105 protein-coding genes and 5 pseudogenes (1 of these 110 cut by a window edge) are annotated in these 112,416 nt (G+C 65.7%); 71 read left to right on the top strand and 39 right to left on the bottom strand.

Annotation, left to right across the window (positions count from 1 at the left end; all coding sequences use genetic code 11):
* Window positions 1-761, bottom strand: partial view of a TonB-dependent siderophore receptor gene (locus AC3WLY_RS04885; protein WP_310132930.1) — the 5' portion only. The gene continues 1,477 nt to the left of window position 1, outside the view; 761 of the gene's 2,238 nt are visible here — the first part of the coding sequence; the start codon lies at window positions 759-761; its stop codon lies beyond the left edge, outside the window.
* Window positions 762-1,071: 310 nt separating this feature from the next.
* Here AC3WLY_RS04885 and AC3WLY_RS04880 point away from each other — a divergent pair, with 310 nt between their 5' ends.
* Window positions 1,072-1,311 (top strand): FitA-like ribbon-helix-helix domain-containing protein, encoded by a 240-nt coding sequence (locus AC3WLY_RS04880; protein WP_425132914.1) that lies wholly within the window; start codon window positions 1,072-1,074, stop codon window positions 1,309-1,311.
* A complete protein-coding gene (locus AC3WLY_RS04875; protein ID WP_492308173.1) occupies window positions 1,308-1,727 on the top strand; it encodes a type II toxin-antitoxin system VapC family toxin in 420 nt (139 codons plus the stop codon). Before AC3WLY_RS04880 ends, AC3WLY_RS04875 begins: the two co-directional genes overlap by 4 nt.
* A 131-nt stretch (window positions 1,728-1,858) precedes the next feature.
* Here the strand turns inward: AC3WLY_RS04875 and AC3WLY_RS04870 are convergent, their stop codons facing one another.
* Window positions 1,859-3,154, bottom strand: a complete 1,296-nt coding sequence (locus AC3WLY_RS04870; protein WP_310132938.1) for an aspartate carbamoyltransferase — start codon at window positions 3,152-3,154, stop codon at window positions 1,859-1,861.
* 233 nt (window positions 3,155-3,387) lie between these two features.
* Here AC3WLY_RS04870 and AC3WLY_RS04865 point away from each other — a divergent pair, with 233 nt between their 5' ends.
* Window positions 3,388-3,522 carry an entericidin A/B family lipoprotein gene (locus tag AC3WLY_RS04865; protein WP_021158165.1) on the top strand — a complete coding sequence of 45 codons (135 nt, stop codon included), beginning with the start codon at window positions 3,388-3,390 and terminating at the stop codon, window positions 3,520-3,522.
* 102 nt (window positions 3,523-3,624) lie between these two features.
* Here AC3WLY_RS04865 and AC3WLY_RS04860 read toward each other — a convergent pair whose 3' ends face one another.
* From AC3WLY_RS04860 to AC3WLY_RS04850, 3 genes are all read right to left on the bottom strand, one after another.
* Entirely contained in the window at window positions 3,625-4,197 is a 573-nt protein-coding gene (locus AC3WLY_RS04860; protein WP_175959531.1) for a permease, read from the bottom strand.
* Window positions 4,198-4,397: 200 nt separating this feature from the next.
* Entirely contained in the window at window positions 4,398-5,366 is a 969-nt protein-coding gene (locus AC3WLY_RS04855) for a DMT family transporter (protein WP_492308174.1), read from the bottom strand.
* Window positions 5,367-5,567: 201 nt separating this feature from the next.
* A complete protein-coding gene (locus tag AC3WLY_RS04850) occupies window positions 5,568-6,362 on the bottom strand; it encodes an AraC family transcriptional regulator (protein ID WP_310132944.1) in 795 nt (264 codons plus the stop codon).
* A 170-nt stretch (window positions 6,363-6,532) separates the two neighbouring features.
* On the opposite strand from AC3WLY_RS04850, the gene AC3WLY_RS04845 reads away from it, so the two are divergent.
* Both AC3WLY_RS04845 and AC3WLY_RS04840 read left to right on the top strand, forming a co-directional pair.
* On the top strand, window positions 6,533-7,366 hold the full coding sequence (locus AC3WLY_RS04845) for a molybdenum cofactor biosynthesis F family protein (RefSeq protein WP_492308231.1): 834 nt from the start codon (window positions 6,533-6,535) through the stop codon (window positions 7,364-7,366).
* Entirely contained in the window at window positions 7,363-8,172 is an 810-nt protein-coding gene (locus AC3WLY_RS04840; RefSeq protein ID WP_310132945.1) for an SDR family oxidoreductase, read from the top strand. Before AC3WLY_RS04845 ends, AC3WLY_RS04840 begins: the two co-directional genes overlap by 4 nt.
* Before the next feature lie 87 nt (window positions 8,173-8,259).
* On the opposite strand, the gene AC3WLY_RS04835 is transcribed toward AC3WLY_RS04840, so the two are convergent.
* Window positions 8,260-8,967 carry a dihydrodipicolinate reductase gene (locus tag AC3WLY_RS04835; RefSeq protein WP_492308176.1) on the bottom strand — a complete coding sequence of 236 codons (708 nt, stop codon included), beginning with the start codon at window positions 8,965-8,967 and terminating at the stop codon, window positions 8,260-8,262.
* A gap of 397 nt (window positions 8,968-9,364) precedes the next feature.
* Between AC3WLY_RS04835 and AC3WLY_RS04830 the strand changes: the two genes are divergently transcribed.
* The 5 genes from AC3WLY_RS04830 to AC3WLY_RS04810 all read left to right on the top strand — a co-directional run bounded on the left by AC3WLY_RS04830 (window position 9,365) and on the right by AC3WLY_RS04810 (window position 14,208).
* Window positions 9,365-10,078, top strand: a complete 714-nt coding sequence (locus AC3WLY_RS04830; RefSeq protein ID WP_175959526.1) for an SDR family NAD(P)-dependent oxidoreductase — start codon at window positions 9,365-9,367, stop codon at window positions 10,076-10,078.
* Between the two features lie 94 nt (window positions 10,079-10,172).
* Entirely contained in the window at window positions 10,173-10,883 is a 711-nt protein-coding gene (creB, locus tag AC3WLY_RS04825) for a two-component system response regulator CreB (RefSeq protein WP_492308177.1), read from the top strand.
* Window positions 10,884-10,897: 14 nt separating this feature from the next.
* A complete protein-coding gene (creC, locus tag AC3WLY_RS04820) occupies window positions 10,898-12,349 on the top strand; it encodes a two-component system sensor histidine kinase CreC (protein WP_492308178.1) in 1,452 nt (483 codons plus the stop codon).
* A gap of 103 nt (window positions 12,350-12,452) precedes the next feature.
* Entirely contained in the window at window positions 12,453-13,844 is a 1,392-nt protein-coding gene (gene creD / locus AC3WLY_RS04815) for a cell envelope integrity protein CreD (RefSeq protein ID WP_425131669.1), read from the top strand.
* A 157-nt stretch (window positions 13,845-14,001) separates the two neighbouring features.
* Complete coding sequence (locus tag AC3WLY_RS04810) at window positions 14,002-14,208, top strand: oxidoreductase-like domain-containing protein (RefSeq protein WP_175959522.1); 207 nt, start codon at window positions 14,002-14,004, stop codon at window positions 14,206-14,208.
* A gap of 75 nt (window positions 14,209-14,283) precedes the next feature.
* On the opposite strand, the gene AC3WLY_RS04805 is transcribed toward AC3WLY_RS04810, so the two are convergent.
* Window positions 14,284-15,744, bottom strand: a complete 1,461-nt coding sequence (locus AC3WLY_RS04805; protein WP_492308179.1) for an MFS transporter — start codon at window positions 15,742-15,744, stop codon at window positions 14,284-14,286.
* 147 nt (window positions 15,745-15,891) lie between these two features.
* Between AC3WLY_RS04805 and AC3WLY_RS04800 the strand changes: the two genes are divergently transcribed.
* On the top strand, window positions 15,892-16,764 hold the full coding sequence (locus tag AC3WLY_RS04800) for a LysR family transcriptional regulator (protein ID WP_492308180.1): 873 nt from the start codon (window positions 15,892-15,894) through the stop codon (window positions 16,762-16,764).
* 65 nt (window positions 16,765-16,829) lie between these two features.
* On the top strand, window positions 16,830-17,150 hold the full coding sequence (locus AC3WLY_RS04795; RefSeq protein ID WP_175959730.1) for a DUF7660 family protein: 321 nt from the start codon (window positions 16,830-16,832) through the stop codon (window positions 17,148-17,150).
* Window positions 17,151-17,231: 81 nt separating this feature from the next.
* On the opposite strand, the gene AC3WLY_RS04790 is transcribed toward AC3WLY_RS04795, so the two are convergent.
* Window positions 17,232-18,131: a LysR family transcriptional regulator gene (locus tag AC3WLY_RS04790; protein ID WP_492308181.1), complete on the bottom strand. Its 900-nt coding sequence runs from the start codon at window positions 18,129-18,131 to the stop codon at window positions 17,232-17,234.
* Between the two features lie 98 nt (window positions 18,132-18,229).
* On the opposite strand from AC3WLY_RS04790, the gene AC3WLY_RS04785 reads away from it, so the two are divergent.
* Window positions 18,230-19,210 carry an NAD-dependent epimerase/dehydratase family protein gene (locus tag AC3WLY_RS04785; protein ID WP_175959518.1) on the top strand — a complete coding sequence of 327 codons (981 nt, stop codon included), beginning with the start codon at window positions 18,230-18,232 and terminating at the stop codon, window positions 19,208-19,210.
* Between the two features lie 96 nt (window positions 19,211-19,306).
* On the opposite strand, the gene AC3WLY_RS04780 is transcribed toward AC3WLY_RS04785, so the two are convergent.
* The 5 genes from AC3WLY_RS04780 to AC3WLY_RS04760 form a co-directional block, all read right to left on the bottom strand.
* On the bottom strand, window positions 19,307-20,008 hold the full coding sequence (locus AC3WLY_RS04780; protein WP_310132977.1) for a DUF2848 family protein: 702 nt from the start codon (window positions 20,006-20,008) through the stop codon (window positions 19,307-19,309).
* Window positions 20,009-20,057: 49 nt separating this feature from the next.
* Window positions 20,058-21,365, bottom strand: a complete 1,308-nt coding sequence (locus AC3WLY_RS04775) for an MFS transporter (RefSeq protein WP_310132980.1) — start codon at window positions 21,363-21,365, stop codon at window positions 20,058-20,060.
* Window positions 21,366-21,454: 89 nt separating this feature from the next.
* On the bottom strand, window positions 21,455-22,141 hold the full coding sequence (locus tag AC3WLY_RS04770) for a hypothetical protein (RefSeq protein WP_492308182.1): 687 nt from the start codon (window positions 22,139-22,141) through the stop codon (window positions 21,455-21,457).
* Window positions 22,142-22,241: 100 nt separating this feature from the next.
* On the bottom strand, window positions 22,242-23,288 hold the full coding sequence (locus AC3WLY_RS04765; protein ID WP_175959514.1) for a LysR family transcriptional regulator: 1,047 nt from the start codon (window positions 23,286-23,288) through the stop codon (window positions 22,242-22,244).
* Between the two features lie 185 nt (window positions 23,289-23,473).
* The gene (locus AC3WLY_RS04760) at window positions 23,474-24,265 is read right to left on the bottom strand and encodes an SDR family NAD(P)-dependent oxidoreductase (protein ID WP_175959513.1); all 792 of its coding nucleotides are present in this window, start codon (window positions 24,263-24,265) and stop codon (window positions 23,474-23,476) included.
* 394 nt (window positions 24,266-24,659) lie between these two features.
* Between AC3WLY_RS04760 and ypfJ the strand changes: the two genes are divergently transcribed.
* The 11 genes from ypfJ to AC3WLY_RS04705 all read left to right on the top strand — a co-directional run bounded on the left by ypfJ (window position 24,660) and on the right by AC3WLY_RS04705 (window position 37,341).
* Window positions 24,660-25,541, top strand: coding sequence for a KPN_02809 family neutral zinc metallopeptidase (gene ypfJ / locus AC3WLY_RS04755; RefSeq protein ID WP_175959512.1), 882 nt, complete (start codon window positions 24,660-24,662; stop codon window positions 25,539-25,541).
* Between the two features lie 157 nt (window positions 25,542-25,698).
* Window positions 25,699-26,439, top strand: coding sequence for a response regulator transcription factor (locus tag AC3WLY_RS04750; RefSeq protein ID WP_204421452.1), 741 nt, complete (start codon window positions 25,699-25,701; stop codon window positions 26,437-26,439).
* Between the two features lie 162 nt (window positions 26,440-26,601).
* Window positions 26,602-28,104 (top strand): aldehyde dehydrogenase family protein, encoded by a 1,503-nt coding sequence (locus AC3WLY_RS04745; RefSeq protein ID WP_492308183.1) that lies wholly within the window; start codon window positions 26,602-26,604, stop codon window positions 28,102-28,104.
* 63 nt (window positions 28,105-28,167) lie between these two features.
* Complete coding sequence (locus AC3WLY_RS04740; protein WP_310132995.1) at window positions 28,168-29,508, top strand: aspartate aminotransferase family protein; 1,341 nt, start codon at window positions 28,168-28,170, stop codon at window positions 29,506-29,508.
* A 190-nt stretch (window positions 29,509-29,698) separates the two neighbouring features.
* Complete coding sequence (locus tag AC3WLY_RS04735; RefSeq protein ID WP_175959508.1) at window positions 29,699-31,201, top strand: APC family permease; 1,503 nt, start codon at window positions 29,699-29,701, stop codon at window positions 31,199-31,201.
* On the top strand, window positions 31,198-31,785 hold the full coding sequence (locus tag AC3WLY_RS04730; protein WP_492308184.1) for a DUF3156 family protein: 588 nt from the start codon (window positions 31,198-31,200) through the stop codon (window positions 31,783-31,785). The genes AC3WLY_RS04735 and AC3WLY_RS04730 overlap by 4 nt, the downstream gene beginning before the upstream one ends.
* A 68-nt stretch (window positions 31,786-31,853) precedes the next feature.
* The gene (locus AC3WLY_RS04725; RefSeq protein ID WP_425131682.1) at window positions 31,854-32,792 is read left to right on the top strand and encodes a helix-turn-helix domain-containing protein; all 939 of its coding nucleotides are present in this window, start codon (window positions 31,854-31,856) and stop codon (window positions 32,790-32,792) included.
* Window positions 32,793-32,958: 166 nt separating this feature from the next.
* Window positions 32,959-34,167, top strand: a complete 1,209-nt coding sequence (locus tag AC3WLY_RS04720) for a porin (protein ID WP_492308185.1) — start codon at window positions 32,959-32,961, stop codon at window positions 34,165-34,167.
* Window positions 34,168-34,341: 174 nt separating this feature from the next.
* A complete protein-coding gene (locus AC3WLY_RS04715) occupies window positions 34,342-35,580 on the top strand; it encodes an extracellular solute-binding protein (protein WP_310133009.1) in 1,239 nt (412 codons plus the stop codon).
* 34 nt (window positions 35,581-35,614) lie between these two features.
* Window positions 35,615-36,484, top strand: a complete 870-nt coding sequence (locus tag AC3WLY_RS04710) for a carbohydrate ABC transporter permease (protein WP_492308186.1) — start codon at window positions 35,615-35,617, stop codon at window positions 36,482-36,484.
* Window positions 36,481-37,341 carry a carbohydrate ABC transporter permease gene (locus tag AC3WLY_RS04705; protein WP_492308187.1) on the top strand — a complete coding sequence of 287 codons (861 nt, stop codon included), beginning with the start codon at window positions 36,481-36,483 and terminating at the stop codon, window positions 37,339-37,341. Before AC3WLY_RS04710 ends, AC3WLY_RS04705 begins: the two co-directional genes overlap by 4 nt.
* A 32-nt stretch (window positions 37,342-37,373) precedes the next feature.
* Here AC3WLY_RS04705 and AC3WLY_RS04700 read toward each other — a convergent pair whose 3' ends face one another.
* Window positions 37,374-38,396 carry a LacI family DNA-binding transcriptional regulator gene (locus AC3WLY_RS04700; protein ID WP_492308188.1) on the bottom strand — a complete coding sequence of 341 codons (1,023 nt, stop codon included), beginning with the start codon at window positions 38,394-38,396 and terminating at the stop codon, window positions 37,374-37,376.
* A gap of 6 nt (window positions 38,397-38,402) precedes the next feature.
* Here AC3WLY_RS04700 and AC3WLY_RS04695 point away from each other — a divergent pair, with 6 nt between their 5' ends.
* Complete coding sequence (locus AC3WLY_RS04695) at window positions 38,403-39,323, top strand: phosphatidylinositol-specific phospholipase C (protein ID WP_492308189.1); 921 nt, start codon at window positions 38,403-38,405, stop codon at window positions 39,321-39,323.
* Here AC3WLY_RS04695 and AC3WLY_RS04690 read toward each other — a convergent pair.
* Window positions 39,320-39,703 (bottom strand): alpha/beta hydrolase, encoded by a 384-nt coding sequence (locus AC3WLY_RS04690; RefSeq protein ID WP_492308190.1) that lies wholly within the window; start codon window positions 39,701-39,703, stop codon window positions 39,320-39,322. The two genes, AC3WLY_RS04695 and AC3WLY_RS04690, sit on opposite strands and share 4 nt — an antisense overlap.
* Window positions 39,704-39,820: 117 nt before the next feature.
* A complete protein-coding gene (locus AC3WLY_RS04685) occupies window positions 39,821-40,432 on the bottom strand; it encodes a LysE family translocator (protein ID WP_175959500.1) in 612 nt (203 codons plus the stop codon).
* Between the two features lie 87 nt (window positions 40,433-40,519).
* On the opposite strand from AC3WLY_RS04685, the gene AC3WLY_RS04680 reads away from it, so the two are divergent.
* Window positions 40,520-41,047 carry a GNAT family N-acetyltransferase gene (locus AC3WLY_RS04680; protein ID WP_425131691.1) on the top strand — a complete coding sequence of 176 codons (528 nt, stop codon included), beginning with the start codon at window positions 40,520-40,522 and terminating at the stop codon, window positions 41,045-41,047.
* A gap of 18 nt (window positions 41,048-41,065) precedes the next feature.
* On the opposite strand, the gene AC3WLY_RS04675 is transcribed toward AC3WLY_RS04680, so the two are convergent.
* The 6 genes from AC3WLY_RS04675 to AC3WLY_RS04650 all read right to left on the bottom strand — a co-directional run bounded on the left by AC3WLY_RS04675 (window position 41,066) and on the right by AC3WLY_RS04650 (window position 46,669).
* The gene (locus AC3WLY_RS04675; protein WP_425131692.1) at window positions 41,066-42,127 is read right to left on the bottom strand and encodes an alkene reductase; all 1,062 of its coding nucleotides are present in this window, start codon (window positions 42,125-42,127) and stop codon (window positions 41,066-41,068) included.
* 82 nt (window positions 42,128-42,209) lie between these two features.
* Window positions 42,210-42,518, bottom strand: coding sequence for an ArsR/SmtB family transcription factor (locus AC3WLY_RS04670; protein ID WP_034180436.1), 309 nt, complete (start codon window positions 42,516-42,518; stop codon window positions 42,210-42,212).
* A gap of 247 nt (window positions 42,519-42,765) precedes the next feature.
* Window positions 42,766-43,224, bottom strand: coding sequence for an MEKHLA domain-containing protein (locus AC3WLY_RS04665; RefSeq protein WP_310133033.1), 459 nt, complete (start codon window positions 43,222-43,224; stop codon window positions 42,766-42,768).
* A 255-nt stretch (window positions 43,225-43,479) separates the two neighbouring features.
* Complete coding sequence (locus AC3WLY_RS04660) at window positions 43,480-45,150, bottom strand: phytoene desaturase family protein (protein WP_244137227.1); 1,671 nt, start codon at window positions 45,148-45,150, stop codon at window positions 43,480-43,482.
* Window positions 45,147-45,656, bottom strand: coding sequence for a pyridoxamine 5'-phosphate oxidase family protein (locus AC3WLY_RS04655; protein WP_175959497.1), 510 nt, complete (start codon window positions 45,654-45,656; stop codon window positions 45,147-45,149). The genes AC3WLY_RS04660 and AC3WLY_RS04655 overlap by 4 nt, the downstream gene beginning before the upstream one ends.
* 740 nt (window positions 45,657-46,396) lie before the next feature.
* A complete protein-coding gene (locus AC3WLY_RS04650) occupies window positions 46,397-46,669 on the bottom strand; it encodes a hypothetical protein (protein WP_492308191.1) in 273 nt (90 codons plus the stop codon).
* Here AC3WLY_RS04650 and AC3WLY_RS04645 point away from each other — a divergent pair.
* Both AC3WLY_RS04645 and AC3WLY_RS04640 read left to right on the top strand, forming a co-directional pair.
* Window positions 46,668-47,831 carry an alpha/beta fold hydrolase gene (locus AC3WLY_RS04645; RefSeq protein WP_492308192.1) on the top strand — a complete coding sequence of 388 codons (1,164 nt, stop codon included), beginning with the start codon at window positions 46,668-46,670 and terminating at the stop codon, window positions 47,829-47,831. The two genes, AC3WLY_RS04650 and AC3WLY_RS04645, sit on opposite strands and share 2 nt — an antisense overlap.
* Window positions 47,832-47,953: 122 nt before the next feature.
* Window positions 47,954-48,319, top strand: a complete 366-nt coding sequence (locus AC3WLY_RS04640; protein WP_492308193.1) for a 3-phosphoglycerate dehydrogenase — start codon at window positions 47,954-47,956, stop codon at window positions 48,317-48,319.
* Window positions 48,320-48,359: 40 nt separating this feature from the next.
* On the opposite strand, the gene AC3WLY_RS04635 is transcribed toward AC3WLY_RS04640, so the two are convergent.
* The 4 genes from AC3WLY_RS04635 to AC3WLY_RS04620 form a co-directional block, all read right to left on the bottom strand.
* Window positions 48,360-49,499 carry a patatin-like phospholipase family protein gene (locus AC3WLY_RS04635; protein ID WP_492308194.1) on the bottom strand — a complete coding sequence of 380 codons (1,140 nt, stop codon included), beginning with the start codon at window positions 49,497-49,499 and terminating at the stop codon, window positions 48,360-48,362.
* A 126-nt stretch (window positions 49,500-49,625) separates the two neighbouring features.
* Window positions 49,626-50,087 carry a cupin domain-containing protein gene (locus tag AC3WLY_RS04630; protein WP_425131699.1) on the bottom strand — a complete coding sequence of 154 codons (462 nt, stop codon included), beginning with the start codon at window positions 50,085-50,087 and terminating at the stop codon, window positions 49,626-49,628.
* A 94-nt stretch (window positions 50,088-50,181) separates the two neighbouring features.
* Complete coding sequence (locus AC3WLY_RS04625; RefSeq protein ID WP_175959491.1) at window positions 50,182-50,523, bottom strand: cupredoxin domain-containing protein; 342 nt, start codon at window positions 50,521-50,523, stop codon at window positions 50,182-50,184.
* A gap of 19 nt (window positions 50,524-50,542) precedes the next feature.
* Entirely contained in the window at window positions 50,543-51,487 is a 945-nt protein-coding gene (locus AC3WLY_RS04620) for a metallophosphoesterase family protein (protein ID WP_175959490.1), read from the bottom strand.
* A gap of 257 nt (window positions 51,488-51,744) precedes the next feature.
* Between AC3WLY_RS04620 and AC3WLY_RS04615 the strand changes: the two genes are divergently transcribed.
* From AC3WLY_RS04615 to AC3WLY_RS04605, 3 genes are all read left to right on the top strand, one after another.
* The gene (locus tag AC3WLY_RS04615; RefSeq protein WP_492308195.1) at window positions 51,745-51,966 is read left to right on the top strand and encodes a phosphate transporter; all 222 of its coding nucleotides are present in this window, start codon (window positions 51,745-51,747) and stop codon (window positions 51,964-51,966) included.
* 81 nt (window positions 51,967-52,047) lie between these two features.
* Window positions 52,048-53,802 carry an ABC transporter permease gene (locus AC3WLY_RS04610; protein ID WP_492308196.1) on the top strand — a complete coding sequence of 585 codons (1,755 nt, stop codon included), beginning with the start codon at window positions 52,048-52,050 and terminating at the stop codon, window positions 53,800-53,802.
* An 11-nt stretch (window positions 53,803-53,813) separates the two neighbouring features.
* A complete protein-coding gene (locus tag AC3WLY_RS04605; protein WP_492308197.1) occupies window positions 53,814-55,160 on the top strand; it encodes an ABC transporter ATP-binding protein in 1,347 nt (448 codons plus the stop codon).
* Between the two features lie 27 nt (window positions 55,161-55,187).
* Here the strand turns inward: AC3WLY_RS04605 and AC3WLY_RS04600 are convergent, their stop codons facing one another.
* Complete coding sequence (locus AC3WLY_RS04600; RefSeq protein WP_072442456.1) at window positions 55,188-56,066, bottom strand: MurR/RpiR family transcriptional regulator; 879 nt, start codon at window positions 56,064-56,066, stop codon at window positions 55,188-55,190.
* Between the two features lie 361 nt (window positions 56,067-56,427).
* Here AC3WLY_RS04600 and ggt point away from each other — a divergent pair, with 361 nt between their 5' ends.
* Window positions 56,428-58,179 (top strand): gamma-glutamyltransferase, encoded by a 1,752-nt coding sequence (gene ggt / locus AC3WLY_RS04595; RefSeq protein ID WP_425131702.1) that lies wholly within the window; start codon window positions 56,428-56,430, stop codon window positions 58,177-58,179.
* 203 nt (window positions 58,180-58,382) lie between these two features.
* Entirely contained in the window at window positions 58,383-59,711 is a 1,329-nt protein-coding gene (locus tag AC3WLY_RS04590) for a dicarboxylate/amino acid:cation symporter (RefSeq protein ID WP_175959485.1), read from the top strand.
* 2 nt (window positions 59,712-59,713) lie between these two features.
* On the opposite strand, the gene AC3WLY_RS04585 is transcribed toward AC3WLY_RS04590, so the two are convergent.
* The gene (locus AC3WLY_RS04585) at window positions 59,714-60,103 is read right to left on the bottom strand and encodes a DUF3331 domain-containing protein (RefSeq protein WP_175959484.1); all 390 of its coding nucleotides are present in this window, start codon (window positions 60,101-60,103) and stop codon (window positions 59,714-59,716) included.
* A 44-nt stretch (window positions 60,104-60,147) separates the two neighbouring features.
* The gene (locus AC3WLY_RS04580; protein ID WP_492308198.1) at window positions 60,148-61,440 is read right to left on the bottom strand and encodes an NAD(P)/FAD-dependent oxidoreductase; all 1,293 of its coding nucleotides are present in this window, start codon (window positions 61,438-61,440) and stop codon (window positions 60,148-60,150) included.
* A gap of 147 nt (window positions 61,441-61,587) precedes the next feature.
* Between AC3WLY_RS04580 and AC3WLY_RS04575 the strand changes: the two genes are divergently transcribed.
* The gene (locus tag AC3WLY_RS04575; RefSeq protein WP_492308199.1) at window positions 61,588-62,241 is read left to right on the top strand and encodes a TetR/AcrR family transcriptional regulator; all 654 of its coding nucleotides are present in this window, start codon (window positions 61,588-61,590) and stop codon (window positions 62,239-62,241) included.
* 101 nt (window positions 62,242-62,342) lie between these two features.
* Here AC3WLY_RS04575 and soxR read toward each other — a convergent pair whose 3' ends face one another.
* Window positions 62,343-62,822: a redox-sensitive transcriptional activator SoxR gene (gene soxR / locus AC3WLY_RS04570; RefSeq protein ID WP_310133084.1), complete on the bottom strand. Its 480-nt coding sequence runs from the start codon at window positions 62,820-62,822 to the stop codon at window positions 62,343-62,345.
* A gap of 80 nt (window positions 62,823-62,902) precedes the next feature.
* Between soxR and AC3WLY_RS04565 the strand changes: the two genes are divergently transcribed.
* The 6 genes from AC3WLY_RS04565 to AC3WLY_RS04540 all read left to right on the top strand — a co-directional run bounded on the left by AC3WLY_RS04565 (window position 62,903) and on the right by AC3WLY_RS04540 (window position 71,088).
* On the top strand, window positions 62,903-64,129 hold the full coding sequence (locus tag AC3WLY_RS04565; protein ID WP_425131706.1) for an efflux RND transporter periplasmic adaptor subunit: 1,227 nt from the start codon (window positions 62,903-62,905) through the stop codon (window positions 64,127-64,129).
* Between the two features lie 13 nt (window positions 64,130-64,142).
* Entirely contained in the window at window positions 64,143-67,316 is a 3,174-nt protein-coding gene (locus AC3WLY_RS04560) for an efflux RND transporter permease subunit (RefSeq protein ID WP_492308200.1), read from the top strand.
* Complete coding sequence (locus AC3WLY_RS04555; protein ID WP_492332646.1) at window positions 67,313-68,848, top strand: efflux transporter outer membrane subunit; 1,536 nt, start codon at window positions 67,313-67,315, stop codon at window positions 68,846-68,848. The genes AC3WLY_RS04560 and AC3WLY_RS04555 overlap by 4 nt, the downstream gene beginning before the upstream one ends.
* Window positions 68,849-68,977: 129 nt before the next feature.
* Window positions 68,978-69,433 (top strand): MarR family winged helix-turn-helix transcriptional regulator, encoded by a 456-nt coding sequence (locus tag AC3WLY_RS04550; protein WP_034180415.1) that lies wholly within the window; start codon window positions 68,978-68,980, stop codon window positions 69,431-69,433.
* A 234-nt stretch (window positions 69,434-69,667) separates the two neighbouring features.
* On the top strand, window positions 69,668-70,297 hold the full coding sequence (locus AC3WLY_RS04545; RefSeq protein ID WP_175959477.1) for a glutathione S-transferase family protein: 630 nt from the start codon (window positions 69,668-69,670) through the stop codon (window positions 70,295-70,297).
* Window positions 70,298-70,476: 179 nt separating this feature from the next.
* Entirely contained in the window at window positions 70,477-71,088 is a 612-nt protein-coding gene (locus AC3WLY_RS04540; protein ID WP_175959476.1) for a cysteine hydrolase family protein, read from the top strand.
* Between the two features lie 75 nt (window positions 71,089-71,163).
* Here the strand turns inward: AC3WLY_RS04540 and AC3WLY_RS04535 are convergent, their stop codons facing one another.
* Both AC3WLY_RS04535 and AC3WLY_RS04530 read right to left on the bottom strand, forming a co-directional pair.
* Complete coding sequence (locus AC3WLY_RS04535) at window positions 71,164-71,493, bottom strand: amidohydrolase family protein (RefSeq protein ID WP_492308202.1); 330 nt, start codon at window positions 71,491-71,493, stop codon at window positions 71,164-71,166.
* A gap of 20 nt (window positions 71,494-71,513) precedes the next feature.
* The gene (locus AC3WLY_RS04530) at window positions 71,514-71,990 is read right to left on the bottom strand and encodes a nuclear transport factor 2 family protein (protein ID WP_175959475.1); all 477 of its coding nucleotides are present in this window, start codon (window positions 71,988-71,990) and stop codon (window positions 71,514-71,516) included.
* Between the two features lie 318 nt (window positions 71,991-72,308).
* Between AC3WLY_RS04530 and AC3WLY_RS04525 the strand changes: the two genes are divergently transcribed.
* Window positions 72,309-72,695 carry a winged helix-turn-helix transcriptional regulator gene (locus AC3WLY_RS04525; RefSeq protein ID WP_175959474.1) on the top strand — a complete coding sequence of 129 codons (387 nt, stop codon included), beginning with the start codon at window positions 72,309-72,311 and terminating at the stop codon, window positions 72,693-72,695.
* A gap of 516 nt (window positions 72,696-73,211) precedes the next feature.
* Here the strand turns inward: AC3WLY_RS04525 and AC3WLY_RS04520 are convergent.
* Window positions 73,212-73,583, bottom strand: coding sequence for a hypothetical protein (locus AC3WLY_RS04520; RefSeq protein WP_492308203.1), 372 nt, complete (start codon window positions 73,581-73,583; stop codon window positions 73,212-73,214).
* Between the two features lie 611 nt (window positions 73,584-74,194).
* Here AC3WLY_RS04520 and AC3WLY_RS04515 point away from each other — a divergent pair.
* Window positions 74,195-75,313 (top strand): porin, encoded by a 1,119-nt coding sequence (locus tag AC3WLY_RS04515; RefSeq protein ID WP_175959472.1) that lies wholly within the window; start codon window positions 74,195-74,197, stop codon window positions 75,311-75,313.
* Window positions 75,314-75,488: 175 nt separating this feature from the next.
* Here the strand turns inward: AC3WLY_RS04515 and AC3WLY_RS04510 are convergent, their stop codons facing one another.
* Window positions 75,489-75,887: a GreA/GreB family elongation factor gene (locus tag AC3WLY_RS04510; RefSeq protein ID WP_175959471.1), complete on the bottom strand. Its 399-nt coding sequence runs from the start codon at window positions 75,885-75,887 to the stop codon at window positions 75,489-75,491.
* Between the two features lie 512 nt (window positions 75,888-76,399).
* On the opposite strand from AC3WLY_RS04510, the gene AC3WLY_RS04505 reads away from it, so the two are divergent.
* Window positions 76,400-76,729, top strand: coding sequence for a DUF4148 domain-containing protein (locus tag AC3WLY_RS04505; RefSeq protein ID WP_175959470.1), 330 nt, complete (start codon window positions 76,400-76,402; stop codon window positions 76,727-76,729).
* Between the two features lie 157 nt (window positions 76,730-76,886).
* Here AC3WLY_RS04505 and AC3WLY_RS04500 read toward each other — a convergent pair whose 3' ends face one another.
* Window positions 76,887-77,348: a CBS domain-containing protein gene (locus tag AC3WLY_RS04500; RefSeq protein ID WP_072442482.1), complete on the bottom strand. Its 462-nt coding sequence runs from the start codon at window positions 77,346-77,348 to the stop codon at window positions 76,887-76,889.
* A gap of 173 nt (window positions 77,349-77,521) precedes the next feature.
* Here AC3WLY_RS04500 and ribA point away from each other — a divergent pair, with 173 nt between their 5' ends.
* The 4 genes and pseudogenes from ribA (at window position 77,522) to AC3WLY_RS04480 (ending at window position 80,351) form a co-directional block, all read left to right on the top strand.
* Window positions 77,522-78,172, top strand: a complete 651-nt coding sequence (gene ribA, locus AC3WLY_RS04495; protein WP_034180409.1) for a GTP cyclohydrolase II — start codon at window positions 77,522-77,524, stop codon at window positions 78,170-78,172.
* A gap of 222 nt (window positions 78,173-78,394) precedes the next feature.
* A pseudogene (locus AC3WLY_RS04490) lies at window positions 78,395-79,084 on the top strand (tyrosine-type recombinase/integrase); the annotation flags it as partial.
* 170 nt (window positions 79,085-79,254) lie between these two features.
* Window positions 79,255-80,187, top strand: a complete 933-nt coding sequence (locus AC3WLY_RS04485; protein WP_492308204.1) for an acyl-CoA dehydrogenase family protein — start codon at window positions 79,255-79,257, stop codon at window positions 80,185-80,187.
* A gap of 8 nt (window positions 80,188-80,195) precedes the next feature.
* Window positions 80,196-80,351: a hypothetical protein gene (locus AC3WLY_RS04480; protein WP_492308236.1), complete on the top strand. Its 156-nt coding sequence runs from the start codon at window positions 80,196-80,198 to the stop codon at window positions 80,349-80,351.
* On the opposite strand, the pseudogene AC3WLY_RS04475 reads toward AC3WLY_RS04480, so the two are convergent.
* Window positions 80,342-80,619: pseudogene (locus tag AC3WLY_RS04475) on the bottom strand (transposase); the annotation flags it as partial. The gene AC3WLY_RS04480 and the pseudogene AC3WLY_RS04475 sit on opposite strands and share 10 nt — an antisense overlap.
* Window positions 80,620-81,057: 438 nt before the next feature.
* On the opposite strand from AC3WLY_RS04475, the pseudogene AC3WLY_RS04470 reads away from it, so the two are divergent.
* From AC3WLY_RS04470 to AC3WLY_RS04440, 7 genes and pseudogenes are all read left to right on the top strand, one after another.
* Window positions 81,058-81,171 (top strand): annotated as a pseudogene (locus AC3WLY_RS04470) (IS110 family transposase); the annotation flags it as partial.
* Between the two features lie 7 nt (window positions 81,172-81,178).
* Entirely contained in the window at window positions 81,179-81,514 is a 336-nt protein-coding gene (locus tag AC3WLY_RS04465) for a hypothetical protein (RefSeq protein ID WP_492308205.1), read from the top strand.
* Window positions 81,515-82,015: 501 nt separating this feature from the next.
* A complete protein-coding gene (locus AC3WLY_RS04460) occupies window positions 82,016-82,720 on the top strand; it encodes a DUF2968 domain-containing protein (protein ID WP_492308206.1) in 705 nt (234 codons plus the stop codon).
* A 147-nt stretch (window positions 82,721-82,867) separates the two neighbouring features.
* Window positions 82,868-83,200, top strand: coding sequence for an H-NS histone family protein (locus AC3WLY_RS04455; RefSeq protein ID WP_492332645.1), 333 nt, complete (start codon window positions 82,868-82,870; stop codon window positions 83,198-83,200).
* 148 nt (window positions 83,201-83,348) lie between these two features.
* Window positions 83,349-84,068: a winged helix-turn-helix domain-containing protein gene (locus AC3WLY_RS04450; RefSeq protein ID WP_310133129.1), complete on the top strand. Its 720-nt coding sequence runs from the start codon at window positions 83,349-83,351 to the stop codon at window positions 84,066-84,068.
* Window positions 84,069-84,643: 575 nt separating this feature from the next.
* A complete protein-coding gene (locus AC3WLY_RS04445) occupies window positions 84,644-85,846 on the top strand; it encodes an OmpA family protein (RefSeq protein WP_492308207.1) in 1,203 nt (400 codons plus the stop codon).
* Window position 85,847: 1 nt separating this feature from the next.
* On the top strand, window positions 85,848-86,156 hold the full coding sequence (locus AC3WLY_RS04440) for a plasmid pRiA4b ORF-3 family protein (protein ID WP_492308208.1): 309 nt from the start codon (window positions 85,848-85,850) through the stop codon (window positions 86,154-86,156).
* Between the two features lie 99 nt (window positions 86,157-86,255).
* Here AC3WLY_RS04440 and AC3WLY_RS04435 read toward each other — a convergent pair whose 3' ends face one another.
* Complete coding sequence (locus AC3WLY_RS04435; protein ID WP_492308209.1) at window positions 86,256-86,624, bottom strand: hypothetical protein; 369 nt, start codon at window positions 86,622-86,624, stop codon at window positions 86,256-86,258.
* 335 nt (window positions 86,625-86,959) lie between these two features.
* Here AC3WLY_RS04435 and AC3WLY_RS04430 point away from each other — a divergent pair, with 335 nt between their 5' ends.
* From AC3WLY_RS04430 to AC3WLY_RS04370, 13 genes are all read left to right on the top strand, one after another.
* Window positions 86,960-87,400: a DUF937 domain-containing protein gene (locus AC3WLY_RS04430; RefSeq protein WP_492308210.1), complete on the top strand. Its 441-nt coding sequence runs from the start codon at window positions 86,960-86,962 to the stop codon at window positions 87,398-87,400.
* Window position 87,401: 1 nt separating this feature from the next.
* Window positions 87,402-88,559, top strand: coding sequence for a polysaccharide biosynthesis/export family protein (locus AC3WLY_RS04425; RefSeq protein ID WP_492308211.1), 1,158 nt, complete (start codon window positions 87,402-87,404; stop codon window positions 88,557-88,559).
* A gap of 80 nt (window positions 88,560-88,639) precedes the next feature.
* Window positions 88,640-89,764 carry a hypothetical protein gene (locus tag AC3WLY_RS04420; protein ID WP_310140654.1) on the top strand — a complete coding sequence of 375 codons (1,125 nt, stop codon included), beginning with the start codon at window positions 88,640-88,642 and terminating at the stop codon, window positions 89,762-89,764.
* A 5-nt stretch (window positions 89,765-89,769) separates the two neighbouring features.
* Complete coding sequence (locus AC3WLY_RS04415) at window positions 89,770-90,558, top strand: ABC transporter permease (protein WP_492308212.1); 789 nt, start codon at window positions 89,770-89,772, stop codon at window positions 90,556-90,558.
* Complete coding sequence (locus tag AC3WLY_RS04410) at window positions 90,555-91,259, top strand: ABC transporter ATP-binding protein (protein WP_492308213.1); 705 nt, start codon at window positions 90,555-90,557, stop codon at window positions 91,257-91,259. The genes AC3WLY_RS04415 and AC3WLY_RS04410 overlap by 4 nt, the downstream gene beginning before the upstream one ends.
* A complete protein-coding gene (locus AC3WLY_RS04405) occupies window positions 91,256-92,587 on the top strand; it encodes a glycosyltransferase family protein (RefSeq protein WP_492332644.1) in 1,332 nt (443 codons plus the stop codon). Before AC3WLY_RS04410 ends, AC3WLY_RS04405 begins: the two co-directional genes overlap by 4 nt.
* A gap of 37 nt (window positions 92,588-92,624) precedes the next feature.
* A complete protein-coding gene (gmd, locus tag AC3WLY_RS04400; protein ID WP_492308215.1) occupies window positions 92,625-93,662 on the top strand; it encodes a GDP-mannose 4,6-dehydratase in 1,038 nt (345 codons plus the stop codon).
* Window positions 93,663-93,689: 27 nt separating this feature from the next.
* Window positions 93,690-94,082, top strand: coding sequence for a hypothetical protein (locus AC3WLY_RS04395; protein ID WP_492308216.1), 393 nt, complete (start codon window positions 93,690-93,692; stop codon window positions 94,080-94,082).
* 93 nt (window positions 94,083-94,175) lie between these two features.
* Complete coding sequence (locus tag AC3WLY_RS04390) at window positions 94,176-95,468, top strand: capsule polysaccharide biogenesis protein (RefSeq protein ID WP_492308217.1); 1,293 nt, start codon at window positions 94,176-94,178, stop codon at window positions 95,466-95,468.
* On the top strand, window positions 95,468-96,676 hold the full coding sequence (locus tag AC3WLY_RS04385; protein ID WP_492308218.1) for a glycosyltransferase family 4 protein: 1,209 nt from the start codon (window positions 95,468-95,470) through the stop codon (window positions 96,674-96,676). The genes AC3WLY_RS04390 and AC3WLY_RS04385 overlap by 1 nt, the downstream gene beginning before the upstream one ends.
* Window positions 96,676-98,610 carry a capsular polysaccharide export protein, LipB/KpsS family gene (locus tag AC3WLY_RS04380; protein WP_492308233.1) on the top strand — a complete coding sequence of 645 codons (1,935 nt, stop codon included), beginning with the start codon at window positions 96,676-96,678 and terminating at the stop codon, window positions 98,608-98,610. The genes AC3WLY_RS04385 and AC3WLY_RS04380 overlap by 1 nt, the downstream gene beginning before the upstream one ends.
* Before the next feature lie 38 nt (window positions 98,611-98,648).
* Window positions 98,649-100,079 (top strand): mannose-1-phosphate guanylyltransferase/mannose-6-phosphate isomerase, encoded by a 1,431-nt coding sequence (locus AC3WLY_RS04375; RefSeq protein ID WP_492308219.1) that lies wholly within the window; start codon window positions 98,649-98,651, stop codon window positions 100,077-100,079.
* A gap of 92 nt (window positions 100,080-100,171) precedes the next feature.
* Window positions 100,172-101,266 carry a porin gene (locus AC3WLY_RS04370; protein ID WP_492308220.1) on the top strand — a complete coding sequence of 365 codons (1,095 nt, stop codon included), beginning with the start codon at window positions 100,172-100,174 and terminating at the stop codon, window positions 101,264-101,266.
* Window positions 101,267-101,314: 48 nt separating this feature from the next.
* Here AC3WLY_RS04370 and AC3WLY_RS04365 read toward each other — a convergent pair whose 3' ends face one another.
* A complete protein-coding gene (locus tag AC3WLY_RS04365; RefSeq protein WP_492308221.1) occupies window positions 101,315-102,676 on the bottom strand; it encodes a glycosyltransferase family protein in 1,362 nt (453 codons plus the stop codon).
* Window positions 102,677-102,779: 103 nt separating this feature from the next.
* A complete protein-coding gene (locus AC3WLY_RS04360) occupies window positions 102,780-103,358 on the bottom strand; it encodes a recombinase family protein (protein WP_175959451.1) in 579 nt (192 codons plus the stop codon).
* A gap of 424 nt (window positions 103,359-103,782) precedes the next feature.
* Between AC3WLY_RS04360 and AC3WLY_RS04355 the strand changes: the two genes are divergently transcribed.
* The 4 genes and pseudogenes from AC3WLY_RS04355 to AC3WLY_RS04340 all read left to right on the top strand — a co-directional run.
* The gene (locus tag AC3WLY_RS04355; RefSeq protein ID WP_492308222.1) at window positions 103,783-104,553 is read left to right on the top strand and encodes an EAL domain-containing protein; all 771 of its coding nucleotides are present in this window, start codon (window positions 103,783-103,785) and stop codon (window positions 104,551-104,553) included.
* Window positions 104,550-105,005 (top strand): hypothetical protein, encoded by a 456-nt coding sequence (locus AC3WLY_RS04350; RefSeq protein ID WP_492308223.1) that lies wholly within the window; start codon window positions 104,550-104,552, stop codon window positions 105,003-105,005. Before AC3WLY_RS04355 ends, AC3WLY_RS04350 begins: the two co-directional genes overlap by 4 nt.
* Window positions 105,006-105,106: 101 nt before the next feature.
* Window positions 105,107-106,591: pseudogene (locus tag AC3WLY_RS04345) on the top strand (ESPR-type extended signal peptide-containing protein); the annotation flags it as partial.
* 204 nt (window positions 106,592-106,795) lie between these two features.
* Window positions 106,796-112,416, top strand: a pseudogene (locus AC3WLY_RS04340) (beta strand repeat-containing protein); the annotation flags it as partial.

Raw genomic sequence — 112,416 nt, 5'->3', positions numbered from 1 at the left:
TGGTAGTAGCTCGCGGTCACGCGCGTCGGCGTGCCGAGGCCGAACGCGATCGACGGTGCGACGCCCCAGCGCTCGTTGTTGACGGCGTCGCGGCCGGCGACGTCGTTGTTGTGGCTCATCAGGTTCAGGCGGAATGCGGCGTGATCGGCGAACTGCCAGTTGCCGTCGGCGGTGAAGCGGCGATAGCGGTCGGTGCCGAGGCCGGCGCTCGCGCTGGCCGTCGTGCCGAGGTGCGGGGCCTTCGTGATCAGGTTGATGCTGCCGCCGGCGCCGCCGCGGCCGCCGTACGCGCCGTCGGAACCCTTGGTGATCTCGACGCGTTCGGTGTTGAAGATCTCGCGCGTCGTGGCGCCCGTGTCGCGCATGCCGTCGACGAACATGCTGCCCTGCGTGTCGTAGCCGCGGATGAACGGACGGTCGCCGAGCGGGTTGCCGCCTTCGCCGGCGCCGAACGTGATGCCGGGCACGGTGCGCAGCGCTTCGGTCAGCGTCGACGCGCCGCTGTTCCGGATCAGTTCCTGCGGAATCACGGTGACGGATTTCGGCGTGTCGACGAGCGGCGCGGTGAATTTCGCGGAAGCGGAAAAGTCGGCCTTGTAGCTGTGCTCGGTCTTGCCCTGGATCTCGATCGGCGCGAGATGGCCTTCGGTGCTGGACGGGGCCGGCGGCGGCGCGCCGTCGGCGAATGCAGGGCTCGCGGCGAGCACGCTGCACAGGGTGGTGAATTTGCCGAGCTTCAACTCGTCGGAACGGGACTTCATGGTGCGCTTGGACCTCGCGATGTGGCCCCGGGGGAGGTGTGCTACGGAAATGTGCATGCCGCCGGGAATTATTACGATTTGTTTTCAGCCGGCATTCTATGTAATTTTTTGTTGAATGAGAAGCGTTCTTGTTATCAATTAAAAGGCAAGTGTTGACGAATGTTGCGGGGTGGATGGGCGGTGGATGATGGCCGATTGGCCGAGTGTGACGGGATCCTCGGGCGGGCTAGAGTGGTTTTGTCGCGAGGCAATCCATGTGACTACAAGATGCTAGGATGACTGCATTGAAAGCATTTTGAAGGAATGCATCATGCCTGTGATTACCGTTCGAAATTTGCCGGACGAAGTGCATCGCGCACTTCGGATTCGCGCCGCCCAGCACGGACGCAGTACCGAAGCCGAGGTACGTGACATTCTCGAGCAGGCCGTCCTGCCAGGCGGGCGGCTCAAGCTGGGAACGTTGCTGGCGGAAATCGGGCGTGCGGCAGGCGGCGTCGATTTCGACGTCGAGCGCGATAAGGTGCCAACCAATCCGATGAGCTTCGAATGATCCTTGTTGATACGAACGTCATTGCCGAACCGCTGCGGCGCGAGCCGAGTGCGGCCGTGATCGAGTGGCTCGATGCCCAGAACGCCGAGACGCTGTTTCTCGCCGCAATCAGTCTCGCCGAAATTCGATTCAGCGTTGCGGCGTTGCCGGAAAGGCGAAGGAGGGACAGGCTGCATCAGAGCATCGAGCAGCGCGTGCTGTCGGTGTTTCGAGGCCGAATCCTGCCGTTCGACGAAGCGGCGAGCAAAGCGTATGCGAGCCTTCGGGCTCGGGCCCGTGTCGCAGGTAGCGCGATCGCGCCTGCCGATTGTTTTGTCGCCGCCACGGCCGAGGCGAACGGCCTGATCGTGGCCACGCGCGATGTCGCGCCGTTCGAGGCGGTGGGGCTTCGCGTGATCGATCCGTGGGCGCGGTAGCGCCCGGTTTCTGGCACCCATCACCTGCGCTGGAATTGGAAACGCGCAGTGCAATGCGGCGCGTTCTGCGTCAGGCAAGCGCGCCCGTCCCGTGAAGCGATGGCGGGCGGGCGCGAGACTCCCGGCGTGACTTAATCGACTCCGTGAAACACCGCGTCCTCCGGCCCGAGATAAGCCGGCGGGCGCCACGTCGCGTCGCGCATCGAATGCTGGACGAGGTTCTCGACGCCGAGCAGCACCGCGAAGATCGCCATCCGCACCGGAATGCCGTTGTCGGTCTGCCGGAAGATCGCGAGGCGCGGGTCGCGGTTCAGGTCGACCGACAGGTCGTTCGCGCCCGGCCGGCTGTCGCGCGGCAGCGGGTGCATGATCAGCGTGTCGGGCTTGCAGACCGAGTCGACGAGCGCCTGGTTGATCTGGAAATCCGGCGTATAGCCTTCGAACGATTCGTCGGTGAAGCGCTCCTTCTGGATCCGCGTCGCGTAGACGACGTCCGCGCCGCGCAGCCCGGCCGCGAGGTCGGTCGTCTGTTCGACCACATGGCCGTTCGTCGAGATCTGGTCGATGATGTAGGCCGGCATCTCGAGCGTCGGCGGCGACACGAGCGTGAACTTGAGCCCGCGGTACAGCGCGAGCAGCTTGACGAGCGAGTGCACGGTGCGGCCGTACTTGAGATCGCCGACCAGCGCGATGTGCGCGCCGTCGACGATCTTGCCGAGCCGCGAGAACTCGCGCTGGATCGTATAGAGATCGAGTAGCGCCTGGCTCGGGTGCTCGCCGGGGCCGTCGCCGCCGTTGATCACGGGCAGGTTGGTCGCGCGCGCGAACTCGGCCACCGAGCCTTTCTCCGGGTGGCGGATCACGAGCGCGTCGACGTAGCCGGCCATCACGCGGCTCGTGTCGTAGATCGATTCGCCCTTGGCCATCGACGAGAACGTGAAGCCCGTCGTGTCGCACACCGAGCCGCCGAGCCGGCAGAACGCCGCGCCGAACGACACGCGCGTGCGCGTGCTGGCCTCGAAGAACAGGTTGCCGAGCACGGCGCCTTCCAGCACGCGCGAAATCTTGTGGCGCCGCGCGATCGGCTGCATCACGTCAGCCACGCGAAACAGCGCCTCGACCGATTCCCGCGAGAACTGGTCGACCGACAGCAGTTGCGGCTTGCCTTCGAACAGGAACTGCTTCGCGAGCCCCTGATTGTCTACGCTTTGCGTATAGGCCCCGCTTTCCGGTGCCGAACGTTCGACGATTTCCGACACGAAGCGCTCGACGATCTCGGGCATCCCGCGCGATTCCTGCGAATCGTCGGGCAACAGCCAGGTATCCAGTGCGCGCCGGCTGACGCCGATTCGATTGGCGAACGCTTCGCGAGTCATGTTGAGGCGGCGCATCGCGTCGCGGAGGAAGGCTTGCTGGGGAACGGTCATCGGCGGCTCCTGGCGGAAAATATACGCGGTGCGTATATTAGTTCCTGGCGTGCTGAAGTCAAGGAAAATCTGCGCGATCGGGCTGTGCGGTGCGTGTGACACTCGACGGGCTCGCGCTGGCGCGCGGCGTCCGCGTCCGTATAATCAGGTCAGGCCCCGTGCCCTGCATCGGCAGGGCGCCATGCCGCAAACGATTCGCCCGGTCGGGCTTGTTGATTCGAAGGAGAATGAGAATGACGCGTACGATTGCTGCAATGTTGCTGGTTGTGACCGCCGCGCTCGCCGGCTGCAATACGGTCGCCGGCGTGGGCCAGGACATTTCGAAGGGCGGCCAGGCGATCAGCGATACGGCCGAAAAGGCCAAGTAAGCCGACCGGTTCCGGAATGCAGAAAGCGCCGGGCCGTCCCGCGATTGCGGGGCGGCCCGGCGCTTTTTTGGGGGGGGCGGCGTGGCGTTGACGCCGGCGGCGTCAGGCGTGTTCGACGAACGCGTAGCGGCCTTCGACCTTGCGCGGCGTGAACCATCCGTAGTCGGGGAACATCCGGTTGCGCACGAACCAGACGTAGCCCACCAGCACCAGCGTGACCGCGAGGCCCGGCAGCGCGGTCGACGGATCGCGTCCGAGCTCGGCGATGGTCTTCGGCAACTGCAGCAGCGACAGCAGGATGAACGCGTGATACGCGCCGACGCGATGGGTCGCGAAACCCCAGATGAACAGCAGCGACAGCGGCACGGTCAGCGCGAGGAACACCACGACGAGGCCATTGCCGAGCGCGCCCGACACGCCATGGTCGCCGGTGGCGGCGGAGAAGTAATACGCGAGCATCAGGCTGATCGCCAGCTGGAGGGTGCCGAGCGCGACCAGGATCCAGGTGTGCACCTTGTTCTTGCGACAGCGTTCCGGATCGGGGCGCGACGCGATCAGGCTTGCGATCACGCGATCCTTGAGCCCCTGTCCGGACAGCTCGGCCAGTACGTCGGCCTTCCTCGTTCCCGCGGACAGCAGCACCGCGATTCTTGTTTTGGCTTCCTTCCTGTTCATTGCGTGGCGGATTGTTGTTCGATGGTTGTCAAAGGTTTCGGCCACGCGAATATTGCATCTTGCACGGTGGTGCGCAACGGTTTTGCGGCGCGCGGACACATTCCTACAGTTGCCGGCGGCGTCGCGCGAACGCGGGGATGGACCGGCAATGTGGCGTGAACGAGCGTCCTGCGTTTCTGCAACAACGCAATGAGCGCGGCTCAGTCAGCGGCGGTTTGCGCCGACGGCGCGGGATTGGCCGGCTGTACCGGGTTCGCCGGTTGCGCATCGCGTGCACGCGCGGGCGGTTCGCGCCGCCGCGTCGCGCCGACGAGCATGCCCGCGACGACGAGCGCGATGCCGGCGACACGCGTGCCGGTCAGCGTTTCGCCGAACAGCGCGACCGCGAACAGCACGGCCGAGACCGGCGCGACCGCCGTGAACAGCGCGGCCTCGGTGCCGCTCGTGCGCGCGGAGCCCGCATACCAGCACAGGTAGCCGAGCACGGTCGGCACCAGCGCGTAGTAGGTAATTGCCGACACGGCGCCGACGGTCCAGCCGGTCGCCACCGCGCGCCATTCGAACGCGGCCGGCACGACGGCGAGCACGAAGCCGAGGCCCGACATCGCGGCGGACAGCGCGAGCGGCGGCAACGGTGCGGCAAGCCGCCGGTTCAGCAGGATGAAGACGGCTTCGCATGCGACGGCGGCCAGCACCAGCGCATCGCCGGCAAGCGTCTGGAGCGACGGCATCGTCTGGCCGGGTGCGAACGTGACGAACAGCACACCGGCCGTGGCGAGCGCGGCGGCCACCCAGTCGCGCGGCGTCTGCCGCTCGCGCAGCACGACAGCCGCGATCAGCGTCGACATCGCCGGCAGCGTGCCGAGCATCACGCCCGCATCGAGCGGCGACGACAGCTTCGTGCCGCTGATCAGCAGCACCGTATAACCGACGCCGCCCGCCGCGGCCTGGATGACGAGCAGCACGGCGTCGCGCGCGGAAATGCGCGGCCAGCGCATTCGCTGCGCGCGCATCAGCGCGAACAGCAGCGGCGTCGCGATCAGGAAGCGCAGCGCCGTGGCCGCGAACGGCGGCAGGCCGCCGGCCGCGAGACGGCTCGCGATGACGGTGCTGCCGACGCCCGCCATCGCGGCGGCGAGGTAGAGATAGCCAATCAGTCGTGTTTTCATGCGCGCATCGTCGCGTACGGCGGCGGTGTGCGTCTTGAACGAAATTGCAGCAGGCGCGTGGGGACGCCGAGGGCGGTGGGTGGGGCCGCCTTGCGAGCGTGCGTCAGTGTTAGCGTCAGTCGAAGCCGCCGCAGTAGCGTCAGCCACCATTGTCGACGCGGGACCCGCGTTCGATCGCGTTGCGCGCGGACGCCAGCGGCGTCAATTGGCCTGCGTAAACCGCCCCGGCGTGATCCCGAACTGGCGCGCGAATGCGCGCGTCAGGTGGCTCTGATCGGCAAAACCGGCTTCGGCCGCGGCATCCGCGATCGGCAGGCCGTTGGCGAGCAGCGCGCGCGCCAGCCGCGCGCGCGACTGGATCAGATACGCGTGCGGCGTGATACCGAGTTCGCGTGCAAACCCGCGCAGCAACTGGAAGCGGCTCACGCCGCTCAGATCGGCCAGTTCGGCGAGCGAAACGGGCGCGGCCGGCGCCGCGTCGAGCCGTTCGCGGGCGACACGGATCGCCGGCGCGACGCCGGCCGCCGGCAGCGTGCGGTTCGCGTGCCGGGCGAGCAACCCGGCGACGAGCATCACCAGCGCTTCGTCGCGGGCGAGCGGCTGGGTTTCCCCGGCGACGATGCGCGCATGCAACCGGCCGACGGCGGCCGTGAGCCGCGCGTCGCGCACCGCCGGATGCGCAAGCTCGACGCCGCCGAGGCCTTCTTCCGCCGCGACGCCCGCGACCAGCGCGGGCGCGAGGTACAGCATCCGCCAGCGTCGGCCCGTGCCGGCATCGATCGGCGAGCCGTCGTGCATTTCGCCCGGGTTGACCATGATCGCGTCGCCGGCCAGCGCGTCGACCTGCCCGCGGCCGCTCCACGACCGGTGCGCACCGCTGACGATCACGCCGACCCCGAATTCGTCGTGTGCGTGGCGCGGAAACGCGCGGTCGGATTCGAGGCTGATCGCCTCGATGCCTTCGGCAGTCCGTCGGTAGTGGGTGACACGGTGCATGTGCGCTCCTCGCGCCGGCTGCGGCGCGGATGACGTGAACTTTAGCGCGTTCCGGCGCCGCGCGCCCTTCATCCTTTTGGCCGATACCGCGCGGCGCGCGCAGCCCGCACCATGTGCACATGAGCAGCGTACACGGCCCGCCGGGCCTGAAGCTGTGCGGGAGGCGGCAGGTGGAACGACAGGATCCGGTATTCATTCAGGTTGGCGCGCTCGCGGACGGCTTCGCGCCGGAAGCGAACATCCTCGCGCCCGTCGACGCGCTCGCCGGGCGCACGCTGGCGCTCGGCGATGCATCGGGCGCGTGGCGCGTCTATACGTTCGAGCAGGGCGCGCTGCAGTGGCGCGACGCGGCAACCGACGCGGGCGGCTGCGAGCCGTGCCGCGTGACGCGGCTGCGCGACGCGCTGTACTTCGTCGACTACATCGACACGGCCGCTCGCGCGACGTCGGTCAGTCTCGTGATCGATCTCGACAGCGGCGTATGGACGTCGGTCGTCGGCACGCTGCCGACCGAAGCCGACGCGCGCATCGACGCGTCCACGCGCGTCGCGCGCGGGCTGCCGCTGACGGCCGTCGACGCGGCGTTCCGGCACGGCACGCTCGGCGGTCACGTACGGCCGGGGCCGCTGCACGGGCCGACGCGCGAACTGATCGGCAAGCGGACGATGTACCGCTACAGCCCGACCGAATGCTACGAGCACATCTACCTGAACGAGAACTTCTACGCGTGGCAGTGCCTGCAGGGCGTCGAAGGCGGGCTGGCCGATGTCGACCGCTGCCATTACTTCCGGATCGCCGACGCGCTGTATCTGTTCGTGTGGCGCGAAAAGGTGGTGCCGACGCTCGGCGTCGTGCTGATCGATCTTGCTCAGCGCAAGACCGACGGCAAGATCTTCGGCTACCAGGGCGGTGATTTCGGCACGCTGTCGAACTTCCAGATCGGCGCCCATGCGCAGGTGCTGAACGAAACCGTGCATCCGCTCGGCGGCGAGGCGCAACGATGAATGCCGTGCCGGGCAACGGCCGACTGCGTGCGGATTTCAGCGGGCGCGTCGTGCTCGTCACGGGCGCCGCGCAAGGGATTGGCGCGGCGATCGCACGGCGTTTCGCGGAATCCGGCGCGTTCGTCGCGCTCGCCGACCTGAACGGCGAGGCCGCCGCCGCGCAGGCCGATGCGCTCGCCGGCGCGGGCGGCGCTGCACGCGCGTATCGGGTGGACGCCGCCAGCCGCGACGAACTGGGCGCGCTGGTCGCAGCGGTCGAGCGCGACGGCGGCCGGCTCGATGTCGTCGTCCACAACGCCGCATATTTTCCGCTGACGCCGTTCACGCAGATCGACGAGCCGACGCTCGAGCGGACGCTGTCGGTCAACCTGTCGGCGCTGTTCTGGCTCGCGCAGGCCGCGTTGCCCGCATTCGAGCGCGCAGGGGCCGGGCGGCTGCTCGTCACATCGTCGGTGACGGGGCCGCGCGTCGCCTATCCGGGGCTCGCGCACTACGCGGCGTCGAAGGCCGGCGTGAACGGCTTCATTCGCGCGGCGGCGCTGGAGCTTGCGCGCCGCAACGTGACGGTCAACGGCGTCGAGCCGGGGATGATCCGCACGCCGGCGGCCGGCAATCTCGGCGACGCGTCGGTCGCGGCGCAGATCGCCCGCAACATTCCGCTCGCGCGGATGGGCGAGCCGGAGGACATCGCGAACGCGATGCTGTTTCTCGCCTCGGCCGACGCGGCGTACATCACGGGGCAGACGATCGTCGTCGACGGCGGCGCGACCTTGCCGGAAAGCGGGGCGGTGCCGGGAGACGTGTGACGGCGGCGTCGAACCGGCCGTGGCGGGATCGCGGCCGGCAAGGTCCTGCGGCGGCGCCGCCGTCGGCTTCGCCGCACGTCGCCGCGACTACAGCCAGCCGTTGCGGATGAACTCGACGATCGAATAGCGGCGGTTCTCGAGATCGTGCTGGCGGACGGCTTCGACGATGCGCGACACGCCATCCGCATAGGGCGTCGCACCGTACACGCTCGATTCGAACTGCAGGCTGCACGCGCCGTCGTCGATGCGTATCCGGTGAACCGCATGGCGGCCGAGCTGATCGTCGGGGATAGCGAATTCGCTGCGCTGCACGTCCGGGTCGCGCACGGAGCGGATGTCTTCCGGCCGCACGCCGAGCGACTGGCCGATGCCGACGGCCGTGCCGGGGACGGACGTCTTGCCTGCCTGATGCGACTCCGTCAGGCTGATCTCGCAGTCGCGAAACAGGTGGCCGCTGGTTTCCAGCATGCTCATGAACTTGAGCATCAGGATATTCGTGTTCGGACACAGCACGACCGGGAAGTCGTGTGTTCCGGTTTCGAGGTCGGAGCCGGTGGACAGTTCGACGAGCGGCGACGCGGTGGCCTCGCAAAACGCGATCGCGGCGGGGAGTTCGCGGCCGGAGCCGGCATGCACGACGATCGATCGGGCGTCGCTACGTCGGGCGTCGCTATGCCGCTCGTCGGTTCGTGCACGGTCCGACCAGGACATTACGCGACAGGTTGCCGGGTCGAGCTTGTGCGAGCCGAGCAGCTCATTGGCCAGCTTGCCGGTTCCAACGACGAGTACTTGCATGGGATTGACGGGTTGAGGTTCAGTATTTGATACGGGATCGGCGTAGGCGTCGGGTAGCCCGGCACGGCACGACCCGGTCGCGGCTCGCGCCACGCCGAACGGGCCTCGTGCATTATGCCCGGCTGTCCGCATGCGTGCCTGTCGGGCCTCACGTGCGGAGTCGCGGCGGCCCGCCACGTGTGGACCGCGCTCCGCATCGTGATGCGGCCGCCGGGCTGACGTCCGGGCAACCAGCGCGAAACAACGGAGGAACTGCGCCGCAGCGTGGTCGCCGCGCGCACGCAGGCGTGAACGGCGCTACGCTGTCGAATTGCCGGCCGCGCACGTCCGTGCCGCGGCCGGCATGACTCATGCATCACGTATCAACCACCCATCTTCGATCCAGGAGAGCACATCGATGGAACACGACCTGAAAGGCAAGGCAGTCGCGATCACCGGCGGATTCGGTCATCTGGGCGTCGCGACGGCCGCATGGCTGGGCCAGCGCGGCGCACGCGTCGCACTGATCGGCCGCGGCGCCGCGCCGGCTGCGCAGACGCTGCCCGGCGTGCCGGCCGACGCGCTGCGCATCGGCGGCATCGACCTTGTCGACCCGCAGGCCGCCGCACGGGCGCTCGAATCGGTGCAACGCGAATTCGGCCGGGTCGACGCGCTGCTGAACATCGCCGGCGCGTTCGTATGGCAGACGATCGCCGACGGCGACGCCGCCACGTGGGACCGCATGTACGAGCTGAACGTAAAGACCGCGCTGAACGCGTCGAAGGCCGCGCTGCCGTACCTGGTCGCGAGCCCGGCCGGCCGTATCGTCAACATCGGCGCGGGCGCGGCGTTCAAGGCCGGCGCGGGCATGGGCGCTTATGCGGCCGCGAAGGCCGGCGTCGCGCGTCTCACCGAGGCGCTGGCGGCCGAACTGCTCGACCGCGGCGTGACGGTGAACGCGATCCTGCCGAGCATCATCGATACGCCGCCGAACCGCGCGGACATGCCCGACGCGGATTTCACGCGCTGGGTCCGGCCCGAACAGATCGCGGCGACGATCGGATTCCTGCTGTCGGCCGACGCACAGGCGATCACCGGCGCGTCGATTCCGGTGAACGGACGCGTGGCGTAGCGCGCGCGGGCAGGGCTCGCCGCATTGCGGCTCGCGCCGCGGCCGGCCGTGCGTACAATGTCGCACCGGAAACGCGCGAGCCCAGCCTGAGACCATGAATCAGCCCATGATCCTGATCGTCGAAGATGAAACGGCGATCGCGGACACGATCGTCTACGCCCTCGGCACCGACGGCATGCAGACCGTCCACTGCACGCTCGGGCAGGCGGCGCTCGACCAACTGCGCGACACGCGCTTCGACCTGGTCGTGCTCGATGTCGGCCTGCCGGACCTCAGCGGCTTTGAAGTCTGCCGGCGGCTGCGCACGTTCACCGACGTGCCGGTGATCTTCCTGACCGCGCGGCATGACGAGATCGACCGGATCGTCGGGCTCGAAATCGGCGCCGACGATTACGTGGTCAAGCCGTTTTCGCCGCGCGAGCTGGCCGCACGGGTGCGCGTGATCCTGCGGCGCTTCTACCGGACGGCCAGGCCGCAAACGATGCCCGCGCCGGCAGATGCGCAGGCCGCGACAACCGCGCCGGGCTTCGTGCTCGACACCGACGGCGCGCGCGTGTCGTGGCTCGGCCACGCGCTGGACCTCACGCGCTACGAATTCGGCCTGCTGGCGCTGCTTGTCCGGCATCCGGGGCGCATCTATTCGCGCGAGCAGTTGATGGACCTCGTATGGCACGAGGCGCTCGATTCGGCCGACCGCACGGTCGATACGCACATCAAGACGCTGCGCGCGAAACTGCGCGCGATCGATCCCGAGCGCGACCCGATCCGCACGCATCGCGGGATGGGTTATTCGCTGCAACCGTAACGACCTGCACCGCCATGCATATCGGCCTGCGCATCTTCTTCGGTTTTTTCCTGATCGTCGGTCTTGCCGCGCTGATCACGCTGCGCGTGTTTGTGCAGGAAGTGAAGCCCGGTGTGCGCGAAGCGATGGAGGACACGCTCGTCGACACCGCGCAGGTGCTGGCGACGCTGGCCGCCGACGACATGGCGAACGGGCATATCGCCGACGGCGCCTTCGCGCGGCAACTCCAAAAGCTGCACGAGAGCCCGGTCAGCGCGAACGTGTGGGGCATGCACAAGAATGCGATCAGCTACCGCATCTACATCACCGACGCGCACGGTATCGTGCGCTACGACTCGACCGGCAGCGCAGTGGGGCAGGACTATTCGCGCTGGAACGACGTGTACCGGACGCTGCGCGGCGAATACGGCGCACGCAGCACGCGCGCCGATCCGAACGACGACAGCAGCACCGTGATGCACGTCGCGGCGCCGATCCGGCGCGGGAACGAGATCGTCGGCGTGCTGACGATCGCGAAGCCGAACCAGACGGTCGCGCCGTTCATCGCGCGCAGCCAGCGCAAGATCATGCTGTACGGCGCGTTGCTGATGGGCGGCGCGATCCTGATCGGCGCCGCCTGCACATGGTGGCTGGTGCTCGGGCTGCGGCGGCTGCAACGCTATGCGCGCGCGATCGCGGCCGGCGAGCGCGCGGCGATGCCGCTGCAGGGCGCGAGCGAGCTGGCCGAGCTCGGGCGCGCGGTGGAGAGCATGCATCAGCGGCTGGAGGACCGGCAGTACGTCGAAACCTACATCCACACGCTCACGCACGAGATGAAAAGCCCGCTGGCCGCGATCAGCGGCGCGGCGGAGCTGCTGCAGGAAGAGATGCCGGTCGCGAACCGCCGGCGCTTTACCGAAAACATCCGCCGCCAGGCCGGCCGACTCGAACAGATGATCCGCAAGCTGCTCGCGCTGGCCGAAGTCGAGCAGAAGCAGCGCCTGTCGGTACGCGAGCCGGTCGCGCTGCTGCCGGTGCTCGAACAGCTCGTCGAGGATATCGAGCCGCGCGCGCGCCAGCGCGGCGTGAGCCTGCGGATCGACGCAAACGACGCTTCCGATCCGGCAGTCGTCGAAGGCGATCCGTTCCTGCTGCGCCAGGCGCTCGGCAACCTGCTCGACAACGCGCTGGATTTCGCGCCGCAACGCAGCACGATCCGGATCGCGCTCGAACGGCAGCCGGCGGGCAGGGCGCATGTCGCGGTCGTGCGTGTTATCGATGACGGCCCCGGCGTGCCGGACTACGCGCTGTCGCGGGTATTCGAACGCTTCTATTCGCTGCCGCGCCCGGACGGGCAGGATCGCAGCACGGGCCTCGGGCTGTGTTTCGTCCGCGAAGTCGCGATGCTGCATCGTGGCCAGGTCGCGCTCGCGAACCGCGACGAAGGCGGCGCGTGCGCGACGCTCACGCTGCCGTCGCCGGGCTGAGCGCGCTTCACGCTCGCCACACATTCGCTTCACACCGGCTTCAATCGGCCTTCACCGGGCCCGCTCATGCTGACCGCATCTTCCACTCCGGTATCCGTCAGCAATGAATCGAGTCCTGTTGTTCAAATCCGTGATCACCGCGTTTCTCGCGCTGGCGATCCTGATCCCGCTGCAGATGGTCCAAAGCATCGTGCGGGAACGCGCCGAGTATCGCGAGAGCGCATTGCAGAGCATCTGGGCCAGCTACGCGGGGCCGCAGACGGTGACGGGGCCGGTGCTCGTCGTGCATTACACGGAAGTCACGCGCGTGCGCGACGACACGCCGGCCGGCGGCGCGGCGAAAACGAGCCTGAGAAGCGAGACGAAGCGCCTGCTCGTGTTTCCGAAGACGCTGAACGTCGACGGCACGCTCAAGGTCGAGGTGCGCTATCGCGGCATCCACAAGGCGCTCGTGTACGGGCTGGATAGCCGGCTGACGGGCACGCTGATGCTGCCGGACCTGAAGAAGCTGCCGCAGGCCGACGGCCATGTGAGCTTCGCGGTCGACAGCGCGTATGTCGCGATCGGCATCGGCGACATTCGCGGGCTGAAGGCGCAGCCCGACCTGCGCCTTGGCGGCAAGCGGTTCGACGTGGAGCAGGGCACGCGGCTGGACAGCCTGCGCCAGGGCGTGCACGCGACTATCGATCTCGCGGCGCTGGCGGACGCAAACGCAGGGGCTGTCGTGCCGTTCAGCATCGGCCTGCCGCTGGCGGGCGCGGAATCCGTCGCGTTCGCGCCGGTGGCTGACCAGAACGATTTTTCGCTGAAATCGACGTGGCCGCATCCGAGCTTCGGCGGCGCGTTCCTGCCGGGCGAGCGCACGATCGATGCGCAGGGTTTCGCCAGCAATTGGCACGTGACGTCGTTCAATACGAAGGCGCGCGAGCAGGTCGCGACCGGCAACGGTGAGGGCGCGATCGAGATGGCGTCGGTGTCGGTGATCGAACCCGTGAACGTCTATCTGCAGGCCGAACGCGCGACGAAGTACGGCGCGCTGTTCGTGATGCTCACGTTCGCGAGCTTCTTCATGTACGAACTCGCGAAGCGGCTGCGCATTCACCCGATCCAGTACCTGCTGGTCGGCCTGTCGCTCGCGCTGTTCTTCCTGCTGCTGCTGAGCCTGTCCGAGCACATCGCGTTCGGTCACGCGTATCTCGCGGCGAGCGGCGCATGCATCGGGCTGCTCGGCTTCTACCTGTCGTTCGTGCTGCACAGCGTGAAGCGCGGCGCGACGTTCGCGACGCTGCTCGCGATGCTGTACGCGGCGCTCTACGGGCTGCTGCTGTCGGAGGACAACGCGCTGATGCTCGGTTCTCTGCTGCTGTTCGCGATCCTCGCCGGCATCATGACGCTCACGCGCCGTATCGACTGGTATGCGCTCGGCGCCGCGTGGCAGCCGCTGGGCGACAAGTCGGGCGCGGATGCCGTGAAGCCGGGTGCGCCGGCGAAGTAAGCGCGGGTTTCACGTGCGCTGCCGGTCGGGTATGCCCGGCCGGCGCGCAATGCCGCGCGAGATCACATCGCGCGTCTGCGGACGGACGTGACGCTGCCGGCAGGCCGGGCGGCATCCACTTATACTGGTGGACGTTCCTCGTCATTCGATCTTCGCCGTGCCCACGCCTGCTCCTACCGATCCGTCCGATCCGTCCACCGACGATCCCCGTCCGACCCCGCCCGAACAGCCTGAACTGGAAGACTGCTGCAACAGCGGCTGCTCGCCGTGCGTCTTCGACCTGTACGACGAAGCGCTGGCGCGCTATCGCGTCGAGCTGGCCGAGTGGGAAGCGCGGCAGGCGCAACGCAAGCAACGCCGGTGAGCCCGATGCCGGCCGGCGGCCACCCGTTCGCCTTCCTGCCGCAGGTTCTGCCGGCGGTGCGATCCACGTCCCGCGTCACGCGCCCGCATGCAGCCGCCGATGCAGCGGCCCGAGTGCCGTCGACAGTGCGATGCACGCAAGCAATACGGCGGTCAGCGTGAACATCGACGTCCGGAACCCCTGCACGTAATCGACCGCGGCCGGATGCACGCCGAGCCGCGCGAAGAACACGCCGCCGATCGTTGCGGCGCCGACGGCCGCGCCGATCTGCAGCATCGCGCTGACCATTCCTGACGCGACGCCTGCGCGCGCCGCGTCGACTTCCGCGAGCACGATCCGCACGACCGACGGCAGCACGAGGCCTTGCCCGATGCCGATCGCCGCGATGCCCGCGTAGAAGCCGGGCCCCGGCGCGCCTTCGCGGGCGAGCGCGGCGGCGGTCGCGACGCCGGCAGCGAGCATGACGAAGCCGAGCGTCAGCACGCGATAACCGCCGAACCGGCCGACGAGGCGCGGCATCAGCAGCGGGCTCGCGAGGAAGCCGAGCCCGAGCGGCAGGATCGCGAACCCGGACGCGAGCGGCGACCAGTTCAGGCATCCCTGCAGATAGATCCCGTAGCTCAGGAAGAACGCGCTCAGCATGTAGAACAGGAACGCGAGCAAGAGCCCGAGCGCGACGACCGGGTTGCGGAACAGGCGCACGTCGAGCAGCGGATCGCGGCCGCGCGCAAGCCGGCCCGCTTCGACCGCCTGCAGCGCGCCGAGCATCGGCAGCGCGCCGACGACGCACGCGATCATCCACAGCGGCCAGCCGGCCTCGCGGCCCTGCGTGAGCGGATACACGAGCATCAGCAGGAACAGCGACATCAGCACCGTGCCCGGTACGTCGATGCGCTGGCCGCGCGGCGGCCGGTTTTCCGGGATGAAGCGCCAGCTGCCGATCAGCGCAAGGATGCCGATCGGCAGATTGACGAGGAAGATCGCGCGCCAGCCGAGCCCGAACGGATGCAGGCTGATCAGCGCGCCGCCGCCGAGCTGGCCGATCACGGCCGCGAGGCCGAACGCGAAACCGTAGAAGCCCATCACGCGCACCTGTTCCTGCGGGCTGAACACGCTGCGGATCGTCGCGAGCACCTGCGGCGCGAGGATCGCGGCGAACAGGCCCTGCAGCACGCGGCCGCCGACGAGCACCGTACCGCTGCCGGCGAGCCCGCACAGCGTCGACGCGAGCACGAAGCCGGCCATGCCCAGCATGAACATGCGCCTGCGGCCGTACAGGTCGCCGAGGCGGCCGCCCGTGATCTGCACGACCGCGCTCGCGCACGCATAGGCCGATACGACGAGCTGGAGCTCGGCCGGGCGCGCGCCGATGCCGTCGCGGATGGCCGGCAGCGCGAGATTCACGATGAAGTAGTCGAGCGGCGGCAGAATGGCGCCGACCAGCAGGACCACGAGCGCCCAGCCGTGATGGCTGCGCTGCGTCGCCGCGGCAGCCGCGCCGGCCGGCGCGCAAGGAGCAAGGGTGTGGTTCGTCATGAACGAAGGGTCCGAAAAGAATGAGGGCCGTATGCGCGAGCGGCGCAGGTTGGCCGTTGACCCCGTATTCTGGGTGCGGTAGACGAATCGGAAAAGCGGGAAAGAGTGGTAGCATCCATCGGGTTAATCGATGGATGGAGAATGGCGATGCGCGGTTTCGATCTGGACCAGTTGCGCACTTTCGCGGCGGTCGCGGACGCCGGCAGCCTGACGGCCGCCGCGCCGCTGCTGCACCTGTCGCAGTCGACGGTCAGCGAGCAGGTGCGCAAGCTCGAATCGCGCGCCGGCGTGCCGCTGTTCGTGCGCAGCAAGCGCGGCGTCGAGCCGACGGCGGCCGGCACGCGGCTGCTGCAGCACGCACGGCGGATCGTCGCGCTGAACGAGGCCGCGTTCGACGAGCTGCGCGGGCAGGCGATCAAGGGCGAGCTGCGCGTCGCGATCACCGACTACTACCGGACGAATGAAGTCGCGGGCCTGCTGGCGCGGCTGCGGGAGTGCTACCCGCAACTGAGCCTGCACGTGAGCGCGATGAAGAGTGCGGACATCGAGGCGGCGCACGCGAGAGGGCAGATCGATCTCGGCGTCGTGATGAACCTGTCGAGCGGGCCGTTCCGGCCGGCGTCGGCCGATACGCGCTGGGTGTTGCGGCGCGAGCCGCTGTCGTGGGTCGCGTCGCCCGCGCTCGCGGAGCAATTGCCCGAGCCGCTGCCGCTCGTGCTGCTGCCGGACGACTGCATGATGCATCAGATCGCGGTGCGCTCGCTCGACGAGCAGCACACGCCGTACGTGCTCGTGCACAGCGCGTCGGGTGTCGCGGGGCTGCAGTCGATGCTCGCGGCGGGGCTCGGTGTCGGCTGCCTGTGCGCGTCGGCGATCGGCGACGGCATGATGCGGCTCGGCGCGAAATACCGGCTGCCGCCGCTGCCCGACGCGGTGTTTTCGCTGACGCCGCCGATGCCGGGCGAACGCGAAACCGTCACGCAGGCGCGCGAGGTGCTGTCGCGGCAATTGCTGATGTAAACACGCGCCGCGCGACATGCAGCGGCGCGTATTCGAGAGACGCGGGAGAGGGCCTACGCATGAGCATGAACGACGAACTGAAAAGCCAGATGGCCGACAGGCTGCAGGACGCGCTGGAGCGTGTGGTCGACGAGCGCTCGCTGATCCATTTCCTGCGCGTACTCGGCCATGACTGGAACACGGAGCGGCAGCTCGAAGCCGACGTGCCGCCGTCGCCATACGCGCGTGCCGCGCTTGGCTGGGAAAACCGCTCGATCGGCGAGTACCTGGAGGCGATGGTCGACTGGGCCGAAGCGTCGGAGGAAGGGTTGCGCTTCTACGACGTGCCTGACAATCCATGGCGGCGCGTGGCGGACATCCTGTTCGCCGGGAAAATCTACGAGTAGTGCGTCAGGGGGATCGACGCGCGGGTCTCGTGTCTGCCTTCCGTGTACATGCGCGGCGACCGGCGTGAACGCGTCGTCTCCCTACTCGGCCGTTCCCTCCGCATACGCGCGCAACCCGTCCGCCAGCGCATCGAATACGGCCCGGCAGCGCGGGCTCGTCCGCAGGTCCTCGTGCATCACGACCCAGGTTTCCAGCTTCATCGCGGGCCCGTCCGGCAGCACGCGCACGAGCCGCACGTCGCGCTTCGCGAGCCCCGTCTGGCAGAAACCGACGCCGTAGCCGGCGCGGATCATCGCGAGCTGCGCGAGGTTGCTGTCGGTGCGCAGCGCGAACGCATCGCGCTTCCACAGCGGCATCCCGCGCCCTGCCGAGCGGATGAACGGCGTGATGGTATCGAAGCCGATCAGCGCGTGATGCGCGAGTTCGTCGATCGTCGCGGGCACGCCGTTGCGCGCCACGTAGTCGTCGCGCGCATACAGCCCGACCTCGATCGCACCGACGCGCCGCGCGACGAGCGCGTCCTGCGCGGGAGGCGCCATCCGCACCGCGATGTCGGCCTCGCGGTTCAGCACGTCCTGGATGCGGTCGGTCGGCACCAGTTCGATGACGAGCCCCGGATGATCGCGCCGCAATTGCGCGAGCATGGGCGGCAGCACCTCGACGGCGATCACGTCGCTGGCCGAGATCCGCACGGTGCCGCGCACGCCGGCGCCGTGGCTCGCGGCCGCGCGCTCGAATGCGGCCGCCGCGCTGCCCAGCGCCTCCGCATGGCCGCGCAGCGCGAGCGCCGCCTCGGTCGGCAGCAGGCCGGATGGCGAGCGCGTGAACAGCGTCTGGCCAAACGCGGCTTCGAGCGCCGCGACGTGGCGGCCGGCCGTCGGCTGCGTAATGCCGAGCGAGCGCGCCGCGCCGGACAGCGAGCCTTCCGTCAGCACCGCGAGGAAGGTGCGGTAGCGTTCCCAGTTCAGATCGGTGGTCATGCATAAATGTATAGCTGATACCCGATACTAGGCAATTCATTATTAGCCTTCCGCGCGCCAGAATGCATCTCACGACGGTTCATTCAAGGAGAACGGCAATGACGACGAACGCAGGTGCGACGCAACGACAGGCACTCGTGCTCGGCGCGAGCGGCGGGATCGGCGGGGAAGTTGCGCGGCAGTTGCACGATGCCGGCTGGCAGGTGCGCGCGCTCAAGCGCGGGCTCGATGCCGACGTCGTGGAGCGTGACGGCATCACATGGATGCGCGGCGACGCGCTGGATCGCGAGGCGGTGGTGCGGGCCGCGCGCGGCTGCAGCGTGATCGTGCACGCGGTGAACCCGCCCGGATACCGAAACTGGCCGACGCAGGTGCTGCCGATGATCGACAACACGATCGCGGCGGCGACGGTGGCGCAGGCGACCGTTGTGCTGCCCGGCACGGTCTACAACTATGGCGCCGACGCGTTTCCGGTGCTGCGCGAAGACGCACCGCAGCATCCGGCGACCCGCAAGGGAGCGATCCGCGTCGAACTCGAGCGGCGGCTGCAGGAAGCGACCGCGCAGGGCGTCCGCACGATCGTCGTGCGCGCGGGCGATTTCTTCGGGGGGCGTGCCGGCAACAACTGGTTTGCGCAGGGGCTGATCAAGCCGGGGCGGCCCGTCTCGACGATCAGCGTGCCGGGGCGGCCGGGCGTTGGCCATCAGTGGGCGTATCTGCCGGACGTCGCGCGCACGATGGTCGAGCTGATCGAGCGGCGCGACACGCTGGAGCCGTTTGCGCGCTTCCATCTCGGCGGGCATTGGGACGCGGACGGCACGCAGATGGCCGAGGCCATCAGTCGCGTGGCGCAGCGGCACGGAATGCGGCCTGCCGTGCGCAAATTCCCGTGGTGGCTCGTGTGGGCCGCGGCGCCGTTCGTCACGACGCTGCGCGAGATGCTGGAGATGCGCTATCTGTGGCGCGAGCCGCTCAGGATGGACAACGCGCGCGTGACTGCGGTGCTCGGCCGCGAGCCGTTGACGCCGCTCGATACGGCGGTGGAGGCGACACTGGCGGGGCTGGGTTGCTTGCGGTGAACGGCGGCGCGAAAGGCGGAGGCGAACGGAACGTGCCGGCATGAAAGCGTGCGTGCACGCCTTTCACTTCGGCATCCGTCAGGCCCGCCGCTCCCGTCACGCCACGACCGGCAACACCTCGACCGCATACCGGTGCCGAAGGCTGCGCCCGAGCACCGGATCATGCAGTTCCATCTCGAATGCGTCGCCGTCGCCCATCGCCGCGATCGCGCCATGCACGGCGACCGTGCCGCCATACATCGCGCAGCGCGCGGGCATCGTGCGGCGATCGTCGAAGCGCTGCCACAGCGCGTCCGGCGCGAGCAGGCCGCTGACCGCGCCGTGCTGATACGCAATGCGTTCGCCGTCACGCGCGATCAGCCACGAGCGCATCTCGATCGCATCCCAGTGATCGGCGACATCCGCGTAAAGCCACGCATCGCACCCGAGCGGTTTCGCGCACACCTGCTTCGACACTGCCACGCCATACGCCTCGACTTCGCGATCCGTATGATCGGAGCCGACCGTGACCAGCGTGCCGGCCGGGCTGTCGAGCAGCACGCATTCGATCTCGCCGCCCGAGCGTGCGCCGAGTACGCCGATCGACGGCGCCTGCGTCAGCAGCGCGGACGACACGCGATAGAAGCACGGCGTGGTCGAAGGCGGCGCGACGCCGAGCGTCGCGAGTTCGTCGATGTGCGCGCGGATCGCCGCCGGATCGCGGCCGGCCCAGCCGGCAATCACGACGCGCTCGATCTCGACGTCGACGGCGGCCGGCGCGCGTTGCAGGGAAATCACGTTGAACGACAGGGCTTGCATGCGGATATCCGTTTGAAGTGCGAAGGAATGAATCGGCTTGCGGCGACGCTCATTCCGCGAGCGGTCGGTGCGCGGTCTCGCGCGCAACGAGGAGCGCGATCGAGGTGACGACGAGCGCCGCGGTGACGTACAGCGACACGGCCGTCGTCGTGCCCGTCTGCCGGAACAGCGTGGCGATCACGAGGGGGGCGAAGCCGCCGCCGACGATGCCGGCGAGCGTATAGGCCAGCGACGAGCCCGCATAACGCACGCGCGTCGGGAACTGTTCGGTCACGAACGCGCCCTGCGGGCCGTACATCACCGCATGGATCACGAGGCCGATCGCGACGGCCGCGACGATCGCGCCGGGGCGCGCCGAATCGAGCAACACGAAGAACACGAACGCCCAGACGATCCCCGCGATCGCGCCGGCGAGGTACACGGGCCGGCGTCCGAAGCGGTCCGACAGCGCACCGAAGAACGGCACCGCGAGCGCGTTGCACGCCGTGCCGACCATCACGGCCGTCAGCGCGACGGGGCGCGACAGGTGCAGCACGGTCGTCACGTAGGTCAGCGTGAACACGACGATCAGCGCATACAGCACGTCCGAGCCGATCCGCGCGCCGCCCGCGATCAGCAGGCGTCGCCAGTGGTACTTCAGCACGTCGGCGACGGGCACCTCGGCGGTCGCGTGCGATTCGGCGAGCTGCTCGAACTGCGGCGTTTCGTCGACGCCGCGCCGCAGCCAGAAGCCGAACACGACGAGCAGCGCGCTGGCCGCGAACGGCACGCGCCAGCCCCATGACAGGAAGTTCGCGGACGTGGTCGACAGCGTCACGAGCGCGATGCAGCCGGTGCCGAGCAGCGTGCCGAACGACGGGCCCATCTGCGTCCATGACGCGGACAGCCCGCGCCGGTTCTGGTCGCCATGCTCGACCGACAGCAGCACCGCGCCGGCCCATTCGCCGCCGAGCGCGACGCCCTGCACGAAGCGCAGCGCGACGAGCAGGATCGGGCTCAGGATGCCGGCCTGCGCATAGGTCGGCAGCGCGCCCATCAGCGCGGTCGTCACGCCCATCAGCACCAGCGTGAGCATCAGCACCGCGCGGCGGCCGACGCGGTCGCCGAGATTGCCGAACACGAAGCCGCCGAGCGGGCGCGACACATAGCCGACCGCATAGGTCGAGAACGCGAGGATCGTGCCGGCCAGCGGATCGACCGACGGGAAGAACAGGTGGTTGAAGACGAGCGCGGCGAGCGTGTTGTAGATCGTGAAGTCGTACCACTCGAGCGACGTGCCGATCATGCTCGCGGTCGCGAGTCGGCTGTTGCGGACGCGGCGGGGCGCGTGGGCGGCGGGCTGGGCGAGAGTGCTCATGGGTTCGGGCCTGTCGTGACGGAGAACGGGATCAAGCGCGGGGCCGACGTGTCGGCCGCGTGCGGAAGCGGCGCGGCCGGCGTCGGCGTTCAGGCAGGCAGCGCGGCGGTGGCCGGTTCGGCTTCGGCTTCGCGGCGCGCAACCGGCAGCGGCGCGGCGGCGCGCCACAGCAGGTCGAAGGTGCGTACGTCGTCGTGCCCGGCGAGTGCGGCGGCCACGCGGCGTGTCGCGGCCGCGTCGCTGCCTTCGATCAGCACGAGCGCGTCGGCGGCCGGGCGGGCGGCCGCATCGGCGCCGATCGGCGCGGACAGCTCGGGCGCGGTGCGGAAGAGTCGCGCCGCGTGAATTCCCGGTTCCCGCAGCGCGGCGTCGAAGCGCTCGCGCAGTTGCAGCACGTCGATGCGTTCCGGCGGCAGCACGAACAGCGCGAGATGCGCGCCTTCGCCGTCGCCGGCCTCGATCGTCAGTTCGCCGACGCGCCGTTGCGTGCCCGTCATGCGTTCGAAGTTTGCGAGCGACCACGCGGTCTGCTGCGTGAACGCGCGCCGGTATGCGTCGCTACGGAACACGTCGAGCGTGTCCGTCACGTACAGCGCAAGGTACCGGCGCGGGCCGCCGTCGGTCGCGCGAAAGCGCCGCGCATGCGTGAAGCCGGGAATCGCGACACGTTCCTGCATGTGCTCGCAGTCGTACCACGCGTTGAAATCGGCTTCGTGCGCGGGGTCGATATCCGTCCAGACGCAAAGCTGGCCGTGCGGAAGGGAAAGGCGGGTCATCGCGGGGTTCCTCGTGACGGGGGATGTCAGGAACCGCAGTGTCCCGAAGACGGGCCGCGCCCGTCCAACAAGAAAACAAATTCGCGGTGAACAGGTTTTCTTATGAGCGGCGCGGGCGGCGTTTGGCCGGCGTGGCGGCGGGCTGCGCGGATTTTGCCGTCCGCTTCGCAGTTGCCTTGGTATTTTTCTTTGTTTTGGCCGTCGTACGGGCGGGCGATGCGTCGACGGGTTCGGGGCTGGCCGGTGCGGCCGGCTTCGCGATGCTCGCGGCGGCCGGCATCGCGCGCGCGATCTCGCTCGCCAGTTCCGCGATGCGTGCGGCGACCGGCAGGCCCTGGCTGCGGTAGGTCGCGACGAGCGGCAGCGCGGGGAATTCGGGTTCGACGTCGAGCAGTTCGAGCGCGCCTTCGTGCAGCTCGCGCCCGATGATCGCGGGCGGCAGCGCAGCCACGCCGAGGCCGTCGGCGACGAGGCGGATCATCGCCGCGACCGACGTGATGCAGTTGATGCTGGCCGGCCGCTCGACGGCCGCGAACAGCCGCTCGATCGTCGCGTGCGGCCCCGAGTGGCGCGAGAAGCTGATGATCGGAAATTCCGCGAGGCGCGCGACGTCGAGCGGCTGGCCGCCGAGCCCGAGGCGCGGGCTTGCCGCCCAGCGCACCGGGAATTCGCACAGCGGCAGGTTCGTGAAGTCGGGACCCGGCACCGGATCGGTCTGCAGGATCAGGTCGACGCCGTCGGTGCTGAGCAGGCGGATCAGGTGCAGCGTCGTGTCGCTCGTGATTTCGACGTCGAGCCGCGGATAGCGCTCGCGCAGTTGCGCCATCAGCGCCGGGAACCAGCTGTGCACGATCGATTCGATCACGCCGATGCGGATCAGGCCGGCATCGCTCGCTGCATCGATGTCGCGCCGCATTTCGCCGTCGAGCCGCACGATCCGCTCGGCATAGGCCAGCATGCGCCGGCCCGCGGGCGTCAGCGTGGCCGAGCGCGTGTTGCGGTCGAACAGGCGCACGTCGAACGCCTCTTCGAGCGACGCGATGCGGCTCGACACGGCGGCTTGCGTCGTGTGCAGTTTTTCGGCGGTCAGCCGGAAGTTTTCCAGCTTCGCGAGCCAGACGAAGGTTTCAAGAAACCGGATGTTCATCGAAGTCCGAGCGGTGAGGCGGTGCCGGGCGGGGCGGCGGGATCGATCGATGGTAGCGGATTTTTGGAGCGGGAAACGAGCGGGCGGCGCGGTGAGCGTGCCGTAGCGGGCGTCGGAGTGCCGGAGGACGTTGCACGGAACGCCGCCCGCAGCGACGCATCACGCGGGCGGCGTGCCCTCGCGCATCAAAGCTTGTCGAACGCGAGCGTCGGCACGTCGACGACCATCGCACCGCCGTCCGCGACGAGCGTCGCGCCGGTCACGAACGATGCATCGGGCGACGCGAGAAACGCACAGACGGCCGCGATTTCGTCCGGATCGGCCGCGCGCCGCAGCGGCACGTCGGCGCTGACGCGTGCATACGCATCGTCGAGCGTGTCGCCGTGCGCGGCCATCAACGGTTCCATTTCCGCGTCGGCCATCGGCGTGCGGACCCAGCCCGGACACACGGCGTTCGCGCGCACGCCGTGCGGGCCGTAGTCGCGGGCGAGCGACCGCGTGAGCCCGAGCAGCGCGTGCTTGCCGACCGTATAGCCGCATACGCCGGGCCCGGCCGCGAGCGCCGCGATCGACGCGACCAGCACGATGCTGCCGCGCTGCGCGATCAGGTCCGGCAGGCACGCACGCGCGCTGACGAACGCGGTGTCGAGGTTCGCGTGCATTGCGTCGCGCCACTGCGCGTCGCCGGTTTCGTCCGCGCGGCCGACGCCGTGGCCACCGGCGCACGCGACGAGCGCGTCGACGCGGCCGAAGCGTTCGGCGATCCGCGGCAGGAAGCCGGCCCAGTCGGCGCTGCTCGCGGCGTCGCCGGCGAGCGCGAGGCCGCCCGTCTCGGCGGCCAGCGCGTCGAGCGGCGCCTGACGCCGCCCGATCAGCACGACGCGGTCGCCGCGGCCGGCGAAGCGGCGCGCGCATGCTGCGCCGATGCCGGTGCCCGCGCCGGTGATCGCGATCGTGCGGGGTTGCTGGTGCGTCATGTCGTTCTCCGGAAGGGGGGGCGTTGCCGGTCACTTTAGGCGGCGCGGGCGAGCGCCGGTATCAGCCGAAAGGATGAATGCGGACGGCGTCCGGCCCGCCGGAACGGCCGTGGTCCATTTTGCAAAAGCTGACGATGTCCGGCGCCGAATCGCTCTATCCTCCACATTTTTGGGATAAGTCACGAAAGCCCGGCAAAATAGCGCGCGCATCGACGCGCGGCGCGTAGGTCGGCCGATTCCGTCGTGCGTGCGGAGCGGCAGGCCGGCGGGATCGGCGCGAGCATGCGCCCGATGCGCAGGCATCGCGTCTGCCGATGGATCGTGTCACCACGGGGTATCGCCCGGTTGCGCGCTGGCGCGGCCGGACCATCGACAAGGAAGGGAGGGGCCGGCAATGAGGCTGGACGACGAAAGAGAAAGCATGAACGTCGAGGACCGCCGCGGCGCCGGCGGTTTCGGCGGCGGGCGCGGCGCGACGATCGGTATCGGCACGATCGTGGTTGCGCTGGCCGCGTCGTATTTTTTCGGGATCGACCCGCGCGTGGTGCTCGAAGGCGCATCGGCGCTGCAGGGCCGCCAGCAGCAGGCGCAGCCCGCACCGGCACAGCGCGAGGGCGCGCCGGCGAACGATCCGGGCTCGGTGTTTACGCGCAAGGTGCTCGGCAATATCGAGCGCACGTGGACGGGCGTGTTCAACACCCAGTTGCATGGGCAGTACGAGCCGCCGAAGCTGGTGATGTTCACGAACTCGACGCCGACCGCATGCGGCACGGGCCAGACGGCGATGGGGCCGTTCTACTGTCCGGCCGACCGCAAGGTCTATATCGATCTCGGTTTCTACGACGAACTGCGCAAGCGTTTCGGCGCGGGCGGCGATTTTGCGCAGGCTTACGTGATCGCGCACGAAGTCGGCCATCACGTGCAGAACCTGCTCGGCATTTCCGACAAGGTCGACGCCGCGCGCAGGCGTTCGAGCCAGGCGCGCGCGAACGCGCTGTCGGTGCGGATGGAACTGCAGGCCGATTGCTTCGCCGGCGTGTGGGCGAACAACGCACAGCGTGCGAACCAGCGGCTGATGGAACCCGGAGATTTCGAGCAGGGGCTCAAGGCGGCCGCCGCGATCGGCGACGATCGGCTGCAGCAGCAAGGGCAGGGTTATGTCGTGCCGGAAAGCTTCACGCACGGCAGCAGCGACCAGCGCGTGTACTGGCTGCGGCGCGGGATGGAGGCGGGCGAGGTGAGCGCCTGCGACACGTTCGCCGCGAACGCGCGCTGACAGAGGGCGCGCGCACCGTCGCGCGCCCGCATCGTCCCGGCCACACTGGCCGAATCCACCAGACCGGGACGATTTGCCGATTTGTGCTCACCGGCGCTTTTCGGCGCCGGTAGGCTGGCCCGAACCTAGACGCGTTCGCCCGCCAGCCGATTCCTCCATGCCGACCCCATCCGTTCCCGCCGACCAGGACGCCGCCGACTGGCAACGAGCGCTGCGCGCATGCGTGGACGCGTTCGACGCGTTCGCGAGCCCGTCCGCGATCGTGTTCTACCGGCTCGACCAGAGCGGCGAACCGGCCGATTTCGAGCTGTTCGGGATGCCGGAATCGATGCATCGCACCTATGTCGCGCGCTACCGGATGCTCGATCCGCTGCATCCGTCGCGCTGCGCGGCAGGGGAATGCGCGGTCGTCACGCTCGCTTCCCAATTGCCTGACGAAAGGCGCGAGGCGTCCGCGTACTGGACCCGTTTCCTGCGGCGGCACGACGTGGCCGACGTCGTCGAGATCTGGCTGCGCGACGCGGGCCGCACGGTCGGCGCGTTCTCATTGCTGCGCTTCGGGATGGGCGAGGCGGCTGGAGGTGAGGCCGGGAATAGCACGGCGAGCCGATTCGCGCCGGGCGAGATCGATGCGCTCGCGCGGCTGCAGCCTGTCGCCGAAGTCGCGTTGAGCCCGCTGCTGCGCGCTCGGCGCGGGATTCACCGGATCGGTTGCGAGGAACGGCTGACCTATCGCGAGGAACAGATCGCGCGCCTCGTGCGCGACGGCCGTTCGAACAAGGAGATCGCGCGCGATCTCGCGCTCGGCCAGCCGACCGTCAAGACGCACCTGATGCGCATGTATCGCAAGCTCGGCGTGTCGAACCGCACCGAACTGGTCGGGGCGCTGTTCCTGTAACGCCTTCCGTTTCCGATTACGCGGTCCGTTGTTTGCAACTGCAAGCGCACTCCACGCGCTGCCAATTTGCGCTCACCGAGCGCGATCCGTCGTCGATACAGTGGTCCGACGCCCGCGTGCCCACGCGCACGCGGTCCAGCCACGACAACCTTCGAGACGCCCATGAGCACTACGAACTTCGTCGCCGTCAGCGACACCGTGCGCACCTTCGTTGCGCGCGATTTCGGCCTCTTCATCGACGGTGAAATGCAGCCCGCGCACGCGGCTGCTCGACTCGACGTGTACGACCCCGCGACGGGCGCGCGGCTCGCAACGGTTGCGGATGCCGACGAGCACGACGTCGATCGCGCGGTCGCCAGCGCGAAGCACGCGTTCGACACGCGCGTGTGGAGCGGGCTGCGTCCGGCCGACCGCGAACGCATCCTGCTGAAGCTCGCCGACCTGATCGAACGCGACGCCGAAACGCTCGCACAGCTCGAAACGCTGAACCAGGGCAAGTCGATCCACGTGTCGCGCGCGATCGAGGTCGGCGCGAGCGTCGAATACGTGCGCTACATGGCTGGCTGGGCGACCAAGATCACCGGCCAGACGCTCGACGTGTCGATCCCGTTCCCGCCCGGCGCGCGCTATACGGCCTATACGCGCAAGGAGCCGGTCGGCGTGGTCGCCGCGATCGTGCCGTGGAATTTCCCGCTGATGATCGCGGTGTGGAAGCTGATTCCCGCGCTCGCGGCCGGCTGCACGATCGTGCTGAAGCCGTCGCCGGAAACGCCGCTCACCGCGCTGCGCGTTGCCGAACTCGCGCGCGAAGCCGGCGTGCCGCCCGGCGCGTTCAACGTCGTCACGGGTGGACGCACGTGCGGCGCCGCGCTCGCGAGCCATCCGTCGATCGCAAAGATCTCGTTCACGGGTTCGACCGCGACCGGCAAGCTGGTCGGCGCGGCGGCCGTGCAGAACATGACGCGCTTCTCGCTCGAACTCGGCGGCAAGAACCCGATCGTGATGCTCGACGACATCGACGTCGCGCAGGCGCTCGACGGCGTCGCCGCCGGCGCGTTCTTCAACCAGGGGCAGGTGTGCGCGGCCGCGTCGCGCATCTATGTGCATCGCAGCAAGTTCGCGCAGCTCGCGGACGGCCTCGCGGGCGTCGCGCAGTCGATGAAGCTCGGCGCGGGCCTCGACACGACCGCGCAGATCAACCCGCTCGTCTCCGCGCACCATCGCGACAAGGTCGTCCAGCACATCGAAGGCGCGCGCCGCGCCGGCCTCACGTTCCTTGCGGGCGGCACGCCTGCCGACGACCTGCCCGGCTATTTCGTGAAGCCCGCCGTGATCGCCGATCCGCATCCGGACAGCGCGATCGTGCGCGACGAAGTGTTCGGCCCGGTGATCGTCGTCGTGCCGTTCGACGACGCGGCCGACGCCGTGCGTCTCGCGAACGCGTCGCCGTACGGCCTCGCCGCGAGCATCTGGAGCAACGACCTGAAGCGCGTGATGAATCTCGTGCCGCAGATCGAGGCCGGCACCGTGTGGGTGAACTGCCATATCCCGCTCGACCCGTCGATGCCGTTCGGCGGCTACAAGCAATCGGGCATCGGCCGCGAGTTCGGCCAGTACGCGATCGAAGGCTTCACCGAAACCAAATCCGTCTGCATCGCGCACTGACGCGCGGCGCGAACCTTGACCCCGAATAACCCAGGTTCAAACGATCCGACAGTGGAGACTGCAATGAGCTACAACGAAGCAAAATTCTGGCATCCGATGGTGCACCCGAACGAAATGAAGCAGCGCAAACCGATCCGCATCGTGCGCGGCGACGGCTGCTACGTGTTCGACGAAGAGGGCCGGCAGCTCGTCGACGGCGTCGCGGGCCTGTGGAACGTCAACGTCGGCCACAACCGCAAGGAAGTGAAGGACGCGATCGTGCGCCAGCTCGACGAGCTCGAATACTTCCAATTGTTCGACGGGATCTCGCATCCGCGTGCGGAAGAGCTGTCGAAGAAGGTGATCGACATGCTCGAACCGGAAGGGATGCGCCGCGTGCTGTACAGCTCGGGCGGCTCCGACGCGATCGAGACCGCGCTGAAGATCGCGCGCCAGTACTGGAAGGTGCGTGGCCAAGCCGATCGCACGAAGTTCATCTCGCTGAAGCAGGGCTATCACGGCACGCACTTCGGCGGCGCGTCGGTGAACGGCAACACGGTGTTCCGCCGCAACTACGAGCCGAACCTGCCCGGCTGCTTCCACGTCGAGACGCCGTGGCTGTACCGCAACCCGTTCACGCAGGACCCGGAGGAACTCGGCCGGATCTGCGCGGAAATGCTCGAGCGCGAGATCCAGTTCCAGAGCCCCGACACGGTCGCCGCGTTCATCGCGGAGCCGATCCAGGGCGCGGGCGGCGTGATCGTGCCGCCGGCCAACTACTGGCCGCTCGTGCGCGAGGTGTGCGACCGCTACGGCGTGCTGCTGATCGCCGACGAGGTCGTGACGGGCTTCGGCCGCAGCGGCAGCATGTTCGGCAGCCGCGGCTGGGGCGTGCGCCCGGACATCATGTGTCTCGCGAAGGGGATCTCGTCGGGCTACGTGCCGCTCGGCGCGACGGTCGTGAACGCGCGGATCGAGGACGCGTTCGCCGCGAATGCGGACTTCGGCGGCGCGATCATGCACGGCTACACGTATGCGGGCCACCCGGTCGCGTGCGCGGCCGCGATCGCGAGCCTCGACATCGTCGTCAAGGAAGACCTGCCGGCGAATGCGGCGAAGCAGGGCGCGTATCTGCTCGAAGCGCTGCAGCCGTTCGCGGAACGCTTCGCGGCGGTCGGCGAGGTGCGCGGCAAGGGGCTGATGCTCGCGCTCGACCTCGTCGCGAACAAGCAGACGCGCGAGCCGATCGACCCGCTGTCCGGCTATGCGAACGCGGTCGCGGAAGTCGCGCGCGAGAACGGCGTGCTGGTGCGGCCAGTCGGCACGAAGATCATCCTGTCGCCGCCGCTCGTGATCCAGCGCGAACAGCTCGACCGGATCGTCGACGCGCTCGCGGCGGGCTTCGAGGCCGTGCCGTTCGCATAACGGCATGACGGCATGAGCGCGTGACCGCAAACCGGCGGCGTGCGGCCTGGCCGCCGCCGCCGGTTTGCCGATTTGCGCTATGACCGGTTTATTTTGCCTGCGTATTTTTTCGACATCGGATCGAGGTGTGATCGACAGGAGGCCCGGGTGCCGAAGCGCGGGTTCAGGTCAACAAGGGAAGGAGACAACGATGTCGGAATGGTCACGAGTTACCGGCGCCGCGGGCGATACGTCCGCCGGCACGCCGGCCGAAGCGGGCGGCGGCACGGCGCTGAAGGCGGGCGCGGTCGGCTTTCCGACCGCGCTGGCGAGCGCCGTCGGCCTCATCATGGCGAGCCCGGTGATCCTCACCGCGACGTCGGGCTTCGGGATGGGCGGATGGGCGTTCGCGGTCGCGATGATCATCGCGTTCGTGATGATGCAGGCGCAGGCGACCACGTTCTCCGAAGCGGCCGCGATGCTGCCGACGGCCGGCTCGGTTTACGATTACCTGTCGTGCGGGCTGGGCCGCTTCTGGGCGATCACCGGCACGATTTCCGCGTATTTCCTCGTGCACGTGTTCGCCGGCACGGCGGAGACGATCCTGAGCGGCATCATGGCGCTCGTCAATTTCGAATCGCTGAACGCCGCGTTCGAGAAGCACAACAGCTCCTGGCTCGTCGGCGTCGGCCTCGTAATCACGTTCGCGATCACCAACATCGTCGGCATCAAGGTGTTCAGCAAGCTCGAGATCGTGCTGACGGCCGGCATGTGGCTGTCGCTGATGATCTTCGGGATTCTCGGGCTCGCGGCCGCGCCGGCCGTGCATCTCGACGGCTGGTTCGGCGGCTCGGAAGTCGGCACGTCGGTGCCGGCCGTGCTGTCGCTGGTCGGGATGGCGATGTTCATGTTCGTCGGCTGCGAGTTCGTCACGCCGCTCGCGCCGGAAATGAAGGCGCCGGGCCGCACGATTCCGCGCGCGATGACGATCGGCCTCGTCGGCGTCGCGATCTGCATGTTTCTGTATGGCGCGGCGATCCGCCGCCAGGTCGCGAACGTGCCCGTGAGCCCCGACGGCCTCACGCACCTGCTCGACACGCCGGGCGCGATTCCCGCGTTCGCGCTGCAGGTGCTCGGCCCGTTCGGCCGCATCTGGTTCGGCATCGCATTCCTGTTCGCGGGCGCCGCGACGATCAACACGCTGATGGCGGGGCTGCCGCGGATCCTGTACGGGATGGCGATCGACGGCGCGCTGCCGCGCTGCTTCGCGTACCTGCATCCGCGTTTCAAGACGCCGGTGGTCGGCATCGTCGCGTCGGCCGTCGTGCCGATCTTTCACGCGTGGCTGATCAACGGCAATCTCGACAGCATCCTGCACCTCGTGCTCGCCGCGACCTGCGCGTGGGGCACCGCGTACCTGCTCGTCACCGCGTCGGTCGTGATGCTGCGCATCCGCCGCCCGGACCTGCCGCGCCCGTATCGTTCGCCGCTGTTCCCGCTGCCGCAGATCGTGTCGAGCGTCGGCATCGTGCTCGCGATCTGGTACATCACGCCGCCGGGCATGAACGCGCGCGACATCTACGTGCCGTTCGGCGCGATGCTCGGGCTTACCGCGTTGTACGCGCTGTTCTGGACGCTCGTCGTGCAGCGCCGGCATCCGTTCAGGCCGGTGCCGGTCGAGGAAGTGCTGCGCAACGAGCACGTCGCGTCGTGAAGGCCGCGCTCGCCCGGTGGCGTGCGGCGCCCGATGCGCCGCCGCCCGGCCATCGGCCCGGCGCGATCGCCGCGCGCGTGCTCGCCGACCTGCATGCCGTGCGCGATACCGACGATGTGGGCAGCCCGACGGCGCGGCTGCCGAACGGCGTGCGCGTGAGCGTCGAAGAGCGCGTCGAGCGCCAGTTCCTGATGCATACGGTCAGCGTGAAGGTGGCGGTGACTGTACACGGCCCGGTCGCGCAGGGCCGCGCCCGTGTGCGGCAGACCGGCTGGCTGCGCCGCACGGGTATCGATGCGGCGCCAGCGCCGGGATGCGACTTCGGATTCGTCGCCACGGTGGCTGCGCTGATCGCCGAGCCGTCGCTGGCCGACGCGCTGCGGCCGCTGCACCTGACCGACTGCGCGATCGACGCGCGCGACGGCCGCTGGACGCTCGCGATCGTGCCGTTCGGCGGCAGCGAGGTCGTGAACCGGATGCCGTCGTTTCGCCGCTACGTCCGGCTGACCGGCGAGCAGGCGGCCGCGTTGTCGGCGGCCTGTCTTGCGTTCGAAACGGCACTGCGCAGGTTTTTGCGCGGGTAAGCTGTGGCGTTGCGGCGGGGCGAACGCCTCGGTCGCATCCAGGAATCAGGGTTTTACCGGAGGCGCCGATGTTGTTCCAGTCACGCTCGCACGAAGACGTGCACGACCACGGGCTCGCGATCGCGGGCTGGCATCAGGTCTACCGCCAGATGACGCCGGGCCGCTTCAGGGGCACGGTCACGCAGGTGCTGTACGACGATTTCCACTTCTTCCGCGAAACGACCAACCGGCGCGTCGCGCAAACCGGGCTCGCGCCGGCCGGACGCACGTCGCTCGCGGTGCCGCTGTCCGTGCCGCTCGCGGGCACGTTCCAGGGCCAGCCGGTCGACGGTTATGCGCTGCTCGCGCTGCGTGCCGGCGAGGATTTCGAGTTCCACACGCCGGAGGGGATGGGGCTCGTCGGGATCAGCGCGGCATCCGACATGGTCGACGAGCTGTGCGAGGCCGAATTCGGCGCGGCCGGCGCGCGCAAGCTGCGGCATGTGACGCGGCTGTCCGATGAGCAGGGCGTCGCGCTCGGCGTGCGGCTGTCGTCGCTGATCGACGATGCGCAGCGCGACCCCGGCCACCTCGAATACGCGGCCACCCGCAAGATGTTCCGCGACGCGATGCTCGGCATGTTCCTCGATGCGCTCGAACAGGGCATCGGCGTCGAGCGCCGCGACATCACGCATGCCACCTACAGCGACATCGTGAGCCGCTGCGAGAAGCATCTGCGCGACCGGCCCGAAGAACCCGTCACCGTGCTCGAACTGTGCCGCGCGCTGCGCTGCAGCCGCCGCACGCTGCAAACCAGCTTCCAGCGCGTTGCCGACGTCACGCCGGTCGGTTATCTGCGCACGATCCGGCTGAACGCGGTGCGGCGCATGCTGCGCACGACGCCGGTACGGCAGCTCGGCGTCGGCGAGGCCGCCGCGAGCTGGGGTTTCACGCATCTCGGCTATTTCGCGCGCGAGTATCGCGACCTGTTCGGCGAGCTGCCTTCCCAGACGACGCGTCCCGACTGACGCACGCGCACCGCGACGGCGTCGTCGGACATCGTCGCAGGAAGCGCGATCCACCGTTTGCCGATTTGCGATAGAGGTCCTGAATTTTCGCTGGATAGAGTCCCGTCACCCCTATCGACAACACCATCGGTTTGCACTGCGAATCGACGACTCCAGAGGACGGGACATGAAGATCGGACGACGACTGGCCGCGGCCGCGGCTACGCTGGGTTGCATGCACGCACACGCGCAGGCCTCCGGCAGCGTGACGCTTTACGGCACCGTGGACACCGGCATCATCTACTCGACGAACCAGCAGTTCACGCGCGCCGACGGCAGCACAGGCGGCGGCCATGCGTGGCAGATGGGCGGCGGCAACCTCGTGCCGTCCCGCTTCGGCTTCCAGGGCGCCGAGCCGCTCGGCGGCGGGCTCGATGCGGTGTTCACGCTCGAACAGCAGTTCCTGTCCGCGAACGGGCAGGCGCTGCAGGGCGGCACCGCATTCAGCCGGCAGGCGTGGGTCGGGCTGCGCCAGGACGGGATCGGCACGCTCGGTCTCGGCCGGCAATACGACTCGTATACGGACATGCTGAGCGCGTATGTGTCGAGCAACAACTGGGCGACGCCGTATGGCTCGCATCTCGGCGACGTCGACAACCTGAACGCCGCGTTCAATTTCAACAACGCGGTGAAGTTCACCAGCGCCGATTTCAACGGCCTTACGTTCGGCGGTACGTTCAGCTTCGGCGGGCAGGCCGGCGATTTTTCCGCGAAGCGCGGTTATGCGGTGGCCGCGACATACACGCGCGCGCCGGTGGCGTTCTCGGTCGGCTACCTCGACCTGCACCAGCCGCTCGATGCGGCGCTCGGCGGCGCGAGCGGCTATATCGGCGATTTCGCGTGCAGCAACCCGGGCGCGATGTATTGCCTGCTGCAGGATGCCGGCTCGATGCGCGCGTTCGGCGCGGGCGGCTCCGTGACGTTCGGCGCGGCGACGGTCGCACTCACGTACACGCATACGCGCCTCGGCGACAGCCGCTATTTCTCGACTGCCGCACAGCCGCGCACGCAGGCGTTCACGTTCGACATCGGCGAGCTGAACGTCACGTACATGTTCACGCCCGCGCTGCAGGGCGGCGTCGCGTACATCTTCAACGCCGCGCATACGGACGGGCGCGGCACGACGCGTTTCCACCAGCTGAACGTCGGCACGAACTACAGCCTGTCGAAGCGCACGGCGCTGTACGCGGTCGCGATCGGCCAGATCGCGAGCGGCACGGGGCTCGGCACCGATACGAACGGCAACGCGGCGAACTACGCGCAGATTCCGGTGCTCGCGAACAGCAACTCGAGCCGGCAACTGGCGGTGATGGCCGGGATCCGCGTGAACTTCTGACGGGGCCCGTGTGGTCAGGCGGGCCCGGCGGCTGTCTCTTCCGCCGCGTGCCATAAATTCTTAACGATCGGCGTGAACAATGGCGTTCGCTTCAGGCAGCCGGAAGCGTCGCCCGCGTTGCACACGTGTGCAACGCCTGGCTGTCCCGCCACCACGCCGAACGAGAGAGACCTCATGACCTTGCTGAGCCGCCTGCGCGCGCTGTCCGCCACCCTTGCGCTGTCCTTCGCCGCCACGCACGCCGTTGCCGCGGATCTCGTCATCGCAGGCCGCGACGACATCTACGGCAAGGGGCTGGCCGACGCCGTCGCCGGTTTCAACAAACTGCACCCGGGCACCGAGATCGAGCTGCTCAAGCTGCCGAACGCGAACCTGTACCAGAAGCTCAAGCTGTCGATGCGCGAAGGCACCGGTGCGTACGACCTCGTGATGATGGACGACACGTGGGCGCCCGAATTCATCGGCAACGGCTGGCTGAAGCCGCTGCCCGCGTCGCTCGCGGACGCCGATCTCGTGCCGTCCGCCGTCGCGCTCGGCCGCAACGCGGCCGGCGCGCTGTATGCGTTGCCGATCGTCGGCAACGTCGAGATGTTCGCGTACCGCAAGGACCTGCTCGCGAAATACAAGCTGCAGCCGCCGCGCAACTGGGACGACGTGCTGAAGATCGCGCAGACCGTCGGCGGCGCGGACAAGAGCGTGTCGGGCGTCGTGTTTCGCGGCACGAAGGGCAACCCGGTCGTGACGGGCTTCCTGCCGATCCTGTGGGCGTACGGCGGCGACGTGTTCGACCATGCCGGCAACGTGACGATCGATTCGCGCGACGCGCAGGCCGCGCTGAAGACGTTCCTCGCGCTGAAGGCGTCCGCGCCGAAGGACGTCGACGTGTACGGCGCGGCGGAAGTGCGCGATGCGCTGCAGCGCGGCACGGCCGCGCAGTCGATCGAGGTGTGGCCTGCATGGGTGCCGGCGCTCGACGATCCGAAGCAGTCGCGCGTGGTCGGGCAGATCGCGCTGCAGCCGCCGCCCGGGCAGACCGCGGGCCCGGCGCCGATGCTCGGCATCTGGCAGATGGGCATTCCGAAGGACGCGCCGCACGCGAAGCTCGCGCAGGACTTCCTGGCTTACCTGACCGCCCGCGACACGCAGACGCGCCTCGCCGGGATCGGCATTCCGCCGACCCGCCGCAGCGTGTTCGCCGATCCGGCGCTGGTGCGCCAGTACCGCTGGTATCCCGATCAACTGAAGGCGCTCGAGGCCGGTCGTGCGCGGCCGCGCGTGAAGGACTGGCAGCAGGTCGAGAGCATTCTCGGCGACCAGCTTCAACTCGCGCTGACCGGACAGGCCGCGCCCGACGCCGCACTGCGCCAGGCGCAGCAGAAGATCGCGCAGGCGATGGCCGCGGCCGGCAAGTGACGACCCGCCTCGATACGTCGCCCGGAACCCGCGCATGAAAGCCTTCGGCCGCAGCCTGCCGTTCGTCGCGCTGCTCGGTCCCGCGCTGCTGGTGCTCGCCGCGCTCGCGCTGTATCCGGTCGCACAGGTGCTGATCGATTCGTTCTGCCGGGTCGACTACGCGGCCGGCCGCCGCGCGTTCGCGGGGCTCGCGAACTATCGCGCGGTGCTAGGCGACGACGCGTTCACGGCCGGCTTCGGCAATACGCTGCGCTTCACGATCGTGGCGTCGCTCGCCGAGGTCGCACTCGGCTTCGGCCTCGCGCTGCTGTTCGTGCGCGCGTTTCCGGGGCGGCGCATCGCGCTGCCGCTCGCGATCCTGCCGATGATGCTGTCCACGCTCGTGTGCTCCGCGATCTGGCGCAACTGGCTCAACTTCGACGGATTCCTGAACAAGTTGCTCGCGGCGTTCGGCATCGAAGGCGTGCGCTGGCTGTCCGATCCGCATCTCGCGCTGTGGTCGCTCGCGCTCGTCGACGTGTGGCAGTGGACGCCGATGGCGTTCCTGATCGTGCTGGCCGGGCTGCAGTCGATTCCCAGCGAACTGTACGAAGCCGCGCGCACCGACGGCGCGAGCGAGTGGCAGTGCCTGCGCGACATTACGCTGCCGCTCGCGGCGCCGCAGATCGGCCTCGCGCTGCTGCTGCGCTCGATCGACACGTTCAAGCTGTTCGACAAGGTCTATGCGCTGACGGGCGGCGGCCCCGGCAACGCGACGCAGACGCTGTCGACCTATATCTACGACACGGGCTTCCGCTTCTTCAACGTCGGGCCGGCGAGTGCCGCGTCGGTGCTGATGCTCGCGGCGTCCGCGCTGCTGGTCTCGGGGTATGTATGGCAGACGGTTCGCAAGCGGCGCGCATGACGGCGCAACCCTCGGGCATCTCACGCACGCGAACGGGCGCCGCATTCGGTCGCGCGGTGCCGTCGGCGCTGCGTGTTGCCGCGCTCGCGCTGTTGCTGTTGCCTTGCCTGTGGATGGCCGGTGCGGCCTTCATGCCGACGCTCGAGCGCCTCGATCATCCGTTGCGGATCTGGCCGGCCGCGCCGACCTTCGAGCATTTCGCGTCGGTGTGGTCCAACGGCATCGGCGCGCCGCTCTTCAATTCGCTGCTGGTCGGATTCGGCACGACGCTGCTCGCGCTGGCGCTCGCGTTTCCGGCTGCGTATGCGCTCGTGCGGCTGCGGTTTCCGGCGCGGCTCGACCTGCTGTTCCTGGTGCTGGTACTCGCGTTGAAGCTGATGCCGCCGATCACGATCGCGGTGCCGCTGTTCGCGCTCGCGAAGCGGTTGCACCTGCTCGATTCGACGCTCGGCCTGATGCTCGCGTATCAAATCTACGCATTGCCGATGGCGATCTGGATGCTGCTCGCGTTCGTGCGCGACGTACCGGTCGAATACGAGGAAGCGGCCTGCATCGATGGCGCGGGGCTGGCCCGACGGCTCGTGCAGATCGTGCTGCCGCTGTGCGCGCCGGGGCTGATTGCGACCGCGATCTTCGTGTTCATTGCCGCATGGAACGAGTTCCTGATCGCGCTGCTGTTCGTGTCGACGCCGAGTCGCTTCACGCTGCCGCTCGCGATCGCCGGTTATGTGACGGAGAACGGCATCGACTGGGGCGACCTGATGAGCGCGGGCTTGATGGCGTCGCTGCCCACGCTGGCCGTGGCCGGTTACGTGCAGCGCTACCTGTTGCGCGGGTTCGCGGGCGGGTTGAAGTGACGCGCGGCAACGCCGCGCCCGATTTCACCGTGTCATGCGCAGCTATGCCGCACCACCTGCGTGACCGGCACGACACGCGTGCGCGACGGGCCGTCGAACGTCTGCATCCGGTCGGCGAGCAGGTCGACCGCCGCATGTGCGAGGCCGCGCGTGTCCTGCCGGAGCGTCGTCAGCCGATAGGCGTCGTATTCGGCTGCCGGGATGTCGTCGAAGCCGACCACGCGCAGGTCGTCCGGCACGCGCAACCCGAATTCGCTGCGCGCGGCGTCGATCACGCCGAATGCGAGCAGGTCGGACGAACAGAACACGCCGTCGGGCCGCTCGCCGGACGCGAACAGTTGCCGTGCGGCGTCGATCCCGCATGCATGCGTGTCGGACGGCGTGTCGAGCACGCGCGTGAGCGTCGCGTCGAATGCGTCACCGCGCCCGATCGCATGCTCGAACGCCGCGGCGCGCGACTGCGCGCTGTAGCTCGCGCCGCGCGGCCCGACGAACGCGAGCCGGCGCGCGCCGGCCCGCACGAGCCGCTGCGCCGCATGGACGGCGCCCGCCGCGTTGTCGCTGACGACGATATCCGCGCCCGGCAGGTTCGCGTCGCGGTTGATCATCACGACCGGGATCCGGTGTTCGAGATACTGCTGCGCCACCGACAGCGGCGGCGACGCGGACGTCATCACGAGGCCCGCGATCCGGTAGCTGAGCAGTTGCTCGAGCGATTGCCGGACCTGGCGCGGATCTTCCGCGTTGGTCACGAGCGGCGTGAGCGCGCGCTGCCCGAGCGCGGCCATCAGGTCCGTCAGCAGCCGCGCGCGAAACGGATTCTCGAAGCCGGCCGTCACGACGCCGATCATGCTGCTGCGCTGCGTGATCATGTCGCGCGCGATCAGGTTGACCTGATAGCCGAGCGCACGCGCGGCGACCATCACGCGTTCGCGCGTTTGCGGCGCGATGCTCGCCGTCGGCGAGAACGCGCGCGACACCGCGGAGCGCGATACACCGGCGCGTGCCGCGACATCCGACGCCGTCACCCACGGTTTTTTTTCCTTGTCATTCATCGATTCATGATCCGTTCGAGCCACGAAACATGCATGCCGCCCGCCGACTGGATGTCGGCGCTCGACGATGCGCGGCTGCTGCATACGCTGACCCTACCGGGCAGCCATGACACCTGTGCGTATACCGTCGACGATCGGCTCGTGCGCACGCAGCGTGCGCCGCTCGATGCGCAGCTCGCGCACGGCGTGCGGCTGCTCGACATCCGCTGCCGGCACGTGCGCGATGCGTTCGACATCCATCACGGCGGCATCGCGCTCGGCATGACGTTCGACGATGTGCTGGCAACCTGCACACGCTTTCTCGATGCGCATCCGCGCGAATGCATCGTGATGTCGGTGAAGGACGAATGGCCGGCGCATGCGTGCACGCGCGGCTTCGATGCGACGTTCGACGCGCATCGCGCGCGCCACCCGCGGCTGCGCTGGCATGCCGGCGGCACGCTGCCCGCGCTCGGCGACGTGCGCGGCGCGGTCGTGCTGCTGCGGCGCTTTCGCAGCGGCCGGCCGCTCGGCATCGACCTGACCGCGTGGCCCGACAACGCGACGTTCACGATCGATCATCCCGACGGTGCGTTCGTGATCCAGGACGAATACCGCGTGCCGGTGGCTGCGTCGATCGGCTGGAAGTGGCGCGCGATCGACGCGCTGCTCACGCACCTGCCGACACCGGAAAGCGGCCGCTGGGCGATCAACTTCTGCAGCGGGACGGGGATGGGCGCGAATCCGTCGACGGTTGCGCACGGCGACGGCAGGGTGCAGGGCATTCATGCGCGGCTGGCCGAACGATTGCGCGAGCAGCGCGGCTCGTGCGGCGCGATGCTGCTTGATTTCTGCGATGACGACGACTGGGCGCTGGTGCGCACGCTGATCGACTGCAACGACCATGCGCCGGCGCCGGGCGTCTGGCGCAAGGCGTTTCGCTGTTAGCGGAGATTCGCGCTGAAGAACGCGAGTGCTTTGGTATCGAGTGTTTCGTGGAAGGCTGCGCGATCGAATCCCGTCGCATCGTTGCAGATTTCAGGTGCGCGGTGCATCAATTGATCGGGGCATGGCGCGAGAAACGCGAAATGCGCGGCATTCGGCACGACGTGAAATTCCGGCCGTTGCGGCAGCAAGCCGGCCAGCGCGTGGACCGTTTCCGGCTCCACGCCGTCGCCGCCCGATTCGGATCCCCAGAGCTGGATCGGCGCATGCACGTCCTTCAGCGTATCGGCGGTCGGGAATTCGTCGAGCGGGTCGGCCAGCACGTAGGCCTTGATGTCGGCGGGTCGCTCGACGAACTCTCGCAGGTCGGCCGCGCGGCTCATGTCGAGGGCAGTGTCGCCCGGATGGTTGACGGCCGGGGGGAAGATCCGCGCTCACGGAGGTAGTGTTCCCCGTACATCAGGCATGGCCGGATTCCACGACAACGCCGCGATACCGTATCACCGCGTCGCGATCGCCACCGCCGCCCCCGCCATCGCGGCCGCGCTCGTGCGGTTCGCGATCCGCTTCGCGCGCGCCGACGTCAGGAGGGCCCGCGCACGCACCGCGAGCAGCGACCAGAAGCAGTCGGCGAGGATCAGCACCGCGAGCATCGTGCCGACCAGTTCGGCCCATGCAACGACACCGACGTGCGTGAGATCGACGATGGTCGGCAGCAGCGCGAGATAGAACAGCATGATCTTCGGATTGCCGAGCGTAACCAGCATGCCCGCGACGAACATGCGCCACGGCGACTGGCCGCGCGGCAGGTCGTCCGCGCCCGTCCCGGTAGGCGCGGTCCACATCTTCCACGCAAGGAACAGCAGGTACGCGACGCCGAGCAGCTTCAGCACGATCAGGCCCGTCTCGAACGTGCGTGCGAACGCGGACAGCCCCGCGACCGCGAGCGTGAGCCACAGCGCTTCACCGAGCCACATAGCCGCCAGAAACGGCAGTACGTCTCGCACGCCGTTCGTCAGCACGCGCGCGACGAGCGCGGCGACGCTCGGGCCGGGCGTGCCGGCGGTGACGAGCAGGGCGAAGGCGAAGACGGCAAGCGCGGACAACGTCATGACGGACCTCGTGGAGGGGGCATTCGAAACGTATGAAGTTTCGATTATAGTGACGGCCGTTCCAGACTGCCTGCCTGAATTGCCGTCATGACTGCATCGATCCTGATCCGTCCCGCCACGCGGGAAGACGCGGCCGCGATGGCCGCCGTGGAAGTCGCCGCCGCGCAGCGGTTTCGCGAGATCGGCATGACCGACATCGCCGATGGCGAGCCGACCGATACGGCCGACGTGCTCGCACGCATCGACGGCGGCCGCGCGATTGTCGCGGTCGATGCGCAGGGCGCGTGCGTCGGGTTTGCGTTCTACCGGCTGCTCGATGCGCAGCGGCTGTATCTGGAGGAACTGGATGTCGCGCCGTCGCATGCCGGACAGCGGATCGGCGCGCGCCTGATCGAACAGGTGACGGCGCGCGCGGTGCAGCAGGGTATCGCGCAGGTCGTGCTGTCGACGTTCCGCGACGCACCGTGGAATGCGCCGTACTATGCGCGCCTCGGTTTCCGGATCATCGACGACGCGTCGCTCGACGATACGCTGCGCGCGGTCCGCGCGCATCACGTCGCGCGCGGGCTCGACGAGACGCAGCGCGTGTTCATGCGCGCGGACGTGCGCGCCTGAACACGTGCTGCCCGGCCGTCAGGCCGCGTCGCTCAGCGCGGGGTAGTCGGTGTAGCCCGTTTCGCCTTCCGCGTAGAACGTTTCCGGCACCGGTTTGTTCAGCGGCGCGCCGAGCTCGAGGCGGCGCGGCAGGTCGGGGTTCGCGATGAACAGCTTGCCCCAGGCGATCGCGTCGGCGCTGCCGCTCGCGAGTGCGGCCTGCGCGGTGTCGAGCGTGAACTGCTCGTTCGCGATCAGCGGGCCGCCGAACGCTTCCTTCAGGCGCGGGCTCAAGTGGTCGCCCGAATACGATTCGCGCGTGAAGATGAACGCGATCTTGCGGCGGCCGAGTTCGCGCGCGACATAGCCGAACGTTGCCGCCGGATCGGAATCGCCCATCGTGTGCGCGTCGCCGCGCGGCGCGAGGTGCACGCCGACACGGCCGGCGCCCCACACGTCGACCGCCGCGTCGACCACTTCGAGCAGCAGGCGCGCGCGGTTCTCGACCGGGCCGCCGTACGCATCGGTGCGGCGATTGGTGCTGTCCTGCAGGAACTGGTCGAGCAGGTAGCCGTTCGCGCCGTGGATCTCGACGCCGTCGAAGCCGGCCGCCTTCGCGTTTTCGGCACCCTTGCGGTACGCGGCGACGATGCCCGGAATTTCGTCGAGTTCGAGCGCGCGCGGCGTCACGTACGGACGCTGCGGACGCACGAGGCTCACGTGGCCGCCCGCGGCGATCGCGCTCGGCGCGACCGGCAGGTCGCCGTTCAGGAACACCGGATCGGAGATCCGGCCGACGTGCCAGAGTTGCAGCACGATGCGCCCGCCGGCCGCGTGCACGGCCTGCGTCACCTGCTTCCAGCCTTCGACCTGCTCATCGGACCAGATGCCGGGCGTGTCCGCGTAGCCGACGCCCTGCGCCGTGACCGAGGTCGCCTCGGTAATGATCAGGCCGGCCGACGCGCGTTCGGCGTAGTAGCGGGCCATCAGTGCGTTCGGCACGCGCGTCGCGCCCGCACGGGAGCGGGTGAGCGGCGCCATCACGATGCGGTTCGGCAGGGTCAGGTCGCCGAGGGTAACGGGATCGAACAGCGTGGGCATGACAGATAACCTCTTCACGAAAGGCGGGCGCGCCATCGCGTCATGCGCAACGCGGGCCCGCGTGGCCGATACGGCCGGTTGGCTAGAGATCGCGGCGCAAAGCGTCGTGAAATGCGTCGATGACGGCCTCGTTGCGCCGGAAGAACGCCCACTGGCCGATCCGCGTCGACGTCACGAGCCCCGCGCGCTGCAGCGTCGCGAGGTGCGCGGAAACGGTCGACTGCGACAGCCCGCAGCGCGCGTCGATCTGCCCCGCGCAGACGCCGTGGTCGTACGGCAGCGTCTGTGCCGGAAAATGCTCGCCCGGCGTTTTCAGCCAGTTGAGGATTTCCCGGCGTACGGGGTTGGACAGCGCTTTCAGGATCGCGTCGATGTCGATTTCGGTCGGCATGGTGGAGCGGGTGTTTCGGTTGGGCAGACGGGTATCGTCGATGGACGAATCATATATCGTAATTTGACGATATGTTTGAAAGCACTGCTGGCTATGGGGTTGATAGCTGCCGCCCAAGGCGATTCGCTATCGTCGTGCGAGGTTGACCGGCGCTGCACGCATGGCTGCCGCAGGTGCTCTTTCTACAGTTGGCGGACGCAACCAATTCCGGCTTTGCGTTGTCTCGCGCGGACCGCGGGTAATGCAATCAGATGTCGCGTGTACGGGGAATGACGACTGCCTGGCCGTGCAATCTGCCGTCCGTATCGAGAAGTTGCCACAGTGTTGCTTCCTCGATCATGAAGCGCTGGCCGGATTTCGTGATGCGAACCCCTTTGTATCCGGTCTCGTAACCAAGCCGCTGTACGCGTGCGAGGAATTGCTGCCGTTCCTCGCGATTCGGCGCTTCGGCAGAGAGCCGGGACGGAAGCCGGGTGATTTCATCCCAGCCATATCCGAATCGGCGCTGCGCGGCCTTGTTGGCATAGATAAAAAGCGGATCGGGGTCGGTATTGTGTGCAAGCACTGCGAACGGGGCGCTCTCATAGAGCCACTCGGTTGCGTCATTCTCGGGAATGGTGGCCGGCACGAGCGGGCGACCGAGCAGTCGAGCATGGCTGTCGGCAAGCAACTGATAGAAGGCTGGATTGCGAAAGAGCGGAGGCATCTGACACATCACGGGAATATTGGACGCCGTTACGATACAGCAGCTTCATGCGACGCTGCGCATCGTGCCGGATCACGCGGGTACGCCATTCCGAACATGGCAGCCGGGGGCGAAGCGCTGAACATGAGTGCGAGACTCAGCGCACCGATGCAAAACAGGTATTCGGTGCTCGCAAGCATGAGTTTGCGGGCCGTCACCGAATCGCCCGGATCATTTGAAAACGCCCGGATGAAGATACTGCCCAAGCTTTCCGTTTCACTGAATCGACCTGCCTGAGGTGATGCAAGGCGCAATCCGCACATGCCCGCGTATGTCTTGCACGGCCGCTTCTGCGGCCTGGACGCCGGAGAAAATTGCCGTGGGTACGCCATACCCCGGGAACGTCGTTTGTCCTCCGAGATAGAGGCCGCGCAGCCCTGTCCGATGCGGAAAGAACTTGTCAGGCGTGGTGCCTGGCGCGATGCCGTAGAGCGCACCCTCGTATAGGTGCCGTCCGCGCGCGAAATCCTGCGGATCCGATACCCGGACGTCTTCCAGGCAAAGGCCGGGGAGATGGGCCTGTATCGCGTCGAGATAGTCGCCGACCACGGCCTGCGTCATCGCGCTCGTCCATTTCGATGCGGAATCGATTCCCGTTGCTGGCGCATACAGTTCCAATACTGCGTTGCCGTTTGGCGCAAGCCCCGAGAGCACCTGTGACGGACAGGTGTAGGCGAGCCAGCGAGGAACCCCGGGCGTCGATACATGCATGGCCGCCTGTTGCGGCATCGGGGGAACATGATTGGTAATGAAGGCGCGTGGCAGCACGGCACCGGAGCAGCCGATCTGGATTGAAATCGCGCGATGCGAGAGCGGTGCCGCTCGCGCCGTGTGCGCTAGCCGCCGAGGTAAGGCGTGGGCGGGCAACAGGTGGCGGACCACTTCGAAACCCGAACACGTCGCCACGACGCAATCGGTCGGGATGCGCTCGCCGTCGGCAAGGGCGATGCCCCGAGCGGCCCCGTTCTCTACGAGGATTTCGCGTACATGGGCACCGAACCTGATCGGCACCGACAGTCTGGACAGTTCGCGCGCCATGACGGAGCTGATGGCGCCCATGCCTGCGCGGGGCAAATGGAATCCTTCCTCCAGCATGGCCAGCAAGCCAATGATCTGCGTTGCCGGAAGGCGATCGGGTGGTTGCCCGGTGTAGAGCAGTGTCGATGCGACAGCCGCCTGCAGGTCCGCATCGGCGAAGTGCGACGCGATCAGGCGGCTGACATGCCCATTCATGCGGGGCAGGTAACGCCACAGTTTGCTTAACGTCCGTAGAAGCGACGGCTCCTGCGGCAGAACTTCATCAACCAGCGTGCGGTAGATGGGGCCCCATTGCTGTTGGAGCCTGCCAAGGCCGTCACGCAGTTGCCGTGTCCGTGAATCCTCCCTGTCGCCTTCCACATACGACGTGCCGGCACTGGATAGATGAACGGCCGTTCCATTCTCCAAATGCGTAACGTGAGGCCGTTCGATGGCCACCATCGGAACCTCGCGATCGAAGTCGAGACCAAGGCGCCGGAACGACGCGCGAATGAGCGAGGGCACCGCTACATACATCGCGCCGTTATTGAATGTGAAACCGTTTACCGTCGTGGTGGAACAGCAGCCGCCGGCTGCGTCCGAGGCCTCCAGTACGACGACGGGTCTGTCATTGCGTGCCAGCGTCAGCGCGGCAGCCAGGCCGGCCAGGCCCGCGCCGATCACGACGACGGGTTGCTCGCCATTGCTCGTCATACGATCCTCCATGATTTGCACGAAGAGCAATATTGCGTGTCGTGCATGAAAGGTGAAGTCGCGGCAAGCCTCGACCGCATCGAACGCCGGCGAACGAGACTTGCCGCCACAGGGCAGAGATCGACGCTTGGCTCGCCGCGTCGAGAGGGCGGTCAAGGATGCAATGGTTCGCCATCGGTCGGGAACGTATGCCGGGCGTGCCAGCCGCCATCCTTCCGAATCAGCCGGACCGAGTTGAGGCCCAGTGGATCAGGCGCAACCCCCCGCATGCGCGACCACAGTTCAACCCAGGCGGGCTCACAGGTAACGGTCACCACATAAGGATCGTCCGGCCCGTTGGGGAACCAGGTGCGCAGTGATTCTTTCCAGATGCGTTGCTTCAGCGCAGTCTCCGCGGAGACTGTCGGGACGGTCCCGATCGTGACGTATCCCCGGTCAGCCATGCTGAGAAAGGACAGACTGATCGTCTTCCCCTGGCGAATCTCCGACGCTTTGCGCGTTCTCGAGTCGGTCATGAAACGAATCGTGAGGTCCTTCCCGATCTCCAGAACCTCGACGACTCTGGAGTTGATCTGACCGGACGCGTCGTTCGAAGATACAAAACAGAAGGCGCAATGACTGACGATTTCAGTTGCTTGTTGAAAGAGTTGGCTTGCATTCATGATGATGTGCGACAGCGTTTCAGGGAGCCCCCGAAAACCGGGAAACTCGGCGGAAAAAGGTCAGGTGGCGCATGTTCATGCACCTCGATCTCGACACGTCGTCGGTTCTCGACGTCGCTTTCGCGACAGCGATCTACCGGGCGACAGTATCCCGATGCCCGCCTCCATGGCGGTAAGGTACGTCGCGACGTGCAGGCCTGCGCCAAGAGCGAACACTGCAACCATGATCCAGCTCGAACGCGTTCTGGCAAACAGGACGGGTTGCGCGACCGTCCTCAGCAACCAGAATCCGCTTCCCGCCAGCGCAAGCGGCCCCTGGATCTGCGCTGCAACCAAGCCGAGCGACACTCCATAGACGAAGAGCACGTAACTCAACATCACGTTGAGTGTCTGGGTAATGCTCTGATTGAGCCTCCCGCCGTTCCCGAGTGACTGTGGCCACTTGAGCCAACGCCAGAAGGTCAAATGGAACAATACGAAGCCGAGGTCGTATATGACACTGAGTGAGGTCGATAGCGCTGGATGCACTGAAGTGGCTCCAATGGTGAGCCTTGGACATTGAAGGTTCCGCATGAAGTCAGGCCTGCCGCAGATTTCGACTCGTCCGGCAGGCAACGCGATTTAATGCACTACATGCAACTGTATACGTCGTGCATTATTTTGACAACATGCATTGGAGGTGCCCGCTTGATGTTCCGTGCACGCTGCAATCCGGGGTCGCGAATCGCGCCGCTGCTTCTTCATTCCCCGAGCTGCGCGCGCAGCTTGTCGAGCGCTTTCGGGTCGTGGCGCGGCGGCCCGCTCGTTCCGACGGCTGCCGCCCGGTAGCGGCTGCGCCGGCATCGATGCGGTGATCGCCGGTGTGCGTTCGGCACGGCGTTCGCAGTGGCGGCCGCGCCGAACCGGCCGACTGAACCGCCGACCGAACCGCTTTCCGCAACGGATCGGCAGCGCGCGACGGATTCTGCGTCCATCGCCGTTAAAGTGATACCCGCAACCAGGTCCGTCGCCATGTCACTCATTTCCGTCGCCTTTGCAAGAATCCGGCTTTCGCGCGTGCTGCCGGCCGTCCGAAACCTGTCATGCTCGATTCCGCTCGCGGCAGCCTGTGCCGCAATCGGCGTGCCGGGCGGCGCGCGTCCGGCCGAAGCCGCCACGCAGCGCGAACGTCTCGAGGCCCCGGTCAAGGCCGTGGCCGACCAGCGCGTGGCCGTCGATACGCCGCAGGGCAGCGCGGTGCTGCCCGTCTATGCCGATCATCCGCTCAACACGACCGCGCCCGACGTCACGCGCGTCTTCATCGTGATTCACGGCACGCTGCGCAATGCCGACGCGTACTACGCGTCGGGGCTCAAGGTCGTCGAGCAGGCCGGCGCGGCCGGGCAGGGCACGATGGTCGTCGCCCCGCAGTTCCTGACGCGCGCCGATACGCGCGCGTTTTCGCTGCCCGCGCAGACGCTGGCCTGGACCCAGGAAGGATGGAAGGGCGGCGAACCGGCGCGCCAGCCGGGCCCGGTCAGTTCGTTCGCCGCGCTCGATGCGTTGCTCGCGCATTTCGCCGATCGCAGCCTGTACCCCGCGCTGTCGACCGTGGTCGTGATCGGTCATTCGGCCGGCGCGCAATTGCTGCAGCGCTACGCGGTGGCCGGGCACGAAGGCGATGCGCTGGTGCAGGCCGGCATCGCCGTGCGCTATGTGATCGCGAACCCGTCGAGCTACCTGTATTTCGACGACGAACGACCGGACGCGCAAGCAATCGCGAGCGGTGCCTGCCCGCGCGCGACGGAATGGAAATACGGGCTGAAGTCGGCGCCGCCTTACGTCGCGTCGCAGGACGTGCGCGAACTCGAAACGCGCTACGTCGCGCGCCATGTCGTGTACCTGCTCGGGCAGGCCGACACGAACCCGTATACGCATTTCATCGACCGCTCGTGCGCGGCGATGGCGCAAGGCCCCTACCGGCTCGCGCGCGGGCTCGCGTATTTCGATTACCTGAAGAAGCGGCACCCGGACGATCTCGCGCAGCAGGTCGTCGAAGTGCCGGGCGTCGGGCACGACAATCTCGGCATGTTCACGTCCGCTTGCGGGCTGGCCGTGCTGTTCGGCCAGGCGTTGCCGCAATCGTGTCCGGTCGTCGCCGGAACGGCGCCGGTCGTGCGCGCGGCGGGGCAGTGAGCGCGCGTGCGATAGGCGCGGCGACAATGGATCGATCAGGAAAATGCAGGAATCGACAAGATAAATTCATTTCCCAAGCTGGTGCTCACGGTTCAGGATGACGGCGTTGCCAGGAGCGCTCCATGAACATCACGATCCTCGACGATTACTTCGACACGCTCCGCACGCTGCGGAGCTTTCGCAAGTTGGACTGTCACGCGGTCACGATCTGGAACGGTCACGAGCCGGGCGTCGACGCGCTGGCTGAACGCCTGCGCGAAACGGCGACGCTCGAGCCGTTGATCCTCGACCTGCTCGAATGGATCGGGCCACGCGCGCGGCCTTATGACGAGGTGATCGACGCATGGCGCACGTCGTGCCCGCGCCTGCCGGTGTGGGAGGAAGCCTGCGCGCGCGGCTACGTGGTCCGGCACCATGTGCCCGGTGGCATCGCGGAGGTCAAGGTGAGCGATGCCGGCCGCGCCCACCTCCGGGCCGCGCGCACCTGATCGCGCCGGGGCGATCGACATGCGGTTGCGACGCCGCACGTCATGCCGTATTTTCAGCAACCGGCGGCGCGTCCGGATCGAATACCGTCAATCCTTCCGTCGGGTCCATCGGCAGGTCCCACGGACGGGCGGCGATCGCCCGTTTCGCGGCGTCGTAGCCGGCCTGCCGGCGGGCCGCGATGCCGGCCGGCGTGAAATCGATGTCCTTCAACTGATTGTCGCCGTCGAGTCGCGGTGCCGCGAGCTTGATCAGGCGCATCGTGGTTTCGCACCCCCACGCGGCGAGCCGGCGCACGGCCGGCGACGCGCGTTCGGCTTCAGGCACGTGCCGGACCAGTTCGCGGATCACGTGGCGCAGCCGGTGGATCTGCTGCTGGCGCGCGATGTGGCTGTCGGTGCGGCTCGCGTACTGGATGTCCTTCTGCCGTTCCGACACCTGCCAGATGCTCTCGGGCTCCGGGCCGGCCGGATTCCACATCTGCACCGAGAAGATGATCGAGCTCCGGCGCGGATTGTCGTCGAGCACGACCTCGACCGGCGTATTCGAATACACGCCGCCGTCCCAGTACGGCTCGCCGTCGATCCGTATCGCCGGGAACGCGGGCGGCAGCGCGCCCGAGCTCATGATGTGGTCGATTCCCAGGTGCGTGTCGCGCGAATCGAAATAGCGCATCGTGCCTGTGCACGCATTGACCGCGCTGACGGTCAGGCGCGGGTGGCCCGCGTTCAGCAGGCCGGGATCGATCAGCGACGCGAGCGTGTCGCGCAGCGGCGCGATCCGGTAGTACGACGCGCGATCGACGCCGAGGCGGACCATCGGGCCGAGCCACGATGCCGGATTGGGCTGGAAGAATCCCGCGATGCCGCCGCCGATGATCATCAGCTCGGCCAGCATCTTGTCCCAGCCGGGCAGCAGCGCGGGCACGTCGAAGCGGGTCCGTTCGGTCACGCGCTGCCAGAACGCCAGCATCTTCTCGTAGCGCCGCTCCGGCGGATTCCCGGCGATCAGCGCGGCGTTGATCGCGCCGATCGACGTGCCGACCACCCAGTCGGGCCGGATGCCGGCTTCGTCCATCGCCTGGAAGACGCCGAGCTGGTACGCACCCAGTGCGCCGCCGCCCTGAAGCACGAGCACGACTTGCCCGGGGAGATCCATTCGTGCCGGCTGGCTCGCGGTCATGGCTTGCCTCGCTGCGTGTGACGGTGGGGCGGATCCGAACAGTTGGATTCAGTGTAGGCGATCGGCGGCGGGGGATCGACATTGCCTGACGCGCATCGGCAGGCATGCGCCGCCGTACGGCGGGCGTCACGCGTCCGGGTACGGTGTGCCGTCCTTGTGCAGGAACCGGCCGTCGCGGCTCGGGCTCATCATGTCGATGTCCGGGCAGGTGATCACGTCGTCCGGCGAGCGCGAGCCAACCTCGAGATAGACGGCGACCGCGTCCGACCGGTTGACGAGGTGATGGCCGTTGCCGGAGCCTTTCGGAAACGCCGCGCAGTCGCCCGCGCGCAGCACGGTCTCGCCGCCGTCCTCGATCATCACGAGTTCGCCTTCGAGCACGTACACGAATTCGTCTTCGTCGGAATGCCAGTGGCGCTGGCTCGACCAGCCGCCCGGCGGCACGCGCATCAGGTTGACGCCGAAATCGCGCAGGCCGCCGGCGTCGCCGAGGCGCTGGCGGATGCGCTGCGCGCACGGCGCGTCGAACGGCCGCGGATAGCCGCTGCCGCGGCGTTCGGGCACCGCGCTGAGGTCGATCCTGGGCATGGGCGGCTCCGTCTGCCACGCTGGCGAATGGGATGGTGGTCATTGTAGGCCGCCACCGCCTGCCGTTCGCCCGCGCGTTTCGGGGTGGGCCGCGTCATTCGACGGTGATCGTCTCCTTCATGTACGGATGAATCCCGCAGAACACCTTGTAGACGCCCGGCTTGTCGAAGCGGAACGAGTACGTCTCGTCCTGGTCGAGCGCCTTCGAATGAAAGATGCCGGCGTCGTTGACGACGGTGTGCGGTTCCCCGTCGAGGTTCTTCCACGTGATCGTCGTGCCGGCCTTGATCGTGGTCGACATCGGCGAAAACATGAAGTTGTGGATCGTGACCAGCGGGCCGTCGGGGCCCTGCGCGAGCGCGGCGAGCGGCGTGCCGGCGGCGGCCGCGCACAGGATCAGCGCCGCGATGATTCTTGGTTGCTTGAAGCGGGTCATGTCGGTCTCCTTATGGTTATCAGGCCAGCGTCGCGTCGTGCAGGGCCGACGCGGCCGGGTGGCCGGCGAACTCCACCGTCGTCACGCCGAGCATCTTCGGCAACTGGTCGCGCGGCACCGTGAGCGGCACGGGGCCCGGGCCGTTGCCGGCCGTCGGCTGCGGGAACGCGGTGGAACGCGCCGTGTGGAACGTCACGTTGCCCTCGACCTTCGACACGATCTGGTGGATGTGCCCGTTCAGCACGGTAACCGAGCCGAAGCGGCGCAGCAGCGCCATCGTCTGCGGCGCATCGCCGGTGCCCCAGCCCCACGGCTCGTAGATGGTCCACATCGGCATGTGCGAGAACACGACGATCGGCGTGCTCGACGAGCGGCCCTTCAGATCCTGCGCGAGCCACGCGAGCTGGTCGTCGCCGAAGCTGCCGAGCCCGTTCGGCTTGAAATGCATCACGTTGACGAGGCCGATGAAGTGCACGCCCGCATGATCGAAGCTGTAATAGCCGCGGTTGTCCGACGCCTTGCCGAACCGGCCGAAATATTCGGCGCCCGAACCGTCGGTGACGTCGTGCTCGCCGGGCACCGTATGCAGTTCCGACACGCGCAGCGCGGACAGCAGTTGCGACGCGTGGTCGAATTCCTCCGGCTTGGACAGGTGCGTGATGTCGCCGGTATGGATGGTCAGTGCGGGCATCGCCGGCATCCCGTTGACGAGTTCGATCGTCTGCCGCAGCGTGGCCGACACGTCGGGGTTGGCATCCTTGTTGAAGCCGATGTGCGTGTCGCTGATCTGCACGAACAGCGGCCGGCCCGCGTCGGCCGGGCGCGCGTCGCCGGTTTGCGCGAGCGCGAGGTCGAACGGCGTCAGGATGCCGCCCGACAACGTAAACAGCGTGCCGAGGCCGCCGAAGGCCATGCATTGCAGGGCCTTGCGGCGCGACGGGCGGGTGGGATTCGATGAAGACATGGGAGCCTCGCAATCGTATGACGAAACGGGACGGCCGGATCGTCCTGGAATAAACCGGCGCCTTCGTGTGCCATACCGGCGCAGCGACGGTTTTATTCCCGTGATGCGTGAATTCGGTCACCGGTGCCGGCGGACGCGCAAGGCAGCTGTCGGGATGCCGAACGATGACTTGTTAATGTCCTGTAATCGATACGTCACATTTGCGTCATGGCCGCCCGATAGCCTGCGACACCGAGTCACCTCTCCGGAGCCCCTTCATGCCGAATCTCGCGGCAACGGAAACCAGCGGCGCGGCCAGCCAGCGCACCCGCACCCTCGGCTTCGCGCTGTTTTTTCCGATCATTGCCTGCGGCATCGTCTATATCGCGATTCACCGGAGCGTCGACCTCGGCCCGGCCCGGGAAAGTTCGGTCCTGCCGTTCGTGCTGCCGATCGCGCTGTCGGCCGCCCTGTACCGGGTGCTGCACGGGCTGTTCTGACCGGCGTTGGCCGACGCAACCCCCGGCCGCGCGGCACGCGGCCGGTCCCATCGAATTTCAATCCGACACAAGACGCTACCGATGGATATCAGGTTCTTCGATCCGAATCGCACCGCGAACGCCTCGGCGTGGCGCGTGCTCCCCAACCGCTGGGATGCCGTCGCGTTTCCGCTGATCATCTGCCTGCTGGCGATGGCGATCGTCGGTTTCCACGAAACGATGGCGCCGATCGGCGTGCTGCAGACGCAGAAGATCTCGCTCGATCCGTCGAACTTGCCCGAATACGCGTTGCGCACCACGCTTCGGATGCTCACCGCGATGGTCGCGTCGCTCGCGTTCACGCTCGTCTACGGCACGCTCGCCGCGAAAAGCCGCCGTGCGGGCATGGTGCTGATCCCGATCCTCGACATCCTGCAGTCGGTGCCGGTGCTCGGCTACATCTCGTTCACGGTCACGTTCTTTCTCGCACTGTTCCCGGGCCGCGTGCTCGGCGCCGAACTCGCGGCGATCTTCGCGATCTTCACGAGCCAGGCATGGAACATGACGTTCAGCTTCTACCAGTCGCTGCGCACGGTGCCGCGCGACCTGAGCGAAGTGTCGCGCGGCTTTCACCTGACGCCGTGGCAGCGCTTCTGGAAGCTCGAGGTGCCGTTCTCGATGCCGGGCCTGATCTGGAACATGATGATGTCGATGTCGGGCGGCTGGTTCTTCGTCGTCGCGTCGGAGGCGATCACCGTCGGCAACCAGACGATCACGCTGCCGGGGATCGGCGCGTATCTCGCGCAGGCGATCTCGGCGAAGAATATCGGCGCGGTCGGCTGGGTGATCGTCGCGATGTCGGTCGTGATCCTGGCGTACGACCAGTTCCTGTTCCGCCCGCTCGTCGCGTGGGCCGACAAGTTCCGCATGGAAAACACCGCGTCGGGCGATGCGCCGCAATCCTGGCTGCTCGACATGATGCGCCGCACGCACCTGATTCATCAGTTGCTCGTGCCGGCCGGCTGGCTGCTGTCGCAGGCCGCGCGGATTCCGCTGCGCGTGCCGTCGCTGAAGGGAGTACGGTCGCGCGGCGCGTCGGCACGCCGCTCGTCGCGGATCGGCGACATCGTGTGGGGCGTGTTCGTGATCGTGCTGACGGTGTACGTCGTGTGGCGCGTCGTCAGCTTCGTCGCGACTGGTGTGACGATGGGCGAAGTCGGGCACGTGCTCGTGCTCGGGCTCATCACGCTGCTGCGCGTGATGGTGCTGATCGCGATCGCGTCGGTGATCTGGGTGCCGCTCGGCGTGCTGATCGGGCTGCGCCCCGCGCTGGCCGAGAAGATCCAGCCGCTCGCGCAGTTCCTTGCCGCGTTCCCGGCGAACCTGCTGTTCCCGGTGTTCGTTATCGTGATCGTCCACTTCCACCTGAATGCGGATATCTGGCTGTCGCCGCTGATCGTGCTCGGCACGCAGTGGTACATCCTGTTCAACGTGATCGCCGGCGCGATGTCCTATCCGAACGACTACAAGGAAGCGACGAAGAATTTCCGCATCCGCGGCTGGCAGTGGTGGCGGCAGGCGGTCCTGCCCGGCATCTTCCCGTACTACGTGACCGGCGCGATCACCGCATCGGGCGGCGCGTGGAACGCGAGCATCGTGTCCGAGTTCGTGCAGTGGGGCGACACGAAGGTCGTCGCGCACGGCCTCGGCGCGTACATCGCGCAGATGACTGCCGCCGGCGATTTCCCGAAGATCATCCTGGGCATCGCCGTGATGTCCCTGTTCGTTACCCTGTTCAACCGTCTGCTGTGGCGTCCGATGTACGCCTATGCGGAATCCCGGCTCCGTCTCGATTGAGAGTAAGCGCGATGCAAAATTCGACCGTTATCAACGCCCCTGTCAAGACGTCCCAGCCGCTGCAGCCGCCGCGCCTCGGCGAAGAAATCCTGCGCGTCGATCACGTCTGCCGCGGCTTCAACAAGACGCAAGGCGAGCTGCTCGTGCTCGACGATGCGAACCTGTCGCTGCGCGAAGGCGAGATCGTCGGGCTGCTCGGCCGCTCCGGCTCGGGCAAGTCGACGCTGCTGCGAATCATCGCCGGGCTGATCGAGCCGACCGGCGGTGAAGTGACCTACCTCGGCCAGCCGCTGCGCGGCCCGGCCGAAGGCGTCGCGATGGTGTTCCAGACCTTCGCGCTGTTCCCGTGGCTCACCGTGCTGCAGAACGTGGAGGCCGGTCTCGAAGCGCTCGGCGTCGGCGCGCGCGAGCGGCGCGAGCGCGCGCTGGCCGCGATCGACCTGATCGGTCTCGACGGTTTCGAGAACGCGTACCCGCGTGAGCTGTCGGGCGGCATGCGCCAGCGCGTCGGCTTTGCGCGCGCGCTCGTCGTCGATCCGACGATCCTGCTGATGGACGAGCCGTTCTCGGCGCTCGACGTGCTGACGGCCGAGACGCTGCGTACCGACCTGCTCGACCTGTGGACGCAAGGGCGGATGCCGATCAAGTCGGTGCTGATCGTCACGCACAACATCGAGGAAGCCGTGTTCATGTGCGACCGGATTCTCGTGCTGTCGTCGAATCCGGGCCGCGTGATCGCCGAGATCAAGGTGCCGTTCAAGCACCCGCGCAACCGGCTCGACACCGATTTCCGCAAGCTCGTCGACGACATCTACGCGAAGATGACGGCCCGTCAGACCGGCGAGGCGACGAAGAAGGGGCTCGAGCTCGGCAGCTGGCTGCCGCAGGTGTCGACCAACCTGATGGCCGGCCTGATCGAAACGCTCGCGATGGCGCCATACCACGGCCGCGCCGACATGCCGGAAATCGCGCGCACGCTGCATCTGGAAGTCGACGAACTGTTTCCGATCGCCGAAGTGCTGCAGTATCTCGGCTTTGCGGACGTGCGGGAAGGCGACGTGTTCCTGACGCCGCCCGCGCGCGTGTTCGCGGAATTCGGCACGCAGGAGCGCAAGCTGATGTTCGCGGATCATCTGCTGAAGCACGTGCCGCTCGCCGCACGGATCAGGAAGGTGCTGAACGAGCGCCCGGGCCATCGTGCGCCGCGCGTGCGCTTCGAGCAGGAGCTGGAGGATTTCCTGTCGGACGAAGCGGCCGAGGAAACGCTCGACGCGGTGATCGACTGGGGGCGTTACGGCGAAGTCTTTTCGTATAACGACAAGACCGAGGTGTTCAGTCTCGAGGATGTCGAGAGCTGACGCCTGCACCCGAATGGCGAGCGATCGTCATTCGGGCAAATCGCGCTGGTTGGCGTCCAGATCGATCCCCCCGGTATTGAGATGCTCGATCTTTTCCATCCGCTGCCGCGCCAGCTCCGGCAGCCGGTTCGTCACGCCGATCACGAGCGCTTCCGCGAGCGCCAGCGCCGGCACATTGGTCTGCAGCATCGCGAACGGGCGCCCGTGGATCCGCAGCACGATCTCCGCGAACTTGCCGATCGGCGACATCCATTCGTCGGTGATCAGCAGGATCCGCGTGCCGAGCCGGTGCGCGGCCTGCGCGAAGCGGATGCTGTCCTTCTGGTAGCGGCGAAAGTCGAAGATGACGAGCACGTCGTTGCGCCCCATGTCGGTCAGTGCGACCGACGCGAGATTCACGTTCGGTTCGACGTACTGCACGTGCGGGCGCGCATAGGCCAGCGTGAACGAAAACAGCGACGCGAGCGGCGCCGTGTAGCGCCCGCCGCCGCAGAAGATGCGGACGTCCGGATCGGCCAGCAACGCCACGGCTGCGTCGAACGCGGCCGCGTCGAGCCCTTCGATCGTGGCCGCGAGCGATTCTGACAGCCGCTGGAAAATCGCCGAATGGCTGTCGCGCAGGCCGGTTTCCGAATGGAACGCGTCCATTCGCGCGAGCGGCGAATTCATCGCCGTGTCGATCTCGTCGTACAGCGCCTGCTGGAACGACGAGTAATTCGGAAAGCCGATCCGGCCGACAAAGCGAAACACGGTCGGATCGCTGACTTCAGCCTGCTTCGCGAAGCTCGCGATCGGCCCGAGGCCGAGGCTCGGATAGCGATCCAGCAACGCGTGCGCAACTTTCTGTTCCGACGGCGTGAAGCTATCCATCTGGGATAACAGCAACGCCCTGATGCTCGTCCCCATCGGGCACTCCAACTCTCTTATCTGAATGACAAACGGCAGACGTGCGTCTGCCGGGACTCCACGCATGTTAGCCGATCGACGTGCGGCGGGCCGCGCGCGGGCCGAAATTAGAGGGACGTATCACTCGGCCAGGTGGTCCGTTCATCAATGTAATGAAATGAACATTTCTGCGGAAGCGTTTTCGCGCGTATTCGCTACAAAATTCAGTACTAACCCTAGGTTTTGGCGAAAAAAAGCGAGTGCTATGATCGCGGCCTCGCCGGAATGTATCGTTTATTACATGCCGGATCGGCAGCGTTGGCACGCGATGACGCGGCGGCGCATCCCGGCATGGCCCGGTTATTTGTCTGGAGGATTCCGCATGAGGCGGCTCGTCGTACTCACCCTGTTGTCGGCTTTGAGCGTGTGCGCGTTCGCCGCTTCGGACCCCGCGGTTGAAGCGAAGAACGGCATGGTCGTGTCGTCGCAGCACTTCGCGTCGCAGATCGGCGTCGACATCCTGAAGCAAGGCGGCAACGCGGTGGACGCGGCGGTGGCGGTCGGTTACGCGCAGGCGGTGACCAATCCGTGCTGCGGCAACATCGGCGGCGGCGGCTTCATGACCGTGCACCTGGCCGACGGCCGCGACCGCTTCATCAATTTCCGCGAGACCGCGCCGGCCGCGGCCACGGCGAACATGTACCTCGACGCGTCGGGCAACGTGCGCCCGGGCGAAAGCCTGTACGGCTATCGCGCCGTCGGCGTGCCGGGCACGGTCGCCGGCCTCGATCTCGCGCAGCGCAAATACGGCAAGCTGACGCGCAAGCAGGTGATGGCACCCGCGATCCGACTCGCGCGCGACGGCTTCATCCTGACGCGCGGCGATACGGACATCCTCGACACGACGATCGACCGCTTCAAGAAGGACCCGGACGCGGCGCGCATCTTCCTGCGGCCCGACGGCACGCCGCTGCAGCCGGGCGACCGCCTGGTGCAGAAGGATCTGGCCCGCACGCTGGAGCGGATCGCGGCGCAGGGGCCCGACGCGTTCTATCACGGCGAGATTCCGAAGATCGTCGAGGCGGCGTCGAAGCAGGCGGGCGGCCTGATCACGGCGGCCGATTTCGCGTCGTACCGGGCCGACGACATGGCCCCGCTGAAGTGCACGTACCGCGGCTACGAGTTCGTGTCGGCGCCGCCGCCGAGTTCGGGCGGCGTGACGATGTGCGAGACGCTGAACATCCTCGAAGGGTATGACCTGCGCAAGCTGGGCTATCACTCCGCGGCGTCGGTCCACTATATGACCGAAGCGATGCGGCACGCGTACGAGGATCGCAACACGCTGCTCGGCGATCCGAACTTCATCGACAATCCGGTCGCGAAGCTGACGAGCAAGGAATACGCGGCGCAAATCCGCAAGAGCATCCATGCCGATACGGCGACGCCGTCGGTCGACGTGCAGCCCGGCGTCGGCGTGCACGAGAAGCCGGAGACGACGCATTACTCGATCGTCGACCACGACGGCAATGCGGTATCGACGACCTATACGGTCAACGGCCGCTTCGGCGCCGTGGTCATCGCGCCGGGCACGGGCTTCTTCCTGAACGACGAGATGGACGACTTCACCACGAAGGTCGGCGCGCAGAACCTGTTCGGCCTCGTGCAGGGCACGCGCAATTCGATCGCGCCGGGCAAACGCCCGCTGTCGTCGATGGCGCCGACCATCGTGACGAAGGACGGCAAGGTGTTCATGGTGGTCGGTTCGCCGGGCGGGTCGCGCATCATCACGATCACGCTGCAGACCGTACTGAACGTGATCGACTACGGGATGACGCCGCAGGACGCGGTCGCCGCGCCGCGCATCCATCACCAGTGGCTGCCCGACGAGGTCTATTACGAAACCTACGGCCTGTCGCCCGACACGCTCGCGATCCTGCGCAACATGGGCTACAAGATGGTCGAGCAGACGCCGTGGGGCGCGGCCGAGCTGATCATGGTCGGCCTGCCGGGCACCGAAGCGGCGAGCCGCCAGAGTTCCGGGAACGATTCGTCCGTGTCCGGCAACGTGCGTGTCGGCTTCATCTACGGCTACAACGATCCGCGCCGTCCGGCCGGATCGGCGATCGGCTATTGACCTGATCGCATCATGCTGAACCGCCGCCGCCCGCATTCGCGTTTCCGCGAAGGCCGCGACGGCGGCAGCGCGTCCGTTCGCGGACATCTGCAAGCACGATCGGCGCCTGTGCGTGGCATTGCGCGTACGACCGGCTTGCCACACACGTGCCCTGATGCGCGCCTTTCATCCGTCAACCCCTTCACCGTGCGACGAATCCCGTTATGAACAAACGAATGTCTGCGGCAGGCTGGATCCTGCTCGCGATGGCGGCCGGCATCTTCATCGGCTACCTGATCTTCACGCAGCTTCCCGACAAGCAGTCGGCCGCGGAAATCGCCGGCTACATCTCGCTCGTGTCCGATGTGTTCCTGCGGCTGATCAAGATGGTGATCGGCCCGCTGGTGTTCTCGACGCTCGTCGTCGGCATTGCGCACATGGGCGATGCGTCGTCCGTCGGGCGCGTGTTCGTGAAGGCGCTCGGCTGGTTCGTCACCGCGTCGCTGATCTCGCTGCTGCTCGGGCTGCTGATGGCGAACCTGCTGCGGCCCGGCGAGAACCTCGGCCTGCCGCTGCCGGACATCGGTGCGTCCGCGCATCTCGCGACGTCCAAGTTCACGCTGAAGGATTTCGTCGGCCACATGGTGCCGAAGTCGTTCGCCGAGGCGATGGCGAACAACGAGATCCTGCAGATCGTCGTGTTCTCGCTGTTCTTCGGCGTTGCGCTGGCGGCGCTCGGCGAGCGCGGCAAGATCCTCGTCGCCGCGATCGACCAGTTGTCGCACGTGATGCTCAAGATCACCGGCTACGTGATGAAGCTCGCGCCGCTCGCGGTGATGGCGGCGATGGCGTCGACCGTCGCGATCAACGGGCTGTCGATCCTGCTGAAGTTCGCGGTGTTCATGGGCGACTTCTACGTGAGCCTCGTGCTGCTGTGGGCCACGCTCGTCGCCGCCGGGCTGCTGTTCCTCGGCCGCCGCGTGTTCAAGCTGCTCCTGCTGATCAAGGAAGCGTTCATGCTGTCGTTCGCGACCGCGAGCTCCGAGGCCGCATATCCGAAGATCCTCGACGCGCTCGACCGTTTCGGCGTGCGGCGCAAGATCGCGAGCTTCGTGATGCCGATGGGCTATTCGTTCAACCTCGACGGCTCGATGATGTACTGCACGTTCGCGTCGCTGTTCATCGCGCAGGCCTACAACATCCATCTGTCGCTCGGCACCCAGGTCACGATGCTGCTGATCCTGATGCTGACGTCGAAGGGGATGGCCGGCGTGCCGCGCGCCTCGCTCGTCGTGATCGCGGCGACGCTGCACCAGTTCAACATCCCGGAAGCCGGGCTGCTGCTGATTCTCGGCGTCGACACGTTCCTCGACATGGGCCGCTCGGCCACGAATGCGGTGGGCAACTCGATCGCCAGCGCGGTGGTCGCGAAGTGGGAAGGCGAACTGATGTCGGAAGCAGAGGCGCAAGTGCATGCCGCGCATCTCGATGCCGAACTGGAACGGCAGAACAGCGATCCGGCCTACGGCGCCGGTCAGGCTGCGTCGAGCTGACCTCAAGCGGTGCAGGCTTCGTCGATGCACGCCGCCAGCACCATCGCGGCGGCGTTGCCCGGCGTCGAGCCGAGCAATTGCGGCGCATAGACGCTGTCGCCGATCTCGATCGAGCGCCCCGACAGCGCGCAGGTTCCGCGCTTGCGCGTCGTGAACAGCCGCCACTTCTGGTAGCCGTAGTGCCCGGTGCATGCATCGCACCACGAAATCATCACGGTGTCGGCCGTGGGCCGCTCGAGCACGCTGATGGTCGGCCGGCTCGTCGCGTCCCACGACGGCAGCCGGTCGCGCGTGACGCTGCGCCGCCGCGGCATGCCCCACGATAAGGACGGCATGTCGAAGCTGCCGATCGCGGCGACGGTCATGAGCCAGGGCGCTGCACTGTCGTTCATGTCTGTTTTCCTCGAAACGTTACGCGACACCGCGACGCGCGGCATCACGACAGGCGGATGCGCGGCTGCACGCAGCCGTTGATCCGTTCGGCGATCCACAGCAGGGTCGCCTTGGAGAAACCGTGCAGCGCCTGCTGGTGCCGCCGGTAGAGCATCAGGTGGCTGAACTGCGCGAAACGCCCCTGGATGAAGCCGCCGCGGAAGAACCCGAACTGCCCGAGCGTGCCGAACGCGTCGTAGTCGCTGATCGACACCAGCGCGCCGAAATCGTGGAACGCGAACGGCGGAATCGGCTTGCCGTCGAGCCATGCGGGCAGGTGCTTCGCGAGATGCTCGGCCTGCTGCGTCGCGACCTGCGCGGTCGGCGGCAGCGGCCGTTCGTGGCCGTCGGGCAGCAGGCTCGCGCAATCGCCGATCGCGAACACGTGCTCGTCGCCCGTGGCCTGCAGCGTGGGCCCGACGACGATCTGGTTCGCGCGGTTCGTGTCGAGCCCGCCCAGCGCCTGCATGAAATCGGGCGCCTTCACGCCGGCCGCCCAGACCATCAGGTCTGCTTCGGCGTACGAACCGTCGCCGTAGTGGAAGCCGTTCGCGTCGGCCGACGTGACGCGCGTCGACGTCAGCACGTGAAAGCCGATCTGTTCGAGCCGCCGCTGCGCCGACGCGGAAATCCGCGGCGGAAACGCGGCGAGGATGCGCGGGCCGCTTTCGAGCAGCGTCAACTGCAGCCGTTCGCGCACCGTCGCGTCGCCATAGGCCTGCGCCACTTCCAGCAACCGGCTCAGCTCTGCTGCGAGTTCCACGCCCGTCGCGCCGGCGCCGACGATCGCGACGCGAAACGGCTCGTCGCGCGCGATGCTGCGGAACACGCGCATCCGCAACGCTTCGTTGAAGGTCTCGGCCTGCTGCTGGCTGTCGATGAAGTAGCAGTGCTCGCGAACGCCCGGCACGCCGAAATCGTTGGCCTGGCTGCCGAGCGCGAGGATCAGCACGTCGTAGTCGAGTTCGCGGGCCTCGATCACCACGTTGCCATCCTGCGAGCGGATCTCGCCGAGCTGCACGCGGCGGCGCGCACGATCGAGCCCCTTCAGTTCGCCGGGCTGGTACGTGTAGCCGTGGTCGCGTGCATGGGCGAGGAAGATCACCTGTTGCTGCTGGACGTCGCGCGTGCCGGCCGCGATCGTGTGCAGCATCGGCTTCCAGATGTGGGTCGGACTGCGGTCGACGACGGCGACCTGCGCGCGCCCGGACCGGCCGAGGCGCTCGCCCAGGCGGGTCGCGAGCTGCAGTCCGGCGATCCCGCCGCCGACGATGACGATGCGTGTAGGGGTTGTCATGAATAAATCATCACGTGATGAATAATGTATGATCCTAGCGCTTCCCGGCTTCGCGTGTCAACGGAGCGGGGCAGGCAACCCGGTTCCGTCGACGTGAAACCGGGGCCCGAACACGGGTATTCGAACCATTCAAGGGAGCAGGAAAACGTGGCTGAAGTCACTGAGCACGCGCCGTCGAAGCGGCGTACGCGCGGGCGGCCGCTGGCGGAGGCGTCCGTCGGTCCGGACGTGATATTGCGGGCCGCGCGCCGTACGTTCGCGAAGCGTGGCTACGACGCGACGAGCGTGCGCGAGGTCGCGCGCGAGCTGGGCGTCGATGCGGCGCTGATCGCCCATCATTTCGGTACGAAGGAAACGTTGTGGCTGGCCGTCGTCGAGCAGATCGTCGACCTGGCGACGCCGATGTTCGATGCGCTGCGTGCGTTGCGCACGTCGTCACTGCCGCATCGCGACCGCGTGCGGCGCGCGCTCGAGCTATGCGTCGATCACGAATTCGACGAGCCCGACATCGGCATGTTCTTCTCGACCGCGGCAACGGAGGAGGGCGGGCGGCTCGACCGCCTGCAGGAGCGGATCGTGCGTCCTTATCACGATGCGATGTTTCCGCTGCTGGCGGACGCGGTCGAGGCCGGCGCGATTCGCCCGGTCGATCCGAACGTGCTGTTCTTCATGATCGCGAGCGCGATCGGCACGACGGTGTCGTACAGCCACATGATGCTGGCGTTCACTTCGCTGCCGACGCAGCGGGACGCGTTCAAGCAGGCCGTGCTCGCCGCCGCGCTCAACATCATCGGAGTCTGAGCACCGCCGCGCGCACGATGCGCGCGTTCACGTCGCGGCAACCAGGCCCGGTTCGCTCACAGCGTTCCGCGCGCCATTGCGCGCCGCATCCGGCCCACGCATCATTCGACGTCCATAGGCGGCTTGTCGCCGAGCCAGCGCCTTGCGCCGGGCCCGTTGCGGCCCGCGCGGTCTTCCGGGTTGGTCAGCTTGCAGCGCTTCAGCGACAGGCAGCCGCAGCCAATGCATTCGTCGAGGTTGATGTAGAGCCGCTGCAGCTCCTCGATCCGGCTCGCGACGCGCTGCTTCCAGCCGCGCGACAGCCGCTGCCAGTCCTTGTTGCTCGGCGCGGTGTCCTCGGGCAGGCTGACGAGCTGCTCGGCAATCTCGTCGAGCGAATAACCGATCTTCTGCGCGAACACGATGAACGCGATCAGCCGCAGCACCGCGCGCGAATAGTGGCGATGGCTCGAGCCGTTCCGGTGCGACTTGATGAGCCCACGCATCTCGTAGAACCGCAGCGTCGACGCCGGCACGCCGCTGCGCGCGGCCACTTCGCGGATCGACATCAGCGGCCATTTCGGTTCTTCCGGGGTACCCATGACGTTCTCCGGGAAAAGCTTGACTTGAAGTTAACTTCAACTTTTATGCTACGCGGCAGTTTAACCCGTCGCGAGGCATCATGTTCTCCTTATCCCTACGCAGGACGTCGCCTTTCGGCGCCGCCTGCGCACTGCTGCTGGCGTTGTCGGGCTGTCACGACGGCAAAGGCGCAGCGTCAGCCTATCCCCTTCCCGAAGTCGGCGTCGCAACCGTCGCGCCGCGTACGGTCCGCCTCGCCGACGAATTCAACGGTCGCGTCGAAGCGGTCGACGCGGTCGAATTGCGGCCGCGCGTGAGCGGCTATCTGCAGCGTGTCGCTTACAAGGAGGGCGATCTCGTCGCGCAGGGCGCGCTGCTGTTCGAGATCGACCCGCGACCGTACCGGATCGCGCTCGACCGCGCGAACGCGCAGCAGCAGCGGGCCCGCGCGGCCGCGAGCCTCGCGAACGTACAGCTCAGGCGCGTGCAGACGCTGATCGATGCGCACGCAACCTCCCAGGAAGAACTCGACAACGCGCGCGCCACCGCCGAGCAGGCGCGCGCGGACCTGCAGGCGGCCGACGCGGCCGTCGCCGACGCAAAGCTCAACCTCGGCTTCACCGAAGTGCGCGCGCCGATCGCGGGCCGCGTCGGCCGCGCGGTCGCGACCGCCGGCAACCTCGCGCGTGCCGACGACACGCTGCTGACGAGCGTCGTATCGCAGGATCCGGTCTACGTGTATTTCGACTGCGACGAGCAGAGCTACCTGCGCTATAACGCGCGGCGGGCCGATCCGAAGCATCGCGCGATCGGCGCCGATCCGGTGCGCGTGGGCCTTGCGAACGAGACGGGTTTCCCGCACGCGGGCACCGTCGACTTCCTCGACAACCGGCTCGATCCGCAAACCGGCACGATCCGCGCGCGCGTGCGGCTGACCAACGCGGACCACACGTTCACGCCGGGCCTGTATGCGCGTGTGCAGCTCGTCAGCGGCCGCGACCAGGATGCGCTGCTCGTCGACGACAAGGCGGTGCTCACCGACCAGGACCGCAAGTACGTATACGTGATCGGCCCCGGCGACAAGGCGCTGCGGCGCGACGTGACGATCGGCCGCGAGCTCGAGGGCGAGCGGATCGTCGAGAAGGGGCTGCAGGCGGGCGACCGCGTGGTGGTCGACGGCGTGCAGCGGATCTACTATCCGGGCGCGCAGGTGAAGCCGAAGGCGCTGCCTGTGCGTGCCGACGCCGGTGCCGGCAATGGCAATGGCAGCGGCACGGGCGGCGGCATGCAGGCCGTGGCCGACGCCGGCGCGCCGGCCGCGCAATGAAGGGAGGCATGTAATGGATTTCTCCCGATTCTTCATCGACCGGCCGATCTTCGCGGTCGTGCTGTCGATCGTCATCTTCGCGATCGGCCTGATCTCGATTCCGATGCTGCCGGCCGGCGAATACCCGGAAGTCGTGCCGCCGAGCGTCGTCGTGCGTGCGACGTACCCGGGCGCGAACCCGAAGGAAATCGCCGAATCGGTCGCCGAACCGCTGGAAGAGGCGATCAACGGCGTCGAAGGCATCATGTACATGAAGTCGGTCGCCGGGTCGGACGGCAGCCTGCAGGTCGTCGTCACGTTCCTGCAGGGCGTCGATCCCGACACGGCCGCCGTGCGCGTGCAGAACCGCGTGAGCCAGGCGCTGTCGCGCCTGCCCGACGAGGTGCGCCAGTACGGCGTGACCACGCAGAAGCAGTCGCCGACGCCGCTGATGTACGTGAGCCTCTATTCGCCGGACAACAGCCGCGATTCGCTGTACCTGCGCAACTACCTGACGCTGCACGTGAAGGACGAACTGTCGCGGCTCACCGGCATCGGCGACGTCGGCGTGTACGGCTCGGGCGACTACGCGATGCGGCTGTGGCTCGACCCGAACCGGCTCGCGTCGCGCGGGCTGACCGCGAGCGACGTGATCGCGGCCGTGCGCGAGCAGAACGTGCAAGTGTCGGCCGGCCAGCTCGGCGCGGAGCCGTCGCCGAAGGCGAACGACTTCCTCGTGTCGATCAATGTGCGCGGCCGCCTGCGCACGGTGCAGGAATTCAGCGACATCGTGCTGCGCAACGGCGACGACGGCCAGGTCGTGAAGCTGTCCGACGTCGCGCGCATCGAGCTCGGCGCGGGCGACTACACGCTGCGCTCGTATTTCAACGACAGGCATTCGGCCGTGGTCGGCATCTTCCTGTCGCCGGGCGCGAACGCGCTCGACGTCGCGAAGGCCGTGTATGCGAAGCTCGACGAACTGTCGAAGCGTTTCCCGCCCGGCGTCGCGTATCGCCCCGTGTGGGACCCGACCGTGTTCGTGCGCGAATCGATCCGCGCGGTGCAGCACACGCTGATCGAGGCCGTCGTGCTGGTCGTGCTCGTCGTGATCCTGTTCCTGCAGACCTGGCGCGCGTCGATCATTCCGCTCGTCGCGGTGCCCGTGTCGGTGGTCGGCACGTTCGCGTTTCTCCATTTGCTCGGCTATTCGATCAACACGCTGACGCTGTTCGGGCTCGTGCTCGCGATCGGGATCGTCGTCGACGATGCGATCGTCGTCGTCGAGAACGTCGAGCGCAACATCGCGCAGGGGTTGAGCCCGCGCGATGCCGCGCACCAGGCGATGCGCGAGGTGTCGGGCCCGATCGTCGCGATCGCGCTGGTGCTGTGCGCGGTGTTCGTGCCGATGGCGTTCATGTCTGGTGTCACGGGCCAGTTCTACAGGCAGTTCGCGGTGACGATCGCGATCTCGACCGTGATCTCCGCAATCAACTCGCTGACGCTGTCGCCCGCGCTCGCCGCGAAGCTGCTGCGCCCGCACGGTGCGTCGAAGGATGCGCTCACGCGTGCGCTCGACCGCGCATTCGGCTGGCTGTTCCATCCGTTCAACCGCTTCTTCGAGCGCAGTTCGGACCGCTATCACGGTGTCGTCGCGCGCACGCTGAAACGGCGCGGCGTGGTGTTCGCGGTCTATGCGGCGCTGCTCGCGGCCACCGCGCTGCTGTTCAACGCGGTGCCGGGCGGCTTCATCCCCGTGCAGGACAAGCTGTACCTGTTCGCGGGCGCGAAGCTGCCGGAAGGCGCGTCGCTCGCGCGCACCAGCGCGGTGACCGAGCAGATGACGAAGATCGCGCTCGGCACCGAAGGCGTCGAGATGGTGCCGGCGTTTGCCGGGCTGAATGCGCTGCAGGGCGTGAACACGCCGAACATCACGAACTCGTACGTGATCCTGAAGCCGTTCGACCAGCGTCACCGCAGCGCCGCGCAGATCAACGCGGACCTGAACGCGCGCTTCGCGGCCATCGGTGGCGGCATCACCTACGCGCTGATGCCGCCGCCGATCCAGGGCCTCGGCAACGGCTCCGGCTACTCGCTGTACCTGGAAGATCGCGGCGGGCTCGGCTACGGGGCGCTGCAGAACGCGCTCGTCGCGTTCCAGGCCGCGGTCGCGAAGACGCCGGGGATGAGCTACCCCGTCAGCTCGTACCAGGCGAACATCCCGCAGCTCGAGGTGAAGGTCGACCGGCTGAAGGCGAAGGCGCAGGGCGTCGCGCTGACCGACCTGTTCAACACGCTGCAGGTTTATCTCGGCTCGATGTACGTGAACGACTTCAACGTGTTCGGCCGTGTGTACCGCGTGATGGCGCAGGCCGACGCCGGTCACCGGCAGACGGCCGCCGACATCGCGAACCTGCGCACGCGCAACGCGAAGGGCGAGATGGTGCCGATCGGCTCGATGGTGACGGTGGGGCCCGCGTACGGGCCCGACCCGGTCGTCCGCTACAACGGCTATCCGGCCGCCGACCTGATCGGCGATGCCGATCCGAAGGCGATGTCGTCGTCGCAGGCGATCGCGAAGCTCCAGCAGATCGCGAAGGAGGTGCTGCCGCCCGGCATCACGCTCGAATGGACCGACCTCAGCTACCAGCAGGTCACGCAAAGCAACGCGGCGATCGTCGTGTTCCCGCTCGCGGTGATGCTCGTGTTCCTCGTGCTCGCATCGCTATACGAGAGCTGGACGCTGCCGCTCGCGGTGATCCTGATCGTGCCCGTGTGCATGTGCGCGGCGCTGTTCGGCGTGTGGCTGTCGGGCGGTGACAACAACGTATTCGTGCAGGTTGGTCTGGTCGTGCTGATGGGGCTTGCGTGCAAGAACGCGATCCTGATCGTCGAGTTCGCGCGCGAGCTCGAAATCCAGGGCAAGGGCGTGATCGAGGCCGCGCTCGAGGCGTGCAAGCTGCGGTTGCGCCCGATCGTGATGACGTCGGTCGCGTTCATCGCCGGCTCGGTGCCGCTCTTGATCGGCAGCGGCGCGGGCAGCGAAGTGCGCGCGGCCACCGGCGTCACCGTGTTCGCAGGGATGCTGGGCGTCACGCTGTTCGGGCTGTTCCTGACGCCCGTGTTCTATGTGGCGATCCGCAAGCTCGCGGGCGGCACGCCGGCCGTCTGGAGCGAGCAGCACGGCACCCTCGAAGGAGAAACCCGATGAGCGCCGCTTTCCGTCTTTCCGCGCTCGCGATGTCGGTGACGCTGGCCGCGTGCGCGGTTGGCCCCGATTTCAAACGTCCCGATACGGCCACGGCCGCGCGGTTCGCGCGCGACGCGCAGCCGGCGACGCAGCGCGAGGCGTCACCGTCCAATACGACGTCCGATACGACGTCTGATACGCCGCCCGACGCGTCGGCCGATGCCGATGCCGCGTTCTGGCGCGGTTTCGGCGATCCGGCGCTGACGCGGCTGATCGACACGGCGCTCGCGGCGAACCAGGACCTGCAGGTCGCCGTGTCGCGCTACGACGCGTCGAACGCGCTGCTGTCGCAGGCGACGTTCGACCGCTATCCGACGATCACCGCGAGCGGCCAGATCGGCCATCAACTGACGAGCAAGGACCAGGCGTTCGGCGCGCCGCGCAGCCAGCGCGACACGCCGATATCCAGCGTCGGAATCAATGCGGCATGGGAGCTCGACCTGTTCGGCCGGGTGCGCCGCTCGATCGAGTCGCAGCGTGCGGAAACGGCTGCGAGTGAGGCAGACGTGCGCGCGGTGCGCGTCGCGATCGCCGGCGAGGTCGCGAGCACGTACGTCGATCTGCGCGGTTCGCAGGAGCGGTTGCGGATCGCGCGCGACAACGCCGACAACCAGAAGCAGACGCTCGCGCTGATCAATGCGCGCGTCGGCGCGGGGCGTGGCTCCGAACTCGACGCAGCGCGTGCGCGGGCGCAGTACGAATCGACGACGTCGCGGATTGCCGTGTACGAAGCCGCGATCGGCGTCGACGAGCACCGGCTCGCGGTGCTGACCGGGCAGACGCCGGATGCGCTGATCGGCCGGTTCGATCTCCCGAAGGCCGTCGCTTCGGCGGGCACGCCCGTGCCGCTGCCGACGCTTGCCGCCGATATCGATCCCGGCACGCCGGGCGACCTGCTGCGCCGGCGTCCCGATGTCGCGGCCGCCGAGGCGCGGCTGCACGCGGCGACCGCGCGTGTCGGCGTCGCGACGGCCGACCTGTTTCCGCGCTTCACGCTGTCGGGGTTGCTCGGCAGCGCGACGAGCAGCTACGGGTTCTTCCGCGCGGGCAGCGACACGAACCTGATCGCGCTCGGCATCGACTGGTCGTTCCTCGACGTCGGCCGCGTGCGTGCGCGGATCGACGCGAGCGATGCGGAAGCGGCAGGCCAGCTCGCGCAGTACCGGCAGACCGTGCTCGGTGCGCTGGAGGAAACGGAGAACGCGCTGCTGCGCGTCGCACGCACGCGTGACGAGACAACGCACCTCGTGCGTGCGGCGGACGACAGCGCGCGTGCCGCGCAGCTCGCGCAGACGCGCTTCTCGGCCGGCGCGATCGACTACTACGAAGTGCTCGACGCGCAACGGACGCTGCTGCAGGCTCAGGATGCGGCGGCCGACGCGCGCACGCGCTTCGCGGCATCGACGGTCGCGCTGTACAAGGCGCTCGCGGGCGGCTGGCCGTCGGGAACGGCGCAGCGCGTGCAAGGGCCGCTCGCGCGGTCGGGGCGGTAGCGCGGGCAGGGCGGCGCGGCAGGCTGGAACGATCTTGCCTGCCGCGCGGTGCGCGACTACCTGTGGAGGGGAACCGTATCGAGGTAAGATTTAATTGCAACTGCAATTAAACGAAAGGAACGACCTGACATGAGCGCACCCGAACCCGATCTGTGGTTCTCGTTCGTCCGCGCGCACCGGACGATGATTCGCGAGATCGAGCGCCGCCTCGCGGATGCCGGCCTGCCAGCGTATGCGTGGTATGACGCGTTGTGGGGGCTCGAAAGCGGGCCTGATGGCACGCGCCGCATGCACGAACTGGCCGACGTGCTCGCGATCGAGCGCTACAACCTCACGCGGCTCGTCGACCGGCTCGAACAGGAGGGGCTCGTCACGCGCGCCCGTTCGGCCGACGACGGCCGCGCCGCGTACGCGAGCATCACCGACAAGGGGCGGGCACTGCGCAAGAAGATGTGGAAGGTTTACCAGTCGACGGTCTCGGAACTCTTTCTTGGGCAGTTCACCGGCAAGGAGCAGGTGGCGATGGCCGCCGCGCTCGATCGCGCGACCGCCGCGGCGCGTGAAGCGACGGCCGACGCGAAGTAGCGGCATCCGGCTCGCGCGTCGGCCGCGCGCATACCGGTGCATCGCCTGTGCGGCTCGCGCGAAATAGCCGGGTTCGCGCGACCATGCTCGCCCGCCGCGCGCCGGCCTGCCCGGATCGCACAGTCTGCATATCCCTCTTCCGAGTGCTGGCATGTACCGGAGCCCCAAGTCCCGGCGTAGGATTGCAATTGCAACGATTGTAGTTGCAACGATAACCGGATGACAAGGACCGACATGACATCGACGCACTCCCTCACGTTCTATACGGCCGACACGCCGAACGGGCACAAGATCGCGATCTATCTGGAAGAGGCCGGGCTCGCGCACGACCTCGTGCACGTGAACTTGTCCGCCGGCGAGCAGCGCAGCCCGGCGTTTCTCGCGATCAACCCGAACGGCAAGATTCCGGCCATCGTCGACCACGACACCGGGCTGGCCGTGTTCGAATCCGGCGCGATCCTCGGCTATCTCGCCGCGAAGACGGGCTGTCTGCACCCCGAAACGCTGGCCGAGCGTACGGCGGTCCAGCAATGGCTGCACTTCCAGATCGGCGGGATCGGGCCGATGCTCGGCCAGCTCTGGTGGTTCCTGCATGCATCGAAGACGGTCAATGCGGAAGCGATCGCTCGCTACCGGAACGAAGCGCGGCGCCTCTATGGGGTCGTGAACGGCCGATTGTCGGAGTCGGCGTATCTCGCATCGTCGCGATACTCGATCGCCGACATCGCCGCGTTTCCGTGGTTGCGCTCGGCGGCCGAGCTCGATCTCGACGTTGCCGATTACCCGCATGTCGAGCGCTGGCTCGCCGACATCGCCGCGCGGCCGGCCGTTCAGCGGGGCCTGGTCGCCTGCCGCGCTTCCTGAACCGCGGTCGCTCGCTCGTTGGCCCGATCCTGTCGGACGTTGTCCCGCGGGCCGCTGTCGCGCAAAGCCGCTCTGCCCGACACTGGCGCCTCGCGGCCGGGGAGGCCCCAGGCCGCGTCCGGCGGCGCCGGCAAGCCCGCGCGCCGTTCCGTTCAATGTGCCAACCGAGAGAGCGACCCATGCAACATCCGACCATCCGTACCCTGGCCGGCGCGACGGCGCCGACGTCGATCGTCGCCGCCCGCACCGCGCTGCTGGTGATCGATTTCCAGAACGAATATTTCAGCGGCCGCCTGCCGATTCCGGAAGGGCCTCACGCGCTCGGCAACGCGCGGCGCGTGATCGCATTCGCCGACCGTGCGGGCATTCCCGTGTTTCATGTCCAGCACGTCGGTACGGCCGACAGCCCGATCTTCGCCGACGGTAGCGACGGCTTCCGCTTTCACGCGGACCTGCAGCCGGCGCCGCACCACACGGTCGTGAAGAAGACGTCGGTGAGCGTGTTCCCGACCACGGACATCGATGCGCGCCTGAAGGCGGCCGGCATCGACACGCTGATCGTCACGGGCCTGATGACGCATGCGTGTGTCGCCGGCGCGGCCCGCGATGCGGTGCCGCTCGGCTATGCGGTGATCGTCGTCGACGATGCATGCGCGACGCGCGACCTCGACGTCGCGGACGGCGGCACGGTGCCGCACCGCGACCTCCATCGCGCGACGCTGGCCGCGCTGTCGGATACGTTCGGCGACGTGCTGACGACCGGGCAGGTGCTGGCGCTCGACGTCGCCTGACGGCCGCCCGGTTCGTGCTTCAGTCGGCCCGGCCCGGCGCGGCGTATACGATTTCGCGGCGCAAGCTCGTCTCGATCACGCGGGTTTGCGCGAAGGTCTCGACCGGGGGAGCACGAACGGATTGCGGTCGAGGATCGCGAAGCTCGCGTCCTTGCCCGCTTCGAGCGAGCTCGTGCAGTCGTCGAAACGCAGCGCGCACGCGGTGTTCACCGTATAGGCTTCGAGCATCGTGAGCAGGTCGAGGCGCTCGTGCGGATTCCACGGCGGGCTGTCGGGCCGGTCGGTCGGCAGGTGCGTGACACCCGTCTGGATGATCTGCATCGGGTCCATCGTGCTGACCGACCAGTCTGAACCGGCCGCGAGCATCACGCTCGCGTCGCGCATGCTGCGGAACGGGAACTGCACGCGGCGCGCCGGCCCGCGCGTCAGAACATCGTGTTCCGGTTCGCGGCCGTTTCGGGCACCGACTGGATCACGTCCCAGTGTTCGACGATCTTGCCGTCCTTCACGCGGAAGATGTCGACGACCGCTTCGCCGCGATCGCCCGGACGCTCGGTCGCATGTACGTGCAGGTAAACGAGATCGCCGTCGGTCGCGCTGCGGACGATGCGCGCACGCGATGCCGGGTTCTTCTGGAATGCGCCGACGAAGTACGACACGAACGGCTTCTTGCCGTCCGGTACGTGTGGGTTGTGCTGCTTGTAGTCGTCCGCGACGACGGCGGCTGCCTCGACCGCTTCGTGCTTGTTGAAGAAGCGGTTGTAGAACGTCAGCACGAGCTGGCGGTTGGCTTCCTCGGCGGCCAGGTCGCGCGTGGCCGGGCCGGCGGCGAATGCGGCCGCCGATGCGGCCAGCAGGACGCATGCGGCAACGGCGCGAACGGGGGAGCGGAGCGATGACATGTAGCGTTTTCCTTGTCTGGCGATTCGTCGGTTGGCGTGCGATGCGCGCCTGCGGGTTGCGCCGATCGTGACGATCGGCGGGCGATGGGGGCTTGGCCGCGAGTACGCATGCCGCAGCGACACGCAGGGTGCGTCGCGACCGGAGACGTTGCGATGACGGGCTGCATCGTCATGCTTCGTTGAACTGGTCAATTCGTACGTGCGGCTTTCGGGTCGATCGAATGGTACAGTTGCCGCGACCCCGTCACAAGAAGTCACCGCGGTGTGAACAGGTCACACCGCGGTGACCGTGCATTGCCCGTGAAAGAGAATCCAGTCATGCCGTTCCCGCCCGCCGACGAAACCGTCGAACTCGATCAGCCATGCCCGATCCGCGATGTGCTCGACCGCATCGGCGACCAATGGAGCCTGCTCGTGCTCGAAGCGCTGTCCGGCGGGACGATGCGCTTCAACGAACTCGGCCGCGCGATCGGCGATGTGTCGAACCAGATGCTGTCGCGCACGCTCAAGCGGCTCGAGCAGGACGGCTTCGTCAGCCGCACGCTGTTCGCCGAAGTGCCGCCGCGCGTCGAATATGCGCTGACCGACCTTGGGCGTTCGTTCCTGACGCCGATGCAGGCGATGATCCGGTGGGCCGACGAACATCATCGTGCGATCTGCGCCGCGCGCCTTCGGGCAAGGGAGCAGGAGGGCGGCGCTCGCTGAGGGGATGCGTGCGCCGTTCAGTCGCTTGTCGGGCTGTTGCGGACGAAGCGCGATGCGGTGACGCATGTTCGATGCATTCGCATCGACATCGCATGATTTCGTTATCCGAATGATTTGGTCGGAATGGACGGCTTGACGATGCTTTGCCGTATTCGTCGCGAATGCCGCGATGCGCTTGCAATATGGCGCCCGGATTAATGGGCCTGGCACCCCGGGGCGCGAAACATTCGGGCGTCTGTTGCGCGGCATGCGATGCGCGCGATAAGAGAGTGGCGGGAATTCGGTCGATGCATGATGACGCGCCGGAGATCGGCGGCCATGTTGCGTGTCGACGTTGCTTGAATGGACGCCCAGGCGTCGGCTTTGGCGGTCGGGATCGTTCCGGAGAAGGGGCGAGCGGCGCAGCAGCCGCGAGTGCGCCTGTCGGGCACCATGATTCCGGAGCCGAACGACGCGGGTTCGCACGCCGTCCGGCTCCGGGCCCGGGGCCGCCACGGGCCGGACCCGGGCAACCGCCTATCGCCACGAACCGTCGACGTAGACCCACTCTTGTCCCTGGCGACGCCAGTAGCCGGGTACCCAGCGACGACCGGGGCGTCGTGCGACCCAGCGGCCGGACACCCATATATAGCGGCCGCGCTGCCAGCGCCAGTAACCGTCCGTCCATATATAGCCGTGCGGCCGTGGTGGCGGCGGGCGGCGGTCGTGCCGGGCTGCCGGCGGCCCGAAGCCCGGGCGGTCGGCATAAGGCGGCCCGCCGGGCACGCGGTTCGGGCCGGACGGCCGGTATACCTGCGACGCGGGCTGGGCCGAGGCGGCGCGGAACCAGCCGGTGCCGACGAAGGCGGCGGTCAATCCGATGGCGCGCAGCAACGAGCGTCGATTCATGGCATGTCCTGTTCTGTATTGGAGGAGGCTGCTCCACATTAGCGTGCCGGTACGCCGGCCGGGTTACGCGGGCGGTTAAGGCTGTTACCGCGTGTCACGGCACACGGCTGGGCGGCCAGCCGGTGGAGATCGACTTTCCGTTTCTGCGGACTGACAGGCGGACATCGCCCGCTGCACGGGCGTCGCTCCCTGTTTACTGGTCGAACGACACGTTTTAGACGATCGAAGCTCGGCATTTGAGGCTGAAATGGGTAAAAATTGCCGATTTCGGGGTTTCAGTCGAACCTGTTTGTTGTTTCTATGCAACCGTCAAGACGGCGACATGAAAGAATGGTGCGATGAAAGCCTCCAAAAAGTCTCCGTCAAGAAGTCAAAAACAGACGTCAAAACAAATACTTATAATGTTTCCCCACTTTCATTATTTCTAGTTCTGGAAAAGCTTATTTCTTTATTTGCGGATCGCGTCCCTAGGGTACACCCCTAAACTCACGGTTCCCAAACGGGCAACTATCCGGGCGCGGCCAGCAGGACCGATGGCGTTCCCGGGCGGTTGAGACCGTTTATGAAACAAGGTCGCGAGACCTGCCTCTTTTTAGAAGGGAGCTCCACGAATGAACAAGACTCTGATCGTTGCAGCAGCTGCAGCATCGTTCGCTACCGTCGCTCACGCGCAAAGCAGCGTCACGCTGTACGGCGTGCTGGACGCAGGCATCACCTACACGAGCAACGTCCAACCGGCACTGGGTCAAGCTGGCAAGTCGCGTTGGGCGATGGGTTCGGGCATTGACCAGAGCCGTTTCGGCCTGCGTGGCTCGGAAGACCTGGGTGGCGGCCTGAAGGCAATCTTCACGTTGGAAAGCGGCTTCGGCATCGGTAACGGCAAGCTGGGCAACAACGGCGGCATGTTCAACCGCCAAGCTTTCGTCGGCCTGTCGAGCCAGTACGGCACGGTCACGCTGGGTAAGCAGTATGACGCAACGCAAGACTACCTGGCGCCGCTGACGGCAACGGGTTCGTGGGGCGGCACGTACTTCGCGCACCCGCTGAACCTCGACCGTCTGAGCACGACCGGCGATGTCGCATCGAACAACACGATCAAGTTCACGAGCGCGAACTACGCTGGCCTGCAATTCGGCGGCACGTACTCGTTCTCGAACAACACGAACTTCGGCAACAACCGTGCGTACAGCGCGGGCGTTGCATACCAGTTCCAAGGCCTGAAGCTCGCAGGTGCGTACTCGCAAGCGAACCTGGGTGACGGTACGAACGGCAACGGCGCAACGTCGTCGGCGATCGGTGGCCTCGCTAGCCAAGGCCGCGTCCGCACGTACGGTGCTGCTGCTGGCTATGCATTCGGTCCGGCACAAGTCGGCGCTGCATGGACGCAAGCGCGTCTCGACAACAATGCAGTCGGTGTGGGCACGCTGCGCACTGACAACTACGAAGTCAACGCGAAGTACAACCTGACGCCGGCTCTCGGCCTGGGCGCTGCTTACACGTACACGAACGCGAAGATCAACAACGGCAGCACGCACTGGAACCAGTTCGGCCTGCAAGCTGACTACGCACTGTCGAAGCGCACGGACGTCTACGCACAAGCTGTGTACCAGCGTGCAGCGAAGAACGGCATTGGCGCATCGATCTACAACGGCGACAGCTTCAGCAACAACCTGCCGAGCTCGTCGATCAACCAAACCGCAGCAACGGTTGGTCTGCGTCACCGCTTCTAAGCGTGACGGCGGGGTAACCCGCTTCGCAGCATCAAAAGGCGCCTTCGGGCGCCTTTTTTTTCATGTGCGGAATGTGATGTCGACGATTCGCGTCGTCCGGATGCAAAAAAAGCGAGGCCTGTGCCTCGCTTTTTTCGTTGTGCGCGGTTACGGCGCGGTGCCGGCGGCAGATGGCTCAGCGCGTGTATTCGCCGTTGGCTTCCGGCTGGAACACGATTGCGGCGACCTTCATCAGCTTTTCGACGCCGCTCGGCTGCATCACCTTGACCATCTGGCCGCGCTGGGTGCCCAGCAGTGCCATGCCGACGGGCGAGAAGACGTTCAGGCGGCCGAGCTCGAGATTGGCGGCGTCCGGATAAACAATCGTCCAGGTGGCCTGTTCGTGGGTCGATTCGTCGAGCAGCGTGATCTGCGAGTTCATCGTGACGACGTTCGCCTTGATTGCGTCGGGCTGGACGATATCGGCGCGTTCGAGCAGCGTATCGAGCATCGTCTGGAAGCGCGGGTTGTGTTCGGCGTGCTTCTCGAGGCGAGCAACGTCGAGTTCGGTCAACTGGTAAAGGCGTTGTTTCATGGCAGTTCTCCAAATGATCGGCAGGGGCAGGCGTGGCGTGCCTATGAGGATCGCCCGGAGCCTGTCTGACCTGGCTCCGGGAGGAGACCGAGCCGTCAGATCAGGCGCCGGGCAGGGGCGAGCGGCGCCTGGGCCGTGCGTCGAGCGAGTGGGTGCGCCGGATGGCCGGCGCGCGCGCGCACGCCGGCCGGGCCGGACGGCGAAACCGAGAGGGGCGTGAGCGCGTACATGGTGGATGGAATATCGACTGGCGAATAAAACCTTACGATTTTACAACACAACCTTCGGGATATGTGATCCGGCTGTTGGCGTTTCGTCAGCGATTGTTGTGCGGATGAAGCAAGTGTCAATGTCCTGGTCCATAAACAGTGGGCGATATTTTCCAAAATCGCAACGCTGTATGTTCAAACCAAGGGTTTTCCCTTGAGGTGGTGAGAACTACACTAGGTTCAATCGCTTCAGACAGTCCTGCCGAGGCGACGTCAAAACAGAACATATTCCGGAGGTAAATCATGAAGTCGATCATCTACGCAGCCATCGCCGCATCCGTCCTTGCGGCCCCGATCGCATCGTTTGCACAGGCAGACCAAGGGCTGACCCGCGACCAGGTCAAGGCCGAACTGGTGCAACTCGAACAGAACGGCTACAAGCCGCTGGCGAGCGATTCGCAATATCCGAGCGATATCCAGGCCGCCGAACAACGGATCCAGCCGAACCAGCCGATGCTCGCGCAGGCCGATACGAGCGGCTACGGTGCGGTGGCGACGAGTGCCGGACAAGCTGGCCGTCGCATGACGCGGGAAGCACCGAATCCCGTGAACTCGGTCTACTTCGGCAACTAAGCGAACGTCCCCGGTCTGCCCGAGCGCACCACTTAATCGACGAGACGCGCGTCGTCCGCGCGCGTCGTTCGCCCGCAGGAGCAGAACCTCCGTCGCCGCATTCCGGCGGCTTTCCGCCCAGACGCTTATGCGTTTGGGCCTTTTTTGCTGGAGCGGGTCAGACGGACGTAACCGCGGGCGTGCCGTGGATGTAGTGTTCGAGCTGGCTGATCGTGAACTGCTGATCGGCAATCACGCTCTTCACGAGGTCGCCGATCGAGATGAGGCCGATCAGCTTGCCGCCGTCGAGGACGGGCAGGTGGCGCATCCGGTGCTCGGTCATCAGCGCCATGCACTCGTCGGTGGACTGCGACGGTTCGACGTAGCGCACCTTCGCCGTCATGATTTCCTCGACGCGGGTGGCTTTCGATGAACGGTCCTGCAGGACGATCTTGCGCGCGTAGTCGCGCTCGGTGACGATGCCTGCGATGTCGTCGCCGTCCACGACCAGCAAAGCGCCGATGCCCTTTTCCGCCATCAGCTTGATGGCGTCGTAGACGAGGTCGTTCTTCTTGACGGTGTAGATGGTGCGGCCCGAATCCGGCTTGGCCTTGAGAATCTGCGCGACAGTCGTACTCATTCGCTTTCTCCGTGTGCAGGTCGATGCAGGGAAGGCAGGCGTGATGCGCGTCACCCGATGGACCCAGTATAGCCGGGCAGGCGGCAGTCGCGTGACGTTTCCAGATTAGCGGTAAACTCCCGTCACGCACTATCCACACAACTCCTACATTCCTGAACGTTTCGATTGAATTCATGATGTCTTTGCGTCCCCAATCGCCCACGCCGGGCAATGGCCAGGCCGACGAGTGCGTGACGCTCGTCGCCACTGCGTCGCTGCCTACGCGCTACGGTACGTTCACGTCATACGCATTCCGCGTGTCGGGCAGCGATGCCGAACATCTCGCGCTCGTGATGGGCGACGTGACCGGCGAGCAGTCCGTGCTGACGCGGCTGCATTCCGAATGCCTGACCGGCGACGTGTTCGGCTCATACCGCTGCGATTGCGGCGAGCAACTCGATCTCGCGTTGCGCTACATCGCGGCCGAAGACCGCGGCGTGCTGCTGTATCTGCGCGGCCATGAGGGGCGCGGGATCGGCTTGAGCAACAAGATTCGCGCATACGCGCTGCAGGAGCAGGGGCGCGACACCGTCGAGGCGAACCTCGACCTCGGCCTGCCCGACGACGCCCGCGAATACGACTCGGCCGCCGCGATCCTCCGTATCCTCGGCGTGACGTCGGTGCGCTTGATGAGCAACAACCCGAAGAAGTTCGACACGCTCGCGAAGCACGGCATTCCCGTCTGCGAACGCGTGGCGCTCGCGGTACCCGTGCGCGAGGAAAACGAGCGTTATATTCGTACGAAGCAGACGAAGTTCGGGCATTACTTCGAGGAAAACGAGTAGGGGAAGTTTGGGGCTAGTCCAGGCTGGTCCAAGTTGATCCGGGAATGTCTTTAGGTGGTTGAAATATAACGATATTTTAGGAATTCTCTGCGCTCCTGTCGTTGCATCGACGCTTGTTTCTGCTTGGCTAAACTTGCCGCATCGGCGTAGGTTTCAGTGGCGTTGTGCAGAGAACCTACGCTGCGGATGCTTCTCTTGGAAAAAACCTACGCCGAGGGAAGAATGCGTTTTGATGCCCGCATCGTCGCCAAGCTGCCGAACGGCGAGCACATGACCTTTGAGGGGTTTCCGGGGCTTCGCCTTCAAGCTTCGGCGAGTCGCAAATCCTGGACGTATCGCTACAAGTCGCCGGTCGACGGCCGCATGCGGCAGGTGAAGCTCGGCGAGTGGCCTGCGATGGCATTTGCTACAGCGATCTCCGCGTGGGAAAAGAGTCGCGCCGGGCGCGATTCTGGGGCCGAGCTTTCCGCTCCATGTCGAAAGCGGGAAGAGGCGGCCGCTCGTCCATCGCCGACCAGCTACACCGTCAGGGAGCTGTGCCGCGACTGTCTGGAAGGCCATGTGGAACCAAATCGGAAGACGAAGGGAGCAGTCGAGGTCGCCCGTATATTCAAGGCGATGCTGGGGCCTATTGCGGATGCGAGCGCCGCGACTATCACACGTGCCCAGGCGTTCGATTTCCTCGATTCATATCGGTAGACGCCGATGGTTGCGGCGCGCCTTCGCATGGAGCTTGGTGGTGCCTGGAACTACGCGCTTGATGCCGGGCGCCTTCCCGACACCACTGCGAATTGGTGGAAGGATGTCTTAAGAGGGCGATTGGAGAGCAAAGGGCGCAAGGTCGAGGGTAAATACACAGGGACGCAGAAACGAGTGCTCTCGGTGGACGAACTCGGCACATTGATCCGGTGGTTCCGGTTACGTCATCAACGGCACCAAGTCAATGATTTCGCTGGGCGGCTGGGCCAAGTACATCAACCTCACGGTGCACCTTGACGACAGCCTGACGACCTTCCTGGCGCCGACCAGGACTTCCGGGGTGGGTGCCTGTCTCCGAGGCCCTCACGGTGGGAATGAGGGCCGTGCCGCAGCATCACATCGAGATGCGCGACATGCGGCTCGACGCCGATGCTGTCCTCGGCGGGGTCGGCAATGGCGCGGCTGTTGCGACGCACGCTTTCCAGGCTGGCCGCTGGATGCTCGCTGCTGGAATCGTCGGAACGATGAAACGGTGCCTCCAGCTCGCCACACGTTACGTCTCGCGTCGTACCGTTGCGACCGGCCCGCTGTTGAGCAATGGCCGGAATGAGCAGATCCTGAGTGATTGCGTCGCTTCCATCGAGGCTGTTGATGCGGTAATACGCTTGATCTATGACGGCCTTGACGAGGGGCGCGTCGTTGATCCCACGTACTACACGGTATGCAAGATCGTCAGCGGCGAACTGTCGTGGAGCGTTATCGACACTTGCGTGCAACTCATGGGGTGGCGCGGATTCCTTGACTCGAACCCAGTCACGCAGAACTTCAGGGACTACCGAGTTCTTAGGGTCTTCGAGGGTTCCACGGACGGAATCTCCGGCTACCTCGGACGTTCAGTGCTGAAGAACCCAGGAAAGCTGCACATCCTCTTAACGGAGGACTTTCCGGATGCAGATTTTCTTGCACCCCTCTGGTCAGTTCTTGAGGAAGCGTCTGCAACATTCCCGTCACTTTCCCCGCAGTATCAGCACCGTCTCGCCGCCCGTACGGCCAATGCCGTGGCGTGGGCGGTGACCGCAGCAGCGCTCCAGAAGGAGGGCGGCGAAGTTCGCGCTCACACCTTCGAGTGGGCCACGCGTAGCCTCTCGGGTGCATTGCATGCCATGCGGCGATCGCACGACCAGGACGATAGCGTGGCCGCCTCCGCGAAGCTCTCGGAGCTCATCGGTTCCTACGAGGATCAGATCGGTGACATCGAGCAGACGTACGGTGGCGAGATACACACGTTCGATCCGCTCTTGCGGCGCACCGTGTAGGAGTCTTCGTGGCATCCCTTCTGGGCTGGCAGCTCGACATCTGGCGACGCCTTGATCTCGGCTTGCCGAATACGCCGGTCTACCTTGAAGGCGTATCCGAAACACGGAAATCCGGAAAGATCCCGGCGCTTTTTACAAGGGGAGAGGTGGCCTTCAGGACTTGAAACGGCGGTCGAGCTCCGCCTGGGCGAAAAATGCGCTCGCCAGTTTGAGAATCTCGTTGGTCCGGCGCAGTTCCTTGACCTCGCGCTCCAAGGCCTTGATGCATTCACGCTCGGCCGTACTCACGCCATCGCGCTCTCCACGGTCGACTTCGTCGCGCTTAACCCAATCCAACAGCGTCTGCGGTGTGCAGCCGATCATCGGCGCAATCGATTCGACTGCCGCCCACATCGACGGGTGCTCGCTACGCTGCTCGCGTACCAGGCGCACTGCGCGCTCTCGGACTTCCGGGGAAAACTTGCTTGACTTCTTGTTCTTGGCTCCATTCTCTCAAGAGTTGGAGCCTCCACAAAACTCGGGGCGATTCAAGGCGGTTTCGTGTAATGCAATGTCTGTATGTTTCAGGCACTTTTTTGTTGCATTCCGCTGTGAAGACTCTCTATACTGGAGCCGTCTTCGCAGTATTTTGCGATGACGATCATGATCCGCAGCATAGCGGAACAGGGAATCCATCTCGAAATCGCCATGTGTCATCACGCGACACGGTTCGGCGCTTCTCCCGTTTGAAAAAGAAGATGTGACCGTGTCCGTGCGGTCGCGGTCTCCGTTCGCGATACGCACGGTTCGTGCGAGTCGCTGCCGTCCGTCCATTCGATTCCGAAACGCCGTATGCAGGGAAGTTTCATATTTACTTCGTATTCCTGTTGAAACTGGCTCGCTCGCAAAGCGATTGGTCAGGGACATGAGGTTCGCAACGTTCCCGCGCAGTTCGTCAGACCGTTTGTTAAGTCAAACAAGACCGACATCGTCGATGCAGAGGCTAGCTGACATGAGCGACTCGACGACGCCTTCCGTGGTGGCAATGAGTGCCGCCGCAGCACTGCGTGTCGATGCCTCGGGCATCCCTCATCTTGCAGTGACAGTCGCGAGCGAGCGGCAGCGCGATAGGTTACTGAGCACGCTCAAAACCAGGTTCGGCGATGGACGACTTGTTGCTGATTTCACGGTCGTACGCGGCGCTCGTACCGATTGGTTTGACCATGTCGATACGTTACTCGTGTGCGGTGCCGAGTTAGCGCTGCGTGGTTTATTAATCGAGCTGGCGGGGGCTGCGGCAAGCGGCGGATGGCCTACTCGTTTGCGACAAGCTTTTGGGACGCAGTGACTGATCACGACGTTCGCTAGCGACGAGTGCGTGGATGTAGCAACTGAGCATTTCGCCGCGCGATGGTCGCGGCAATCGATGGTAGTCATCCGTGTGAGCCGAACGATCTGGGACACGCGCTGAATGCACAGATATCGATTTCGGGAGCTCCAAGGGCCATGTTCCGGCATCGGCGATTGAGAATCTCGATGAATCTGCACTGCTATTAAAGGCTTGCGCCGATGCCGGACACCCGGCCAACTTCGAGATAGCGAGATACATGGACTGCCTGGGTAACAGAAACGTGTTCATGAGGCTCGCGCGTAAGCGTGCAGAAGCATTGCTTGGCTAGTGGCAGGCGGGCACCTGAACGCGGGGATACGGAGCGGAAAAAACCATATCGAACGATTTAACAACCATTGGGAGATTTGAGAACCGTCGAATTGAATTTTCAGCTTAACCGTAAAACCTGTTAAGCCGCAGGCGATTTCTTGCGGACATCCTGTACTGAAGAGATTGATCATGAAGTTGCATATTAGGCGACCTCCTACCGCGGGCGCGGAGACTGGCGCAGTCGATACGGCGTATGGGGCGATCGAAGTGTCGGAGTCGGCGGACGCTTTCGCGAGTGCTGTGCATACTGTCCAGCCGCTTAGACCAGTGAGTGCTGTATTACCCCAAGGCAGCTCTCGGGTGGTTCAGACTGCGGAAATCGCAGAAGTTGACGCAATGATGACCCGCGATGCCCTGACCACCCTGCGAACGTTGCAGACGTTTTCTTACGTCGTGGCGCTACTGTTGCACCGTACGGAGCTGTCGTACTACATCACGCTTAGCCAGGACGGACGGCTCTGGCGCGCGTTGAATGCGGCGGAATTTGAATCAGCGGAGGTGGCCTTTCGACATTTCGAGGAGCAGGCGGTACGTCTCGCAGACGTTGAGTTGCGACGCACGCAGTTGGAAGCACAGAACGAGCACCTGGTCGCGATGATCGAGGAGTCGCAAGCGCAGGCGGAGCGGCTTCGCGCCGATCTCGACAATCATCTCGAGCAGGCACAGATTGTGAGTAACCGCCAACAGCAAGTTAGGAAGGAAGTGGCTCAACTCGAAGCACAGCGACTCGCGTCACAGGCGCAGCTAAACAAGGCAGTTCGCCTCATTCAACAGCTCCGTACAACTAGCAATGAACGTATTCCTAATTTGACCGTTCGTCGAATAGATATCTGAACATTGCGGAGACGTATTGAACAACCGGATTGGAAACCGGGCGATACCTAATCTCACAAATGATGTGCATGGTCGGCTTGGTGTCGGTTGCCATTCTACCCGTCGTTCGGCAATTGTACTCAGATGTAACGGGCTAACGGAGGACAGATGTCGAGTGAGTCATTACAGACGCTCCAAGCGCAACTATCTGCGCTCGAGGCAAGGATTGCGGTGCGACGCGCGGCAATCCGGAACGATGTCGTCGAGCAGATTGTCAAGCTCATGCGGGAATACGAAATCACCACGCGAGAGGTCGAAATACTGTTGAGCGTTGGGCAACGCAGGCGTATTCCACCACGATTTTGGGATCCCGATACGGGCGCGACGTGGTCAGGTCGCGGGAAGCGACCGCGTTGGATGCAAGGACGCGATCCGGAGGATTTTAGGCTCGAACCCGATAGCGATTCAGCCGGAGGGTATGCCGAAAAGAAAGAGGTATGAGCGCGGTGGATCGCGCGCGTAGCCAGTGGCGACGCGGTGGCGATGTCGATCCGACGAGATGAGGCACCGTCATCGTATCAATGACAATGAAAAGGGGGTATCAATGCCGTCTTGTTCGATCAGTCGTGCGGTGGTCCGGTGTGCGGTAATGGATGGAAATTCGGTTCGTCGGTATGAATTGGCCGATGCACTAGCAAAGTTTGGTTATATGACCGCAAAGCTAGATACGCGAGATGCGCTAGTGGAATATATGCGCGAAACCGTCGTTGATCTTGTTCTGGTGATGGAACCGACGCTTGACGAGTCGATCGCTCCGTGGGTCGAGCAACTCCGAAACGATCCTGCTTTTGCTGGAACGCCGTTGACCATCGTCGGAAGAGAGATTGAGAGTGAGATGGTCGCAGCCCTGATGGCTGGAGCAGATGTGTATCTTAACTGGCCCGTCTCGTACGAGCTGATCATTGCCCGACTCGGCGCTCTGTTACGTCGGGTCCGCAGACCTCATCTCAATTCAAGAAACCCGTCGCATGGTTCTTACATTTTTTTTTCTGGTAGTGACCGAGTCTGTCTCGGCCGGGAGCCGGTTCTGTTGACGAGAATGGAACATCGCGCCGCTCATTTGCTGTTTTCCCAGTACCTGTGTGTCGTCACATTTGAAGATCTGTGGCGCGCGATGTGGGAGGGTGTCTCGATGCAAAAGCCTCAACGGCACAACGTCCGCGTTCATATCTCACGATTGCGCAGCAAGCTCAAGTTGAATGGCGAGTACGGTTACCGTCTCATATCGGTGCGTGGCGAAGGATACAAGCTGGTATCTGCGGGCCAACGAAAAAGTGATAGCGCGTTGTCTCGGTCGGTCAATTACTGATTGCGCGCTGCGCGCATCGACAATCGAGAAGTGTTCGTACCGTTCAGCGACGCGCACGCTAAATGGGTTGTCGGCGACCCCGACAACACGCGGCACGAATGAAAAACGCTCGAGCAACCCTGTTTTTCAAGCATTGCTACGACGGAAAAAGGATGTCGGACGAGATTCCGTACTGTTCGCACGTCATGCAATGCCTGTAGGGCCCGGCAGCTGTTTTTTGTTGCATTCCGCTACGCAGGCTCTCTATACTGGAGCCGTCTTCGCGGTATGTTGCGACGACGATCATGATCCGCAGCATAGCGGAGCAGGGAATCCACTTCGAAATCGTCGTGTGCCGTCTCGCGGCACGATTCGGCGCTCCTCCCATTTGAAGCAATAATTGCGACCCGCCTTCGCCGGTCGCGGTTTTCGTTCGCCTTGCGCTCGGTTCGCGCGCGTGGCCGTCGTCTGCGCGTCGATTCGGAAACGTGGTGCCCCGCGAAGTCGCGTATTTATTTCGCATCCCGTAATAAATGGCGATATCGAAAAAAGGAATCAAAAGAGGGAAGCTTTTAAACCGCAAGGAGAATCCGTGTATGACGTATCCCGACATTCTTCGGACGTTGCACAGCCTGATTGCAGCGCCGCTCATCGAACAGACGCCGTCATTTCTCGGCGAAGCGAAAAGCGACGTGAGAGAGGCCGTCAACACGCTGCTGCCGAATCTGCTCGCCGCAATCGTTCACCGGGGGCTGTCGAGCCCTTCGGAAGCCACTGCCTTGATGGCTGTGTTCGACTCGCCTCGTCTCGATCCGGCACTGCCGCAAGCGAATCTGGATAATTTCTTTTCCGGCGGTACAGTAACTGAAACGCACATGACGACAGGAACCGCGCTACTCGCCGAACTTTTCGGGGATCGTATCCACGACATGGAGCGTGCTACGGCAAGCCTGGCGAACCTCAAGCTCGGAAGCGGCAGGGCACTGCTTGCGATGGTCGCACCGTTCGCTTTCGCCGTTCTCCGACATGCGTGGATGACCAGTGAAGAGGGGGCCGGCCGAGGGTCTCTTGTCCGCCTTCTGCACGCTCAGCGGCACGCCGTTCATCCGGCCCTGCAGGAGCGCTTTTTGTCGGCGCTCGGCATGCCGTCCGCGGCGACCTGGCTCGAATCGACCGCCGATCCCGACGCGGCTCTGACACGACCGCTCAGTGCGACCGCACAAACGCGCCTGGACGAAAGCAAGCGACGGCGTCGTGAGTTATGGTTGATCCTGCTGCTCTTGCTCGCGGTACTGCTCATGCTTGCCTATTGCTCGCATCACACGCCTGACACAACCGAGAAGGCGGCGGCATCGGCCGTTCCCGCATCGTCGTCACAACCGGCATCGTCCGCAACTGCGACATCGACCGCTCCCGAACTCGACCAGGCCTCCGAATCCGCGGCGAGTTCGCTTGAAAGCGTGAAGCCACAGGCCGGCACGGCGCCGCCTTTGCTCGACGTTCGCTTCGGTTATGCCAGTGCCGCGCTGCCCGACGATTTCAAGCAGGTCGCTTCGGAATGGGTGGCTTACGCGAAGGATCACCCGGATGCCCTGTTCGACGTGACGGGGTTCGCCGATGACACGGGCGGTCGAGCCTTGAACGAGCGCCTCGCGGACCGTCGCGCAGAAGCGGTCACGGCGGCGCTGGTGGCGGCCGGGGTCGATACGTCGCGGCTCTCGAAAGCTGCGTCCCGGATCGTGAGCCAGGCCACCGGTGCCGCGGCGGCCCGGCACGCCGAGGTCCGACCGAAACCGTGACATGTATGCCCGCCTTCCCGGTTCGATCGGACTGGGCAAGCTGCATGTCGTGCTGCAACCGGCCATGGGCTGGGAAGGCGGGCAACTGTACGAGTTCGTTTTCGGCGAAACCCACTATGGCGAGCCAGATAACTTCTGTCCACCGGAATACGTCGGTGGAGTGCCGGGATATGCCGACTTCCTCGAAGCGATCACCGATCCGACGCACGAGGAGCGGGACCAGTTCCTCGAGTGGTGTGGCGGTAGCTTCGATCTTGCCGCCTTCGATCTCGTGCTCGCGAATCGGCGGCTCTCAGAGGTCAAGTTCTGATCGTCATGACGGCCTCGGATGGACGCTTGTCATGAAGAGATAAAAAATTCAAAGCCATCGGAAGCGTCAAGGTCCGGTGCAAGGATTCGCAATCCACCTTCAATCGGATTCTCTCAAATGACGCTGTAGCGTTCGCTTATGGACATTGAAGGCCTGGGCGACTACGGCGAACGGGCCGAAGTAATGAACGATGAAACTGTAGGGGCCGCACACGAACCATGGCGTGCCGAGCAGGCAGTGGCCGTCAATCAGCGTTTCGTAGTGCAGCAGGTCGTGTTCGCGCATTGCGTCGAGGAAAACGAATGGCGGCTGCTCGGGAAAAGAACCAGGTCGAACGCGAATAACTTCCGTGGGCGGGACCGACCCGGACGGGGCATTGATTGAAGCACCGCCTCTGTTCGTGCGTAATGAGATGTCCGAATGTGCTGCTGCGCCGTCGCTTTTTGTTGCATTCCATTGGAAAGACACTCTATACTTGAATCACGCATCACAGCGTCTCGTGTGTGCCCATTATGATCCGCAGCATAGCGGAGCAGGGAATCCACCTCGAAATCGTCATGTGCCGTCTCGCGGCACGATTCGACGACTCATCCCGTTAAAGCCCTTGATGTGACCGATCTCCGTCGGTCGCGTTTCGCTCGTCCATACGCGATTCGTGCGTGTGGTGGCCGGCTGTCGTCTGTTCAATGGATTTATTTCCGGACGTTGCACGCCGGTAATCGATTTATCCGTTTTGAAGTTTGGATTCGAATGGAAGAGCAATAAAAAAGAAATTTATACACCACCGCAAGGAGAAACTGTGTATGACGTATCCCGACATTCTTCGGACATTGCATAGCCTGATTGCGACGCAGATCAGTGAACAGGCCCCTCTGTTTCTCGGAGAGGCGAAGAGCGATGTGAAGGATGCAGTCGATTCGCTTCTGCCGAATCTTCTTGCGGCAATCGTCCACCGGGGGCTGGCCACGCTCTCGGGTGCCGATGCGCTTACGGCCGTGCTCGACTCGCCGCGGCTGGACCGGTCGCTGGCGCGCACGAATCCGGACAATTTCTTTTCAGGTGGCGCGGCAACAAAAACCAACATGAAGGCCGGCTCGGCATTGCTCACCGAATTGTTCGGCGACCGTCTCCCCGCCATGGGCCATGCCGGCACGGCGCAACTGACCAAAGGGGCGTCTCAAGTCGTGAGCGAGACCGCCGACGCAGCCGCGGCCCGGCGCGCCGAGGTACGACCGAAACCGTGATATGCATACCCGATCCATATTTCGAACCGGCGTGCTTGCCTGGTCGTTGGCCTGCGGAGCGTGCGCACTGGCGCCCACCGATGGCCCGGCAACACGCGACATCGTCGCCGAGCAGCAGTCGCAGGCACGCATCAAGGTGGTCGACCTGACGCCGGACGCCGTCGGGCGGATGCGCATGCGCGACACACGTCGCACCTTCGCCGACCACTTCGAGCCCGCCCGGTCACGGACCGATGTGCTGGGACGCGGCGACATCGTGGCCATCACGATCTGGGAGGCTCCACCGGCGACGCTGTTCGGCAGTATGGACACGACCGGTTCGATGGCACCGGCCGCGGCGAAGGCCACCGCGTTGCCGGAGCAGACGATCGATTCGAACGGCAGGTTGATCGTGCCGTTCGCCGGCAGCATCGGCGCGGCCGGCATGACCATCCCTGAACTCGAATCGACGATTGTGAGCCGGCTGAAAGCGAAGGCGAACGAACCGCAGGTGCTGGTCCGAATCGTACGCAACACGACGGCGGACGTGACGGTGGTAGGCGACGTGGGCAGCAGCATGCGCGTGCCATTGACGCCCAAGGGCGAGCGTTTGCTCGACGCCCTTGCGGCAGCCGGTGGTGTGCGGCAATCGGTAACCAAGGTGACGGTGCAGATTACGCGGGGCGATCAGGTGTTTTCGATGCCGCTCGATGCGGTCATCCGCGATCCGCGCCAGAACATCGCGCTGCAGGCGGGTGATGTGGTCACGGCGCTCTACCAGCCGGTCAGCTTCATGGCGTTCGGCGCGACAGGCAAGAACGAGGAAATCGGCTTCGAGGGGCAGGGCATCTCGCTCGCGCAAGCCTTGGCGCGCTCGGGTGGCCTGCTCGATTCGAGAGCCGATGCGCGCGGTGTGTTCGTGTTTCGTCTCGAAGACGCGGCGTCACTAGCCGTTGCGCGAGACGAAGCCATGCCGGTCACCGCCGATGGGCGTGTGCCGGTGGTGTACCGCATCGACATGAAAGATCCGGCCAGCATGTTCATCGCGCAGCAGTTTTCCATGCGCGACAAGGACATGCTGTACGTATCGAATGCGCCCGTGGCCGACATACAGAAACTGGCCAACCTGTTCTATACGGTCGTATTTCCTGCGGTCAGCGTCGGCACGCAGTTCCGCTAGGCGGAGGCAACGGCATGGACATACCGGTCGGTTTTCCCGCGCAAGGCTCCCAAAGAACATACAGGTGGAATCCCAGCAAGATGCCGCGTTCGACTTCTTACAAGCTCACGCCTGCAAAGCTGCTGTTCGTGCTCACGGTCGTCATTCCGGTGACGGTCGCGGTCGTCTACTACGGCTTCATCGCAGCCGACGTGTACGTGTCGGAAAGCCGCTTTGTCGTGCGTAGCGAGCAACGCCAGCCGGGCGGTTCGCTGCTCGGTTCCTTCCTCGCGGAGAGCAGTCTGGGCCGCGCGCAGGACGATGCCTGGATCGTGAACGACTACGTCCTCTCGATGGATGCGCTCAAGACCCTCGACCACGAAATCCAGCTTCGCAAACGGGTTGGCGATCCCCACGGAGACATCGTCAGCCGCTTTCCGCAGTTCGGCAGCGCGGATGCGACGTACGAGAAATTCCTCGACTACTATCGGGATCGTATCGTTGCCGTGGTCCACGACAGCACGACCAGTATCACGACACTCAGGACCTCGGCCTTCGATCCGCGTTCGGCGCGCGATATCAACGAGCACCTGCTGACGATGAGCGAGGCGCTCGTCAACGAACTCAACCGGCGTGCGCGCCAGGACGAGATGCAGTACGCGTCCGCGATGGTCCAGGAGGCCCAGGACCGCGTGAAGTCGGCGGCACTTGCATTGAGCGAATACCGCATGAGCTACGCGGTATTCGATCCGGACCGGCAGTCCGCCCTGCAACTGCAACTGGTCGGCAAGCTGCAGGACGAGATGCTGGCTACCCGTGCGAGGCTTGCCGAGGTTGAATCGCTGTCTCCCGACAATCCGCAGATACGGCCGCTGAAAACCCGCATCGCGGCAATCGGATACGAGATGGCAGCAGTCTCCACCCAGGTGATGGGTAGGGGCGACGGCAGCTTCGCGGCAAGGAGCCGCGAGTTCGAGCGCCTGAGCATCGAGAAGCAGTTTGCCGAGCGGCAGCTCGCAAGCGCGCTCGCATTGCAGGAGCAGGCCCGCAGCGAGGTGGCGAAAAAGCAGCTCTATATCGCACGCGTCGTGCAACCGCGTCTGCCCGATGCCGCCGAAGAGCCGAAACGCCTGCGCGCCATTCTCATCGTGCTGACGATGGGGCTCGTGACATGGGGGCTGCTCGCGCTGCTGCTTTCCGGTATCCGTGAACACACGCTCGAGTAACACCCATGTTCGCCACTCCGTTCCGCGACTCCCTGGCCATTCAAACGCGCGTCATTGCGGCGTTGTTCATGCGCGAGATCATCACGCGCTTCGGAAGGCACAACATCGGCTTTCTGTGGTTGTTCGTCGAACCCATGACGTTCACGCTCGGCATTGCGGGCCTGTGGTACATCACGCGGTCCACGCACGGTCATCACGTACCCATCGTGGAATTCGCGCTGACCGGCTATTCGACCGTCCTGCTGTGGCGCAACTGCGCAACGCGCTGCGTGGGCGGTCTCACGCCCAACCTCAGCTTGCTGTTCCATCGCAACGTGAAGCCGATCGACGTCTTCCTTGCCCGCATCCTGCTCGAAGTGGTGGGCGCGACCTGTTCTTTCTATCTTCTCGCAATCGTGTTCCATGTGACGGGGCTCTCGGAGTTGCCCCAGCACGCCGGTCGCGTGATCGCCGCGTGGTTGCTGACCACGTATCTTTCCGTGGGGCTCGGCGTGTTCGTGGGCGCGGTCAGCGAACTTTCCGAAATGGTGGAGCGCGTGTGGCACACCGTCACGTATCTGCTGTTCCCGTTTTCCGGTGCGGTATTCATGGTGGACTGGCTGCCGCCTGCCGCACGCGACGCGGTGCTGTTGCTGCCGTGGGTACATGGCGTCGAAATGCTGAGAAGCGGTTTCCTCGGTGAGGGTTACACGTGGCACTACAGCGTGGCGTACATGGTGACGGTCTCGTCGGTCCTGTTTCTCGCCGGGCTGCTGGTCCTGCGGCTCGTTCATCGACGCGTGGAGGCGGGATGATCCAGCTCGACGGAGTGACGAAGATCTATCCGGCCCGCGGCGGGAGGAAGGTCGTTCTCGACGATGTGAACTTCGTGCTCGAAAGAGGGCAGAAGATCGGCATTCTCGGCCCGAACGGTGCCGGCAAGTCCACGTTGATCCGCCTGTTGGCGGGAGTCGAGCAGCCGACAAGCGGCGCCATCCGCCGTCATATGAGCCTTTCATGGCCGCTCGCGTTCGGCGGCGCGTTCCAGAGCAGCCTGACCGGGCTCGACAACCTGCGCTTCATCTCGCGGGTGTACGGCTGCGACGAATCGAAGATGCGTGCATTCGTCGACGAGTTTTCCGGACTGGGCAGTTACCTGCGCGAGCCGATCAAGGTCTACTCCAGCGGCATGCGCGCTCGGCTCGCGTTCGCGTTGTCGATCGCGGTGGAGTTCGACTGCTTTCTGATCGACGAGGTCATTGCGGTGGGCGACCAGCAGTTTCAGGAGCGCTGTCGCGAGGAGCTGTTCGTCAAGCGGGGCGACCGTTCGATGATCCTCGTTTCGCACGACCCCAATCTCATCCGTCAGCATTGCACGTTCGCGGCGGTGCTGAACGCGGGAAAACTGACCGTCTGCGATTCGGTGGACGAGGCATGGGCGCGATATTGCGGCCAGCCTGTCAAGGAAACGGCGGCCGGCGACGGTGCCGACACTACAACTCAACCGGGGGAATGAGGGTGAAAGGCGACAAGCCAAAACTCGCTGTGATCAGTACGTATGACGAACTGTGCGGCATCGCCAGTTATGCGCGTGCCATCGTGCGGCAGCTGTCGCCGTGGTTCGACATCACGGTGTTCGACCTCGACCAGTACGTGTTCCGTCACCGCAGCCGCCGGATACGCAAGATGGCCAATCTGGAAATCGAGCGCATCTGCAAGGAGCTGAAGGGGTTCGATTGCGTCAATGTCCAGCTCGAGCACGGCATATTCGGGCGCAACAAGCGCGATGCGTACCGGCGTATCTGCCGGATCATTGCGGCAGCGCCGCAGCTTTGCATCACGTTCCATACCGTGTTCGAGAGCGAAGGGACCAACTGGAAGGCCGTGCGTGCCCTGCTGCGGGAGTTTGAGCTGGGCAAGGCGTGGTCGGAGATGATCGGCTCGCGGCAGGAAAGCAGTCTGCTCGGGCAGGGCATCTACAGTGCCATCCGGCGCGCGCAGTGGCGCAAGAATGTGAGCGTCGTGGTCCATACGCGCCGCGAGGCGAAGACGATGAAGCTCGTCGAGCGCATCTCGCACGTCCACGATCATCCGCTCGCCTACTACTCCGACGCGGACGCACAGGGCTACACGGCCAAGGCGACGCGCGACAGCTTTCCGTTGCTCGGCAGTCTCGGCAAGGACGACGTGCTGCTCGGCTGCTTCGGATTCACCGGCAGCTACAAGGGCATCGACACGGCGCTGCGCGCACTGCACCTGCTTCCCGACAACTATCACCTCGCCATTTTCGGCGGAGTGCATCCCGAGGCGATCCAGCAGGGCGTGCCGCTCGATCCCTACATCGCCGAACTGCTGAGGATCGTGAGCCCCGGGCGCAACTGGCTCGAGGACATCGGAACCGGGCACGGCAAGGCAATCAGTCTCACGACCTCGGTGGACGATCTGCTGCGCCTCGCGCGCACACGTCACGTTTCCGATATCTCGCGCCGCACCCACTTCATGGGCCCGATGAGCGATGAGCAGTTTCCGCACGCCATGGCGGTGTGTGATGCGGTGCTGCTGCCTTATCTGGAAGTTGGGCAGTCCGCTTCCGGTCCGATGTCGATGGCGGTCAATCTGAACCGTCCGGTCATCGCGACGCGCACGAAAACGTTCATGCAGTTTTCGCGCTACTACCCGGGCCGCGTCGAACTCTTCGACATCGGCAACTACCTGCAGCTCAGCCAGATCATCGAGGCGGGCATGTTCAGAGGGAATGGCGTGCAGCGCATGGAGAACGAGCCGGACACATCGACCAACGTCGAGACGTACCGCAAAGCGTTGTTCGCCACGGCGGCGACGTGAGGCGGAAAACACCTATCAACGCGACAGGGAGAGCGTAATGGAACGCAGGGCAATCGTGACGGGTGTGAGCGGCCAGGATGGTGCGTATCTGGCGAAGCTGCTGCTCGAGAAGGGTTACAAGGTGTTCGGAACGTATCGCAGAACGAGTTCGGTGAACTTCTGGCGCCTGGCGGAACTGGGCATCGAAACACATCCGAGGCTCGAGCTCGTCGAGTATGACCTCACGGACCTCGGCGCCAGCGTGCGCCTGCTGCAAAAGACCTGCGCCGACGAGGTCTACAACCTCGCGGCACAGAGCTTCGTCGGCGTGTCGTTCGAGCAGCCGGTCACCACTGCGGAAATCACCGGCATCGGCCCGCTGAATCTTCTCGAAGCGGTTCGTGTTGCGCGTCCCGAGGCGCGTTTCTACCAGGCCAGCACGTCCGAGATGTTCGGACACGTGCAGGCCGTGCCGCAAACCGAGAACACACCTTTTTATCCGCGCAGTCCCTATGGCGTAGCCAAGCTTTTTGCACACTGGATGACCGTCAATTATCGCGAGAGCTACAACCTCTTTGCGTCCAGCGGGATTCTTTTCAATCACGAGTCGCCGCTGCGCGGGCGCGAGTTCGTCACGCGCAAGGTGACGGATTCTTTCGCGAAGATGCGCCTGGGCAAGCTCGACGTGCTCGAACTCGGCAATCTCGAGGCAAAGCGCGACTGGGGTTTCGCGCAGGAGTATGTGGAAGGGATGTGGCGCATGCTCCAGGCCAGTCGTCCGGATACCTACGTCCTTGCCACCGGCCGCACCGAGACGGTGCGTGACTTCGTCACGCTGGCAGCCCGTGCTGCGGGATTTCATCTCGAGTGGGAAGGCCGGGCACAGAACGAAGTGGGCATCGACGCGAAAACGGGCCACGTCGTCGTGCGCGTGAATCCAAGGTTCTACCGTCCGGCGGAAGTCGATCTGCTCATTGGCGATGCGACGAAGGCCGAACGCGAACTCGGCTGGAAGCCGACGATGACGCTCGAACAGCTGTGCCAGATGATGGTCGACGCCGACATCCGGCGCAACGAAAACGGGTACTCGTTTTGATGTTCGCTTCGTCCGCCTGAGCATGGCATGGCCGAACGCACCGGCCGTGTTCGTGACAGGCAGGGGGGGCTCACGTCGTTGCGCGGCAGTTCCATTCGACTCGCTAACTTTTGGACTCCTATGAATACGCTTTTTGTGCTTTTGCTGAAAACCGTGCTGCTTACGGTGGTCATGTATCTCTCGGTGAGCGCGTTGGGATGCTCGCCCATCGTGTCTCTGGTGCTCGCGTCGATTCCGCTCGTATTCATGATGCTCAGCGTCTATACCGGGTTCGCCTTTCGGCTGGTGGCCTTCGTCTTTCTGGTTGCCTGTGCGAAGACCCTGATCGTGGGCGAAAACGTGACGGCTAAGCAGGCTGCCAGCGCGTTGAGGAGCGCGGCGAGCGAAGTCAACGAAACGCTGCGTACCGTCAGGCCCTGAAAAGCGCATTCGTGGGCGCGCAGTGCCAGGGCGGCGATTCCTTCGTTGGGGACGAGCGAGATGATTCCGGGCGGTTGGTCGTATTTCAAAGACATGAACGTCCTGCTGCTGCAGGGACCGGTGGGGCCGTTCTTCCGGCGCTTGTCGAGGCGCTTGAAGGCTGCGGGCGCGCACGCCGTATACAAGGTCAACTTCAACGCTGGCGACTGGCTTTTCTTTCCGATGCGATCGATCAACTACACCGGATCTGGGGCCGACTGGCCCGTCTTCCTCGACACGCTCCTCGAGCAGGAGAAGATCGACACGGTACTCCTGTTCGGCGATTGTCGCGGCTATCACGCAACGGCAGCGGAATTGGCCCGATCGCGCTCGATCGAAGTGTGGGTGTTCGAGGAAGGCTATGTGCGACCGGACTTCGTCACCATGGAGCGGGACGGCACAAACGGGCATTCGCAGGTTCCGCGCAATGCCGGCTTCTACCAGTCGCTCGCTGAGCGACCGGACGTGCCGGAGCAACAGGTGGGCAACGTGTTCGCGTGGCTTGCGTTGTGGGGGGCTTTGTATTTTCTCGCGGGGTCGCTCGGCGCCGCGCTCTTTCCGCATTACCGCCACCACCGGCGGCTTTCGCTTTTCGAAGCGCTTGTCTGGGTGCGTGCCGGCTGGCGTAAGCTCCTGTACGCGGTACTCGAGAGAAAAACGACGCGCCTGCTCACCGGTGCAATGAGCAAGCATTTTTTCCTGGTATCCCTTCAGACCGCGATCGATTCGCAGATTCGCGTCCATTCCCGTTTCGAGTCCATAGAGCCCTTCATACGCGAGGTGATCGCGTCCTTCTCGCGCCATGGGCCGCCCTCATGCGTGCTCGTGTTCAAGCATCATCCGCTGGACAGAGGGCACAACGACTACGGCCGTTTCATCCAGCGGGTGTGCGCAGAACATGGGACCACGGGCCGCGTGTTCTACATCCACGACCAGCATCTGCCGACGCTTCTCGCGCATGCGGCGGGTCTCGTCGTCGTGAACAGCACGGTCGGTCTGTCGGGTGTCCATCACGGGCTGGCCGTGAAAGCGCTCGGTGACCCCGTGTACGACATCGAAGGACTCGTATTCAAGGGCGAGCTGGATGCGTTCTGGCAAGCCGCGGGCACCTTCGCTCCCGATATGGCGCTATACCGGCGTTTTCGCCGTTGGCTGATCGATCACACGCAGCTGAACGGTAGCTTCTATGTTGGCGACGTCGAGGGTGACGCGTCTTGCGGGGCGTCGCGGCCCGGTGAATCCGCGGCGGAGGTGGTGTGGCCGCTCACGACGCACCGGCACGCTATCGTATCGACGGGCAGCGACGATCCTCCCGTGGGCCTTTCGCCGGAGGAGGAGGCCGCCTGATGACGAACGCGACGGAGTGGGCCGGCACGGCGCCGTGTCCTTTGCGCCTCGATGTGACACGCCTCGTTCATCGTTGGGTGCGGGATATTCGCCCCACGGGCGTGGACCGGGTCGGGCTTGCCTATGTGCGCCGCTATGCCGAGCAGGCTCGGGCCATTGTGGCCATTCGCGGCGTGCCCGTCACACTGACACGGGGCGCATCGTATCGCTTGTTCCGGCTGCTGCTGGGGCCGAACGAGGGCGCTGGTCTGACGGCACCGTCGTTGCGCGCGCTCCAGCGGGTATTCGAGGGATCGAGCATGCGGCCCGACCCGCTCCCATGGCAGGGCCGGGAAACGGTTCTCCACACCGCCCACTCCGGTCTGGAATACAGCCGGTATTTTCGCGCGGCGTCGTCCGCGGGAACGCGTACCGTGGTCATGGTGCACGACCTCATCCCGGTCACGCATCCGCACTATTGCCGGTCGGCCAGCGTACGAAAGCATGCGCGAAGAATAACTACGACACTGCGCTTCGCCTCCGGAATCGTCACGAATTCGCAGGCCACGCTGCGCGCATTGACCGCATTCGCCGACGAGAACGGACTGCCTATGCCGCCGGCCGCGGTGGCGAGGCTTGGCGTCGACACGGTGCCTTTGCCGGTGTCCTCGAGTCGGAACATCGCTCGTCCCCATTTCGTGATGGTAGGCACCATCGAGCCCAGAAAGAACCACTGGTTCATCCTGCACCTATGGCGCGAACTCGTCGCGCGGTGGGGCAATGCCGTGCCGCAGCTGGTTATTGTCGGGCGGCAGGGATGGAAGTGCGCGAACGAGCTCGACATGCTCAAGCAATGTCCGGAGCTGCAAGAGGCCGTGGTCTGTCTGCCGGATTGTTCCGACGCAACGATGTTCGCGCAGCTTCGTTCGGCAAGCGCCCTGCTGTTCCCTTCGTTCGTGGAAGGATACGGGTTGCCCATCGCCGAGGCGCTGTCCATGGGCGTGCCGGTGCTGGCCAGCAATCTCGCCGTGTTTCGCGAGATTGCCGGCGACGTGCCCGACTATCTCGATCCGCTGGACGGAGCGGGGTGGCTTGCGCGCATCCAAGCGTATGCCCAGTTGTACAGCAAGGACCGCGAGCGGCAGATGGAGCGCATGGCCGGGTTCCGAACGCCGACCTGGCCGGAGCACTTTGCCGCGCTCGAAACCTTTCTTGAGCGGCTCGCGTGATGGCCGCGCGCGCGTACCGGCAACTCGTGTGGCGAATGCGTCGCGCCCGACGGACGTACGTATGGAACGGGCCGGTTCAGGAGGGCTCGCACGTATCGTGCAAACGGCTGTCGTGGTTCGAAGTTCCGGCGGCAAGGTCGATTCCCGCATCGTTCCTCGAAGCGTTGAACGCCGCGCTGGATGAGAGCGGAAAACTCGCGTGCGAGGACGAATGGCGCGCGCTCATGAACCGGCTACTGGATGCGTATGCCGGTGCCGATTCGGGCCTGGAGCGATCCACACAGCGTACCGGCTCGCCGCATGACAGCGCGGCAGTCGTTATCGTGGACGAACGCCTCTCGTCGCCCGATCCGTTCGCCTGCTCCCGCAGGGACCGACGCGCGGCGTTTCGCCGACTATTGCAGGCGGCGAAGGACGCGCATCCCGGTCAGACGCCATGGATCGTTCGATCCGGTGATCGAGGAAGCGGCCCGTGGCTTTCCGACACGGCGCAGACGCTATCGAACGACGCGTGTTCGACGACGCACGACGGGAGCTTTCATGCGTTGCTCCCGGAAGTGCGGCATGTGTACACGCTCGGCGCCACCGAGGGGTTATATGCGCTACTGCGCGGCGCTACGGTTCACGTCTTCGGCAGGCCATATTACGCGGGCTGGGGCTTGACCGACGATCGGCAGCCTCAGTACGGACGCCGCTCATCGCCAACACGGGAGGCGTTCTTTCACGCCGTTTTCGTCCGACTCGCGCACTACCTGGATCCGGCCACGCATCGGGAGGGGACGCTCGATGCAGTCGTCGCCAGCATGGTGCTGCAGAACGACGTCGCGCGACGGTACGGCGATATTCGGCTGATTGCCGCGTGTGGATTCCAGTGGTGGAAGCGTCCGTTCATCAAACCGTTCCTCGAGGGCGGCGCCGCGAAGAAAATTAGTTGGGTCAAGGAACCGTCCGGCGCTGTGGCGGATCACCATATCGCCACGTGGGGCGCACGCGAAGTGCGGCATTCGCGCGGTACCGCGCCGCAACTTTTCATCGAGGACGGCTTTCTTCACTCCTGCGGCCTGGGCTCGGATCTGAGCGCGCCCTACAGCCAGGTGATCGATCGCAGCGGCATTTATTTCGATCCCCGCCGCCCTGGCGATCTTGCATCGCTGCTTAACCGGACGATCTTCGACGATGCCGAACTCGCGAGGGCCAGGGCATTGCGCGAGCGTATCGTCGCGGCCGGACTGACCAAGTACAACCTGGGGCGCCGGCGTCCGACCTGGACCGCACCTGCCGGCGTGCAGGTCGTGCTGGTTGCCGGACAGGTGGCCGACGATGCGTCGGTGCGCTTGGGTTGCCCGGGGATTCGCACGTCGGCAGCGCTGCTCCACGAAGTGCGCAAGCGACGCCCCGCTGCGTGGCTCGTGTACCGACCGCATCCTGACGTGCTCGCGGGCAATCGCAGGGGACTGATCGGGGATCCTGGGCTGGACGACGTCGTCGATGTGGTCGATACGACGGCCGATATCGTGTCGCTGATCGACGCGGCCGACGAGGTCCACACGCTGACCTCGCTCGCGGGCTTCGACGCGCTCCTGCGAGGCAAGGCAGTCTTTACGTACGGCATGCCGTTCTACGCAGGCTGGGGACTCACACACGATGCGATCGGCGGCATTCCCTCGCGGGACAGGCCGCTTACCGTCGACATGCTGACCGCCGGCGTGCTGTTGCGTTATCCCCTCTACTGGGACTGGGAACTCGGCCGCTTCACCACGGCAGAGGCGATCGTCTGCCGGCTCCGTGCCCAGTCGCAACGATCCCGCTTCGCGATGCAACCCATGGCGCTGCGTGCCGTACGCAAGACGTGGCGCTGGTTACGCAACGTCGCCATTCATCTGGCGCAAGACGGAATCGCCGGTTTGCGCGGCTCGTACGCGCGGGTTCATTGAAGTCACGACGGCTATTGGCCGCAACAAAGGAGGAGTAAATGCCGATCTATCCAGTCATCCTCGCGGGCGGAAACGGAACCCGTCTATGGCCGCTGTCGCGCGGCAGCTATCCGAAGCAGTATCTGTCGCTCACCGGGGAGCAGAGCCTTCTGCAACAGACGACGATGCGCGCGGCACAGCTTCCCGAGGCGGTCTCGCCCATCGTGATTGCGAACAACGAACAACGCTTTCTCGTCACCGAGCAGTTGCGACAGGCCGGCATTGCACCGTTGGCCATCGCGCTGGAGCCGGTGGGACGCAACACCGCGCCTGCCATCGCCGTAGCGGCGCTGCTGGCGCAGGAAGACTCGCCCGATGCATTGCTGCTCGTCTTGCCGTCGGATCACGTCATTTCGGATTGCAGGGCGTTTGCCGATGCCGTCGGGCAGGCGACGCGGGCCGCCGCGGAAGGCTACCTTGTCACGTTCGGCATACAGCCTACGGAGCCGCACACGGGATACGGCTACATCGCGCGTGGTGCCGCCCTCGATGGACTGCAAGACGTGTTTGCGGTCGACCGTTTCGTGGAGAAGCCCGACGCGGAAACGGCGAACGCTTTGCTTGCCGATGGCGCCTATTTATGGAACGGCGGCATGTTCATGATGAAGGCTTCCGCCTGCGTCGAAGCGTTGCGTCGCTGGGAGCCCAAGCTCGTGGCCGAAGCGGAAATGGCCTGGTGGCATGCCAATCGCGACGGGAAATACGTGTTCCTCGACGAGATGCACTTTGCTGCGTGCCCGAACATTTCGCTCGATCACGCGGTGATGGAGCGGACCGATCGGGCCGCCGTCGTGGTGGCCGACCGGATCGGATGGAGCGATATCGGCTCATGGAGCGCGCTGGCCGATCTCGCGCCGGGGGACGCGGACGACAACGTCCTGATTGGCGACGTGATAACGGAGGGCGTGTCGCGTTGCTATATCCGCGCGGAGCACCGGATGATCGCGGCCGTCGGCGTGGACGATCTGGTGATCGTCGAAACCGCGGACGCCTTGCTCGTGGCCCGCCGTGACCGCGTGCAGGATGTCCGCAAGATCGTGGATGCGTTGAATGCTTCGGGCCGTGGTGAATCCGTCGCGCATCGACGTGTGGTTCGTCCATGGGGCTCGTTCGAAGGCATCGATCGCGGCGACCGTTTCCAGGTGAAGCGGATCGTCGTGAATCCGTCCGCCCAGTTGAGCCTCCAGATGCACCACCACCGCGCCGAGCACTGGATTGTCGTCAAGGGAACCGCCCTCGTTACCAACGGCACGCAGCAGGTCATATTGAGCGAGAACGAGTCCACGTATATCCCGGTCGGGACGACGCACCGTCTCAGCAATCCCGGAAAGATTCCACTCGAACTGATCGAGGTCCAGTCCGGGGCGTATCTGGGCGAGGACGACATCGTACGGCTCGAGGACACCTATGGCCGGGCCCCGGCAGCGTGAAGTTGCGCATCGGATTGGCTGCGAAGGCTGACGGGGAGCGCGAGCCGGCCCCTGGCCCATTGAACGAAGGCTCGGTAATCTGGAGAACGCGAATGAAAAGACTGGTCTTGGCAAGTGCGGCTCTAAGTCTGCTCTCGTCGGTGTCGTATGCCCAGAGTAGTGTGACGCTCTATGGTCTCATTGATGAGGGTTTCGACTTTACGTCGAATGTCGGCGGTCGAAGGGCCTATCAGATGGAAAGCGGTGTCCTGCAGGGCAGCCGATGGGGGCTGGCTGGAACAGAGGACCTGGGGGGAGGCATGCAGGCGATCTTCCGGCTCGAGAACGGCTTCGACCTCAATAACGGGGCATTGGGTCAGGGGGGACGGATGTTCGGCCGGCAGGCATACGTCGGGTTGAGTTCAACCACGGCCGGCACGCTGACCATGGGGCGCCAATACGACTCCGTGGTGGACTATGTCGGACCGCTGACCGCCAATGGCAGTTGGGGCGGGGAGTTCTTCTCGCATCCGTTCGACAACGACAACACGAACAATTCCTTCCGCATCAACAACTCGATCAAGTATGCGAGCCCCTCCTATGGCGGGCTGAATTTTGGCGGACTCTATGGTTTCAGCAACGATCCCGGCGGCACGAAGACGAACCGTGCATGGAGCGCAGGCGGGTCGTACAGCAACGGCCCGCTCGTTATCGGCGCGGCGTATCTGAATGTCAACAGGCAGGCCAGGACGACGTTTGGCGCGGTGACGGACGGCGATCCTTTCGCTACCGCCGGATGGCAACGCGTGGCGGCGGCGGGTGTCAACTTCGCGCTTGGACAGCTCACGTTGGGCGGAGTCTTCTCATATACGAACGTTCACAACCTCGCCGGATTCTCTTCGATGATTTTCCAGAACTACGAGGTGAGTGCAAAGTTTGCCATGACACCGGCGTTTTCGCTGGGAGCGATGTATGACTACACGCACGTGAGAGAAGGCCTGCAGACGGGAGATGTGGCAAAGGGGCACTGGCACGAGGGCGGCGTGATGGCGGACTACGCGCTGTCGAAACGTACCGACGTCTATGCGCAGGCCTTCTATCAGCGGGCGACCGGCGCGGCAGGCCCGGCATGGATTGTCGGCACCACGGGGGCCGCGTCGGGGGACCATCAGATTGCGGGGCGTGTCGGTATGCGGCACAAGTTCTAAGTACAGCGGTGGAACAGGACGGCGGCGATCATTCGCCGCCGTATTCGCTCAGCCGCAGCGATCGTCGTGCTCCATCATCAGCGCGCGCATTTGCGTCCACATGCCGAAGTAATGAACGATGAAACTGTCGGGGCCGCGCATGAACCATGGCGTGTTGAGCCGAAGCGGGCTGTCGATCAGGGCTTCGTGCAGCAGGTTGTGCTCGCGCATGGCTTCGATGAAATGGAACTGATCGCCGTTTCCCGCGTAAACACCCGACCGATCGGGTAGCGTGGCAATACGCTGCATCAGTGCGGCCAGCATCGCGAGATTGGCCTCGGTGCGCCGAAACCCCATCACCCCCGCATTGAAAGGCCACTGGCCGATGTCTTTCGCGAGCCACTGCGTGCGTTGCGCGAGCAGCGGCTCCAGCGCACGGTCTTGATCGGCAATGAGGACGTCCGCATCGACCCAGATCACCCACTCGTGATGGGCCAGATAGGCGTGCAGCAGCCAGGGCTTGAGCCAGTTGCCGGTACCCGTCAATCCCACTTCGCGCGGACTGTCGCGGTGTACGTGCAGCGTGTAGCCATGGCGTTCGCAGTAACGCTTGAAGCTGCGTTCGGCAATTCTTCCGTAGCAGGCGATATCGGGCGTGTAGAGCGTGACGAGCGCAATCGGATGACCGGGCTGGAACGTGCTGCGCTCGGGCGAGGGCTCGTTATCGCTCGGGAGCACGCTATCGAATAGCGGTTCGCCGTGCGACTGGCACCGGTTGACGTGGCCGAACAGGGTCTCCCGGAATCGCGGCACGATGCCGAGCTCGGGCGGCGAGTGCATCGCCGTGTCGAGGCTGATCGCGAACGTCGGTATCCGGCTCCAGCGCGGGTCGACATTCGGCCCGGCAGGCATAACCGCGCATAGGCTGTCGATCGTTTCATACCACGGCAAAGCGGAAACCGAGTCGAGCAGCCGGGTTTCGTCGATGAAGGGTGCGCCGCCCAGCCGACAGCATGCGGCGATCTCGCGTACCCGCGCGCGTATGGCGGGCGTATTGCGCCATATCTGCAGGTTGTGCAGCAACGCGGAATCGGAGGTCGAGACGATCAGATGATCGCGTCCGGCCATCAGGCCCGGTAGCGCAACGGGCCGGACGATCGCGGCGTTCTCGGTGAGCAGCAGGACGAGATGATTGTCGGCGGCAGCCTCGAGCGCGGCCAGCAGGGACTCGTAGCGGTGCAGTGCCTGCAGTTGCGGCCCCCGCGGACCGTCGCTCATGTCCACCCACTTGTGGCAATAGCCGTGGGTGGCCGCGTAGTGGCGATGATTGGCGAGGCTTGCGCCCGCCGGCTCGGAGAAGCAGGAGATGACGGTGACGTCGCCGGAGCCGGTTGCCGCTAGCGCCGGCCGATACTGCACGGGTGCCGGCATCGGTCAGGCGACAACCAGGAAGGTACCGAACCGTTCGGCTGCAAAACATCGGGACAACTGCATATCGATTTCCTTGTTGGGATGGAACGTGCGTGGTGGCCGGTCAGTCGCTTCTGGCGGGCTGGGTTGCGCCGCGTTGCGGATGTATTGCCCGCCTGACTGTGCGTGGATGCACATTGAAACGGCGCGCGACTTCGCCGATCGGCGTTGTTTCAAGCAATGCAATGACCTGATTGCGCTGGGCATCGGTCAGTGACGGCTTGCGACCGATCGTGCGGCCGCGCGCGCGCGCGGCAAGGATGCCGGCCCGCGTGCGTTCGCTGATCAAGTGATGCTCGAACTCCGACAGAGCCGCCATCATGTGGAACATCAACAGGCCGCCAGCCGATGTCGTATCGATCGACTCCGATAACGAAACGAATCCGATCCCGTGGCGTCCGAGCCACGCAATCAGGTCGATGAGCTTGCTGAGCGAGCGGCCAAGCCGGTCGAGTCTCCAGACGACGAGCGTATCGCCCGCGGAAAGCCGCGCGAGGGCGCGATCGAGCCCCGGACGGCTGAATCCGGTTCCCGACACCCCGCGGTCGGTGAAGAGCTTGGTGCAGCCCGCGCGAAGCAATGCGTCCTGCTGGAGGGCGAGATTCTGCTCCTCGGTGGATACCCGCGCATAACCCATTTTCATGACATACCTCCGGCAGACCGCAATCTTGTCGCGGAGGAGCTAACGCGATATAGCCGGCGCAGGTGATCCGTCGGCTTCGCATATGCATATTGCAGGAATGTTAACAAGGCAGCGGGAGGGCGCAGGTCGTTGCCGCAACCCCGCGACAGGAACTTCATTGGGTCTCCTTCGGGTGTGACGTTGCCCGGCTTCGAACAATTGTCATCAATTGCAAGGTTGATCGCATTCTACTGGACAAAAAGGTTCCTTTTTGTCACCCCCTTTCAGTGCTCGACACCCTCCTTATTCCACGGGGCTTTCCCGGCACATCAGGATTTTTTTATCAATTTGGCACAAGGGAACCCTTTTGCACACCCTCCGGAGTGCTTCTTGTCGTGTTTCGAAAACAACGAATTACCCAGTCGAAACTGGTTCGGAGAAGAAGATGAATGACATGGATTGGGCAGGGGAGGTGTTCGGGGCGATGCGCGAAGCGCGCGTGTTGCTGCGGCGCGAGCCGATTCGCCACGCGTCGGGGAGTGGCGACGTGCTGTATTGCGAATGCCTTGCAACGATGGTCGATTCGCGCGGACGTCTGTTGCGTCCGGCCCAGTTCATTCCGCCGCTCGAGCGGCTTCAACTCATCCGCGCCTTCGACCGGCATGTGCTCAGGCAGGCCGTTACGCTGCTGCGCGCGTCGCCCGATGTCCGGCTGGGGATCAACCTCTCCGGCCAAAGTGCGGCGATCGACATCGCGTGGGAAGCCGTGCTTCAACTGATCGAACGCACGCCGGAGGTTGCCAGGCGGCTCGTGGTGGAAATCACGGAAACCGCGCGGCTGGACCCCGCGCAAGGCCGACGCTTCGCACAACGGCTCCGGCAGGCCGGTTGCCGGGTGGCGATAGACGATTTTGGTGTGGGCTACGGCGTCGAGACCGCCATCGGGATCCGAACGCCCGACGTCATCAAGATCGATGCATCGTTCGTCGTCGCCGCGCGGTACGGCGAAGCTCATCTGGCGCGTCTCGCGCGACTCGTACGGCTCGCATCGGAATTGGCCGAGGAAGTCGTCGTGGAGGGCGTGGAGCAACCGGAGGACATGGCGCATGCGCAGCAATGCGGAGCGAAATGGGTGCAGGGGTGGTTCGTCACGGATGCGTTTGCCAGTGCGGGGGTGGAAGGCTGCCAGGAACACGAGAACGGGGGGGCGGCATGAGCGCATCGGCACGGATGACGGCTTTACATGGGAGGCGGGCGGGCTCGCTTGCCGAGCACGGGTTCCAGACCGATGCCGCTGCCGCTAGCCGCACGTTGGGAGTGATTCTGGCCGGCCTCGGCGCTTTCGCGCATGACGCGGCTCGCGACCGGGATATCGATCCCGAAGCGGCGCGCTCGCGTATCGAATGGTTCCGCCGATCGGTACATGCACTTATCGCCCAATACGTTTCCCGGCATTACGAGCTGGCCGTCAGCGCATATGACGTTGGCCTGTCGTCCGGACTGCATGGGCGGGAAGCAGCGACGACGCAGGTGTACCGGCGGTGCTATGACACGCACGCCGCCACCGATCCGCAGGGCGCGATAAACGCCACCTCCTTGACCGACCATCTCGTCGAAGCGGGCTGCATGCACGGATGTGGCATTCGTGCATGGATGATGGAGAAATAGCAGAAGGGAAATACCTTCGCTGTCGGAAAGCATCTTCGCAATTATGTATTCCTGATCAATGAAGATGGAAAAACAAAAAGCACTTTAACCAGGTGATCTACATGAACACAATCTATCGGACGGTGTGGAACGAGTCGCTGGGTGCATATGTCGCGGTATCCGAACTGGACTCGGCGCGCGGTAAAGGTACCAGCAGTGTCGTCGCTAGAAGCGCAGGCGACATAAATGGCATCGCGGACGGCTTCTGGGACGGCATGCCCGCACTCAGTGTGATAACCGTTGCAGCAGTCGCAATTGTTGCCGGTCTGAGTGCGCCTGATGAGGCTTACGCACAGACCGTAAATATCCCCGGTACCGGGTGTACGGAGACAACGGCGGCCGGCGCTTTAAAAGATATTGCCATTGGCTGCGGCACTACTGCTGCGTCTTCCGGCACCATTGCTATTGGCGGGAATGCTACGGCGACGGGCTTGAACTCGACCGTGGTGGGCACTAATGCAACGGCTTCTGCACAAGGTTCATCAGCGTTTGGTACAGCGGCACGAGCTACCGGCTTAAATTCCGTTGCATTCGGTCCTAACGCACGATCTAACGCAACTAGCGGCGTATCAATCGGGATCGGTGCCACAAGTGATAACAACGCTGCGGTTGCGATTGGCGCAGCCTCGTCCGCGACTCAGGACTTCTCACTCGCGATAGGCGTTGGTTCATCCGCTACCGCAGCAAATACCGCGGCAATCGGACGCTCTGCAATTGCCGATGGTGCACAGGCGATGGCGCTCGGATATTCGGCGCAAGCGGATGGTGTGAATTCCACTGCCTTAGGGATGAATTCGTTGGCCAGCGTTGATTCGAGCATGGCGCTCGGTGCAACGTCAACGGCAAGCGGAAATAGTGCGACTGCGATCGGCGTAGGGGCAACCGCTTCTGCGGCAAACAACGTAAGTATCGGCTCTTTGGCTACCGCAAGCGGCGCAGGTGCAATGGCCGTTGGCACTTCCGCAATCAGCAGCAACACAAATTCTGTCGTCGTTGGTAATGGCGCACAGTCGTCGGGAATCAATGCGACGGTCGTTGGCACGAATTCCACGGCGTCCAATACCAATGCAACGGCAGTCGGGGTATCGGCGGTTGCTTCTGGTCTGCGCGCCGTGACTATCGGATCAGGAACGAAAGCAAACGGCACCGACTCTTTCGCCGCAGGCACAAACGCGGTTGCGGGTGTTGCGGGTAGTACAACGATCGTCAACGACCTCGCGCTCGGAAGCGGTGCTTCAGCCGTCGGCGGAAATTCGGCCGCAATCGGCGGTGCGGCGATTGCCTCAGCCGCTGGCGCCATGGCGCTCGGTAACGGCGCAACTGCTGCAAATGCTAACAGCCTCGCGTTGGGCACAGGCTCTATTACTGCCGCTGCCAACCCGACTCCGAACGGTGTAATCGGCGGCAAGACGTACACGTACGCGGGCGGGGCGCCGACGAGCGTGGTCAGCGTTGGTAAGCCGGGCTCTGAACGCCAAGTCACGAACGTCGCGGCCGGCCGGGTCACTGGCACGAGCACGGACGCGATCAACGGCTCGCAACTCTTTGCGACCAATACCGCGATCGAAACGCTTTCGACTTCAACTTCGACCGGTATTTCGTCACTCAGTACGGGCCTGTCCTCTTTATCGACTTCGACCTCGACCGGCATCAGCAGCCTGTCCACGGGGCTTTCCACGACGAACAGTAGCGTCGCATCGCTGAGCACTGTTGTGGACGCGAACAAAACGCACTACTACAGCATCAACGACGGCGGCACGCAGCAGGGCAACTACAACAACGACGGCGCCACGGGCGCGAACTCGATGGCCGCGGGCGTGGCCGCATCGGCGTCGGGCGCGAAGGCGACCGCCATCGGCTACAACGCGAACGCGCTGGCTGCTTCGACGGTGGCGATCGGCGACAGCAGCACGGCCTCGTCGTCGGCCGGCGTCGGCTCGGTGGCGATGGGGTCCCAATCGCTCGCGACGGCCGGCAGCGCGGTGGCGATTGGCAATCAGCAGACGGCCAGCGGCAATGGCGCGGTAGCGATCGGCGATCCGAACCTGGCCACGGGCACCGGTGCCGTGGCGGTGGGCGCGAACAACACGGCCAACGGCACGGGTGCACTGGCGATCGGCAACGCGAACTCGGCCACGGGTACCGGCTCGCTCGCGTTGGGCAATACCTCGAATGCAGCGGGCAACGGGTCGTTGGCGCTAGGTTCGGCCGCGAGCGCCGCGAACGCCAACGACGTCGCGCTGGGCAGCGGTTCGGTGACGGCTGCGGCCAACCCGACGGCCACCGGCACGATCGGCGGCACGACCTACAGCTACGCCGGTACGACGCCGACGAGCGTGGTGAGCGTGGGCGCGCCGGGCGCGGAGCGGCAGATCACGAACGTGGCGGCAGGGCGCGTTGATGCGACGAGCACCGATGCGGTCAACGGTTCGCAGCTCTTCGCGACCAATCAGGCCGTGACTTCGCTCTCGACTTCCACGTCGACGACGGCCAGCTCGCTCTCCACCGGCGTGAGTTCGCTGTCCACTGGCGTCAGCTCGCTGTCTACCGGCCTGTCGAGTACCAACAGCTCGGTGGCGTCGCTGTCGACGGGGGTCGGGTCCATATCCAGCTCGGTCTCGACGGTCACGAGCAGCATCGCATCGTTGTCCACGTCGACGTCGACTACGGCGAGTTCGTTGTCCACCGGCGTGAGTTCGCTGTCGACGGGGCTGTCGACCACGAACAGCAGCGTGACGTCGCTGTCGACGTCGACGTCGACCACCGCAAGCTCGTTGTCGACCGGGGTGAGTTCGTTGTCCACGGGTCTGTCGAGCGTGACCAGCAACATCACGTCGTTGTCGACTGGGGTCAGCTCGTTGTCCACGGGACTGTCGAGCACGAACAGCAGCGTAACCTCACTGTCCACATCGAGTTCGACGGCGACGAGTTCGTTGTCGACGGCGATCTCGGCCAGCAAGACGCACTACTACAGCGTGAACGACAACGGCACGCAGCAGGGCAACTACAACAACGACGGCGCGACGGGCGTGAACGCGCTCGCCGCGGGCACGGGCGCGACGGCCGCGGGTGCGGCGGGCGTGGCGGTCGGCAACAACACGAACGCGGCGGGAGCCAACACCGTGGCGATCGGCTCGGGCGCGACGGCCGCGAACGCGGGGGCGGTGGCGCTGGGCAGCGGTTCGGTGACGGCTGCGGCCAACCCGACGGCCACCGGCACGATCGGCGGCACGACCTACAGCTACGCGGGCACGACGCCGGCGAGCGTGGTGAGCGTAGGTGCGCCGGGAGCGGAGCGTCAGATCACGAACGTGGCGGCGGGGCGCGTTGATGCGACGAGCACCGATGCGATCAACGGTTCGCAGCTCTTCGCGACCAACCAGGCCGTGACTTCGCTCTCGACGTCGGCCTCGACCGGCATCAGTTCGCTGTCCACCGGCCTGTCGAGCACCAACAGTTCGGTGACGTCGCTGTCCACGTCGACGTCGACCACGGCCAGCTCGCTGTCCACCGGCGTGAGTTCGCTGTCGACGTCGACGTCGACCACCGCAAGCTCGCTGTCGACCGGCGTCAGCTCGCTGTCGACGGGTCTGTCGAGCGTGACCAGTAACATCACGTCGTTGTCGACCTCGACGTCGACCACGGCCAGCTCGCTGTCCACCGGCGTGAGTTCGCTGTCGACGTCGACGTCGACCACCGCAAGCTCGTTGTCGACCGGGGTGAGTTCGCTGTCCACTGGAGTCAGCTCGCTGTCGACGGGCCTGTCGAGCACGAACAGCTCGGTGACGTCGCTGTCGACGTCGAGTTCGACGGCAACGAGTTCGCTGTCGACGGCGATCTCGGCCAGCAAGACGCACTACTACAGCGTGAACGACAACGGCACGCAGCAAGGCAACTACAACAACGACGGCGCGACGGGTGTGAACGCGCTCGCCGCGGGCACGGGCGCGACGGCCGCGGGTGCGGCGGGCGTGGCGGTCGGCAACAACACGAACGCGGCGGGGGCCAACACCGTGGCGATCGGTTCGGGCGCAACGGCCGCGAACGCTGGCGCTGTCGCGCTGGGCAGCGGTTCGGTGACGGCTGCGGCCAACCCGACGGCCACCGGCACGATCGGCGGCACGGCCTACAGCTATGCGGGCACGAGCCCGACGAGCGTGGTGAGCGTAGGTGCGCCGGGCGCGGAGCGTCAGATCACGAACGTGGCGGCAGGGCGCGTTGATGCGACGAGCACCGATGCAATCAACGGTTCGCAGCTCTTCGCCACGAATCAGGCCGTGACTTCGCTTTCGACGTCGGCCTCGACCGGCATCAGTTCGCTGTCCACCGGCCTGTCAAGCACCAACAGCTCGGTGACGTCGCTGTCCACGGGGATCGGGTCGATATCCAGCTCGGTGTCGACGGTCACGAGCAGCATTGCATCGCTGTCCACGTCGACGTCGACCACGGCCAGCTCGCTGTCCACCGGCGTGAGTTCGCTGTCGACGTCGACCTCGACTACGGCGAGTTCGTTGTCCACCGGTGTGAGTTCGCTGTCGACGTCGACGTCGACCACCGCAAGCTCGTTGTCGACCGGGGTGAGTTCGTTGTCGACCTCGACGTCGACCACCGCAAGCTCGCTGTCGACGGGCGTCAGCTCGCTGTCGACAGGTCTGTCGAGCGTGACCAGCAACATCACGTCGTTGTCGACCTCGACGTCGACCACGGCGAGTTCGCTGTCGACTGGCGTCAGCTCGCTGTCGACGGGCCTGTCGAGCACGAACAGCTCGGTGACGTCGCTGTCGACGTCGAGTTCGACGGCAACGAGTTCGCTGTCGACGGCGATCTCGGCCAGCAAGACGCACTACTACAGCGTGAACGACAACGGCACGCAGCAGGGCAACTACAACAACGACGGCGCGACGGGCGTGAACGCGCTCGCCGCGGGCACGGGCGCGACGGCAGCGGGTGCGGCGGGCGTGGCGGTCGGCAACAACACGAACGCGGCGGGGGCCGACACCGTGGCGATCGGCTCGGGAGCGACGGCCGCGAACGCCGGCGCGGTGGCGCTGGGCAGCGGTTCGGTGACGGCTGCAGCCAACCCGACGGCCACCGGCACGATCGGCGGCATCACCTACAGCTACGCAGGCACGACGCCGGCGAGCGTGGTGAGCGTGGGCGCGCCGGGCGCGGAGCGTCAGATCACGAACGTGGCGGCAGGGCGCGTTGACGCGACGAGCACCGATGCGATCAACGGTTCGCAGCTCTTCGCCACGAATCAGGCCGTGACTTCGCTGTCCACGGGGATCGGGTCGATGTCCAGCTCGGTGTCGACGGTCACGAGCAGCATCGCATCGTTGTCCACCGGCGTGAGTTCGCTGTCGACCTCGACGTCGACCACGGCGAGCTCGCTGTCCACCGGCGTCAGCTCGCTGTCGACGTCCACATCGACCACCGCAAGCTCGTTGTCGACCGGGGTGAGTTCGCTGTCGACGTCGACGTCGACCACCGCAAGCTCGCTGTCCACCGGCGTCAGCTCGCTGTCGACGTCCACGTCGACCACCGCAAGCTCGCTGTCGACGGGTCTGTCGAGCGTGACCAGCAACATCACGTCGTTGTCGACCTCGACGTCGACCACCGCAAGCTCGCTGTCGACCGGCGTCAGCTCGTTGTCCACGGGGCTGTCGAGCACGAACAGCAGCGTAACCTCACTGTCCACATCGAGTTCGACGGCAACGAGTTCGTTGTCGACGGCGATCTCGGCGAGCAAGACGCATTACTACAGCGTCAACGACGGCGGCACGCAGCAGGCGAACTACAACAACGACGGCGCCACGGGTGTCAACGCGATGGCTGCAGGGGTGGCCGCAACCGCGGCGGGTGTAAGTGCTACGGCGGTTGGTCACAACACGAATGCTGCGGGATCCAACGCACTTGCATTGGGCTCGGGTTCGACAGCTGCGGGGGCCGGTAGCATTGCGGAAGGCTTTGGCGCAACGACGCCCACTACCGGCACCGACAGCATTGCGATCGGCACCAGCGCTGCCGTGGTGGCGAATGGGCCGAGCGGAGGTGCGGGCGGCGTCGCAATCGGCGCGGGAGCGACGGCTGGTGACCCTGGCACCGCAATTGGTTCGGGAGCGTCGGCGCTCGGCACCGATGCCACTGCTATCGGCTACAACGCCACGGGTTCAGGAACGGCGAGCGCAGCGTTTGGTACGGGCTCGCTTGCCTCAGGTACGAACGCGATGGCGCTGGGTGCTGGCGCGACGGCGGCCAATGCGGGCGCTGTCGCGCTGGGCAGCGGTTCGGTCACGGCCGCGGCGAACCCGACGCCCACCGGCACGATCGGCGGCACGACTTACAGCTTCGCGGGCGCGAGTCCGACGAGCGTGGTGAGCGTGGGCGCACCGGGTGCCGAGCGGCAGATCACGAACGTGGCTGCGGGTCAGGTGGGCGCGACGAGTACCGACGCAGTCAATGGCTCGCAACTTTTCGCGACCAACCAGGCAGTAAATTCGCTGTCGACGTCGACCTCGACCGGCATCAGCTCGCTCTCGACTTCCACGTCGACGACAGCAAGTTCGTTGTCCACCGGATTGTCGAGCACCAACAGCACGGTCGCATCGCTGTCCACGGGGATTGGATCGTTGTCCAGCTCCGTTTCGTCGACCACGAGCAGTATCGCGTCGCTCTCCACGGGCGTGAGCTCACTCTCGACGTCGACCTCGACGACGGCCAGCTCGTTGTCGACCGGCGTGAGTTCACTCTCAACCGGTCTGTCGAGCACGAACAGCAGCGTGACGTCGCTCTCGACGTCGACTTCGACGACGGCCAGTTCGTTGTCGACCGGTGTGAGTTCGTTGTCCACGGGCGTGAGCTCGCTCTCAACCGGCCTGTCGAGCACGAACAGCAGCGTGACGTCGCTCTCGACGTCGACCTCGACGACGGCCAGCTCACTGTCGACCGGCGTGAGTTCGTTGTCCACGGGCGTCAGCTCGCTGTCGACCGGTGTCAGTTCGTTGTCCACGGGGCTGTCGACTGCGACGAGCAACATCGCTTCGCTGTCAACCTCGACGTCGACCACGGCGAGTTCGCTCTCCACCGGCGTGAGCTCGCTGTCGACGGGGCTGTCCAGCACGAACAGCAGCGTGACGTCGCTGTCGACCTCGACCTCGACCACGGCGAGTTCGCTGTCCACGGGCGTGAGTTCGCTGTCGACCGGGGTAAGCTCGCTCTCGACCGGCCTGTCGAGCACAAACAGCAGCGTGACGTCGCTCTCGACATCAACGTCGACCACAGCCAGTTCGCTCTCGACGGGCGTCAGCTCGCTGTCGACCGGTGTCAGTTCGTTGTCCACGGGGCTGTCGACTGCGACGAGCAACATCGCTTC

This window comes from Burkholderia sp. FW306-1C-G01B, assembly GCF_058781685.1.
Note: the sequence above shows the minus strand (reverse complement) of the source record. Positions and strands in the feature narration are given on the sequence as shown.

Coding starts and splice junctions, on each gene's coding strand:
- creB (WP_492308177.1), top strand. CDS start 10,173: ATGAATCAGCCCATGATCCTGATCGTCGAAGATGAAACGGCGATCGCG.
- AC3WLY_RS04830 (WP_175959526.1), top strand. CDS start 9,365: ATGGAACACGACCTGAAAGGCAAGGCAGTCGCGATCACCGGCGGATTC.
- AC3WLY_RS04780 (WP_310132977.1), bottom strand. CDS start 20,008: ATGCAAGCCCTGTCGTTCAACGTGATTTCCCTGCAACGCGCGCCGGCC.
- AC3WLY_RS04750 (WP_204421452.1), top strand. CDS start 25,699: ATGCCGACCCCATCCGTTCCCGCCGACCAGGACGCCGCCGACTGGCAA.
- AC3WLY_RS04725 (WP_425131682.1), top strand. CDS start 31,854: ATGTTGTTCCAGTCACGCTCGCACGAAGACGTGCACGACCACGGGCTC.
- AC3WLY_RS04670 (WP_034180436.1), bottom strand. CDS start 42,518: ATGCCGACCGAAATCGACATCGACGCGATCCTGAAAGCGCTGTCCAAC.
- AC3WLY_RS04465 (WP_492308205.1), top strand. CDS start 81,179: ATGAGCGACTCGACGACGCCTTCCGTGGTGGCAATGAGTGCCGCCGCA.
- AC3WLY_RS04635 (WP_492308194.1), bottom strand. CDS start 49,499: ATGACCGCGAGCCAGCCGGCACGAATGGATCTCCCCGGGCAAGTCGTG.
- AC3WLY_RS04665 (WP_310133033.1), bottom strand. CDS start 43,224: ATGCCTCCGCTCTTTCGCAATCCAGCCTTCTATCAGTTGCTTGCCGAC.
- AC3WLY_RS04785 (WP_175959518.1), top strand. CDS start 18,230: ATGACGACGAACGCAGGTGCGACGCAACGACAGGCACTCGTGCTCGGC.
- AC3WLY_RS04365 (WP_492308221.1), bottom strand. CDS start 102,676: ATGCCGGCACCCGTGCAGTATCGGCCGGCGCTAGCGGCAACCGGCTCC.
- AC3WLY_RS04855 (WP_492308174.1), bottom strand. CDS start 5,366: ATGAAAACACGACTGATTGGCTATCTCTACCTCGCCGCCGCGATGGCG.
- AC3WLY_RS04735 (WP_175959508.1), top strand. CDS start 29,699: ATGTCGGAATGGTCACGAGTTACCGGCGCCGCGGGCGATACGTCCGCC.
- creD (WP_425131669.1), top strand. CDS start 12,453: ATGAATCGAGTCCTGTTGTTCAAATCCGTGATCACCGCGTTTCTCGCG.
- AC3WLY_RS04510 (WP_175959471.1), bottom strand. CDS start 75,887: ATGAAACAACGCCTTTACCAGTTGACCGAACTCGACGTTGCTCGCCTC.
- AC3WLY_RS04615 (WP_492308195.1), top strand. CDS start 51,745: ATGCCGAATCTCGCGGCAACGGAAACCAGCGGCGCGGCCAGCCAGCGC.
- AC3WLY_RS04525 (WP_175959474.1), top strand. CDS start 72,309: ATGCCGTTCCCGCCCGCCGACGAAACCGTCGAACTCGATCAGCCATGC.
- AC3WLY_RS04540 (WP_175959476.1), top strand. CDS start 70,477: ATGCAACATCCGACCATCCGTACCCTGGCCGGCGCGACGGCGCCGACG.
- AC3WLY_RS04505 (WP_175959470.1), top strand. CDS start 76,400: ATGAAGTCGATCATCTACGCAGCCATCGCCGCATCCGTCCTTGCGGCC.
- AC3WLY_RS04370 (WP_492308220.1), top strand. CDS start 100,172: ATGAAAAGACTGGTCTTGGCAAGTGCGGCTCTAAGTCTGCTCTCGTCG.
- AC3WLY_RS04800 (WP_492308180.1), top strand. CDS start 15,892: ATGCGCGGTTTCGATCTGGACCAGTTGCGCACTTTCGCGGCGGTCGCG.
- AC3WLY_RS04860 (WP_175959531.1), bottom strand. CDS start 4,197: ATGAACAGGAAGGAAGCCAAAACAAGAATCGCGGTGCTGCTGTCCGCG.
- AC3WLY_RS04880 (WP_425132914.1), top strand. CDS start 1,072: ATGCCTGTGATTACCGTTCGAAATTTGCCGGACGAAGTGCATCGCGCA.
- ribA (WP_034180409.1), top strand. CDS start 77,522: ATGATGTCTTTGCGTCCCCAATCGCCCACGCCGGGCAATGGCCAGGCC.
- AC3WLY_RS04585 (WP_175959484.1), bottom strand. CDS start 60,103: ATGAACGACAGTGCAGCGCCCTGGCTCATGACCGTCGCCGCGATCGGC.
- AC3WLY_RS04405 (WP_492332644.1), top strand. CDS start 91,256: ATGAGGGTGAAAGGCGACAAGCCAAAACTCGCTGTGATCAGTACGTAT.
- AC3WLY_RS04700 (WP_492308188.1), bottom strand. CDS start 38,396: ATGAATGACAAGGAAAAAAAACCGTGGGTGACGGCGTCGGATGTCGCG.
- AC3WLY_RS04765 (WP_175959514.1), bottom strand. CDS start 23,288: ATGAACATCCGGTTTCTTGAAACCTTCGTCTGGCTCGCGAAGCTGGAA.
- AC3WLY_RS04560 (WP_492308200.1), top strand. CDS start 64,143: ATGGATTTCTCCCGATTCTTCATCGACCGGCCGATCTTCGCGGTCGTG.
- AC3WLY_RS04440 (WP_492308208.1), top strand. CDS start 85,848: ATGTATGCCCGCCTTCCCGGTTCGATCGGACTGGGCAAGCTGCATGTC.
- AC3WLY_RS04590 (WP_175959485.1), top strand. CDS start 58,383: ATGAACAAACGAATGTCTGCGGCAGGCTGGATCCTGCTCGCGATGGCG.
- AC3WLY_RS04380 (WP_492308233.1), top strand. CDS start 96,676: ATGGCCGCGCGCGCGTACCGGCAACTCGTGTGGCGAATGCGTCGCGCC.
- AC3WLY_RS04600 (WP_072442456.1), bottom strand. CDS start 56,066: ATGGGGACGAGCATCAGGGCGTTGCTGTTATCCCAGATGGATAGCTTC.
- AC3WLY_RS04790 (WP_492308181.1), bottom strand. CDS start 18,131: ATGACCACCGATCTGAACTGGGAACGCTACCGCACCTTCCTCGCGGTG.
- AC3WLY_RS04770 (WP_492308182.1), bottom strand. CDS start 22,141: ATGACCCGCCTTTCCCTTCCGCACGGCCAGCTTTGCGTCTGGACGGAT.
- AC3WLY_RS04655 (WP_175959497.1), bottom strand. CDS start 45,656: ATGAATGCAAGCCAACTCTTTCAACAAGCAACTGAAATCGTCAGTCAT.
- AC3WLY_RS04390 (WP_492308217.1), top strand. CDS start 94,176: ATGAACGTCCTGCTGCTGCAGGGACCGGTGGGGCCGTTCTTCCGGCGC.
- AC3WLY_RS04500 (WP_072442482.1), bottom strand. CDS start 77,348: ATGAGTACGACTGTCGCGCAGATTCTCAAGGCCAAGCCGGATTCGGGC.
- AC3WLY_RS04840 (WP_310132945.1), top strand. CDS start 7,363: ATGAATGCCGTGCCGGGCAACGGCCGACTGCGTGCGGATTTCAGCGGG.
- AC3WLY_RS04425 (WP_492308211.1), top strand. CDS start 87,402: ATGCATACCCGATCCATATTTCGAACCGGCGTGCTTGCCTGGTCGTTG.
- AC3WLY_RS04360 (WP_175959451.1), bottom strand. CDS start 103,358: ATGAAAATGGGTTATGCGCGGGTATCCACCGAGGAGCAGAATCTCGCC.
- AC3WLY_RS04875 (WP_492308173.1), top strand. CDS start 1,308: ATGATCCTTGTTGATACGAACGTCATTGCCGAACCGCTGCGGCGCGAG.
- AC3WLY_RS04410 (WP_492308213.1), top strand. CDS start 90,555: ATGATCCAGCTCGACGGAGTGACGAAGATCTATCCGGCCCGCGGCGGG.
- AC3WLY_RS04640 (WP_492308193.1), top strand. CDS start 47,954: ATGAACATCACGATCCTCGACGATTACTTCGACACGCTCCGCACGCTG.
- AC3WLY_RS04565 (WP_425131706.1), top strand. CDS start 62,903: ATGTTCTCCTTATCCCTACGCAGGACGTCGCCTTTCGGCGCCGCCTGC.
- AC3WLY_RS04455 (WP_492332645.1), top strand. CDS start 82,868: ATGTCGAGTGAGTCATTACAGACGCTCCAAGCGCAACTATCTGCGCTC.
- soxR (WP_310133084.1), bottom strand. CDS start 62,822: ATGGGTACCCCGGAAGAACCGAAATGGCCGCTGATGTCGATCCGCGAA.
- AC3WLY_RS04690 (WP_492308190.1), bottom strand. CDS start 39,703: ATGAGCCGCGCGGCCGACCTGCGAGAGTTCGTCGAGCGACCCGCCGAC.
- AC3WLY_RS04620 (WP_175959490.1), bottom strand. CDS start 51,487: ATGTCTTCATCGAATCCCACCCGCCCGTCGCGCCGCAAGGCCCTGCAA.
- AC3WLY_RS04685 (WP_175959500.1), bottom strand. CDS start 40,432: ATGACGTTGTCCGCGCTTGCCGTCTTCGCCTTCGCCCTGCTCGTCACC.
- AC3WLY_RS04835 (WP_492308176.1), bottom strand. CDS start 8,967: ATGCAAGTACTCGTCGTTGGAACCGGCAAGCTGGCCAATGAGCTGCTC.
- AC3WLY_RS04555 (WP_492332646.1), top strand. CDS start 67,313: ATGAGCGCCGCTTTCCGTCTTTCCGCGCTCGCGATGTCGGTGACGCTG.
- AC3WLY_RS04350 (WP_492308223.1), top strand. CDS start 104,550: ATGAGCGCATCGGCACGGATGACGGCTTTACATGGGAGGCGGGCGGGC.
- AC3WLY_RS04745 (WP_492308183.1), top strand. CDS start 26,602: ATGAGCACTACGAACTTCGTCGCCGTCAGCGACACCGTGCGCACCTTC.
- AC3WLY_RS04715 (WP_310133009.1), top strand. CDS start 34,342: ATGACCTTGCTGAGCCGCCTGCGCGCGCTGTCCGCCACCCTTGCGCTG.
- AC3WLY_RS04775 (WP_310132980.1), bottom strand. CDS start 21,365: ATGAGCACTCTCGCCCAGCCCGCCGCCCACGCGCCCCGCCGCGTCCGC.
- AC3WLY_RS04850 (WP_310132944.1), bottom strand. CDS start 6,362: ATGCACCGTGTCACCCACTACCGACGGACTGCCGAAGGCATCGAGGCG.
- AC3WLY_RS04720 (WP_492308185.1), top strand. CDS start 32,959: ATGAAGATCGGACGACGACTGGCCGCGGCCGCGGCTACGCTGGGTTGC.
- AC3WLY_RS04650 (WP_492308191.1), bottom strand. CDS start 46,669: ATGGCGACGGACCTGGTTGCGGGTATCACTTTAACGGCGATGGACGCA.
- AC3WLY_RS04695 (WP_492308189.1), top strand. CDS start 38,403: ATGATCCGTTCGAGCCACGAAACATGCATGCCGCCCGCCGACTGGATG.
- AC3WLY_RS04545 (WP_175959477.1), top strand. CDS start 69,668: ATGACATCGACGCACTCCCTCACGTTCTATACGGCCGACACGCCGAAC.
- AC3WLY_RS04395 (WP_492308216.1), top strand. CDS start 93,690: ATGGCCGAACGCACCGGCCGTGTTCGTGACAGGCAGGGGGGGCTCACG.
- AC3WLY_RS04355 (WP_492308222.1), top strand. CDS start 103,783: ATGAATGACATGGATTGGGCAGGGGAGGTGTTCGGGGCGATGCGCGAA.
- AC3WLY_RS04520 (WP_492308203.1), bottom strand. CDS start 73,583: ATGAATCGACGCTCGTTGCTGCGCGCCATCGGATTGACCGCCGCCTTC.
- AC3WLY_RS04385 (WP_492308218.1), top strand. CDS start 95,468: ATGACGAACGCGACGGAGTGGGCCGGCACGGCGCCGTGTCCTTTGCGC.
- AC3WLY_RS04760 (WP_175959513.1), bottom strand. CDS start 24,265: ATGACGCACCAGCAACCCCGCACGATCGCGATCACCGGCGCGGGCACC.
- AC3WLY_RS04675 (WP_425131692.1), bottom strand. CDS start 42,127: ATGCCCACGCTGTTCGATCCCGTTACCCTCGGCGACCTGACCCTGCCG.
- AC3WLY_RS04805 (WP_492308179.1), bottom strand. CDS start 15,744: ATGACGAACCACACCCTTGCTCCTTGCGCGCCGGCCGGCGCGGCTGCC.
- gmd (WP_492308215.1), top strand. CDS start 92,625: ATGGAACGCAGGGCAATCGTGACGGGTGTGAGCGGCCAGGATGGTGCG.
- AC3WLY_RS04430 (WP_492308210.1), top strand. CDS start 86,960: ATGACGTATCCCGACATTCTTCGGACATTGCATAGCCTGATTGCGACG.
- creC (WP_492308178.1), top strand. CDS start 10,898: ATGCATATCGGCCTGCGCATCTTCTTCGGTTTTTTCCTGATCGTCGGT.
- AC3WLY_RS04740 (WP_310132995.1), top strand. CDS start 28,168: ATGAGCTACAACGAAGCAAAATTCTGGCATCCGATGGTGCACCCGAAC.
- AC3WLY_RS04460 (WP_492308206.1), top strand. CDS start 82,016: ATGAAGTTGCATATTAGGCGACCTCCTACCGCGGGCGCGGAGACTGGC.
- AC3WLY_RS04415 (WP_492308212.1), top strand. CDS start 89,770: ATGTTCGCCACTCCGTTCCGCGACTCCCTGGCCATTCAAACGCGCGTC.
- AC3WLY_RS04530 (WP_175959475.1), bottom strand. CDS start 71,990: ATGTCATCGCTCCGCTCCCCCGTTCGCGCCGTTGCCGCATGCGTCCTG.
- AC3WLY_RS04610 (WP_492308196.1), top strand. CDS start 52,048: ATGGATATCAGGTTCTTCGATCCGAATCGCACCGCGAACGCCTCGGCG.
- AC3WLY_RS04375 (WP_492308219.1), top strand. CDS start 98,649: ATGCCGATCTATCCAGTCATCCTCGCGGGCGGAAACGGAACCCGTCTA.
- AC3WLY_RS04515 (WP_175959472.1), top strand. CDS start 74,195: ATGAACAAGACTCTGATCGTTGCAGCAGCTGCAGCATCGTTCGCTACC.
- AC3WLY_RS04795 (WP_175959730.1), top strand. CDS start 16,830: ATGAACGACGAACTGAAAAGCCAGATGGCCGACAGGCTGCAGGACGCG.
- AC3WLY_RS04550 (WP_034180415.1), top strand. CDS start 68,978: ATGAGCGCACCCGAACCCGATCTGTGGTTCTCGTTCGTCCGCGCGCAC.
- AC3WLY_RS04625 (WP_175959491.1), bottom strand. CDS start 50,523: ATGACCCGCTTCAAGCAACCAAGAATCATCGCGGCGCTGATCCTGTGC.
- AC3WLY_RS04630 (WP_425131699.1), bottom strand. CDS start 50,087: ATGCCCAGGATCGACCTCAGCGCGGTGCCCGAACGCCGCGGCAGCGGC.
- AC3WLY_RS04870 (WP_310132938.1), bottom strand. CDS start 3,154: ATGACCGTTCCCCAGCAAGCCTTCCTCCGCGACGCGATGCGCCGCCTC.
- AC3WLY_RS04605 (WP_492308197.1), top strand. CDS start 53,814: ATGCAAAATTCGACCGTTATCAACGCCCCTGTCAAGACGTCCCAGCCG.
- AC3WLY_RS04680 (WP_425131691.1), top strand. CDS start 40,520: ATGACTGCATCGATCCTGATCCGTCCCGCCACGCGGGAAGACGCGGCC.
- AC3WLY_RS04645 (WP_492308192.1), top strand. CDS start 46,668: ATGTCACTCATTTCCGTCGCCTTTGCAAGAATCCGGCTTTCGCGCGTG.
- AC3WLY_RS04705 (WP_492308187.1), top strand. CDS start 36,481: ATGACGGCGCAACCCTCGGGCATCTCACGCACGCGAACGGGCGCCGCA.
- ggt (WP_425131702.1), top strand. CDS start 56,428: ATGAGGCGGCTCGTCGTACTCACCCTGTTGTCGGCTTTGAGCGTGTGC.
- AC3WLY_RS04710 (WP_492308186.1), top strand. CDS start 35,615: ATGAAAGCCTTCGGCCGCAGCCTGCCGTTCGTCGCGCTGCTCGGTCCC.
- AC3WLY_RS04865 (WP_021158165.1), top strand. CDS start 3,388: ATGACGCGTACGATTGCTGCAATGTTGCTGGTTGTGACCGCCGCGCTC.
- AC3WLY_RS04450 (WP_310133129.1), top strand. CDS start 83,349: ATGGATGGAAATTCGGTTCGTCGGTATGAATTGGCCGATGCACTAGCA.
- AC3WLY_RS04580 (WP_492308198.1), bottom strand. CDS start 61,440: ATGACAACCCCTACACGCATCGTCATCGTCGGCGGCGGGATCGCCGGA.
- ypfJ (WP_175959512.1), top strand. CDS start 24,660: ATGAGGCTGGACGACGAAAGAGAAAGCATGAACGTCGAGGACCGCCGC.
- AC3WLY_RS04445 (WP_492308207.1), top strand. CDS start 84,644: ATGACGTATCCCGACATTCTTCGGACGTTGCACAGCCTGATTGCAGCG.
- AC3WLY_RS04420 (WP_310140654.1), top strand. CDS start 88,640: ATGCCGCGTTCGACTTCTTACAAGCTCACGCCTGCAAAGCTGCTGTTC.